Raw genomic sequence first — 114915 nt, 5'->3', positions numbered from 1 at the left:
GATAAGCTCCTTCATGTCGTAGGGTTTGTTGGAGGAGGATGGAACAAGCGTATCGAGTTTCATCTCGACCCGGGCCGGATCGTCGAAAAAAGGACGGGTAGGGGGAGCATCGCGATTGCTCAGCGGCAGGAAATCGAAGAGGCGCCGCACAGCCTCGAGTGCTTCCACATCATTGTCGAAAGCGGCGTCGGCAACCGAAGATTTTTGCGTGTGAGTACGCGCCCCGCCGAGCTCTTCCGCGCTGACGATCTCGTTTGTCACGGTTTTGACCACGTCCGGACCGGTCACGAACATATAGGAGGTATCGCGCACCATATAGATGAAGTCGGTCATAGCAGGCGAATAGACGGCGCCGCCGGCGCAAGGACCCATGATGACGGAGATCTGCGGGATGACGCCCGAGACTTCGGCATTGCGCCGGAAAACCTCGGCATAGCCACCGAGAGATGCCACGCCTTCCTGAATACGTGCGCCGCCTGAATCATTCAGGCCGACTAGTGGTGCGCCGTTTCTTGCCGCCATGTCCATGATCTTGCAGATCTTCTGCGCATGCGTTTCGGAAAGTGATCCGCCGAACACCGTGAAGTCTTGGGAGAAAACATAGACCTGGCGCCCGTTTATGGTGCCCCAGCCGGTGACAACACCATCGCCAGCGATCTTCTGGCCCTCCATGCCGAAGTCGGTGCAGCGATGCGTAACGTACATATCATATTCTTCGAAGGAACCCGGATCGAGCAGAACGTCAAGCCGCTCCCGGGCGGTCAATTTACCCTTGGCGTGCTGCGCGGCTATTCGCCCTTCGCCGCCGCCAAGCCTAGCCTGTGCCCGGCGCTCTTCCAATCCAGCTGGCATGCAACCTCCCTCATCTTCGCCTATCTCGGTCCTGACGGTCTTTCGGCGGCTAACGCCTGGCATCAGATTAAGTATGAACCCGAGATCGTCCCGCTCGATGCAAGGCACCGCGCGGTCACACTTTCTCATCTAAGAGAGTTGCGTGGCGAAGAAAACCGAAAAGAGCAGGCAGCGGCGCGGAAATGGCCGCGTGCCTGCTGCTTTTGGAGAGGCATGTCTTAAGCGGCAGCGCGTTGATGAAACTGTGCATCCGCTCTTGAAGGACCCCAGGAACGCAGCGCTACTGGTAGACCAAGATGGTCCTGAAGGAGATCGGCAAGATTAGCAGGCTTTATTTTCTGGACGCTCTCATCAAAGATGCAATGCGCCATGTCGGAGATCTGATCAAGGCATGTGACACCAACATAGGCGTTTACCTTGACGCTGCTATCGGCTTGTTCTGCCAGATCCTGGCCGATGACTTTTCGCATCAAAGAAAGATCGAGCGGTGCAGTGCGCAAGCTCCCCTGCCAAGGATTAGGGATGTTTGTTTCGTCTCGCAGGGCAAGCCAGGGCATCTCCTTTCCTGCTTTGCTTTCGTGCAGCAGAGGCCCTGCGCCATGGCGCGTTGCATAGGCGCGCGTCATATAGAACGCTTCGATCGTGAAAATGCCTGCTTCACGCGCAACTGCGGCAATATTTGCAAGTCCGGTGCGTGAGCGCGTGACATGCGGCATCACGCCCCACTTCATGTCGAGCTGTAGGCCTTGCGCGCCTTCGAAGATAATGGCATCGGCATCGCTCAGGTCAGCATCCTGCATCAGGCGTACCGAGCTTCTGAAGCGTTGGCAGTCAATGCAGAAAGCTTCAATTACCGCGGGAGCTCCACTGAGAACCTTGCCGAGCGCCGAGCCGTCGGCGGTAATGCCAAGCTCCATGAGACGTTGCGGCATCCATTCGCCGACGATGGTCTCGACCTTATGAGCGAGCTCATCTGACCAGAGGTCTTCAGCCGTTAGAACTGGACCTCGCTCAGAGCGCTCTATCGTTTCGCCAAAGCCAAGGCCGGTCGAGCCATGACGTCCCGCGTCTCTGGCGAGCTCCAATGCCTGATTGATCGCCATATCCCAAGGCGTGGTCACGAGCGCGCGCGCATCAATGCTGATGGATGGGGCATTAAGGCCGCTGGCCGCAAGTTGAGCCAGTTCGCGATGCAGCATCATCGGATGAGCGACGAAGAACTGTGACAAATGCGTGCCCGCCCCCGCAAAAGCACCTGCACCGACGTGGTGGAAGACATGCCGGCCATATGTGCGGCAAACGACGCTATGGCCGGCTTGTGCCCCGCCATTGGCGCGCACGACAGTGGCTTTCTTTCCTCTTTGCAAAAGCTGGGATGCGATGGCGTCAACTGCCAGCCCCTTGCCTTCGTCGCCCCAGTTTGCGCCAATCACCGCATAAGTCGTGCTCATTTGAAATACCTCCCGTCATCCTCCGGATCGTCTGTTCCCTTTTTTCGGGTGATACCGAAGAGCGACATCAGGTCGATGTGTTTCTCCCTCGTTTGGCGGCGACCACCTCTCAGGGCGTTTTCGATTACGTCGGTTGTGTCACCGCCCCAGCTGCGTGCGACCTTCGAGGGATCCGCGCCCTGGCTGACTTCGATAACCGAAATCACCGTTTCGGCAAGGCGGCGCACATCCGAGAGTTCGATCACGCGCTCCGGCAAAATCCTGTTCCAGCTCGTCAGAACTGACTTGGGATCTTGCGCGCAAAAACCCTCATTGGTCAGAACGATGTGAAAGACTTCCCAATGGCGCATCGCAAGTTCAACGCAGTCGCGCCCGGATAGATCTTGTTCGACACGAAGTCCAAGAACCCTTTGGATTTCCTGGCGGCTCATGCCGTCATGAACAGGCTCGTCTCCGATGGTGAAGAGGAAACCTTTTCGATTTTCAATTTCCGCGGCATCCGTGCTCGTCTTGAGCGCGGCGAAGAGATGTGCTGCGCAGTAGCTTTCACCGCCGTTACCGCCCCCTCCGCCTTCAAGCCATAAACTTGCAGCCTGTTCAGCGACACGTATGTCGGCTTCGAACTGTGTGGCCTGCAGAGGGGCGGCATCTGTCTTTGCATCGCCTACCGCCATGATCATGATATGCGGGTCGCTGATCGGCTTACGCGCATAAATCTCCCTTGCTAGCTTGTTGAGCCCATCGCGCATCAGCTGCTCGGCGATGATGCCCATCGAGCCCGTCACATCGGAAGCCAGAATAATAGGGGTCGGGTGCGGGTTGTCGGTACTTGCGCGGCTTTCACGCACGCGAATGCGGGCAGGATTGAATGCATCCTGCATTCCCCTCGCCGTGAAGATTTCATCTCTATGTTTGCCGTGGACATTGCGGCTGACATAGCTTTCCCAATCGTCACTTCTCCAGCGTCCATTTCCCATGATCTTTACTCCTGTTTGGTACATAATGATTGTAATTCACAATTTGCAAATTACAAATTAAAAATTCGAGTTTTGGGTGCCTGATATTGTTTGCCTTTTAGCAGCCGCACATATTGTCTGCGTGGGAGCTGAATGCATGAAAAGGCCAGACTTTTGCCGTTAAGCGATGACAGATGGGCAATGATCGGCCAAACAAAGATGTGGCGAGCTAGTGGGAAGGAGACTGAGGATGAAGGCAAAGACCGACATCCAATGGCAGGAACGGGTCACACAAAACACACAAGCATCTGAAACCTCATACGAAACCTTGTCGATCCTCACTGTGGACGTCGTTGTCCTGACGCTGGACGAGTGGCGCTTGAAGGTACTGCTTCATCAGCGGCCGAATGAGCCGTTTGCCGGAGCCTGGGCGCTGCCGGGGGGCTTCGTCCATCTCAACGAGGACGACGATACATCGGCGGCAATCGAACGTGTTCTAGCGCACAAGGTCGGTGTCGGCGGCATTTATATGGAACAACTCAAAACGTATAGCGGGATGGGGCGCGATCCTCGCGGCTGGTCCCTTTCCGTCGCCCATATCGCTTTGGTACCGCGCAAAGATCTCCATCTGCCCGACAGTCCAGCTGTCGCGCTAATCGATGTTGATGACTTGCCTGAACTTGCCTTTGATCATGTCGAGATCATCAAGGATGCGCTCGGCAGATTGAGGAGCAAGGGTGCTTACTCGACACTTCCGGCCAATTTCCTCGATCGCGAATTTACCCTGTCCGATCTTCAGGCTGCCTATGAAAGCGTGCTTGGTGAAAAGCTGGATACCAGTGCTTTTCGCCGCAAGGTGAGCGACCTGGAGTTCCTCGAAAAGACAGGCGAGACCCGCGGCGGATCGAGCAAGCGGCCGGCTCGGCTTTATCGGCTTCATGATCCCTTCCGATTGTTCGACCGGACATTAGGTCGCAGCAACAGTTGATTTGTCAGCGCCGTCCTTTCGAGCGCGTGGCAAGCACATTGCGGATCGAAAAGCTGGAATGAATTCGCAATACGCCCGGTAAAGCGGAGAGAATCTCCTTGTGGATCCTCTCGAACTCGCCGGCATTCTCCACCTCGACCTTCAGAAGATAATCGGATCCCCCCGTCATCAAAAAGCACTCCTTGATCTCGGGGTGACGCCGGACAGCCGCCTCGAAACGGTTGAGGTATTCTTCCGTTTGCCGCTCCAGCGTAATGTTGATGATGACGGCAATCGAGCCCTCGGACTGACGGCTATCGAGGAGGACCGTATAGCCACGGATGACGCCACCTTCCTCAAGTAGCCTGATCCGTCGCAGGCATGCCGAAGGCGATAGGCCGACCTCTGCAGCGAGAGCCGCGTTGCTCATTCGCGCGTTGAGCCTCAAAAGCTTCAGAAGATTACGGTCGATTGCATCAAGAGAGTCCAGCGGAAAGTTCCAAAAATTCGAACAAATGATCGTAAGAAACCAATTATCTGAATATCCTTCTGCTGAATAGGAGGAAATTCATCGATTCTTTCAATATGCTGATACGAATAAAAATGGGGCAGCTCGATGGATGATTTTAATAGCAAGTTTAGTCTGCTGGCATCTGCCGAGCCCACCGGCGCTTGTGGCTATCTGACCGTCGATCTGAGTGCGCTGCGTCGTAACTATGCGAAGATGGCAAGTCTTGTCGCGCCTGGCTCAGCTGCGGCGGTCGTCAAAGCCGACGCCTATGGTCTCGGGGCAGGGCCGGTCTCAAATGCTTTTTACGACGCCGGTTGCCGGCACTTCTTCGTCGCGCAATTTCAGGAAGCCATGGCGCTACGACCGCAGCTCGCCGATGATGGGCAGATCTTCGTTCTGAATGGATTGCAGCCTGGAAACGAGGAGCTTGCGGCCATCCATCATATCGTGCCTGTCCTCAACTCGTTCGACCAAGTCCGGCGCTGGTCGCAGATGGCCGGAAAGCTCCGCACGCGTCTTCCTGCGGTGTTGCAGTTCGATAGCGGCATGTCGCGGCTTGGCTTCCCTCCCGAGGATCGCCGTGAGCTTCGTTCTCTTCTGCAGTCGGATCAGGGCCTCGATATCTTGTTCATGATGAGCCATCTTGCTTCCGCCGATGAACCTGAGCATGCGCAAAATGCAGACCAGCTTGCAGCGGTAAAGAGCATCTGCCAAGAATTTCCTGACCTGCGCATATCTTTCGCCAATTCGGCCGGCGTCTTTCTTGGCGATAATTATCACGGGTTTTTAGCGCGCCCGGGCCTCGCGCTCTACGGCGGCGCGCCCGTTGGCGGCGCAGCCAATCCCATGCAGCCGGTGATCCGTCTTGACATTTCTGTCATCCAGACCCGCACGGTGAACGCCGGTGCGCGTGTCGGCTATGGTGCTGCGTATGTTGCAAGTGGGGAGAGGCGGCTTGCGACACTTGCTGCCGGATACGCTGACGGGTTGCTGCGAAGCTTGAGTGACCGAGGCGCCGTTTTCTATCAAGGCGTCAGACTTCCAATTGTCGGCCGTGTCTCTATGGACAGCATGACGGTCGACGTTACCGATCTGCCCGACAATACACTTTCTCTTGGGAGCCTCGTTGAGATGATCGGTCCGCATCAGACACTCGAGGATGTAGCGGCGGCTGCCGGTACAATCGCCTATGAGCTCTTGACGAGCCTCGGCCAGCGCTATCATCGTCGCTATATTTGATCGAAATCACTTCAGTAGGGCATCATGAAAATCATTGTTCTTGGCGCAGGCGTCATTGGTGTCACCACGGCTTATCAACTTGCAAAGGCAGGTCACGAGGTCACTGTCATCGACAGGCAGAGCGGCCCAGCGCTGGAAACGAGCTTTGCCAACGCCGGTGAAGTTTCCTTTGGCTATTGCTCGCCATGGGCAGCCCCCGGAATTCCGATGAAAGCGCTGAAGTGGCTCTTCATGCAGCACGCGCCACTGATCCTACGCCCAAAAGTCGATGGTGCGATGTTGTCATGGCTCATCAAGATGCTGAGCAACTGCACAGAGGGCAGGTACGCACTGAACAAGAGCCGCATGTTACGGCTCGCAGATTACAGCCGCATCGCCCTTGCTGACGTCCGTCGCGAGACGAACATCGACTATGATCAGCGGATGCGCGGCACGCTTCAGTTGTTTCGCACACAGCAGCAGGTAGACGCTTCTGCAAAGGATGTGAAGGCGCTTGCTGCCGATGGTATCCCCTACGAAGTCCTGGATCGCGAAGGATGCATTCGAGCAGAACCTGCTCTTTCTCACGTTCGCGAGAAGATCGTTGGCGGTCTTTTGACGCCGAAAGATGAGACGGGTGACTGTTTCAAGTTTACAAATGCGCTGGCCACCAAAGCTCAAGAGATGGGGGTCGACTTTCGCTACGCCACGAGCGTGAGCACGCTTAAGGTGGAAGGAGGGGCTGTGCGCGGTGTGGTGACGGATAGGGGCGTCTTTGATGCCAATGCCGTCGTCGTGGCATTTGGCAGCTATTCGCCCTTGCTCTTGCGCCAGGTTGGCATCAAGCTGCCGGTCTATCCCGTCAAAGGCTATTCCTTGACCATTCCCATCACTGAGCCGTCGCGCGCGCCGGAATCCACGGTCATGGACGAAACCTACAAGATCGCGATAACGCGGCTCGGCGATCGTATTCGTGTGGGCGGTATGGCCGAGATTTCCGGCTATACGAACGATCTTGGCCTCGCACGGCGGCGCACGCTGGAACATTCTGTCGCGGATCTTTTTCCCGGCGGCGACGTCACCAGGGCAACGTTCTGGTCTGGTCTTCGACCAATGACGCCGGACGGCACACCGGTCATTGGATCGACGCCTGTTGGTGGCCTCTTCCTCAACACTGGACATGGAACGCTCGGCTGGACCATGAGTTGCGGATCGGCGCGGATCATCGCCGATCTCGTCAGTGGACGCAAGCCTGAGATCGATGCGGTAGATCTTGGGGTGGCTCGCTACAGCTAGAGACCGCGACATCGCGGCTCATTCTCCAAACTGCGCCGTGATGTAATCAATATGATGCTTCTAATGTGCTCTGTCGCTAGCACGGGAGCGCGTAATCCAGCACTCAGCTTGTAATGGGAGCATGCGGACCCTATATCACCCGTACACTCCGACAAATTGGCATGAGGGGTTCGGCGTCCGCGCTATTCGCGGTCGTTATCGCATGCTTGCGAGTTGCATCCACGCCGCCTCCGCTTTTGCGGAAAAGGAAATCTTTTGAACAAACCAACAAAACGCGACCCGTGCGCCAATGAAGCGCCGCGCGTCCAAATTCAGCCCGTGGTGCGGGATGCTTCTGATTGGAAGCCTTATCCCTGCCTGCTGACCAAAGCTGAAATTCAAGAACTTATTGCCGATCAGCTCGGCTGATCCAAACATCAACGACCTATGAAGGAGATGTCCATGCAGGTTCTCGTCAGAGACAACAATGTCGATCAAGCCTTGCGCGCTCTTAAGAAGAAATTGCAGCGCGAAGGTGTATTCCGGGAAATGAAGGCGCGTCAGGCCTACGAGAAGCCTTCGGAAAGACGCGTTCGTGAAAAGGCGCAGGCCGTTGCTCGCCATCGCAAAGCTGCCCGCAAGAAGATGCAGCGTGAAGGCTTGCTCCCCTGCGCTAAGAAGCATGCTGGTGCAGCCCGCTAAATCTGGTTGCAGCGGCGTTACCTGGCATAGTCCGTATGCACCGCATGCGGCCTGCGTTCTGGAAAGGACACATCATGGAAGAATTGTTCAGTTTAACGGTGTCTGACGAGCGTCTTGAGGATTGTCGGGACGTCATAGAGCCTGATCTTCAGGATCTCATCCGTAGCGCGACGGCCTCTGGCTTCAGCTCCGAGGAAGTCCTGATTGCCATCAGCGAATTGGTGGCGGAAGACTTTGCCCTCGTGGTAAAAACGCCCAGCGTTCATTGAAGTGACCTGTCAGCAATGAATATGCAGCAGGTCTGTCTTTAGAGAGTTTTTGAGATCGGCCGCAGCGATGCGGCCTTCTTTATGCCTTGAGCCAATCAGTCTGTGGGGAAATGGCGGTCGTGTTTGGCGGGAATATTCCCGTTGTTTTCCGCCCGGTCTCGATGAAGCGCCGCGCGCGCCAACAGCATCAATGTGACCGGTGTCGTTACGGTGATGAAGATGCCGATGAGGATCTCGTGCAAGACCACACGTGATGAGGTTGCCGAGAAGAAGATCATCGATGCAATCAACACGCCGCCAACCCCCAAACTCGTACCAAGCGTGGGAGAATGAAGACGTTCGTAAAAGCTCGGAAAGCGCAAAAACCCGATCGCGCCGATCAAGGTAAAGGCGCCGCCGATCAGCAAAAAGAAAGCAACCATGAGTGCTGCCCAGTCCGGGAGCTCGCCTGCGGTTTCAATCATTCGATCACCTCTCCGCGCATCAGGAATTTCGCCAGTGCCACGGTACTGACGAAACCGAGCATGCCGATGATAAGCGCAGCCTCGAAGTAGACGATGCGCGCGGTCTCGATGCCGAATGTCAAAAGAAGAATCATGGCGGAGGCGTAGAGGCAGTCGAGCGCGACAATCCGATCTTGCGCTCTCGGACCGTGAAACAGGCGAATTGATGCAATGGCCATCGCGATGACGATCATCAGCTGTGCAGCAAAGATCGCGATGGATAAGATGAGAATACTCATGCGAAAATCTCCAGCAGCAGTGCCTCGTACCGGTTCTTGACGATCTCTCGCCATTTGGCTTCGTCATCGAGGTCAAGCACGTGAAGCAGGACGCTGTTGTCGTTCGAGTCATATTCCAGCCACGCAGAGCCGGGAGTGCTCGTCAGGATTACCGCAAGCAAAGCGAGCGAGAAGGGGCTTTCTAGCTCGAGCGGCACTTTCAAGAAGCCTGGATTGTGCTTCGGCCGTCCGCTGCGCAAGATGATCCAGGCAACCGCAAGATTGGATTTGATGATATCATAGAAGACGATGATCACGAGCTTTGGCAGCAGATGCCAGTTGCGCATGGTGGGGGTAGCGGGTCTGAGCGCCGCCATACCCCACGACGCACCGACTGCAACCAAACTGCCCAAAATAAGATGGCCCAAGGTAAAGCCATTCAGTAGCAGCCACATGATCAACAGCGATATGGTCAACAAGGGATGCGGGAACATTACTGGCTCCCTCCCGACGCGCTATCTTGCGCATTCGGTACCACGAGTGCCTTCTCGACAGCGTCAATATAGGCTTTGGGATCGCCCAGCGTATGTATCGTCGTGTCCATGTAGCGCATTGCAGGCCCTGCCCAGACGGTGAGGGCCAGGGTGAGAGAAAGCAAGAAAAGCACCGGAACGATCTCGATAACGAGCACGCGGGGCACCGTACCCTCGATTGACGTCCAGAAGGTTCGAATGCCGACACGCGTCATGGCAATCAAGGATGCAACGCCTGAAAGAATGACGAGGATGATCAAGATCCACATTTCGGATGTTGGCGGCACGCCGATCGCCCCTGTCCCCATCATGGCCGAAAGCATGGCAAACTTGGCGATGAAGCCGGAAAGCGGCGGAAGGCCTGCCAACAGAATGCCGCAGGCGGCAAAGCAAATGCCGAGGATCGCCATGGTCGCCGGCATGGCGATCCCTTCGGCTTCGATCGCCTCGTATTCTTCCGCATCACCATAAGCTTCCATCGTGACGGCCAAAACCGAAGCGCCGGCGTCTTGTCCGCGCTCGACAAGTTCGATCAGCATGAAGAAAGCGCTGATCGTCAGTGTGGAGCTGACGAGATAAAGAAGTGCTCCAGCGGAAACCGCACCGTCTTTAATGCCAAGCACCATCAGCAAGGTCCCGGAGGAAATCAGAACCGAGAAACCCGCCAGACGGCCAAGTGCCTGAGAGGCCAGCACTCCGATAATGCCGAATATCAGCGTCGCCATGCCGCCATAAAGCAGCACCGGTGAGCCGAATCCCGCGGAAGGACCGTCCACAAACAACAGGGCGACAAGGCGCATGATGACATAAATGCCGAGCTTGCTGAGAATGGCAAAGACCCCAGCAACGGGAGCCGATGCGGCGCTGTACGCCGTTGGCAGCCAGAAACACAGTGGCCACATGCCCGCTTTGATCAGGAAGGCGATGCCGAGGACACCCGCGCCCGCTTCCATCAGCATTAGCCGTTCCCTGTCCATGGTGCTGATCCGCGCTGCCAAATCTGCCATGTTCAGCGTTCCAGCTGTCCCGTAAATCAAGCTCACACCAATCAGGAACAGCAGCGCCGCGGCAAGATTGACCGCGATGTAGTGCAATCCTGCCTTCACGCGCAAAGGCCCAGATCCGTGCAGAAGGAGTCCGTACGAAGCAGCAAGCATGACCTCGAAGAACACGAAGAGATTGAAAAGATCGCCCGTCAGAAAAGCGCCATTGACCCCCATCAGCAGCAGCTGAAACATAGAATGGAAGTGCGTGCCGGCTGCGTGCCAAGCCGCCATCGCGTAAACAAGCGCGGCTAGCGCGACGACCGAGGTGAGCAGCATCATCATCGCCGATAGCCCGTCCAGAACAAGGACGATGCCAAAGGGCTCCTTCCAGTTGCCGAGGAGATAAGCGCCGCTGAAATTGTTCGGGCCGCTTTCGATCCTGAAGAGCACATAGGCGATATAGGCCATGAGCAGCGTGGACATCAGGCTAATCATGGCTTTCGTCGTGCGTTTGCGTTCGTCGATCAGAAGGAGAACGGCAGAGGCAAACAGCGGCAGAAGGATAGGCGCAATGATGAGATGGTGGGACCAATGGATCATTTGCGATCACCTCTGCCGTCGACATGATCATTGCCCGTCAATCCGCGTGACGCGAGAAGAACGACCAGGAACAGAGCTGTCGTCGCAAAACCGATGACGATTGCCGTGAGTACGAGCGCTTGTGGTACGGGATCTGCAAGGGCTCCGACATGCGTGCCGTCTTCCAAAATCGGAGGCACATTCGTTTTGACGCCGCCGACGCCGAAGATGAACAGATTAACCGCGTAGGACAGCAATGAAAGCCCAATGACGACCTGATAGGTGCGCGGCCGCAAAAGCAGCCAAACGCCGCAGCTCGTCATGACACCGATCGCGATCGCAAGAACGATTTCCATCAGGCCTCCTCATACTTTTCGGCCGCAATCATGCGCAGCCGGTTGATGCGGATGGACTGATGCGCCAAGGCGACGAGAATGAGCACAGTCGAGCCGATCACGAGCATGAACACGCCAAGATCGAAGAGAAGTGCAGTCGCAGCTGGCACTTTGCCGATCAACGGCACGCTGATGTAGCTAAAATGCGATGTCAGGAATGGATAGCCAAGCACAAAGGCACCGACACCGGTCGCAATGGCCGTCAGGAGCCCCATCCCCATCCACCGCAGCGGCAGAACGCGAAGCCGGTCTTCTGCCCACCGCGTGCCGCCTGCCAGATATTGCAGCAAGAAGGCAATTGACATGGTGAGCCCTGCCGAAAAGCCGCCGCCGGGGAAATCATGGCCACGTAAAAAGATATAGACGGAGAACGTGATAATGACGGGGAACATCCACTGCATGATCACGGAGGGTATGAGCAAGTAGTCTCGGACCGTATCGCCCTGTGAACGCTCGGGACGCTCCTCATCAAAACGATTTTGCAGGCGTTGCTGCTCTGGCATATCCATGCTGTCTGAAGCCGGCCGGAAGCGACGCAAGAGACCATAGATCGTCAATCCGACGACGCCAAGAACAGCAATTTCGCCGAGAGTGTCAAAACCGCGGAAGTCAACGAGAATGACATTGACCACATTTTTTCCGCCGCCAAGCAGATAGGCGTTCTCCAAGAAATATTTCGCGATGGCGTCAGGCACAGGCGTTTTCATGACGGAATAGGAAATAAAGGTCATTCCGACACCGCAGATGATGGCCAGCGTCAGGTCTCGGAGGCGGCGGAAACGGGCACGAAACGTGACGACGTCATCAACGCCTTCTTCGCGCTTTGGCAGCCAGCGGAGCCCGAGCAGAATGAGCACTGTTGTGACGATTTCCACAAGCAATTGCGTGAGAGCAAGGTCAGGAGCTGAGAGCCAAATGAACGAAAGACACACGATGAGGCCAACGCCGCTTAACATGATCAACGCCGCCAGACGGTGGTATTTTGCGAGCGATGCAGTGCCGATGGCAAGGCAGATGCCGATCATCCAGATCATGGCAAATGTCGGCGGCACGTCCTCGAAGACGAGCGGTTTCGCGTCGAAACTCGAGAGATAAAGGGGCAGAAGGCCAGCAAGAAAACCCGTAAAGACCAGCCAGCGGAGTTGCGGCTGAAGCTTGCGCGTACCGAGGCGGCTTTCAGCCCACCGCGCCCAGCGCCAGGAGACTTCTACCAGGACGCGTTCGAAAATCCTTTGTCCCTGAAGCCTGCGGAAGATTGGCGGTCCGTCCTCGCATCGTGCGAGATAATGCTGGAACTTCAAGTAAAACAGCGTTCCCGCAGCCATTGCCGTGATGCTCATGACGAGCGGCAGGTTGAAGCCATGCCAAAGTCCGAGGCTATATTCCGGCGTCTGTTGATGAAGAACGCTGACGACGGCCATGTGAAGAAACGGGCCGATGGAATAGCTCGGTATGATGCCGATCACTAGACACACGATGACCAGTATTTCGATCGGAAAGCGCATCCAGCGTGGCGGCTCATGCGGTTTCGCGATCGGCAGGTCCGACGGTGGCGGACCAAAGAAAATGGTGTGGATGAAGCGTAGTGAATAGGCGACACTGAAGGCGCTCGCCAAGGTCGCGATGTAGGGAAGGGCGGTATCGAGAACAGAATCTGCGTGCGTCTCGATCGCCTCGGCGAAGAACATCTCCTTGGACAGGAAGCCGTTGAGAAGAGGTACGCCCGCCATGGAAGCACTGGCGACGATCGCAAGGGTGCCTGTATAGGGCAGGTAGCGGAAGAGCCCGCTCAAACGTCGCATATCGCGCGTGCCGGTCTCGTGATCAATGATGCCCGCTGCCATGAACAGCGATGCTTTGAAGATCGCGTGATTGAGCATGTGGAAAATGGCCGCGACCGTTGCAAGTTCACTGCCGAGGCTGAGAAGGGTGACGATCAAGCCAAGATGGCTGATGGTCGAATAGGCAAGCAAGCCCTTCAAATCCTGCTGAAACATCGCGAAATAAGCGCCGAGCGTAAGCGTGACAATGCCTGCGAGGCCGACCAGCCAAAACCACTCATAGGTTCCCGCGAGAACCGGCCATAGCCGGATAAGGAGGAACACGCCTGCCTTGACCATGGTGGCCGAATGGAGAAAAGCGGAAACAGGCGTTGGCGCCGACATGGCGTTCGGTAGCCAAAAATGAAATGGAAACTGAGCGCTCTTCGTTAGAGCGCCGAGAAGAATGAGGATCAAAACAGGCAAGTAGAGCGGGTGGCTGCGGATTACTTCCCCACTCTGTAAAATCTTGTCCAGGTCATAGCTGCCGACGATGTTACCGATGAGAAGCAGTCCCATCAGAAGGCAAAAGCCGCCGATACCCGTCATCGTCAGCGCCATGCGCGCGCCATCTCTCGCCCCGGCGTTGTGGTGCCAGTAACTGATCAGCAGGAATGAAAAGATGCTGGTCATTTCCCAGAAGACGGAAAGGAGGATGACGTCGCCTGACAGCACGATGCCGAGCATGGCACCCATGAAGGCCTGCAGAAAGGAGAAGAAGCGTGGCACCGGGTCGTCGGCCGACATATAATAGCGGGCATATAGAACGACGAGGAAGCCGATCGAAAGGATGATCGTGGCGAATAGCCAGGCAAAGCCATCGATCCGTAAGGTGAAGTTCAGCCCCAATTGAGGCACCCAACCGACGCTGTAACGCACAACGCCGCCATTCAGAACCGCAGGATAGAAACTGAGGAGAACTGCAAGGCTTATGAGGGTTGCTAAGCCAGCAACAGAAGCTGGCAGCCGGCGTGAACGGGTATTCAAAAGAAGTACGGAAAAAAGGCTTCCGACAAAGGGGAGCGTCACCACAGCGAGTATCAGAGATGGTGCAATCGTCACCCCAAGACTACGTCCTTCCTATTTTCCGTTCGACTTCCTTGATATCCGCTGGAAAACTTTCGCGGATATGCCATATATGGCCAATAGTGATCAATATGGGCAAGTTTGGGTATGGGTCAAGGCGATGTTCCAAAAATCTTGACGCCGGCGCTCTGTCGGGCAGCGCGCGGCTTGCTCGACTGGACTCAGACGCATCTTGCTGAAGAATCAGGTGTGTCGAGAAGCACGATTCGGGACTATGAGGGCGATCGGCATGATATACATCGCGCAACAGAGGCTCAGTTGCGCCTTGCGTTTGAACGCAGTGGTCTCGACTTTATTATTCTTGAGAGTGGCCGCATCGCTCTATGTCCCAAAGTTGGAACAGCCGAGCCTTCGTTCATCCCAGACCGCTAATCTGCTTTGACCACTGGTTCGATGAACAAGCTTGCGACGAAAGTTCCGCGAAAAACGCGTGGGTAAATTTCTAACCCTCACCACCGCAGGCAGAACTTCTATTGTTCACAATGGTTTGCAGTGCGAGCGGGTCGTGTCAACCGGACGTGACAGGGATGGTGAACACGGTGATTTTTCCGGTTTCTCATCGTGGCCAACGAAGCGGCAGGCGAGCACCCTACCTGTCCGACCGGCTCATTTCCTCCTCTGCGGCTGGACAGGGTCCAGCCGTCTTATTGAGTGAGCATCGGCACAGGTGACTTTTCTTATTGAATGCTGAACGGAAAGTATTTGGCGTTGATCATATCATAGGTGCCGTCTGACTTGATCTGCTCAAGCGCAGTATTCAGTGTGCCCTGCAGCTGGCTGTCCTCTTTGCGCAAAGCAATCCCGGCTCCCTCACCAAAATAGGTCTTGTTCTTGATGTCTTGGCCCTTGAATTCACAGCATTCGCCTTCCCTCGTATTGGTGAGCCAGTCGTAAATTGCCAGCTTGTCTTCCAGGATGATGTCGACGCTGCCGTTTGCAAGGCCGGTATAGAGTTCGGGACTTGCCTCGAAAACGGTGACTTGTGCGCCTGGATAAAAATCCTTGATGTAGGATTGTTGTACCGTCGAAGAGGTAACCCCTAATTTGGCACCTTTAAGATCTTCAGGCGTCAGCCCCCGGAAATTCGATCCTTTGCGTACGATGAAGACAGACGGGCTATCGTAGTATTTGGCTGTGAACGCAACTTTTTGCCGACGTTCGTCGCTCATCGACATAGAGGAGACAATCGCGTCATAGCGCTTATCGATAAGACCTGGGATCATATCGTCCCATTTCTGCATTACGAATTCACACTTAAGTTTTGCTGCAGCACACAGAGCGTTCGCAATGTCCACGTCGAAGCCCTGCAGCTGATTTTTTGAATCGACGTAATTGAACGGCGGAAAACCACCTTCAACCGCGATCTTCACCGGAGAACCGCTGTCTACGGCCGCGGAGGATCCGACGCTCAGGGATAATGCACTTGCTGCGATGAAGAGCAGCGCGAAAATTTTGGCATGACCATTATGCTTCACGGGATGTCTCCGCGGTATGTAGCGCGCCCACCGACACTACTTTGCGAAGACTACAATAGCCTCCAGCGTTTAATAATTATTCTCATAGGCTCTTAAAAAGCTTCATGTTTTTCTGAAGTATTTCGAAAGGTTTTCGCGGCATAGTGGTGGCTATAGGAGAGTTTCGTGCCCGTGCTTCGATGGTTTTCTTCAGCTGCCAACAAGTGGATATGGACATCCTCAAGCGCCATTCTGCTTCTGATCTCTATCAGTTGTCTTGCGACTTTGGTCCTTGTTGTACTTTCGGCGCCTTGGGCGGCCAAAGAGAGCGATGCCGCAGCGCTTGATCGGCAAAGGCTCCTTGTCAATGCACGGCTTCACGATCAAGTGGCGCAAGTCGCGCAGGACGTACGAATGATGGCCTTCGGCTACGGCTCCCTTGAAAGAATGCAGCCGCAGACAAACGAAGCAGCCATTGACGAGCAGCAGAACAAGTCTTTTGCCGCTTCAACTGCAGACCTTTTCACGCAGATCGTGGCGAAGGTACTCGGCTACGATAAAACCTTTCTGGTTGGCGCTGATCAAAATCTGGCAATGGATTTTGACGCGGCTGATAGCAAGAGATTTAAATGGATAAAGCCACTTTTGCGGCCGATGCTGCAGCAACTTCAAAGCATAGATACGGGAATTTCTGAAAGGGTCTTGCCGGGAGAACAGCCTGCTTCGCTCGATACCGTCGATCGAACGGCTGTCGAGATGATGCGTCTTGAAGGGCGCCCCTCCATTGTCGGCATCGCCCCAATCAGGCACGCTTACAGCTCGGACATCTCTGCTCAGAACCAACCGGTCTATCTCATCGCGATTCGGTTTCTCGATGGTGCCGTTCTCGACACTCTCAGTCGCGATCAAGGATTGAATGGCACGCGATTTTCACGGGCTGCGGATGTTGATGAGACCGAGGTTGCGTTCGAGATCGATGCAACGGCGACCAAGGAGCCGATCGGCTTCATCATCTGGCGTCCCGACCTTCCGGGATCTCGCGTTGTGCAAAGACTTATTCCAGCGCTTTCCGCAGCCGCGTTGATTACCGCAATCCTGTTTTACACGTTGATACAGCGTTTGCGGCGAAGCCTGTCTAAGTTGGAGCTCAGTGAACAGGCCGCACGCCATCTTGCTCTGCACGATGTGCTGACATCCCTTCCCAATCGCGCCATGTTTGCAGCTCGACTGGAAGACGCCACCGAGCGACTTGTTGCCAAAGGCAAAGCCTCTGCGGTCGCTCTTATCGATCTTGATCGGTTCAAGGCCGTCAACGACACGTTTGGACACGCTGCCGGCGACGAACTGATACGCCAGGCCGCGGCCCGTATGAAGGATATCATCGGGGAAAAGGATACTCTGGCACGTATCGGCGGTGACGAGTTTGCTCTTTTGCTGACGCACGTCGAGGAGGCGGAAGAGAGTTATGGCCCGCTTCTTAAGAGAATCGTTTCGGAAATCAGCAATCCATTCGTCCTAATGGATGGCGAGGTAACGGTTCACATCGGCTGCTCCATTGGCATTGCGATGTTGGACAAAAGCGCGCAGACAACGAGCGACGTTCTGAGATCCGCCGATGTGGCGCTCTATCAGTCTAAGATGGGCGGGCGGGGGCGCTGGCTCGCCTATGCGCCGACCATGGATCAGATGAAAACCGAGCGCGAGGCCCGGAAGGATGAGCTTAGAAACTTGCTTTCTATCGGCGAGAGTGAGCATCTTGATAAAGAACGGCATCATCTTCCCGATCCCGGCTGTCTCGAGATGCATTTTCAATCCATCCACCAGGCGCGGGCCGGCTCAAAAATATCGGGCGCGGAAGCTTTGGCGCGCTGGCGTCACCATCGTTACGGCCTATTAAGCGCCGATCATTTCATCCCGCTTGCTGAAGAGGCGGGTTTGATACACGAACTCGGACGACAGGTGCTCAGACGATCTTGCCAGGCCGCCAAGCTCTGGCCAAAGGATACCTATGTCGCGGTTAATGTTTCCCCAACCCAATTGAAGAGCCCGAGCTTCGAAGGCGAAGTGAATGCCATTCTAGAGGAAACAGGCTTGGAACCATGGCGCCTCGAACTCGAGGTCACGGAATCATCCCTCTTTACGATAGATGAGCCGACACAAGCTGTACTGATCAGGCTACGGGCAACAGGCATCAAGATCGCCCTTGATGATTTTGGGACGGGATTTTCGTCTCTCAGCCACCTGCTTCACGTTGGCATAGATCGCGTGAAAATCGATCGGTCCTTTGTGAAGCTTCTAGGTTCTCACTCGAACGGAACGGCCATCATCGCCGCTATCGTCGGTCTTGCCCATACGCTTCATCTATCGGTGACTGCCGAAGGTGTTGAAACCGAGGAACAGCGCGACTTTCTGGAAGCGCTTGGCTGTTCAGATCTCCAGGGCTTCTTTTTTTCCCAGCCAATCTCATCTGGCGAACTTTTCCCCTTGATGTGGCCCGCGACCGAGCACGACATTCAGGCAGTATAATCTGCGTCTCGCGTCTTTTCTGCCAGTTCATGTTCCGGTGGATAATCGATCGAAACGCCAGCTTTTAACGAGGCGTTGCTAAAAGAACCTAGATTTCGTTGAGGTACGAGCGCCGAAGAGGAAGCCTTGATGCGTGGTTTCCTTGACTGAAAAGCCTCCGCTTTCTGTGATCTTTGCCAAGTTCGCTACTGAAGCAATAGCAATGTAACCTATCTACCGACCGAGCTCCCGAAAAGGGCAATCGCTGAGTTAAATGCACTGCTTCCATTTGATTGAGAAAATCCGGAAATAATTTTGGCGAGGCGGGAACAAGTTTCTGATGAAGAAGTTCGAAGGGACTTTTTCAAGGGGAAATTATGCACCTCAACGCTCAGTTGCCACGGTCCAACAAGCTACTTCAAGTGCTTGGTGCTGCAGATTACAGCAGATTGCTGCCGCATTTGGAGCTTGTCACCTTGATGAAGGGCGAAATGCTGTCACAGCACGACCAGAACGTAGAATACTGCTACTTTCCCATTTCTGGCGTTGCATCCATCATCGTACAGTCGCCCAAAAACAAATCGAGCGAGGTGGGTCTGGTCGGGCTCGAAGGTTTTGCGCCTATCGTGCCGGTCCTTCAGGCACGGTTCTCTCCGTTCGATACGTTAATGCAGATTGAAGGGCAGGCGTTAAGGGTGTCCGCTGACGTACTGCGCGAACTGTTCGAACAATGCAAGGGATTGCGGGAAGTCCTCGGCGCCTACGTGAATATCTTCCTTGTTCAGGCGGCCTTTACATCTCTTTCAAATGCCAATCACTCCGTTGAAGAGCGCTTAGCCCGCTGGATTTTGATGTGCCATGACCGCACTGGCTCTGAGAGCATGACGTTAACGCATGAATTTCTTGCCATCATGCTTGCAGTCCGTCGCCCAAGTGTCACGCTCGCTCTGCATGAGTTGGAGGGTCGGCGGTTGGTCATATCGAAGCGCGGATTGATCATCATACGAGATCGCGCCGCCCTCGAGCTCTTCGCGGCCGACACATACGGCCGCCCCGAGGAAGAGTATCGCGGGCTTATCGGGGAATTTCGAGCAAGTCGAGTCGATCCCGAGGCGTTGCTGGCCGTTGCCGAAGGCCATTAGCGACCGCGCTTCTCCCCTAGTGATCCTTGTGATGATTGGCAAAGAGCGCCGACGCAATCACATCAAGTTCGGCCGGCTTCTCACACAAGACATATCCACCATACCGACCTGGGAGTTCCGTCTGCGTATAGGCAGTAGCAAAGACAAAAGGTATGTTGAGCTCGATCAGGCGATCCGCAATGGGAAATACAGTCTCCCCGTCGAGCCTGATATCCAAGATCGCTCCGTCCACTTGAGAGACCTCCAACAGTCGGATACCTTCTTCAACTGACGGCGCGGGCCCGACAACCACGGCTCCTGCTTTTTCTAGAGCACGACGTGCTTCAGCAGCAACGAGATATTCGTCCTCAACGATCAGGACATGTTTGCCCGCTAAAAGCTTCATACTCGTCTTCATGAAAGACTGTCCTTCAACAAACACTTTTCAAGTAATCACGGGCTTTTTGTAAGTGCCGCTTCGCCTCACGCGTGTCAATCTTCTACAAAGATTATTGCTGGCATATGTTCCCGCATCCTTCGAAAATTGTTTAGAAAATGCCCGTGGCTATGTTCCATGCTTCATGCCGTGATTACAGCGGGATTCCAACTTTTGGTTGTCTGTTGGAACATAAACTGCCCCGCTTTTGTTGGGTGACCATGATCGACAAACGAGAAACTCCTCAACAAACAGAGGCACGAGCTGGCTCACGCATGATGGGCTTTGTCTGTGCCATATTTCTCCTCGGGCTCGTTTTGGCGGCGGTGTGGTTTTTTGTTTTGACCCCGGGCGATCCGTCTGCACTGACACGCTGACAGGAGAAAAAGGTGATTGAATCAAATCTGCCAATGATTGCTATGGCGGCTGTCGTCGTGATCGCATGCGGAGCGCTTGGTTACTGGGCGCTCAAGCGCAAGAGATAATTGTCCACGGATTCAAAGCCATGCAGTCGGGAAGAAGATGATGTTGCCCGTGGGAACATAGGTGCCTTCAGGAGGTTAGGCGGACCTTGTGAAGGAGTGGTCGCGATGACAGATGAACCGAAGAAACGTCCGCGCATTGGCTTTGACAGCGGACCTGCCGGCGGTTGGGGCTCGGCGCGATCGGTCACTGAAATCATGTTGCGTGAGCACGTTCCTGTTTCCGGTGGTTCTATGCTTGTGCATCAGAACAAGGCTGATGGCTTTATGTGCGTCAGCTGCGCCTGGGCAAAGCCCGCTAAGCCTCATCCGCTAGAGGTGTGTGAAAACGGGGCGAAAGCAACAGCCTGGGAGATCACATCGCGCCGCGCCGACCTCGAATTCTTCAGTAAGCATAGCCTGACCGAACTAGAAGGCTGGAGTGATCATGATCTCGAAGAGCAAGGACGGTTGACCCATCCGATGCGGTGGGATGCTCGGACGGATAAGTATGTCGCGGTCGCTTGGGAGGACGCGTTTGCCGAAATCGGCCGAGAACTTCGCTCGCTCCATCCTGACGGCGTGGAGTTCTATACCTCAGGGCGCGCCAGTCTCGAGACCGCCTACATGTACCAGCTTTTTGCGCGCATCTACGGCACCAACAACCTGCCGGACTGCTCCAATATGTGCCATGAGAGCTCTTCCGTCGCGCTGCCACAAAGTATCGGAGCATCTGTGGGAACAGCCGTTCTGACGGACTTCGAGAATTGCGATTGTATTTTCTACATCGGGCAGAACGTAGGCACGTCTTCGCCAAGGCTGTTGCATCAACTGCAGGAAGCGGTCAACCGCGGTGTGAAGATCGTTACCATTAACCCTCTCCATGAGCCTGGTCTGCAGCGTTTCGTCAATCCGCAGTCTCCTACCGAAATGGCCACCAACCGTGGAACACAAATTTCTTCGGAATACTATCAGGTAAAAAACGGCGGAGATACCGCGGCGCTCTTCGGAATCTGCAAAGCGCTAGTGGAAGCCGATGAAGCGCTTCATGCCGCCGGCATACGTAAAGCGGCTGGCAATGATGATGAGCCTGGCGATCCAGACAATGCCGCCGCAATGGCTTTTGCAGCTTCGATCGCGGCTGCGGATAAGAAGCATATTCTGGACCACGACTTCATCAGCAAGGAAACTGCCGGATTTCAGGAGTTTGCCGCTGCGGCGAAAGCTTACAGCTGGGAAGATCTTGAAGAGGTTTCCGGCTTGACGCGCGCGCAAATGATCCAGGCCGCACGCACCTACGCGGCTTCCGATGCCGTCTTGATCTGCTATGGCATGGGGCTGACTCAGCAGATAATGGGCGTCGAAAATGTCCACATGCTCGCCAATCTCGCGTTATTGCGCGGCAATATCGGCAAGCCTGGCGCCAATATCTGTTCGGTACGCGGTCATTCCAATGTGCAAGGTCAAAGAACCGTTGGCATCACGGAAAAGCCTGACCTCGTCCCCCTTGATAAACTATCAGAACTCTATCGTTTCGAGCCGCCACGATCGGAGGGACATACGACGGTTGACGCCTGCCAGGCGATCATGAGCGGAAACGTGAAGGCATTTGTGAGCCTTGGCGGGAATTTTCTGCGCGCGGTTCCTGAGACCGAGGCCATGGAAGCTGCCTGGCGCAGGTTGCGGCTGTCTGTGCAGATCGCCACCAAGCTCAATCGAAGCCACGTCCTTCACGGCGAGATTGCCTATCTGTTACCATGCCTCGGTAGAACGGAGATCGATGAGCAAGCGAGCGGCCCGCAGGCAGTATCTATCGAAAGTTCCGTCGCTCATTTCCACGGATCGCGGGGAAGGGTAGAGCCAGCCAGTGACATGCTTCTGTCCGAGCCGGCTATCGTTGCCGGTCTTGCCAAGGCAACGGTTACAAAGGGTGAGGTTGCGTGGGATGAATGGGTAGCGGACTACAGCAAAATCCGCGATGCCATCGAGGCAACCTATCCAGAGACCTTTAAGGGCTTCAACGAACGCCTGTTCCAACCGGGCGGTATTCCGCGCCCTCTGCCGGCGAGGGAGCGGAAGTGGGTAACCGCAAGCGGCAAGGCCAACTTCATCACGCCGCAACGACTTTTCCCCGGGTTTCCAGAATTAGCGGGCGCAGAGGACGTGCTACGTCTGGCAAGCATTCGCTCCAACGATCAGTTCAACACGACGGTTTATGGTTACAAGGATCGTTTCCGCGGCATCGACGGGACCCGCCAGATCGTGTTGATGCATCAAGACGATATCAACCAATTGGGTCTTAAACCCAATGAATTGGTGCGATTAACAACGGCCATCGATCAGCATGTGGCGCGCTCGGTGTCGGGATTCCGCATTGTTGCCTACGATATTCCGCGAGGATGTTGCGCGGCTTATTTCCCGGAAACCAATCCTTTATTTCCAGTCGGCCACCATGACCCACAAGCCAAAACGCCATCCTACAAACTTCTGCCCGTGCGCGTGAGCAGGTTGGAGGAAGCGATCGCTTCTTGACAGGTTGCGACCATGGCGTCGATCCCCCACAAAAATCATCTTGCGCTGATTGTGTCGTGTCTTGTCGTGGCTGCCAGCTCTGCCGCTCTGGGCTGGTTGCGAACGCCCAGGCAGTACCGCACGGATCCGCCTATCATGTCAGCTTTGGAACACTATCGTCTAATGCCCAATAAGATCAGCGGGGCGCCGCCTGAGGTCTACTTCGCGATTGGCAAGCCTTACGAACTAACCGCCTACGATATGAGCCAGGGCAAGCGACTTTACAGCTGGTTTGGATGCGCTTCCTGTCACGGTGACGGACGCGGCGCCAATGGCCCTTCGTTTATCGATGGCTGGTGGATCTATGGGCCCTCAATGGTCTCTATCGTGGCCTCGATTCACGATGGCCGCCCCCACGGCATGCCGTCGTTCTCCGACAAGATGACCATCGACGAAATCTGGCAGCTAGCAGGTTATGTAAAGGCTCTCGGCGCTTATTCGCCGAGCCTCTCCGCGCCGCAGCGCAATGATGAAAAGCACACTCGACCTGCGGAAAATCGCGGACCGGCAGCCATACTTTTTGAGCAGGGTCCGACGGACAAGAACGTGAACAGGGGGCCTTCACCGTGAAAAGAGGGGCGTTCGCTGTGGTGCTAACAGGCGCGCTTTCAGGGTGTAGCGGCGTTCAATCTGTTTTCAATGCTCAAGGCGAGGCTTCCACACATTTAAGGTCACTGATCTTCAGTATCGTCGGGGTCTGCACACTTGTCTGGTTTCTTGTTGTCCTGATGATGTTTGCAGCACTGATCCGACGCCGTTCTGCCGAAGGTGCGCATGATGGAGAGGGCGGAAAACGCAGGATCACGATCGCTATTTCTGCTGCGCTTGCCGCGACAGTCGTGATCATCACTGGTTTCACCATCGCCAGCTTCTTGACGACGCGCAGCATTGGGGATGGAGAACAGGCCGATGTCACTATCGAGGTCCACGCCCACCAGTGGTGGTGGCAATTCATCTATCTTAATACAGATGGCTCGCAAGGCTTCGTCACCGCCAATGAGCTTCATATTCCGGTCGGCAAAAAAGTTAGGCTGATTCTTAAAGCGGATGATGTCATTCACTCTTTCTGGGTGCCTAGCTTGGCGGGCAAGCAGGATCTGATCCCCGGGCGACCGAACAGCTTGGTCCTTGATGCAGGTAAGCCCGGTGTTTTTCGCGGCCAGTGTGCGGAATTCTGCGGCCTCCAGCACAGCCATATGAGCTTTTTTGTTGTGGTCGATACCGGTGCTGATTTCGTCAAGTGGCAAGACGTCCAGCGGTCGGATGCGCCTGGGTCGGCTGCCGCGGATGCATTGGCTGGCAAAGCCATCTTCATGGAAAAGCCTTGTGCAGCTTGTCATGCGATCCGCGGAACGGAAGCTCGAGGTATAGCTGGACCTGACCTCACCCACGTCGGCAGCCGGCGCACCATCGGCGCAGGTCTTCTCGAAAACACGCGGGGCAGTTTGGCCGCTTGGATTGCGGACCCGCAGACGCTGAAGCCAGGAAACAATATGCCCAATGTGCCGCTCACCAGCGACGAACTCCTGCGGGTCTCCGCTTACCTGGAAAGTCTGAAGTAATGGGAGAAGCCACTTACACGCTGACCGATGAATATCTGGCCGATCTCGATCTTGAAAAGCGTCTCGAGGCGACCTGGCAAACTAGGCCGGGTTTTTGGAGCGCGGTTGCCACGGTCGATCATAAGATCGTTGCCAAGCGCTACATCGCCACAGCTTTTGTCTTTCTGGCTTTAGGCGGTGTCCTCGCGCTCTTCATGCGGCTGCAACTTGCCGGACCGGAGGCGAGGTTCATCAGTCCCGACCGCTACAATCAAATTTTCACTATGCACGGCACGACCATGATGTTCCTGTTTGCAGTCCCCGTCATGGAGGCGATGGCGGCTTATCTCGTTCCGTTGATGGTGGGGACGCGCAATATCGCCTTTCCGCGGCTTAATGCCTACTCCTACTGGATGTTCGTCATTGGCGGCACTCTGCTCTGGGTCTCTTTTGCCCTGGATACGGCCCCGGATGTCGGTTGGTTTGCCTATGTGCCTTTGTCCGGTCCGGAATATAGCCCCGGAAAGCGCGCCGATATCTGGGCACAGATGATCACTTTCACGGAAGTTTCGGCGCTCGCTCTTGCGATTGAGATCGTCGTAACAGTCTTCAAACAGCGCGCCCCCGGAATGTCGCTCGACCGCATCCCGCTTCTTGTCTGGGCGATGCTCGTCATGGCATTTCTCGTCATCCTGGCGATGCCCGCCGTCATGTTCTCAAGCTCAGCGCTGATCCTCGATCGTCTTGTCGGCACACATTTTTTCAATCCGGCCGAGGGGGGCGACGCGCTGTTGTGGCAGCATCTCTTTTGGTTCTTCGGACATCCCGAAGTCTACATCATCTTTTTACCGGCCGTTGGCATGGCGTCGATGGTAATTTCGACCTTCTCGCGAAGGCCGATCGTCGGCTATCTGCCTCTTGTTATGGCGCTGATCTCCGTTGGTGTTTTGTCTTTCGGTCTTTGGGTCCACCATATGTTCGTCGTCGGCCTGCCAAGGGTCGGTGAAAGCTTCTTCACCGCCTCCAGCATGTCCATCGGTATTCCGTCTGGGATTCAAGTTTTTTGCTGGATCGCAACGCTTTGGGCGGGGCGTCCGGTATTTAAGACTCCGCTGCTTTTCATCATCGGATTCATCATCACGTTCGTGATGGGAGGCCTCACAGGTATTATGGTTGCTTCAGTGCCTTTCGATACCCAGGTCCATGATACCTATTTTGTCGTCGCCCATTTTCATTATGTGCTGATCGGCGGGGCAGTTTTTCCGCTGATCGCCGGAATCTACTACTGGTTTCCAAAAATGACGGGCCGGATGATGAGCGAGCGCCTTGGGAAATGGTCGTTTGGGCTCATTTTCCTTGGTTTCCACGCCACCTTTTTCCCGATGCATATCCTCGGTCTCCTCGGAATGCCAAGGCGTGTTTACACCTATCCCGCCGACCTTTCCTGGGGTGGCATCAACCTCTTTGTTAGCCTGAGTTCCCTTGCTCTGGCGGCTGGATTTCTCATCTTTTTCATCAATGTTGCGAGAAGCCTCAAGTATGGTCTTCCTGCGGGCTCAAACCCATGGGAGGCATCAACGCTGGAATGGGCGACCCGCTCTCCGCCGCCGCCTTACAATTTCCGGCGAATTCCAGTTGTCCAATCTCGCGACCCTCTTTGGCCTCCTTCAGACATATTGCCTGTCGGCGATGGGTTGCGGGTCGATCGGCGCGAGATCCTGATCACAAGTGTTGTCAGCGCCTTGCCGGAATCGCGCGAGTCTTCGGTGGGAGATTCCATTTGGCCATTATGGGCCGCGCTTGGCAGTGCGGTCATGCTGATATGGTCGATGTTTTCGCCATGGGGTGTGGTGTGGGGCGCAGTTCCCGTTGCTGTCACCCTCATCGGTTGGTTTTGGCCGAAAGGCGTGCCGGAGGATGAGGCATGATCAGAGAGCGCGTTGTCCTCGACCTCGCCAAACTTCCCCCTCACGCCGATGGCCTGGCCAGCCCCACCTGGTGGGGCACCTGCGCCTTCATGCTGATCGAAGGCACCGGCTTTGCCTTGGCGATCGCGGTTTATTTCTACCTGATGAGCCTGTCTCCGAACTGGCCGCCAAAGGCACCTCCGCCCGATCTTTTCGCTGGCAGCCTGTTAACCGGTGTGCTGATCGTTAGCGGCGTCCCCAATATCTTCGTCTCTCGTTAGGCGGCGCGTCGTCAGCTACGAAGGGTGCAGCTTGGATTGGTGGTTATGTCGCTGTTTGGCGTGCTGCCGCTGTTTATCCGCATCTTCGAGTTCCCGGCTCTCCATGTGAAGTGGGATGACGATGCCTATGGCTCCATTGTTTGGGTGCTGCTTGGGCTTCATACCACGCATATCGCCACCGACGTCATCGAAACGATCGTTTTGACCTGCCTGATGTTTACGAAACACGCAGACAATCCGCGGCGATACGGCGATGTTCAGGACAACGCCCTTTATTGGAACTTCGTGATCCTGACATGGTTGCCGCTCTATGCGTGCCTCTATTGGGTGCCGCGGCTATGATCGTAAGTGTTGGAAAACTTGGTGGGTTGATCCTTGCACCAACTCTATGGGCTCTGAACACTCAAATTGGCCAGATCCTTCCTTATGCTGATTGTGAGCAAAGAGCGAACTGGAGCCTCGGAACCTCCGCTGTTCTTGCTGCTGCGGCGCTCGGTAGTACCGTCTTGTCCTATTGGGTAGGAGATAGTCCGAAGGCGCGAACAGCTTCGTTCCTGTCGCGACTCAGTTTCACCGTTGGGCTCATCTTCGTTTTTGCGCTTGTCATGCAGGGAGCGGCGGCAGCGCTGCTAAATCCATGTCAAAGATAGCGTTGCCTATTCTTCTTTTGACTTTATGCGCTTGCCCGGCTTTGGCACATGACGGAGCTGGACACGGATCCATTGGCTGGACCTTTGATGTCTGGATTCTGGGGCCAATTGCCGCAAGTGGTATCTGCTATGCTGCGGGGCTTGCGCGCCTTCGCAGGAGGTCATCTATCGCTCGGGTAACATCGGCCTCCGTCGCCTTTTTCTGGTGCGGTTGGCTTGGCCTCGTGGTTGCTCTTGTCTCTCCAATTCATGAATTTGGCGAGCATCTTTTCACCGCGCATATGGTGGAGCATGAGATACTAATGGCGGTATCCGCGCCTTTGCTTGCTCTGTCGCGGCCGATGGGAATAATCGTTTGGGCAATGCCAAGGCGCGTGAGGCACTGGCTTTCACGCTTCTTAAATCTTAGGGAGGCGAGAGCAGGTTGGGACGCAATGAGCCGTCCATCGACGGCGACAATCCTGCACGCCGCAGCCATCTGGATCTGGCATCATCCGGCGTTCTTTGACGCCACGGTGAGCTCGGTCCTTCTCCATCGTCTCCAGCATTGGAGCTTCTTTCTCAGCGCGTTGGTCTTCTGGTGGGCAATGATTTGGCGCAGCGATTATGGTATGGCAGCCTTCGATCTGCTGTTGACCATGCTCCATACGGCAATCCTTGGAGCGCTCATCGCACTTGCTCCGCGCGTTGCTTATGTCCACCAAACACAAGATGCTGTTTCCTGGGGTTTGACGCCGCTTGAGGATCAGCAACTAGCCGGCGTCGTAATGTGGGTGCCAGCGGGCGTAGTCTATGCTGGCGTTGCGCTTTTCCTTCTTGCCTTATGGATCAAGCAGTCGGCGCATCCGGTCAATGAAACCGCTGCCGTGATGTTATTACCACCAGGCGAAGATGTTAAATTATGAGGAGGTCGCTATGCAGCTTGCGCCGACCCATCTGAGAGACTGGTTTCTTGTTGGTCTTATTCTTACAATCGCGCCGCTCATCGTCGTCGGTGTGAGTACCGTGAAGCAATCGCAGCAGCGCCGGGCTGCGGCGATAGCACTTACCGGCGGGGATCCCTCCAAGGCTCCTGCGATCTTCACACGATATGGCTGTAGTGGATGTCATACTATTCCGGGAATCGCTGGCGCGGACGGTAAGGTCGGGCCTTCTCTGGCTGAGCTGCGGGAGAAAATCTACCTTGCCGGTTCAGTGAACAACAGTCCCGAAAATCTTGTTCAATGGATCCTCTCCCCGCAGCATTTTGAGCCTCATTCGGCGATGCCTGTCACTGGCATTAACGAGGAGGAGGCGCGCCATCTCGCCGCCTATCTCTATGACCAGTAAGAAAGAGCTTTCTTTTAGTATGTTCAGGGATTCGTAGTCGGCCGAGCCGGCAATGTTTTGACATAATGAGCAATAGCGCGGCGATCACTTTCCGGTAAGGCAGCGAGGTTGGAGACGACATCCGCCATGGAGGAGCCGACCGTCCCATGATCGGGCGTCTGACCGCTCTTTAGCATTGCCGCAATGTCGTTCTCGCTCCACTGGCTCAGCCTTTGTGCGGTGATATTCGGTACGAAACCGGTTCCTTCAGGATCAATGCCGCCTGCGAAGCGTGTTGATGGCTTAATTGCACCGAAAAGATTGCGTGATGAGTGGCATTCGGCGCAGTGGCTCATGACCTCCGCCAGATAAGAACCGCGCGTTACCAGCGTGTCCGTGCTCATCTGCGCTTGTGTCATTCCTGGCCGGAAATACAGCAACTTCCATATGCCGATCATACGGCGGATCCTGAATATCAGCGGCAGATCGTGCGGTGGCGGCTTACCGTGAGCGGCGGGCAGGGTCCGGAGATAGGCGTAAAGATCGCGAATATCTTCAACATGCATCCCGGTGTAACCCACATACGGAAACGCAGGGTAATAATGTTGACCTTTTGGCGAGACGCCATCGACCAAGGCATTGGCAAGGTCGGCCGCAGACCACGCGCCGATCCCCTCGACGGGGTCGGAAGAGATATTGGGGACGCGGAATGTCCCAAAGGGACTGGCAAGCGCGAGTCCGCCGCCAAGCTTCATCGGGTCGTCCTGACCCGGAGTAGCATGACAGGCATTACAAAGTCCTGCCGTGAAGACGAGGCGTCCCTTAGCCGGGTCGCCGCCTTCCAGTGATGGATCGCCTTGCCGGAAGGACAAAGTTGGCCTCGTCAACCACCAGAAGAGCGAAAACGCGATAGCCGCCATAAGTAATAGAGCAGCCACCAAGACCCATATGTTTGTGTGTTTTTTGCTTCGATGAACCCTCAGGCGGTAAGGGCTTTTCCAATGTTCCTGTGCTGTCCGCGCGGCATGCTCGCCAGCCATTGCAGTGCTTCCTTCCTGGTCCGCCGCATATCGCTCGGGCACGTCCGCGTCAAAACAAAGAAGGGAGGATGAAGTTCCTCAGGCATGTGGTTCGCAAGGAGCTTCTAGGAGGAAAATGGACAGAGATCTGATAGGAGTTTGCCTAGTCACCAGAGCGACTCCACTGGAGCGAACAGATGACGGGGAACATCGGTGATCTGTTTTGGTTGGAATGTCCAACATTGGAGATCTCTAATGACCCATCTAAGCGATGACATGAAGCGCTGCGTAGAGCTTTGCCTCGCCTGCTACAGCACCTGCACCTCGACTGCTATGAATCATTGCCTGGAAACCGGTGGTGAACATGTGGAGTCGCATCATTTCCGGCTGATGATGGCATGCGCTGAGATTTGCAGAACGGCCGCCCATTTCATGCTGATCGACTCTGACCATCATAAGCATGTTTGCCGGGAATGTGCGGAAATTTGCGGATTGTGCGCCGCTGACTGCGAGAGATTGGGCGGAATGGAACACTGTGTCGATATCTGCCGGAAGTGCACGGCAAGTTGCCGAAAGATGGCGGCCTGATGAAACAAAAGAGCGAAAAGATTGTGATCGCCTGTCCCTCTAGCCCGCATCACTTCGATATCAAGTTGAACACGACCCCACGGCAAAATGAGAGGCCGAATACGGTCAAGGGAAACTTTGGAGTTCCTACAACGTTGGGTTACTAGCACCGATTTCCCCCAGCAACGCAATGAGGATGGACGTTTCTATGAAAAATGAGGCAAAAGAACTGGCCGATCAATATGTGAAACTCGGTGGTCAGCGCAAATCCAAGATTGACGACAACATCACCAATGTTCGCCAATGGGATCAAGATTCGCCGGAAGCAGAAAAGTTCTGGGCTGAGAACATCGCCTCGCTTGATGAAGACCGTCGTAAACAGGTCGAAGATTTTCTGCCGAGCATCAATGCAGTTTGACACCCGGCAACTGAGGTGACGCCTATCTTAGCGGTAGGCGTCATTGCTATTTTTCCCCGCTTTAGCGGGATCAACGGCGTAGGTGCCGCCATCCGGCACCGCGATCTCCCGAAAATGATGCGCCAGCTCTTTCAAAGCCTTGCGCATGTCATTGCCCTTCATTGGTGCGCCATGCCCGGTGATCAACAGCTCCGGTTCCAAACGGGCGATTGCGATCACAGACTGCTCGGCTTCCTCCCAATCGGGTGTAAAGTAAGCCGGAGGTCCATGAATTTCCGGCTCCTGCATTAGGGCCTCGTAAACAGATTCCTGTCCGGTCGTGATGACGGCATCGCCTGCGATAAGCGTACGGTCGCTTTCTCGCCATAGGGAAATGTGGCCGGGTGAATGACCAGGGGTCGCAAGCCATATCCAGCCGGGCATACCCGGGACACTCTGATCGGCAGGAAGGCTTTCAAGCCGCGTTGATACATCGACCGGTGAACGCGGGAAGAGCGGCGAAAGTAAAGCCATCGCACCTCCCCCGACGGTGGGGTCGGCTGGCGGATAAGAAGCTTGCCCGTTCAGATATGGAAACTCTAATGGATGCGCATAGATGGGCACTTCCCAGTGGCGAGCCAGCGTCTCCAATGATCCGGCGTGATCGAAATGCGCGTGAGTCATGATGATGGCGAGCGGCCGCTTTGTCTTACCGAAACGACGTTCTGCGCAGTCGATGATCGTCTTACTAGAGAGGGGAAGACCTGCATCTATCAACACCCAGCCCCCATCTCTTTGCGGATTGCCAAAAAAGACAACATTCACGATCGAAAGTTTCTTATAGGCAAGGTCGGAAGCAACCACTGTCGTGCCGTCATCGGACTCAGTCGCGGGCGCTAAGTCATTTTTTGTGAGCGCGAGTTGTAAAGTCATAGATGTCTCCCTTGATAAGCTCGTCCAACAGGGAGAATTCGCCCTTGTTCCCGCACAAGCGCGTTAGCTTGAACGGAATACGCTAAGCGTTGCGGAGACGCGCATTCCTGTGGCGGTGCCTTGTGCTCAGCCACATTCTCCGAGCACCACCTGCGGCTGCGATGAAGCTTGCAAAACGCAAAATTTAAAAAAAGTCCTTCGGGGGAAACATTACACCAGTCCGCTTGTTGGACGGCTTTCCACACATCAAGCAGACCCCTCAAGAAAAGGAAAGCCTTATGTTTTACACCGACGGAAAGCTCCAATATCCGGTCCGCGTAGAAACGCCCGACCCATTGTTTGCCCGTGCCCTTCAGCAGGCCATCGGCGGGATCGAAGGCGAAATCCGCGTCGCCATGCAGTATTTCTTCCAAGCCTGTGGTGCCCGAGGCAATCCCAAGTTCCGTGACCTGTTGATGAACACAGCAGCCGAAGAACTGGGGCATATCGAAATGCTTGCCACAGCCGTTGCCATGAATTTGGAGGGCGCGCCCCTGAAGGTTAAGGAGGACATTGCAGCGGATCCTATCGGTGGGGCCGTTCTGGGAGGCCTTAATCTCAAAAACCTCCTGTCGGCTGGTCTGTCTGCAATGCCTGTCGATTCCGATGGTGTTCCCTTCGACATGTCGCATATCTATGCGAGCGGGAACATTGCCGCGGATATGACGGCCAATGTTGCAGCTGAGTCGACAGGGCGTGTTCTGGCCGTGCGCCTTTACAATATGACGAGCGACGCCGGCATGAAGGATATGCTTTCCTATCTGATCGCGCGTGACACCATGCACCAGAATCAGTGGCTTGCGGCACTGGAAGAACTCGGCGGATCCAAAGGCGTCTTCCCTATTCCAAACAGCTTCCCTCAGGAAGAGGAAAACCGCGAGTTCAGCTACGCCTATCTCGGCTTCCAGGTGGATGGCCAGGAGCCTGCGGGCGGCCGGTGGTCTAGCGGCCAGTCGGTTGACGGTAAAGGCGAATTCAAAACTTCGCCAATGACAGCTCTTGGACAAAAGCCGGTTCTATCCCCTGCCAAGCCTGGAAGCGGAGCGCAGAAAGAGCAAGAGATGTAATTGGATCAGTGCTCAGATCGGAGCGCCGTCTCGCCTTGCGGCGAGGCGGTTTATATCGACGTCGGCCTTGCCGACCATCATAAGGAAGATGCATTATGACACTTCCCCCTGAACGCGAACCGGGTATTGCGCCCGACACACACGACCCAAAGCAAAGAGCGAAAAAAGCGTCCGCCGGTCGAGGTCTCGCCTTCTTCTTTATGGGCGCACTAGCCTTGGCCTTTGCTCTTTATCTGACTGTCGTCATCTACGGGACCATCAAGGGCGGCTGAGATCGAGCCGCAGTGCAAGTGGAGGAAAATATGGCAGAGAGTCGAGAAACGAAAGAGAACAAGGGCTCAACGCCTTCCCAGGTTCGTGGCGATATTCAAGCCGGACATACAGCAGATATCCGCGCGGGCTTCGATCCGGCTCTTGCGCCTATGGAAACCGACGCCGAGGCCGCCGGATCACCGATGTCAAGCGAGCAGGCCGACATCGCACGCGAGACACAGGCGACGGCACGTCAGGACCGCGAAAAGAACTTTGACGTCGCCATGCAGGAGCCGGTCACAAATCGTACTGAATCGCAAACCGGTAGGGTAGGTTACCTCTTCGTAGTTACTCCGGTGCTGGCATTGATCGCGTTGGGGCTGGCTTTTTTGACGTGGCTATACCCGCGTTAGGCGAGCACTCTTCCTCACCTGCTATTTCGCGAGCTTCGTAAAAGCCGGGCGCAACGATGGAGTGATCAATATCTCCGATTGGATCATAGTTGGTCTAAAAACAATGGAACACTTGATAGGCGTTAGAGTTGGACGAGAGCTAATTTCACGAGGAGAAAATATATGAAATACGCTCTTATTCTCTCAGTGGCCGCAGCGGCGCTGATCTCCGGACCTGTCCTGGCGCAGTCCACTGCAGAGAAGACCGGGATCAACTCCGTCATCGGCGTGGCTCCAAAGACTGCGGATTTTGTCACTGAAGCGGCATCGAGCGACATGTTTGAGATCGAGTCCAGCAAACTTGCGCTGGAACGCGGCGACGCTCCAACCAAAGCTTTTGCGCAGCAGATGATCAACGATCACGAGAAAACCACCAATGAACTGAAGCAGATGGTGTCTTCTGGCAAGGTGAAGGCCGAGATCCCGACGAAGATGATTTCGGCGCATCAAAGCATGTTCGACAAGTTGAAAGGTCTTCAAGGCGCTGACTTCGTCAAGCAATACCACAGCGACCAAGAAAAGGCCCATGAACAGGCGGTCGATCTCTTCAAGCGTTATGGCGATGGAGGCGACAATTCCGGCCTGAAGGCGTGGGCCACGCAGACGCGACCTGCCTTGGAACATCACCTCGAAATGGCAAAAAAGCTCAATCAGTAATCGCTGCTTAAGCCTTTGATCGCGATGCCGACAATCAATCTTGTCGGCATTCTTTTTCAATCCAGGAGAAGGAGACTGTAATGGTCAACCATCCCACACCTCCACAGCCCGCGCAGCAGCAGCCGATGCCTGGTCTGACGAACAAAATGAACCCTATTCCAGATCACGGCGAGACAAGTTATCGCGGCTCTGATCGCTTGAAAGGCAAGCGCGCAGTTATCACCGGTGGCGATAGCGGTATTGGGCGCGCCGTAGCGATTGCTTATGCTCGCGAAGGTGCTGACATTTTGATTGCCTATCTGGAAGAGCATGAAGATGCTGAGGAAACGAAGCGGCTCGTGGAAGAGGCGGGCCGGAAGGCTGTTCTCGCCCCCGGTGACATTCAAAGCCCAGAACACTGCCGCAGGATCATCGAGATGAGCGTCAGGGAACTTGGCGGCATCGATATACTCGTCAACAACGCAGCCCATCAAAGAACCTTCGAGAGCATCGAAGATATCACGGATGAGGAGTGGGAGCTGACGTTCAAGGTCAACATCCATGGTATGTTTTATCTGACCAAAGCGGCAGTTCCGCATATGAAGCCGGGCAGTGCGATCATCAACACAGCATCGATCAACTCGGATAGTCCAAACCCTTCTCTGCTTGCCTATGCTACCACCAAGGGTGCCATCCAGAATTTTACCGCAGGCCTTGCGCAGATGTTGGCCGAAAAAGGCATTCGCGCTAACGCGGTAGCGCCCGGTCCCATCTGGACGCCGCTTATTCCTTCGACGATGCCAGAGGAATCGGTGAAAAATTTTGGGAAGCAAGTTCCGATGAAGCGGGCTGGCCAGCCCGCTGAACTGGCAACCGCATATGTCATGTTGGCAGATCCGCTCTCGAGCTATGTATCGGGCGCAACCATCGCCGTAACGGGCGGTAAACCCATCATCTGATTAGCTGGCAAGCCGCGAAACGCGGCTTGCCATTCTGTCCCCTAGGCATCTTTGCCGCTTCCCGGTTTCGTGACTTTCGCCTGCATTTCAGCTAGGAAACCGGCAGGAATGATATTGGCAAGTGAACTCATCACCTTGTTGGTCAAGCCGGTTACGGTATCACCTTCGCCAGCCATCAAAGCTTTGTAGCCCTTCTGTGCAACGTCTGCGGGATCGTCTTTCTTGGATTGACCCATGGCCGTGTTGAGGAGACCACCGCGCTCGAAAAACGGGGTCTCAGTGGCGCCGGGCATGAGGCACGTAACCGTCACGCCGCTGTCTTGCAATTCATTTCGCAGCGCGAAAGAGAAGCTGTTCAGGAAGGATTTGCTGGCATTGTAGACCGCCATATAACTACCTGGAACAAAGCCCGCAATCGAGCCGGTGATGAGGATCCTGCCTGATCCGCTGCTGCGCATCTGGTTGCCAATCCGATGAATGACGTCGAGTGTTCCTCTGATGTTGGTATCGACGACCTTGAAAACATCATCAATATCCTGATCGAGAAAATCGTTTCCGAAGCCGACACCGGCGTTCGCCATCAAGATGTCGACGGAGCGCCCGTCTGCTGCCAGCCACTCCATGAGTTTATCGACACCTTCTGGTGTTGAAAGATTTGTCTCAAGCGCATCAACGCGACCGCTAGAAGCTCGCAGGCTCTGAGCGGCGCTCTCAATGGCGGGTTCGTTGGCAATGACAAGAAGGTCATAGCCATCCGCCCCGGCGCACTGCGCGAGATGATAGCCGATGCCAGTGGAGGCGCCGGTGATAACGGCAAGCCCTTTGGGCTGTGCAGAAGATGCCATGATAGTCTCCTCAGGGGTTTGTAACGACCTTTAAGCCGCCGTCTTGTTTGCCGCGGAACTGTTTGGGCTCGACGCCCTTGCGATAAACAGCGTGTCGGTTCGCGTTTAGACGCTCTACCCGCGACCTTAAGTCAGAGAACGAACTTCCATCCGAGCCGAATGATCCCGGCGCAAAGGCCATCGAAGCAAATTACGGAACATTGGGATTGGCCATCGGTTACCTGATGGTGATCGAAAGGAGATGTTATGTCAGAGGACAAGAACGCGCTTCACAACGACAAGAAGGCTTCCGCGCTTGACGTCAAGACTACAGCCTTGCAGGCCGGCGTGGGAGAAATGAACGCGCAGATCGAACACGGTGATGATGTCGGTGGAGATGATCTTTCGAAGATCGAGACAATGAGGGAGGCAAGACGCCAGCATGGGGACGCCTTTGTAGTCAAAAGTGACCTCGAAGACGCCGATCAGCGTGAAGCCACGCCGGGCGTACGGGAGCAAGATTGACTTGCGCTTACTGTAAGATCAACGACTCTGCTGGGCCGGACCAGATGTTCCAACCGGCCCAGATCCTGCCGAGCCCTCTGACGAGGGCGACGTTTGGGCAGTCGGCCAGAACATGACCGCAGCCACAGCGATAATGACGAATGCGGCGGCGATCAGTAAAGCCCAAGCTGAGTTTGCCCGACCTGAAGAAGGTCCGGCTTTCGGAGTTCCCTCATAGGCAGTGGTTGGCTCGGCGGACCCGTAACGAGGCTTTTCATCGGCCATTATGTTCGCCCCTTCTTCGCATCGGTGTTTCTCTGCCGCTTCAGAAAAGCCTCACTTTGTTCTTTGATTTCGGTCTCGATGATGTCGGTCCAAGACTGCTCTCATCCGGCAAACCCGGGCCGCTCTGTGCGATCGTTTCATCAACGGAGCGGTCATTGGTACCTTGTGTTATTTTATCACGGTCTGACATGGCCTCGTCTCACTTGCCCGAACCAGGCTTCGACATGTTTCGATGCGCTGCCGCTGCTGCGGGATCTGGAAGAAGTGATGCGACAGCACCCATGATTTTGTTTTTCATCTTGGGAATGACCTTGTCGTCGTCTTGCCAGAGAGCGTTGAATGCGGCCTCCGCTACCACGGCAGGATCGTCCTTGTTCTTCATCGTGCCGGCTTTGGTATTCATCATCTCGGCGCGCTGGAAGAAATTCGTGTCTGTCACGCCTGGCATCAAAACCGTAACGCCTACGTTCGTTTCCTTCAGTTCGTCGCGGAGCGCCTCGCCGAACCAACGCAAGAAGACCTTCGTAGCACCATAAACAGCTTCGAACGGATCCGGCATTGTCGCAGCGATGGAGGAGGTAAAGAGGATCTTTCCATTATCTTCTGCAACCATTTGACGAACCACAAGTTTCGTTAGCTGTACTGCGCCACGAACATTGAGATCGATCATCTTCAATTCGCGTTGAAGTTCTGTGTCGGCAAAGGCGCCGCCAAGACCGACTCCCGCGTTAACGCATAGGATATCGACGGGCCGCCCGAGTGCTGTGATCGTGCCAAAAAGGCTATCGACACCCTCCTCAGAGGAAAGGTCTGCCGAATGGGTCATGACCTGTTGACCGTATTCCTGCAAATGCCTGGCAGCTTCGGTCAGCCGAACGGGATCTTCCGCAGCCAAAAGCACATCATAACCATGGCCTGCCATCTGTTTGGCTAGTTCGTATCCGATGCCGGTAGAACCTCCCGTGACCACTGCCAGTGGAGCGCTGTCTTTGTCGACCATCAAGATCTCCTTTATGATGCGATGGCGAGACCAGCTTGCTTTTTGCTACCGGCATCGATCAACGAAATCAGTTTTCCCTGCGAGCGGAACAAATGAGACAGGCCGATGTTCCAATGCAGAATGGTGCCGTGCAATTCTATTGCGGTGGCATGAGACAAAAGGATCAAGCCGCAACCCTTGCGAAAGATCATCCACCTTGCCAAATAAGGGATATGCGGAGGAGAAATATCGATGAACGTACTGGTTGTGGAAGATGAGGCCATCATTGCCATTGAGCTTCAGCGCATTGCAGAGGAGGCTGGCCATAAGGTTCTGGGGCCTGTCTATACAATTGAGCAGGCTCTTTTCCACGCTCCCCGAACCGATATTGCGCTTGTCGATCTAGGATTGGCAGACGGAGCGAGCGGGCCTCAACTTGCGCGTCGTTTGATCGATAGGTTTGGAATTAGCGTCATCTTCGTGACAGGCAGTCCTCTGGACGTCGGAACAGGGAGAGAGGGAGCAATTGCGGTGGTCGGAAAGCCGTTTACCGACGAGCAAATCGCCGCGGCTCTTCAGACCGCCAGCGAAAGCCGCTTCGGCGTCGTGTGACAGCAGTTCTCGATCGTACGCTGACACTGGCAAATTCCGCCAGTGTCAGGTTGTCTTAACGCTGAACGCCTCTGCAAATGCCCAATGAGATGATGATGAATAGCCAAGGCCGCCCCTCTTAAAAAGGGCGCTGCGCACCATCAAGTTTGATAGCCGTAGATCCGGTCAAGCACCTTAGCCACCTTTCCCAGATTTTCGCACTCAGGATCAAAGCGCGTAGCGTTTTGCGAAAGCTTCCGAGCCCAATCGACGGCTGCTCGCCCACCCCACTCGTCTGGCGGTTCGGTCAGAACCTCTCGCTTCGTGCCGTAGAAGCGGTGGGCGTCAAAGTCATAGAATGAGCCATTCCTGTTGCGAAATGATGCACCTCCCTTGGTTCCGAAGATGTCGGCGCTTATCGCTGCATCGCAGCCCGCTTGAAGGCGCCATGAGCAGGCAATCCGGACGACAGCTCCCGTTTCAAGGGTCAGCGTTGCCAAGGCAAAATCTTCGACATCGTTGGCATTGGAAGACAGCAGCCGGCCATCCTTTAGAAGAGTGCTGTTGACATTGACAACCTCTGGAAAGGAAAGAGCCCAGAGGGCGAGATCGACAAGGTGAATACCAAGATCGATGAGACAACCTCCGCCTGATAGGGTTCGATCGTAGAACCAGGGCTTGTCGGGCCCGTAGGCGTTGTGGAATGTCAGGTCGAGCGCAAAGACATTGCCGAGTGCCCCGCTAGAGATGAGCTCGCGGATTTGCTGCATGCCGCGCGTGTAGCGATAGGAAAGATCGACGCCGAGCAATCTATCGGCTTGACGCGCGGCTGCCACCACCGCGCTGACCTCTTCGGCGGACCGGCCCAAGGGCTTTTGACAGAAAACCGCCATACCCGCTCGTAGGACTGCCAGCGATTGCTCGGCATGCTGAGCGCTCGGGGTGGCAATGACGATACCGTCAAGGTCTTCAGCCAAAAGCGCGTCCAGGCCGTTAACGATCTTAGCCGCAGGCGCCAAGCTCGCAGCCTGGCTGATGCACTCGGCGGAGGGGTCGGCAATGGCAGCAACTTGCCCAAGCCCGCTTTCGACGATGGTTTGCATGCGGTTGCGGCCAATCCAGCCGACACCGAGGAAGCCCAGTCGAGCCGGACGAATGACGCACGCCTCTGAACGATCTATGGTCATCTCGTTCATTGGCACGTCACTAATGCTTTGAGGAACCCATCGGGACGATCGCGTGTGGCGTTCAACGCCTCATCAAGCTTCTCCAGCGGAAAGTGATGGGTGTAAAGGTCATCGGGCTTCAGCCTGCCTTCCATCACAGCATCGATCGCCTGTCGCATACCCTGCATATACGTGGCGGGATCCCGCTCATGCGCATTGATGACATCAATGCCGCGCCAGTTCCACAGCTGCATGTTGATTTGTCGCGGGCCATCCTGATGGTAGCCTGCAACGACCAGTCGGCCTCGTTCACGCGTCAGTTCGGCGGCCAGATCGAGAGGCCATTGCTTGCCGACGGCCTCGATGACGCAATCACAGAACTTGCCGTCAGTTATGCGCCGGACCTCTTCGATAATCTGCCAGTGATCTTCCATCGGGATAAGGATGTCAGCGCCCATCCGCTCTGCGACGGAGAGTGAATAGCCGCGTCGGGAAATGGCGATGACACGCGCACCGGCCGCCTTTGCCAACTGCGTCAACAGAGCGCCCAGAAAGCCGATGCCTATGATCGCGACGGTATGTCCCTTTTGAATGCTACTTCGATTGAAGATATTCATGGCGCAGCCAAGTGGTTCCCCCGGGAAAGGCCGCCCATTGAGTTCTGCCGGCAATTTCACGACCATGTCTTCGTCGGCGATGTCATGAGTGGCGTAGGCATGGTGCGTAAGAGAAGCGACCCGGTCCCCAACAGCCAGTCCTATTACGCCCTCTCCGACAGCATCGATGCGCCCCCAGCCCTCGTGGCCAAGCCCGCCAGGTTCTGTTGGGAATTTCATCCAGTCCGGTCCCGCCCACGGGGTTAGGTTGGACGCGCAGACGCCGCACCCCTCCAGCGTGACTCGCACCTGCCCTTGACCAGGCTCTGGAAGAGATTGGCTCACAAGCTCGATTGTTCCCGGCCCGGTTACTACAATTGCTTCCATGAGTTTGTGTTCTGTCTGCATGATGTCCACGAGGTTTCTCCCTCAAAATGGAAGGGCGGCAACGCCCAAGGTTGTCGGCGCGGCACCTGACATGGAGCGAGCGTTCGTCTTTGTTGCAGTGTGTTTGGGGCTCGCTTTCGCTCGTCCGATGCTGACGTAATGAAGCCCCTGTGCGACGACCTCGTTCGGCTTCAGCATATTGCGGTAGTCGATGATCGACTGACCCTTTAACAAGCGGCCGATACGAACAATGTCTAGGGTCCGGTAATCTTCCCATTCCGTCAGGATCACCAGCGCATCAGCCGAATCGGCGGCCTCATAGGCGCTACCGCACCAGTGAATATCCTGCAGATGACGCGCGGCGGCCTGCTGCGCTTTGGGGTCGTGAGCACGCACCTTAACGCCAGCTCGCTGCAGCAAAGGAATGATCGTTAAAGCAGGCGCCTCGCGCATGTCGTCCGTGTTCGCCTTGAATGCAGTGCCGAGGACAGCCACCGTCTTGCCGGCTGGGTCCGACCCAAGTTCATCAAGGATGCGCTCTCCAAGCGCGGCTTTCCTCAGCTCATTATGATCGATCAGCGTTTCGACCAGTGGCTGAGGTGCGTTGAAGCGTCGGCCGGTCGCAGCGAATGCGCGCGTATCTTTAGGAAAACAAGATCCGCCGAAACCCGGGCCTGCCTGCAGGAAGGATTCGCCGATCCGTCGATCAAGCCCGATACCCTCGGCAATGGCGCGCACATCGCCTCCCGCCTTTTCGCAAAGATTGGCAACATCATTGATGAAGCCTATTTTGAGCGCGAGGAATGCATTGGCGGTATATTTGATCAGTTCCGCGTTGATGGTGTCCGTGCGAATGTAAGTGATGCCAGCATCTGCCAAAGGCTTATACAAGCGGGCAAGACTTTCCGCCGAACGCTCATCATCTGCACCAACAACGATGCGATCGGCCTGCATGAAGTCAGTAATGGCGCTTCCTTCCCGTAGAAACTCCGGGTTCGACGCCACGGCTATTGCGTCGTCGCCCCGTTTTTCGGCGATCAGGGTTCGAATGGCCTGCGCCGTTCCCGCAACGACCGTCGATTTGATGACCACGATTGCTTCGTCACGCAGGTGGGAGGCAAAACCCTCGGCTGCTGCCCTGACGTAAGTCAGATCGATATCGCCTTCCTCTGTGGAAGGCGTTCCGACGGCGATGAAGACGAGATCAGCCTTGGAGACCGCGCCGGCAATGTCTGCGGAGAATTCGAGGCGGCCGCTGTGTTTGTTTGCGTCGATCAGCTTGGACAGTCCAGGTTCGTAGATCGGTATGCGGCCTGTCTGGAGCATTTCAATTTTGTCTTTGGCAACATCGACACAGCATACCTCGTGACCAATTTCAGCCAGGCACGTCCCGGTCGTCAGGCCCACATAGCCGGCCCCGATCATCACAATCTTCATCTGTCCGCTTCTCCGGTTTCGGATGGTTTGTTGACATCTTGATAGTGCCGCCCAACTTGAAAGAGGCAGTTGAGTTCCTGAAGAAGTTAAAGAAGTAGAAGACAAAGAAGATGTTGAAGCCCGCTCCCCTGCCTGTGGATGAGCCTAGCACATATGTCTTCTGAACCCGGATTGAGCCAGCAGGGGAATGGTTCTCGCCTCTTGTCATCCATTGCGCCTTTTGCGCCGGACCTCTCAAACGCCTGCCCATAGATGTCATTGATGAAGTCAAAGATGACAAAGATGTCATTGATGAAGGAACATTTGTCTCAGCGTCCGGTTCGGCGGGTGATTTCAAAACGAACCGATGACGGAAAAACTAATGGCAAAAATCCTTGTGACGGGCGGCTGCGGCTTTATTGGAAGGCATGTGGTCGAAGAGCTTTTGACCCATGGCTACAATGTCCGCGTTCTGGATTTACTCATCGATCAGGTCCATGCGGATGCCGATCTTGAGGTTCCAGAGGGCGTCGAACTGGTGCAGGCGGACATCCGGGACAAGGAGGCGGTGCAGACTGCGCTTGCCGGCGTCGAAGGAGTTATTCATCTTGCAGCGGAAGTCGGCGTCGGCCAGTCCATGTACGAGATTGCTCGTTATGTCGGCGTCAACGATCTGGGCACTGGCGTTCTCCTTGAAAGCATGATCGGCTTGCCGATCAAAAGGCTTGTCGTTGCCTCTTCGATGAGCGTTTATGGCGAAGGTCTTTACGAAACGAACGATGGACGCAGGCTCGGTTACATTCGCCGAAATTCTGCCCGCATACGCAGCGGCCAGTGGAACCCGCTTGGTCCTTCCGGCGAGCCGCTCAAACCGGTCGCCACTGATGAGCAAAAGCCGGTCGATCTTGCTTCGATCTATGCGTTGACGAAATATTCGCAGGAAAAGCAGGCGCTGATTTTTGGTGACGCCTACCAAATCGATGCGGTTGCTTTGCGCCTGTTCAATGTCTTTGGTGCGGGACAGGCGCTTGCCAATCCCTATACCGGCGTTCTCGCCAATTTCGCCTCGCGTTTGGCAAATCATCAGCCGCCAATGATTTTCGAGGATGGGGAGCAACGCCGTGATTTCGTGCATGTGCGCGATGTGGCCACCGCATTTCGCCTCGCTCTCGAAAAGCCTGGTGCGGCGGGTCATGTCTTCAATATCGGCAGTGGCAACGCCTACACGATAAAGCAGGTCGCCGTTCTCTTGGCTGAGGCCATGGACGTGCCCGACATTGCACCTGAGATCATGAACAAGGCGCGCTCCGGCGACATCCGAAATTGCTTCTCCGATATCTCTAAGGCCCGCGAGCTTTTGGGCTTCGAGCCGAAGCATCGACTTGAAGATTCCCTTGCGCCTTTTGTGGAATGGGTTCGGCAGACAGGCGCCGTCGACCGCGGTACAGAGATGCGCCGTCAGCTTGAGGAGCGGGGGCTTGTTTCATGAGCAAAGGCCCCTCTCGTAGTTCAAGAGTAGAAGAGCCAAAGCAATTCGGATTTGTCGAATGGTTTCGCCCTGGCGAGTATGCACGCGTTGAAGAGGTGATGCCGCAGATCCTCAGCAGCGGCGCAAGCTATCTGCGCACGCATTTGTCATGGGCAGAATATCTTGCGCCCGGCGGTGAGGAATGGTTCGACTGGTTGATCCCGCAGCTGGGCGGCAAGATCGATTTGCTCCCCTGCGTTCACTACACTCCGCCGTCTATGTCGAGGACCGGCCGTTCTTCCGGCCCCCCGCTGGAGCTCAAAGCTTATGCAGATTTCATCGATCACGTCCTGACCCGTTACGGAAAGCACTTCAGCCACATCGAATTGTGGAACGAGCCGAACAATCTTCTTGATTGGGATTGGCGCGAAGATACCGATTTTCTCCTTTTCTGCGAGATGGTCGGAGCGGCAGCCTTCTGGGCGAAGCAGCGAGGCTTCAAGCCGGTGCTAGGCGGACCCTGCCCTTTCGACCCCTTCTGGCTGAACCTAATGGGCGAACGCGGTGTTTTGAACGTCGTGGACGCGGTCGGATTTCATGGCTTTCCCGGCACCTGGGATAGCGAAGAAGCTACGTGGGGCGGGTGGGACATGCATCTTGGCGAGATGCGGCGGATCCTCGACCGCTACAACGCTGAAGCCGCCATCTGGATTACCGAAACGGGTTACTCCACGTGGCGCAACGACGAGATCGAACAGGCGCGTCGTTTCATGAAAGCGCTGACTGTGCCGGCCGATCGAATCTACTGGTATTCCTGGAAGGATGTCCCACCAGACGTTGCGGTTCAGGAGGGGCTGTGGTTCGATCCGAGGCACTACCACCTCGGTGCCGTGACTCACGACGACCAACCCAAATTGCTTGCGCGATTGTTGATGGAGGGAGGCGTTGAAAGGCTGCGGCAGGTGGCAGAACTTGCAAGTCCTCATGTTGCATCCGCAGCGGCGCCTATTGTCATAACCGGCGGTAGCGGCTTTATCGGCTCAAACCTGGCGGAAAGCTTTCTGCGGGAGGGAGAAGATGTCGTCATTGTCGATAATCTTTGCCGGGCAGGGGTGGATCAGAACCTGGCCTGGTTGACCGCGCGCCATGGCGAGCGCGTTCATCCGGTTCTTGCCGATATCAGGGATGCGTTGGGCATAGAAGCTGCATTCAAAGACGCGAAAGCGGTCTATCATTTTGCGGCCCAAACTGCGGTGACAACCAGTCTCGTTCATCCCATCGACGATTTTGAAACCAATGCACGTGGCACCTTGAATGTTCTGGAGGCGGTTCGAAAGGCAAATCGACAAGCACCGGTTATCTTCGCCAGTACCAATAAGGTCTACGGCGCCCTCGAAGATCTCGTCATGCTGGAGCAGACCGATCGTTACGTTCCCGAGCATGAAGGCGTGCGCCTTGACGGGATCAGCGAAAGTCGGCCGCTCAATTTCTGCACGCCCTATGGCTGCTCGAAGGGTGTTGCCGATCAGTACGCGCTTGATTACGCCAAGTCCTTCGGCATTCCCACCGCCGTTCTGCGAATGAGCTGCATTTACGGTCCCAGGCAGTTCGGGACGGAAGATCAGGGTTGGGTCGCGCATTTCCTCATCCGGGCGCTTTCAGGTGAGCCGATTTCGATCTACGGAAACGGAAAGCAAGTGCGTGATATCCTGCATGTCGACGACGCTGTGGCCGCCTATCGCGCCTTGCTGGGCAATATCGGTAAGCTGAAAGGCCAAGTCTTCAATCTCGGTGGCGGACCGCAGAATGCCGTGAGCATCCTTTCTGTGCTCCGCGAGATCGAGGCAATCACTGGACTTCATACGGATGTCGATTTTTCGGATTGGCGATCTGGGGACCAGTTTTACTTCGTTGCAGACACTCGCAAGCTTCAGCATGATCTTGGCTGGCAGCCGAACATCGGCTGGCGCGAAGGCATGCGGCATCTCAGCGAATGGCTGATCGCGAACCGGTTCGGAGGCCGTATTTCGCACCGTCAGAAGCGAAAAGTGCCGGCATGACAGGCTTTGCAAAACCCAAGCGGACTGTCCTGATGACGGTCGATGCTGTCGGCGGTGTTTGGCGTTATGCCATGGATCTGGCCGCGGGCCTTGCCGCAACCGGCCTCAAGACTGTTTTCCTAGGTCTCGGGCCGCGTCCATCCCGCGACAAATACGAGGAAGCAGAGCGATATGGGCGCTTGTTATGGCTCGATGAGCCACTTGATTGGCTGGCAGACGAGCGCGCAATTTCGGATGTCCCCGAAAAGATCGCGCACATCGCGTTAGAGCAAAAGGTTGATCTTCTCCACCTTAACCTGCCAACACAGGCTGCTGGATTGAAGATCGATCTTCCTGTCCTTGTGGTCTCGCATTCCTGTGTCCCAACTTGGTTTCAGGCGGTTCGCAAGAGCGCGGTTCCTGAAGACTGGTTATGGCACGAGCGGCTGAACCGCGCCGGATTTGCGAGAGCTGATATGGTCGTCGCGCCGAGCTACAGCCATGCAATGGCACTGCAGAGATGCTATGGTGAGATCGGCGGTTTAACCGTCGTGAAAAACGCCAGTCGACAGCCTTTAGCGCATGCCGACAAGACGCTTTTTGCCATGTCGGCCGGACGTTGGTGGGACGAGGGAAAGAACGGTCTCGTTCTGGATGCCGCGGCCGCTTTGACAGAGGTGCCGCTTGTGATGGTTGGCGACAGCCAAGGTCCCAACGGTCAGCGGTGCTACCTTCAACATGCTGTTGATCGCGGCCCGCGTCCTCATCAGGACGTCATTGCATTGATGCGGGACGCTGCGATTTTCGTTTCGCCATCCATCTACGAGCCATTTGGGCTTGCACCGCTGGAAGCGGCACGGTGCGGGGCAGCGCTCGTATTATCCGATATCCCGACCTATCGGGAACTGTGGAGCAACGCGGCTATCTTTGTCGATCCACACGATCCTGAAGGTTTTGCCAAATCCATCAATGCGCTTGCTTCCAATCCTGACCGTCGAGCCGAGCTTGCAAAGCAGGCGCAAGAGCGTTCGCGTGTTTTTAGTCTGGATGCGCAGGCAGACGGTATGGCGCATCTTTATGCGGTCCTTTGTGAGCGCACGATTTCAACGGCTGCGGAGTGACCATGAAATTCGTTTTCTACACCCATTCCCTCGTTTCCGACTGGAACCATGGCAACGCGCATTTTCTCCGCGGCGTCATGCGCAACCTTATTGGTCGAGGCCATCAGGCCGTCGCACTCGAACCTGTTGGAGCTTGGAGCCGGCAAAATCTACGCGATGATCAGGGCGAGACTGCTGAAGAGGCTTTCTATCGCACATTTCCAGATCTTCGTTCCACACTCTACGACGATGCCTTCGATCACGAGGCTGCGATCGACGATGCCGACGTCGTTATTGTTCACGAATGGACCGACCCCCTGCTGGTCAAACGCATTGGTGCGGCGCGACGCAACGGCGGGAAATTTACCCTGCTCTTCCACGACACACATCACCGCGCAGTTTCTGCTGAGGATGATATCGCGGGACTGATCCTTGCCGATTATGACGGCGTTCTTGCTTTCGGCGAAACGCTGCGTCAGCGCTATCTGCGAGCCGGCTGGGGACGACATGTTTATACCTGGCATGAGGCGGCTGATGACAGCCTTTTTCAGCCAATGCCTGATGTTGAGAAGACAGGGGATCTGATCTGGATCGGAAATTGGGGGGATGATGAACGCTCAGCCGAGATCATGGAGTTCCTGGTCGATCCGGTTGAGAAACTTGGCCTGAAGGCTCTGGTGCGCGGAGTTCGCTATCCGGATGCAGCTCTGGCGCGTCTTGGTACTGCCGGGATTGCTTATGGCGGCTGGATCGCGAACGCTGACGCCCCCAAGGCCTTTGCGCAACACAAGATGACAGTTCATGTTCCACGCAGACCCTATGTCGAGCATCTGCCGGGCATTCCAACTATCCGTGTCTTCGAGGCACTCGCCTGCGGCATTCCTCTTATCTCGGCCCCTTGGGATGACGCAGAACATCTCTTTCGCCCGGGGCAGGATTATCTGGTCGCACGCAATGGTGAGGTGATGACGAAAGCGATGAAAGAGGTCCTTTCAGATCCGGCATTGGCTGCGTCACTCGCCGCCTCCGGACTGGAGACACTTCGCGCCCGTCACACCTGCAGGCATCGCGTTGATGAGCTTTTCTCGGTCCTAACATCCTGCGGTACGAGCCGCACTACCGGACAACTGAACCAGCCGGAGGCTGCTGAATGAAGATTGCATTTTATGGCTCGAGCCTCGTCTCGGCCTACTGGAATGGTGCGGCAACCTATTACCGAGGTCTTCTGCGAGCGCTGGCTGAAAAAGGCTATGACATTACGTTCTATGAGCCGGATGTCTACGACCGGCAGAAGAACCGGGATATTGATGCACCGGACTGGTGCCGCGTCGTCGTCTATGAAGGAACAGTGGAGGCTTTAAAGGCCGTAAGTGCCGAAGCTTCCCGCGCTGACATTGTTATCAAGGCAAGCGGCGTCGGATTTGAAGACGATCTCCTGCTTATGGAAGTCATGCGTAATGCCAAGCAGCATGCGTTGAAAATCTTTTGGGATGTCGACGCGCCTGCCACGCTGGCAGAACTGCGGTCTTCCCCCGATCATTCGCTGCGAAAAGCTTTACCAGCTCTCGATCTTGTATTGACATACGGCGGCGGCAATCCGGTCATTGATGCTTATCGAAAGCTGGGCGCGCCAGACTGTATCCCGATTTATAACGCACTTGATCCGCAAACCCATTATCCCGTTCCAAAAGAACCTAAATTCTCTGCTGATCTCAGCTTTTTGGGCAACCGCCTTCCAGACCGAGAGGCAAGAGTCGAGCAATTCTTCCTCGAACCGGCTGCGCGGGTTGCAGACAGTAGATTTCTGTTGGGAGGCTCGGGTTGGAGCGATAAAGCAATGTCGCCAAATATTGCCTATGTTGGTCATGTCTCAACTCGAGACCACAATGCTTTCAACGCGTCTCCCAAGGCAGTCCTGAACATCTCGCGCGCCAGCATGGCGGAAAACGGATTTTCGCCGGCAACACGAGTATTCGAAGCAGCCGGGGCTGGCGCATGCCTCGTGACAGACTATTGGGAAGGGATCGAGCTTTTCCTAAAGCCCGAGCATGAGGTCCTGGTGGCTCGGGATGGCCAGGATGTCGTCGATATCATGCAAGCTTTGACTCCTGAGCGAGCGCGTCTCATTGGCGAAAATGCACGTGCCACAGTACTTGATGCCCATACTTACGCGCATCGTGCCGAGACGGTCGACCTGCTGTTCCGCACGCGAGTCAATGCTGGCCGGGAGGCTGCGGAATGAAGAGGCCTCTCGACATCGTCGTTCTCGGTTTGTCGTTGTCATCTTCATGGGGAAATGGCCACGCAACGACTTTTCGAGCCTTACTACGTGGACTGGCCGCTGAAGGACACCGCATTCTGTTTCTCGAGCGTGATGTTCCCTGGTATGCCAGCCATCGTGACCTTCCAGAACCCGATTTTTGCGAACTTGCTTACTATACCGACATCGGCGATATGCTCTCTGTCTATCGAGATCGCCTTGAGCAGGCCGATGCCGTCATCGTCGGCTCCTATGTTCCTGAAGGCATCAAGCTCATTGACAAGCTGGCATCGCTTCCGTTGCGCCGGCTCTGTTTCTACGACATCGACACCCCCGTAACGTTGGCAAAGCTTGATCGAGGTGATGAGGAGTACCTCGCATTACGGCAGATGCCCATCTTCGACGCTTATTTCTCGTTTTCCGGTGGGCAGGTCCTCACGCGCATAGAGCAGGATTATCGTGCTCTAAAAGCCGTCGCTCTGTACTGTTCAGTTGATGCAGAGCGTTACGTCAATACCGGCGAGACGCCCGTCTGGGACCTCGGCTATCTGGGGACATACAGTCTAGATCGACAGCCGACCGTCGAGCGGCTCTTGATTGAGCCGGCGCGACGTCTTCCTAATGCGCGCTTCGTTGTCGCCGGCCCGCAATATCCTGACACCATAGATTGGCCCGAAAACGTCGAGCGGATCGAACATCTACCGCCATCGGAGCATGCAAGCTTTTATAGCCGACAGCGCTTTACGCTCAATGTCACGCGACAAGACATGATTGCCGCAGGCTGGTCGCCGAGCGTCAGGCTCTTTGAAGCTGCCGCATGTCGCTCGCCCATCATCAGCGATTTCTGGCGGGGGTTGACCGATTTGTTGCCAGAAGATGAGGCGATCGTGATCGCCGACAGCCCGCAGGACGTCGTGGATACTCTGACCGGTTTGGATGAGTGGACACGCCTTAATATTGCCGCAGACGCCCACCGTCGCGTTCAGGAGGGTCATACCGGACATGCGCGCGCTCAGGAGCTAGTGGATGCGATTGCCGCAATGCCCGTCAGATCATCGCACGCGTCAAAAGATGGCATGCGGAAAACAGCTTGAGGAGAAAGCCATGCGCGACGGAATATTGAAGAAGGACGTCAAAACGGTCTTGGTTGCGGGCGGCGCCGGCTTCGTTGGATCGCACCTTTGTGACGCGCTTCTGGCGCGTCGTCATCGGGTTATCTGTGTCGATAGTTATATCACGGGATCTGAGGACAATATCCGCCCACTGCTGAACAATCCCGATTTTTCTGCAGTAGAGGCCGATATTTGCGCGCTTCCATCGTTCCGCGGTCCGATCGACCAGGTCTATAACCTGGCCTGCGCAGCCTCTCCGCCGCAGTATCAGGCCGATCCCATTCATACGATGATGACCTGCGTCACCGGCACGGGAAACCTTCTCGCATTGGCAGAGCGCCATGGCGCATCCTTCCTGCAGGCCTCCACAAGTGAAGTTTACGGAGACCCTGTCGAGCATCCTCAGAGGGAAGATTACAGAGGAAATGTCAGCTGTACTGGACCGAGAGCTTGCTATGACGAGGGCAAGCGCGCGGCCGAGGCTCTTTGCTTCGATATGCTTCGCGCAGGTCGCGTCGATGTCCGCGTGGCACGGATATTCAATACCTATGGGCCGCGCATGCAACCCAACGACGGCCGCATCGTGTCTAATCTGATCGTTCAGGCTCTAAAGGCAGTGCCGATGACGATTTACGGCAGTGGTGAGCAAACGCGCTCCTTCTGCTTCGTAAGCGACCTTGTCGAAGGATTGATGGCACTGATGGAGGTTGCGCCCAATCCTGGAGTTCCCGTCAACATCGGCAACCCTGGCGAGTTTACCATCAACGAACTCGCAGAAATGGTCCAAGTCTTCATCCCGTCAGCGGTCGGCGTCGTCTACAAGCCATTGCCGAAGGACGATCCGCAAAGACGCAAACCCGACATCGGGCGCGCCATTGAGCTTCTAGCCTGGCAACCAAAGGTTCCCTTGGCGGACGGACTGCGACTGACTGCGGACTGGTTTGCAGCGCATCTTGACACAATTGCCGTCAAGTCATTGCCGGTCTCAAGGCTTACTCCCTCCGCAGCTGTCGTGGTGGCGGAGGTTTGAGGCAATGGACAGTAAGCCTGCTTCACGCGCGGATGATCTTAAAAGGGAAGCCAACGAGCTCGGGCCCTGGTTTCAGAATATCAGAATTGGCGGGATAGAGACGGCGCCAGATCATTTTCTCGGCGACTATCCCGCTTTTAAATGGCGAGGGTTTCGAGACGCTCTGCCGGAGAATCTGAATGGCCGGAGCGTGCTCGACATCGGGTGCAACGCAGGCTTCTATTGCTTCGAGATGAAGAAGAGAAATGCAGGCGAAGTTGTCGGGATCGACAGCGATCCTCGATACCTGAAACAAGCTCGCTGGGCCGCCAGGGAGCTCGGACATGATATTCATTTCGAGCAAATGACGGTTTACGACGTTGCCAAGCTTGGAAAGAAGTTCGATCTCGTCATTTTCATGGGCGTTCTTTACCACCTGCGTCATCCGCTGCTGGCGCTCGATCTTCTCTATGAGCATGTTGTCGCGGACGAAATGCTGTTTCAATGCTTACAACGTGGGGACGAAAGAATTCCCGAACTTGCTGACGATTATCCATTTGCCGAGTGGAGCGTCTTTGACAGGCCGGATTACCCGAAGCTCTTTTTCGTTGAGCAAAATTACGCCTCCGACCCCACAAATTGGTTCATCCCGAACAAGGCTGCCATGGAGGCGATGTTGCGCAGCAGCGGCTTCGTCATTGATGAAAATCCTGAACGGGAGGTTTATCTCTGCCGTCGCGGTAAACGGCATTATGCCGTGGAACCGCCGCCCTTCTGAGGCAGTCTTTTGATGTAAAATCAGACCGTGCCGCAGCCCGCTCGAAGCGGGTGCGCCTATCTATGGTCTCTAAGGAACCACATTGTGAAGAGAGACCACGCCTGCTTCTCAAGGGGAAACACGAACGGCCGCATTAGGATGCGGCCAATACAGTGAGAAAGAACGACTTTAATCGCGCCGCCCGTCAAACTCCTGCGTTAGATGCTGTCGTGCCCGATTAATGCGGCTTTTGATCGTACCAACGGCACAGTCAAAATGGCGGGCTGCTTCTTCGTAGCTCTTGCCGTCAAGGATCACATATTCCAGCGCATCGCGATAGCAGTTCGGCAGCTTTCCGACTGCTCTTTGCATATCGCTTGCCATGACCGACCATTCCTGAGGCGGCGGCGTCACCCCATTGCCTGATACGCACTCACTCGCGCCGGGAGCTTCTCTCTGCGCCACTCGGAAGCGCGAGCAAAAAGTGTTCCTCATTATGGTGAAAAGCCACGATTTCAGTCGAGTACCTTCAGTGAAATGGTGAAGGTTAGCCAATGCTTTGACTACGGTTTCCTGGACGAGATCGTCTGCATCAGTTTGATTCTTGCAAAACGTTCGGCTGAAAGCGCGAAGAGCCGGCATCAAATTTACAATTTCACCTCGAATGCCGTCACAATTGTCATGATACATATCGTCCCCCACAGGTGGATGTCGAAGCCATTGAGACAACGCTGCTTGCGTTGATAACTCAATGGATCAACTGGACGTAGGTTCCGGTAATTATGCAACTGTACGTCTTCGTACAAAAAAGGTTCCACCGTTTTCGCAAGAAATTTGCAATGCGCGGAACAACAAGTTCAAGCCAATGTTCGGACATCGCGGCCATGTAGACAGAAGGGAATGTCTTTCCTCCGTGCAGGTTCACTCAACGAAGCTAGACTGGAGACACCGATGAGCACATCCCACACGACAACAGATCATGAGACAATTCAGCGCTGGATAGAAGAACGAAAAGGCAGACCTTCGCGCGTGAAGGGTGCCGGGGAAGGCGGGCTTCTACGCATTGATTTTGCCGAACCGGAGGATTCGCTCGAAGAGATCGACTGGAGCGAATTTTTCCAGATTTTCGAACACAACAAGCTGGCTTTTCTTTATCAGGACGAGACGAGCGATGGCAAAACCAGCCGTTTCAACAAGTTTATCAACAGAGACTAATGCCACACCAAACAGTGCGTTTGGCGCGACATCAACCCGACTGCAGATGTCATTGATGTTGTTTAGAGCGGCGTTGAAAAAGCGCTCAAAACCATTCTCGCTTACAGGTAAATGCCGTGATCAAGCTTTATCAGAGCGCTTTTGCAGATCTCACATCGCTGCTTAACCGCGATGGGCCACAAACGCTTTGAAGGCAGCGGCTTCATCGGTTTGGATAGCTCCGGCGCCCGCATCGATAAGCCTGCCCCAGACGTTTTCGCCATCTTTCAGTGCTGCTGTATCGTTCAGATCAAGGCTGTGTGCGACGTCGAGTGTATTGATCCAGAGTCTGATGTCCTGCCGCTCTAGTTCGTCCTCAGCCCCTTGCAAATCGGAAAGATCAGAAAAGCTGATTTCGATCATTTTTGGGCTCAGGACCTCGATTGCCTTTAGGTCTTCAGAAAACATTCCTGTGCGCACGGTGAAGATCGGCATGAAGATGACTTTACCAAACCAAGGCGCTTGTGCGATCGGAAAGTTGCCGGTGGCGGGCTCAATCTTCGACTTTATAATAACGTGGTCCTGCATACCGAGATCGAGGACAGCTTTGACTACATCGTCGAGGTCTCGATCATATTTCGTGTCGAGATTGACGAGAAGCCGGCCGCGAGCCTCCTCAAGCGCTTCCTTCAGTGTCGGCACTCTCTCGTCTGTCAGAGCGGCCTCGCGGCCTCCAGCGGCAGCACGTAGTCGTTCCGCACGAATCGTCTCAAGTGATGTTTTGCTGACCGTCCCAGAACCTGTTGTCGTTCGATCCAGCGTCCCGTCATGAATAATGACGAGTTCACCGTCCGCAGTCGTTTGCACGTCGATTTCAACGATCTCAACGCCGGCCTCCATCGCAACGCGAATGGCCAACAACGAATTTTCCGGAGCGCTAGTCCATAAGCCGCGATGGGCGACAGCCAAGATATCAGGATTACGGCGTGACAACAGAGTGTCGCAGGAGAACTCCGTCGATGCTTTGAGAGAAACTGATGAAATGGACATAGTAGACTTTCGACTTCGACAAAAAGGGCAGGTGAGGCGGGATCTCGGCAAAGGGCGGTTGACGGGTGCCCATGGCGTGAGAAGCAACCGACATCCATCCAAACTCCGAAAGGCAGCAGCCTCAACGCGCAATCTAGAAAAGTGATAACTTGGCGCGCAGGAAACCTGCTGCGAACCCTATCGGGGTCAGCGGATGCTGTATGGGGAGATAAACAATGGGCATGTAGCATTTGTGACGGCCGCCACTCTTTGCAGCCACTGGATGCTCAAGTCTTGCCCTTTTCGTCCGAGCACGGAGAGATTAGCATGCCGTTGAGGCGAAGCGCGATGAAAGCCATTAAGCTTGCAACGGCAAAGGCATTGAGGTTGAGGAGTGTTGCGAGTTCCTGGTGGGACCAGGCATGCCAAGGCTCACCTATAGCGTTTCGTGTCAGCAGGAATGCCGCGAACACAACTGCGATCATGGCGCGGCGGTACCAAATCTCCCGCTCATAAAAGCACAGCGCGGCCAACATCATGCAAGGCGCTAGGAAAAGCTCCGTGCCAGACATTGTGCCGAACAACTTTGTTTCGAGCACGGTATCGATCGTCCCAACAAGCGGAAGGGCAAGCCGTGCGATCAAAGGATGGTGGCGTGCTATGAATGGGATGGCCAGAAAAAACGGAGCGGAGAAAAGGGTTGCAAGTGATGCCTGTACGCCGCTTCCAACAAGCCACCATACATAAAGCGGATAAAATGGTTTATTGGCCACGATCACCCAGGCGACCGTCACGGTCGCCTGGGTTACTGGGTCGATATTGCTGAAGGCTGCCTTCGTCATTTGGCCGGCGTCATTAGATAATGGCCAACGCCCCAGACCTCGCCATCCTCATGACCGAAGAGACCCGCGGTCGCTAGAAAGAAGAGTCGCCAGCGGCGTTGCCACAGCGAGGCATCGTGTCCGTAAACCTCCTTCAAGATCGGTTGAACCTCATCGATTTTACGGTCGAAGTTCGCCAGCCAATCCATCGCAGTGCGTTGATAATGCGTTCCTGACCAGCGCCAATCGCGCTCAACCGCAAAAAGATCGGGAAAACGGCGGGGCAAATCGAAGGCCGGCATAATGCCCCCTGTGAAGAAGTGATGCGCAATCCAGTCTGCAGGATCGTCATGGTTGAAGCGGTAAGACCGGTTCTTATGTGTGAAAATATGAATGAAAAGCTTACCCTCAGCGGCGAGCCATCTCTTGATCCGGCTGAGAAGAGTGCGCCAGTTCGACATATGTTCGAACATTTCGACGGACACGATGCGATCGTAGAGCGCCGGCGCAGAAAAGTCGTTCATATCTGCGGTGATCACTGTCAAATTGGTGAGATTTTGCTCCTTTGCCTTTTGCAGGATGTAGCTGCGCTGGGAGGTTGAGTTCGAAACCGATGTGATTTTTGAATTTGGGAACTGTGCGGCGAGGTAGAGGGAAAGCGAACCCCAGCCGCAGCCAAGCTCAAGGATCGACATTCCGTCGATAATGCCCGCATGCTCCACCGTTTTCTTCAGCGCGTGCGTCTCTGCTTCGGCAAGCGTCGTGTGGGCGGAAGGATAGAGGCAGCTCGAATACTTCCGCTGCGGCCCGAGAACCAGCGAGAAGAATTTGGCCGGAACTTCGTAATGCTGTTTGTTTGCATCATCCGTGTGCGTTGCAACCGGGAAATTTTCCATCGTGTTGACGAAGGAAAGCTCTTCAGTGTCAGGCGTTTGCGAAAGACGGCGCTTTGTGCGAGCGCAGAGAAAGTCGATCCCGGCCAGCGTCATCCCATCACTGATGGGCGCGCGTTCAGCGGTATTAATGGCGAATGCCAACATGTTCATGACGTGTCTCCTTGCGAGGTCCCGGGAAGAAGGCGTTGACGCGGTTTTTGAGCGCGCGAAATTTTTCGCCGCGCGACTTCAGCATATGTTCCTCAAGCGGCGGAATGCCTGAGACGTGAACGAGCAGCCAGTACATCATCAGCGGCGCGAGCAGTGACAGCAGGCCCCATCCCGAAGTATCGATTGCCATCAGCGGCCAGCAGCACCAGAACATCCATTCAAAAAAGTAATTCGGATGACGCGAGTAGCGCCAAAGCCCGACTTCGCAGATCTCACTTTTCGCCTGGGGCGTCTTGCGAAACTGCGCGAGTTGATGATCGGAAATTGCTTCTCCGGCGAGCGCTATGAGCCCAATAAGAAGGGCTGCGCCATCAACCGCAGTTGGAAAGGCCGCGTCATTCGACGCCGCGAGATAGACCGCAAGAACCAGAACAAATGCGGCGACCGCCTGGATCTGCAAGAAGAAAAAGAGCTTCGAGGATGCGCTGTCTCCCCATTCCTCAATGAATTTGGCATAGCGGGGATCTTCTCCTCCTCCCCTGGTACGTGTGCCGATATGGCTGCCAAGACGTGCAGACCATAGAGCGATGAGGACAAGCGCTAGGATTGATCGCTGAGGATGTCCTTGTGCGGCGAAGGTCGCTGCGATGCCACCAAGGCCGACAGCGAGAGACCATATCGTGTCGATCCACCCACTAAGACCCGTTGCCCGCTGGACGGCCCAGGCAATAGTCATCGCCACCGAGAGGCCGACCGCAATCAAAAGCAGTGCTATAAAATCCATGACGATCCACCCGCACAACAATTTCTCATTTCTGAGCCATATACGCCGGCATTAGGCGAGCGGTTTTCATCGCAGCTTAAAAACAATCTAAAAAATTTTTTTAAGTAAAACGAAACTGACCGCTGTCTGCTGCCGTACATAGGCCATCAGCGTAAGTAGACAGCGCGACGGGAAGAGGATGTTCATGGGATATCGCGAGTATAATGCCGGCGGCAGGCCGCGCCAGATTGCAGTTATTGGCACTGGCATTTCGGGTCTATCGGCTGCATGGCTCTTATCCAAGGCACATGACGTCACAGTCTTTGAGGCCAGCGACAGAATCGGCGGCCACAGCAATACCGTGTCATTCGAGTTGTCGACGGGTCCCGTGGCTGTCGACACCGGTTTTATTGTCTACAATGAAGTTACGTATCCGAACCTGACCGCCCTCTTTCGCGCGTTAGAAGTGCCGACGGTGGCCTCCAATATGTCGTTTGCCGTCTCTCTCGATGAGGGTGGCTTCGAATATTCCGGCGGTACCGGGCTCGGCCTGTTCGCTCAAAAATCCAATATCGCCAGCCCTCGATTCTGGTCGATGATGCGCGACCTCTTGCGGTTCTACCGCAATGCACCCCGCGATCTTTCAAAGATGGGCTCGATCTCGCTCAATGAATATCTGGCGCTGAATGGGTATGGTCGCGCTTTCCGTGACGATCATCTATACCCCATGGCGGCCGCCATCTGGTCGACACCCGCCATGGAAGTCGGCGAATATCCGGCGGCAAGTTTCGTGAGGTTTTGCAGCAATCACGGGCTACTGAACGTGTGGGACCGTCCTGTTTGGCGGACGGTTGCCGGTGGAAGCCGCGAATATGTAAAGCGGATCATCAAGCCGTTTGAAGACCGCATCTTACTCTCCAGCGCCGTAACGTCCGTGGTTCGCCTCGAACATGGCGTGGAAATTACCGACAGCCATGGCGAGCGGCGTTCCTTCGACGATGTCGTTATCGCCACCCATGCCGATCAGGCAATGCGAATGCTCGCCGATCCGAGTGAGGAGGAAGGGCAAACGCTCAGTGCCTTTCGTTACTCGACCAACGAGGCGGTTCTTCATACCGACCCTGCAGTGATGCCGAAACGTCGGGCTGCTTGGTCTAGCTGGAACTATCTTGCGCGCTCGACACAAGGCCCGACCAAGCCATCGATAACATATTGGATGAACAAGCTTCAGCCACTGGGTTCGGCGCCGCCGATTTTCGTGACCCTCAACCCCGGCCTCGCTGTCAAAGAGGAGAGCGTGATCAAAAGAGAGACGTATGAGCATCCCGTTTTCGATCTTGCGACCGATGCGGCGCAGAAGCGTCTTTGGTCTTTGCAGGGCGTGCGTAATACCTGGTTCTGCGGAGCGCACTTCGGCTCAGGCTTTCATGAAGACGGGCTTCAGGCCGGTTTGGCTGTAGCAGAGGATCTTGGTGGAATTCGCCGCCCCTGGCAGGTTGCAGATGAGAGCGGGCGTATTGTCCGCAAGCCGCTGCGTTCGCCTACCACGTTGGAGGCGACGGCATGAGACAGGGCCTAAACTCTGCGCTGATGACAGGGCATGTCACGCATGCACGTCTCAAGCCCAAGCAACATAATCTTGCCTACCGGATCTACTCGCTGTTGATAGATCTTGATGAACTTGAGGTTTTGAACCGCAGGCTCCGATTTTTTTCTGTCGATCGGTTTAATCTGTTTTCCTTCTACCGCAACGACAGGGGCGACAGAAGCGGAAGCGATCTCAGAACTCAGGTGGAGCGCTCGATGCGTAATGCCGGTCTTGAGTGCGATGGCGGGAAAATCTTGCTGCTGACAATGCCGCGCCTGCTTGGCTGGGCTTTCAATCCTTTGAGCGTGTATTTCTGCTATGGCCGAGATGAAGAGCTGAAGGCGATCCTTTGGGAAGTCGACAACACGTTCGGCGAGCGGCATGGGTACCTTATTCCTGTTGACCCCAGCCAGACCAATGAGATCCACCAGGGATGCGATAAGAACTTCTATGTATCGCCATTCATGGACATGGACCTGCGATACGAGTTTCATGTTCGTCCGCCTCAGGAAACGATGTCCATTCGGATCGATACACTTGATGCGCAGGACGAACTTGTTTTGACGGCACGGCATCTGGCGCGCCGTCATGCACTGACCGATCGCGCCTTGCTCAGCGCTTTCGTTAAAATTCCTTTCCTGACGCTCAGAGTGGTCGGCGGCATCCACTGGGAGGCGCTGAAGATCTGGCTGAAAGGAATTAGACTGAGAACACGCCCACGTCCGCCGCAAGAGGCGGTATCGGTTGTTTCCCGTATATCCAAGCATAGGACCGCACTTCATGAGCCAGTTTGAAGATTTCTCCTCTGCGTCGGCCAAGCTGTCTACGGATCAGCGGAACCGTGGTTTTGCAGCCATGATTTTTGGTCGAATGCTGCGGAACGTTCATTCGGGGCATATCCGCATTACGCTCCCATCAGGCGTGACAATCGAGAAGCGCGGTTTGCAGGCCGGTCCCGAGGCCTTGATCGTCGTACGCCGTTGGCGGGCGCTCAAGCGTCTCGTGACAGCCGGAGATATCGGATTTGCAGAAGGTTACATTGATGGAGATTGGACGACACCGGATCTAACCTCCGTCATCCGCTTTGCAGCCAAAAACGTCGAATCTCTCAATTCTGCCATGAGGGGAAGCGCGCCAGCGCGCATGTTCAATCGCCTGCTGCACCTTCTGAATGCCAATACGAAACGCGGGAGCCGCCGGAACATCGAAGCGCATTATGATCTTGGGAATAATTTCTACAGTCAGTGGCTCGACCCTTCGATGCTTTATTCCTCTGCGCTTTACGACCGCTCGACCGTGAGCCTTGAGGCAGCGCAACAAAACAAACTCGCGTTGATTTCGGAAAAGTTGGCCGTTGATCCGGGCGATCGCGTTCTGGAAATTGGCTGCGGATGGGGGGCTTTGGCTTCCTACTTGGCGTCCAACGCAAAAGCGTCGGTCACGGGAATTACGCTTTCACCTTCGCAGCTTGCCTGGGCAGAACGCGTCGTCGCCGAGCAGGGCCTCCAAGATCAGGTTGATCTTCGACTTCAAGATTATCGGGACACCAACGGCCAATTCGACAGGATCGTTTCGATCGAGATGTTTGAGGCGGTCGGTGAAAAATATTGGCCGACTTATTTTGAGACCATTCGGCGGTGCCTGAAGCCCGGCGGCCGCGCCGTTCTTCAGATCATCTCGATCCGTGAAGATCGCTTCGAAGGCTATCGCAACAGCGCGGACTTCATCCAGAAATATGTCTTCCCAGGCGGTTTTCTGCCTTCGGATTCTGCCTTGGATGTAGCGGTGTCGCGGGCGGGACTGAAGCTAAGGGAAACGTTTCACTTCGGTAAGTCCTATGCGCGCACCCTCGCCGAGTGGCGAAGCCGCTTTTTTGCGAATTGGCCGCATATTGCCGCCCAAGGCTTCGATACGAAGTTTCGGCGTCTGTGGGACTATTACCTTTGTTACTGCGAGGCTGGTTTCGAGGAGGAAACCATCAATGTCGGCCTCTACACGATTACCCATGCATGAAACGCAAGCAGAAGGAGACTGCAGGATGAAAACCATTGCGACGATTGCGCTTACATTTGCGACACTGGCAGCAACAGGCGTGAGCGCGGCTGATATCCAGGGCCGCTGGGCGAGGGGTGACGGTAAGGCGAAGGTGGCCATTGCTAAGTGCGGCGCGGATGTCTGCGCAACCAATACCTGGATCAAGCCCGGAACGACGAGCGAAAAGGTCGGGGACCGTCTGGTGATGAAGATCAAGCCAACGGACGATAGCCAGTATTCCGGAACCGCTTTCGATCCTCAAAGAAACATGACCTACAAGATTACTGTTCAGGTGAATGGAAGTGAAATGACCACAAAGGGCTGTGTCCTTGCCGGCATCGTCTGTAAAGGCGTCGACTGGACGCGGATCGATTGAGCTCCCCGATGTCAAACACAGTCTTGCCGATCAAAACACTTGCTGTCGCTTACGGATCCACATTCATCGCGTTTCTTGCGATCGATTCGATCTGGCTGACCCTGATGGCTGAGCAGCTTTACCGACCGGCAATAGGTGAATTACTGGCGCCAGAGTTTCGGCTGGCGCCGGCCATCGTCTTTTACCTTCTCTATATCGGCGGGCTTACCTACCTTGCTGTTCGACCAGGGCTTTTGTCGGGTTCGATCAGAACGGTCCTGATCAATGGCGCCATTCTCGGTTTAACTGCCTATGGCACTTATGACCTGACAAATCAGGCGACGCTCAAGATTTGGCCCGTCACTCTGACCATAGCCGACTTGTTATGGGGGACATTTCTTTCTGCGGCTGCCAGCGCCGTTGCCTACTGGTCGACGATGAAGTTTGCGCCGCCCCCGCGCGGATTGCTGTCCAGATTTCGGACGAGTGGTTAAATGAGACATGCACTGTTTCGGCTCGGCATCCTAGTTCTGTCGGCGATCGTGATGAGCAATATCTGGGCAGGTTCGGTTCTCGCGCGTGATTCCCGGGACGGTTTCGCACGGGTTGACGTGGGAGGCTTTAAGCTTAACAGCCTTCTCCTGCCGAAGGGCGGGAAGGGAGATCTGCCGCCAATCGTGTTTATTCATGGTGCCAGCACGAGCCTCTATGACCCGGTTTACTCCTTCCGGCGTAGACTGGAGGGGCGTGCGACTTTGTTGTTTGTCGATCGCCCTGGCCACGGTCAGTCCGACAGCGGCAGCGATCAAACGTTATCGCCCGACGGGCAGGCTGATGCGATCGCGCGCTTGATGGAACAGCGTGGTATCCGCAAAGCCGTTATTGTCGGTCATTCGTTTGGTGGGGCGGTAACTGCGGCATTCGCGCTTCGCCATCCCGATAAGGTGCTCGGCCTCGTCTTTCTCTCGCCGGCCGTTTATCCCTGGCCTGGAGGCATCGCCTGGTATTACGATGCTGCCCGGCCACCAATTACAGGCCATCTGTTCAGCACGTTGATCGCTCCATCTTTTGGCATCTTCTCTCTACAAAAAGCAGCCGATAGCGTGTTTGCGCCCAACAAAACGCCATCCGACTACATTTCGCAAACCAAGGCATGGCAGGCATTGAGGCCCGATTCGTTCAGGCATAATGCACGCGAGGTGGGTGACTTGAATAACTGGGCGCGTGTTTCCTCCCCCAATTACAAGCGGATCCACGCACCAACGGTCATCATCACAGGAGACGCGGATGGCATCGTCTCCCCGAAAATCCACTCGTTTCAATTGGCACGCGCAATTAGAGGCTCGCGGCTCATCGTCGTTCATAATCTCGGGCATAAATCCGATTATGTCGCTGGCGATCTGGCCGTGGCTGCAATCGAGACTCTTGCAGGTCGTAAACGAGACTTCACCGCGATTAAAAGCTCCGTGGAAGCAAAAATCGCGGATGACAAGTGATATGGATTGGGAGCAACTTCAGCCGACCGAGCTTGAAGCGGTGCCAGTCAGCCGTTTCTCTTAAACCAGTTGTGTAAATAGTCGACGAACACGCGGACTTTGGCGGGTAGATAGCGTCGATGTGGATAGATGGCGTAAATGCCCCGCCCGGTCTGAACGTATTCGTTGAAGAGCGTGACAAGTTCACCGCGTTCAATTGACTTACGTGCGATGAAATCAGGGATCAGGGCAACGCCAATACCCGCCAACGCAGCGCGCAATGTTGCGTGCGGGCTATTCACCTCTAGAGGACCTGCGATATTGACTGAAAAAAGCGACCCGTCGTTATCCATGAAGCGGATGCTCGACTGATTGCGCATGTTCGTGTCGATGATCACAGGAACGTCCGCAAGGTCAGACGGTTTCTCGAGATTTGGATAGCGTTCTAAGAATTCTGGCGTGACACAGATATGTGAGCGAAAATCGGTGATCTTTTTCGCGATCATACCTGAGTCTTCAAGCTTGGTGACGCGGATTGCCAAGTCGAAGCCTTCTTCGATCAAATCAACGAAGCGATCCTCCGCCGAAATCTCCAAGATGATGTCGGGATTCTCTTTGGCAAAATCGATGAGGGATTGACCGACATCGGCATCAATAAAGGTCCGGGGTACGGATACCTTGAGCCGTCCTTTGAGTCGTGTATTATTTTCACGCACCAAATCAGCGAGGTTGTCGATCTCCTTCAGAATGTCGGATGCCGTTCGATAGTAGATGTGACCTGCTTCGGTCATGGAAAATTGGCGTGTGGTACGATTGAGAAGCAAGGTGCCGAGATCGTCTTCCAACTCGCGCACATATTTCGACAGGAGCGCTTTGGAACGACCAGTGCGTCTCGCTGCGGCGGAAAAGCCTTCAGATTCAACAACATCGATGAAAGCTCGAATGCGAGTCAGTGTATCCATTTTCTCTCTCTAAAGATCGTAAGCAAAATGTGAACGACACTGGAATTTTGTTCAAATATTTTCTCAGTTTCGACGGCAAAAAACTCTTGATTATGACGGCGAATATTCTTATCTCCTCGCTTGCCCAAAGTCGCACGTGCCTGTGGGTGTCCGCCGACCCTCGATGTGGTGAGGAAATCGGTAAGGTACCTGGAACTAACCGCTCCAGTCGCTATTCCGGCCAACCGGGAAATGCGAGGACATCTTGAAGCAACGACGGTGCGGGCCTTTCTGGTGTCTGCCGGCTTTCCAACAGCCGGGGTTACTGAAGAGGCACACCTTCATTGCCGGAAGTGCGGTGGGATCACCCTCCAATCCATGGCAGACAAAGCTGAACCATGCCGGTTAAACGGCGTTGTTCATTCATCGCGCTTGATGCGCCCGCAGGGTTCCGGGGTCTCCACCGGCTGGTTCCCTCGTCGGGTTGCTGACGGCTCTTTGTCCTTCGGATTTGCCGAAGCCTAGAACTTGAGAGGGGTTATCTCGATGACCACACAGCGTATCCGCGATTTTCTTGCTGCTCGACGTCCGGAAGGTCCTTGCCTTGTTGTTGACCTCGACATCGTTCGCGAAAACTTTGGCGCGTTCCGTCATGCCATGCCGGACAGCGCGATCTATTACGCTGTCAAGGCGAATCCAGCGCCGGAAGTCTTGAAGCTTCTCGCCTCGCTTGGCTCGAACTTCGACTGCGCCTCCGTGGCTGAAATAAAGATGGCACTGGAAGCCGGCGCAACGGCTGAGCGCATTTCCTATGGCAACACGATCAAGAAGGAGCGCGATATCGCCAGCGCTTTCGAACTCGGTGTCGGCCTTTATGCGGTTGATAGCCATGAGGAAGTTGAAAAGGTTGCTCGTGCGGCGCCCGGCGCTCGTGTGTTCTGCCGTGTTCTGACGGATGGCGAAGGCGCGGAGTGGCCCCTTTCGCGCAAGTTCGGCTGCGTGCCGCAGATGGCTGTCGACGTCCTCGTCTATGCTCACCAGCTCGGTTTGCAGTCATATGGCGTTTCCTTCCATGTGGGCTCGCAAATGACGAAGGTCGACGCCTGGGATGCAGCGCTTGCCGATGCAAAGCGGGTTTTCGTTCAGTTGGCCAAGCAGGGAATTCACCTGCAGATGGTCAACATGGGCGGCGGCTTCCCAACTAAGTATCTGAAGGATGTCCCAACCGCGGAAGCCTATGGCCGTTCGATCTACCAAAGCCTGCGTGATCACTTCGGCAATCAATTGCCGAAGACGATCATCGAGCCAGGCCGTGGCATGGTCGGCAATGCCGGTGTTATCAAGGCCGAGGTCGTTCTCGTCTCGAAGAAGTCGGATAACGACTCGGCTCGTTGGGTCTTCCTCGACATCGGCAAGTTCGGCGGTCTGGCGGAAACGATGGATGAAGCAATTCGTTATCCGATTCGCACGACGCGTGACGCTGACGACATGGAGCCCTGCGTGATCGCTGGTCCGACCTGCGATTCGGCCGATGTGCTTTACGAAAAGAACCTCTATCCCCTGCCGGTCACTTTGACGATCGGCGACGAGGTTCTGATCGAAGGCACTGGCGCCTATACCACGACCTATTCGGCCGTGGCGTTCAACGGCTTCGAACCGCTTAAGGCGTACGTGATCTAAGAGCTCCGATTAAGAGCTTGGATCAATCATCGGCCGGTTCGCCCCCTCAGGCGGCCGGCACCTTCACAATTCATCGAAGTTACCGTCTGAAACGGTTTTAAGTGCGGGAGGCCCCGATGGCCACTGTCCTTGATTCTGTCCGTGCATTTTTTGCACCTTCTTTTACCATCGACCGGGAAAATGCCGGTGACGTGCTTTCCCGCGAGAGCCTTCTCGACAGCGCAATGGGTGCTGGTCGCCGACGCAAGTCCTCTGAAAAGTTGCGTCGCGGCCGTATTCCTGCGGAAGGTCTGGCGCTTGTTGCGCGCGATCGCGACGGGCATCTGATTGGGACGGTGCGTCTTTGGAACGTAGAAGCTGGCGTCAACGCAGATGGGCGCCCGGTTGACGCATTGCTGCTCGGCCCTCTGGCGGTCGATCCAGACCAAAAGGGCGCTGGCATCGGTTCGGCCTTGATGAAGGCTGCCATCGTCGAGGCAAAAAAGCGCGGGCATGGCGCGATCCTGTTGGTGGGCGATGCGCCTTACTACAACCGCTTCGGGTTCGAGAGCGAAACCTGCGCGCATCTGGTAATGCCCGGACCTTTCGAGCGTTCGAGGTTCCTCGCGCTTGAATTGATCGACGGTTGGCTTGCCGGTGCAGCTGGCGTTCTCGTGCCGTCCGGCCGCAAGCTTTCGGCTCCGCTCCGCTATAGAGCCGCCTAATAAAAAGAGCCCCTTGCAAATGCAGGGGCTCTTTTCTTGATTCGATCAACGCTAAGATTACGCAGCGATATCGACGATCCCGCAGTCGCCGGCCTCAGATGCAAATGCCAGCAGCTTACCATTGGCGCTCCAGCTCATTGCTGTGATCGCGCCCTTGCCGGGACGTCGTAAGAGCGCTTCCTTGTTGTCGGCTAGCCGGACGGCGAGGATCATCCCGTCGATGAATCCAATCGCAAGAATGTCTTCCGCCGGATGGAATTTCACGGCGGTCGCCATGATGTTGGCACGCGTTCCAAGTTCAAGAGGCGCTTTTCCCATGGGGCCGTCCTTGCCTTGGAATGGCCAGACAATTGCGGCAGGCGCGCCGGAGGATGCGAGCCATTTTCCCTTTGCGGACCATGAAAGCGATTTGACCTTGGCCGGGTAGCCGGTCATGCGCATATGCCGGGCCTCGGCACCAGCCTTGCTATCAAGTTTCCACCCATGCAGGGCATTTTCCTGCATGGTCGTAACGAGAAAGGCGCCATCAGGAGAGAAGGTAACCCCCGTATGAGCGCCCTTCCATTCCAGATCAGCAGGAGGAGATTGCATTGCTGCCCAGTGCAATGAGACACCGTTGTAGCGAGCCGCGGCGATGCGTAGACCCTTCGGCGCGAAGGCGAGGCCCTCAACGGTTCTCTCTTCGGCAAACTCTTTCGTTTCCCCGCTGGATAGTTTCACGAAAGCACTCTTGCCGACCGAATAGGCGATCGCTTCCTGTGGACCAGCGGCGACATTGGTGATCCATTTGCGCGGGACGGCGGCGAGCTCTTTGATGCTCCCATCATTGGCAATGGTCATGACCTTGCCGTCTTCGCCGCCGGAAATCAGCCGCTGCTTGTAGGGGTCGCGGACGCAACTGGCCATGCCCTGATGCGCTTCAACGACCTTTTCTCCGCCATCGATGAGATGGAAGCTGCCAGAGGCATTTGCGAAAAACGGCACGTCACCTAAAAATTCGACGGCCAGAATATGGCCGTCGAGATCCAGCGGAGCAACGGTTGGCATCAGGCTGATGCCTCGCATGCCTTGAATGATGATTCCAGCTTTTCCCTGTCAAGTTCGCGCCCGATAAAGACGAGGCGCGTCTCGCGCTTTTCGCCGTCTTTCCACGCCCGCTGATGGTCGCCTTCGATGATCATGTGTACACCTTGAACGACATAACGCTCCGGGTCGTCCTTGAAGGCAATGATCCCTTTGAGGCGCAGGATATTTGGTCCCTGCGTCTGTGTTACACGCTGAATCCACTGGAAGAAGCGGTCCGGGTTCATTTCTTTGCCACGCAGCGACACAGATTGCACGGTTACATCGTGGATTGGCGACATTTCACCATGATGGTGATGATGCTCATGATCATGCTCATGGCTATGATGGTCATGGTCATGATCGTGCGCATGGTGGTGATGGTCGTGATCGTGGTCATGATGATGGTGGTCGCAATCTGGACCGCAGACATGGTCTTCGTGTCCATGTTCTAGGAAGTGTGGATCGTTTTCGAGAGCCCGTTCCAGATTGAAAGCACCCTGGTCGAGAACGCGGGCAAGATCAACGCCCGAACGGCTGGTCTTATAGATCCGTGCGGAAGGGTTGATGGCGCGCACGACATCTTCAATCTGGGCAAGCTCGTCTGACGAAACGAGGTCGGTCTTGTTAATGACAACGACGTCGGCGAAGGCGATTTGGTCCTCGGCTTCGCGGCTGTCTTTCAAACGCAGCGGTAAATGCTTTGCATCGACCAAGGCCACGACAGCGTCGAGCTCGGTTTTGGCACGCACGTCATCGTCCATGAAGAACGTCTGGGCGACTGGAACAGGATCAGCGAGCCCAGTTGTCTCAACGATGATACCGTCGAAACGGCCGGGACGGCGCATCAGTCCTTCGACGACACGGATGAGATCGCCACGAACGGTGCAGCAAATGCACCCGTTGTTCATCTCATAGATTTCCTCGTCCGATTCAACAATGAGGTCGTTGTCGATCCCGATCTCACCAAATTCGTTGACGATCACGGCATACTTCTTGCCGTGCGACTCAGTCAGGATTCTGTTCAGGAGCGTTGTCTTGCCCGCGCCGAGATAACCGGTAAGGACTGTCACAGGAATGGGCTTTTGGGTGGAAACAGCGTCGGTCATGATAACCTCGAAAGCTTTCAGGGGGCTCTACGCCGAAATGGCGAAGATATAAACTCGTTGGACCATATAAGGAGCTGCGGTTTGCAGTTCAAAGCTTTTTGTATGTTATAAGATCACATTCTTGTCGTGCGGGCTTCGAAGCCAGGGCTCGTCAAATTGCGCGATGTCTCGGAAAAGTTCGACTAGCCCGCGAACAGCATGTGTGAGTAGTTTTTCGCCCTTCTTGGCGCTTGCTTTTGAGGCATCTCCGGCTGCGCCTTCTCGATTGAGGTCGGTCATCATCCAGCCGAAGGCGTGGGGACCATAAGCGCGAAGATGACGAAACCGTTGTTCGAAAACGCTTTGACGGGAGGAGAACGAAGCCGCGCGGCTCATGTCGACCTTGTCAGGATGAAGCGCCAACATCACGGATGTCTCGACATCGCCAGCGTGAATATCGATAGCCTTTTCTTGAGGCGGGATGACCTCAGCTGGAATGCCAAACCGCGTCCAACTCGTCGCAACAGCCAGAATTCCAAGGCGCCGCCTCGCTTCCATGGCCACGATCGCCATTAGGGGGCTGTTGCCGCCATGTGCATTCAGCATCACGAATTTCTTGATGCCGGCTGCCGAAAGCTCTTGGGCGATTGTCAGCCACCGCTCGATGGCTTCGCTATAGGTAAGGCTCTGGGTTCCGCTGATATCCATATGCTCCGGTGAATAGCCGATCGGCTCGACCGGCAGGAAGGTCACCGGCAAGTCGGAGGGCAATTCGCGCTCCAGTCGCTCGACGATACCTGCTGCGATTAGCGTATCCGTCTCAAAGGGCAGATGTGGTCCATGTTGTTCATGCGCACCGAGCGGAAGAACGGCAATCCAGGCCTTGCGATCATCTGCGGGTAATTTTGGGTCATTGTCCGCAAAGCGACGGCATGGAAGATGCATTATTGTCATGCCTCTTGTTTATGACGGGAAGCTGGGCGATGTCATATCGCTGTTTTATCAATGCTTAAAGAGCAAGGCCGGGTGATGGGGAAGAAGAACAAGGACAAGGACGCAAAGAAGAACAAGGGACGGAAGAAAGACCAGACCGAATATACACTAATGGATCTGAGCCCTGCATTGACCCAGGCAGCACGTTCGATGCGTACGGTATTGTCCCGAAACCTTCTTCATAGTGGACTCTATGCCGGACAGGATGGCGTCATTCTGTCCCTTGCCGAAGCGGACGGCATGACCGCCGGAGCACTGGCACAAAAGCTTGGTGTCAAGGCGCCGACGATGACCCGCACAATCGGCCGAATGGAGGCGCAGGGTTTTTTGGAACGCAAGCCTGACCCCGACGATGCGCGTTTGACGAAGGTCTATCTTACAGAGCTTGGACGCAGCAGCGTTACTGCGATTTCCAACGCAGCCTCTTCCTGTGACGCGATGGCCACCCAGAACTTCTCCGATAAAGAAATTCGCAATCTCGTGCGCCTTCTCAGGGCAATTGACGCCAATTTGCAGGCGGAGGCCTATCAGCTCGAAGAAGCTGAGGAAGACTAGAGGCCGCGAACCACCTTGCAGCACGACGAAAGCGAATGGGACCACTGTCCGCGCAGAGCGCTTTAAAATCTACCTCTATTTTAAAGAAAGTATTTAAACAGAAGGGATTTTTGGCTAAAGACTTTAATTCAGGACGTTGGGAAGAGGGTCCTGGATGCACGGAGGACGCATGGCACAGAAGGTGAAGCTTTCCACGATCGCGGAAACACTCGGGATTTCCACAGCAACTGTATCGCTGGCGCTCCGCGATAGCCCCCTCGTTGCTGGACTGACGCGAGAGAAGATCAAGGAACAGGCTCGTGCACTTGGTTATATCTACAATCGTAGAGCCGCCAGTCTGCGCACCTCTCGCTCTGGTATTATCGGCGTTGTCGTTCATGACATCATGAACCCCTTTTATGGGGAGATCTTGAAGGCAATCGAGAGCGAGCTTGATCGCAGCAGACATACCTTTCTTTTGTCCAATCATTACGATTCGGTGGAGAAACAGCGCAATTTCCTGGAGACCCTCCTGCAACTAGGGGCTGATGGCGTCATCATGTCGCCAGCAATCGGCACGCCCATGGAAGATATGCAGCTTGCCGAAGATAACGGGATGGCGCCTATTCTTGTGGCGCGCTCGCTTGAAGGGTCGGATCTGCCCACATATCGCGGCGATGACAGCTACGGCATCTCGCTGGCGACCAATCATCTAATCGGGCTCGGACACACCTCCATCGCGATGATCGGAGGAACCGATCAAACCTCGACAGGCCGCGATCGCTACCAAGGCTATGTTAACGCGCTTCGCAAAGCCGGTATCGATGTGGATCCTGATCTGCGTATTCCCGGTCCTCGTTCGATGCAGGGGGGCTTTGAGGCGGCAGTGCATTTTCTATCTTTGCCGCAAAAGCCGACAGCCGCCGTCTGCTGGAACGACCTTGTTGCCATCGGTCTGATGAATGGCATCTTCCGTGCCGGATTGGTGCCTGGGAAAGATATTTCCGTTACGGGATATGACGATCTGGAAGAAGCTTCGATCTCGATGCCGGCATTGACGACTGTATCGAACGGCCAAGCTGAGGTCGGCCGCCTTGCAGCCCGCGCTCTGCTTGATCGCCTCGCTGGCAGCCATGAGCCCGACGGCATCCATCTCATCAAGCCTGAGATGCGCATCCGCCAGTCAACCAGCCCCTATCGCCCTCGCACCTAACCTGTCTTCCATCTCATGAACACATCACGCTGCCTTGCGGGATGCATTGCTGTATTAGGTGTTTTGGAATTTCGGTTTGATTTTCGAGACGATGCTATAGGTTTGCAGACTTGAATGATTTGTCACTGAATAGCCCGCGACGCGGAAGGAAGCCTCATGACCAAGCCTGCGATAATTGCCGTTGGAAAATTGCATGATCGCGTAATCGAGCGTTTGGAGGATCATTTTGAGATGTTACGGCCGGCATCGCTTGACGATGTTTCTCCCAATGATGCTTCAAGGGTCGAAGGGGCAGCCGTCAGCGGTGGATTTAACGCAGCCGCCTTCCAGAGATTTCCAAATTTGAAGATCCTCTCAAGCTTCGGCGTGGGCTATGACGCGATAGACGTCAAAACGGCAGCCGAAAAAGGCGTTGTTGTCACCAACACGCCGGATGTCCTCAACGATGAAGTTGCGGACACCGCTATCGGCCTTTTGCTTAATACAATCCGTGAATTGCCACGGGCCGAAGCCTGGCTTCGGGATGGGCATTGGAAGCCTGGGGCTTCCTATCCGCTGACGAGGTTTTCGCTGAAGGGCCGGCATGTCGGGCTTTTCGGTTTGGGTCGCATCGGCGAAGAGATCGCTGCCCGGCTTGAGCCGTTCAAGGTCAAGATCAGCTATCATACGCGCCACCGTAAAGATGGCGTAGCTTACGATTATTACGCCAGCCTCAAGGCGCTTGCCGAAGCGGTAGACACCTTGATCGCCATCGTTCCCAAAACCGAGCAGACCCATAAGGTCATCAATGCCGAGATCCTGTCAGCTTTGGGCAAAGACGGCATCTTGATCAATGTCGGCAGGGGCTGGAGCGTCGATGAGGACGCACTTGTCGCGGCTCTTGGCGCAGGGCAACTCGGTGCTGCCGGCCTCGATGTTTTTTACAACGAACCCGAGGTGCCTCAAGCCCTCTTGTCGATGTCAAATGTCGTTCTTTTGCCCCATGTGGCATCGGCATCTATGCCGACAAGGCGCGCCATGGCTGACTTGGTCGCAGATAACCTGATCTCATGGTTCAAAAACGGCAAGGCGATAACACCCGTGCCCGAAACACCACAGCGTTGAGGCCGTAGTCTGCGCGAATTGGCGCGGTCTTCTTCGCGTTCGGCTACCGTTGCTGACGAGTTTCAAAATAGGCTTGCGCAGCGGCCCCGAAGGCTGCGAATATAGCGTGGGAGGGTTTGTCCGTCTCCGCCCAATATTCCGGATGCCATTGAACGCCGACGGCAAAGGCTTTGGCGTCAATCACGGAAACAGCCTCGATCGTTCCATCGTCTGCCAGCGCCTCCACTTGAAGGCGCGGCGCAATGTCGGCAATCGCCTGGCGATGAAGCGAGTTCACTTGTATCTCGCCGGCACCGATAATCGATGCGATGCAAGAGCCTTCTTTGACAAACACGCTCTGGCGAATGCGATACATACCGTCGCGGTCAACATCGGATGGCTTGCGGTGATCCCAATTCCCAGGCTGTTCCTGAATCTCTCGCGCGAGGGAGCCGCCGAGGGCAACGTTCAACTCCTGAATTCCACGGCAGATCGCAAGCAGCGGGATAGCCCGTTCGATTGCTCTTCGAATGAGCGGTAACGTGGTTGCGTCACGCGCGGGGTCGAATGGTCCGTCGGTCTCACGCGCTTGTGCTCCATAAAGGGAGGGATGCACATTGCTTGCTGAGCCTGAAACAAGAACGCCGTCGACCCGATCAAGCAAGGCATCGATGTCATGGCCATTCTCAAGAGCGGGAACGATCATGGCCATGACGCCAGCGGCGTTTACGGCAGCGCGCACATATTGATGCTGGACGGCATGCCATATGGTCCCATCAAAGCTGCGGATGTCTGCAGGAATTGCGACGATGGGCTTGGCTGTCATCTTCTGTTCCATGCTTATATGTGAGACTTGAGACCGCGATCTGAATTAACAGAAATGCCGCATTAGGGGCAAAGATCTTTAGACCGATCGCTTCTTGGTATCGTCATCTTTCAATTGGATAAGTTGTCAAGCTTGAAAGGCTTTTTCCAGCGTGCTTAGCTCTGTCGTCCGGCTATGAGCACCCTGTGGACCTGGAGGATAATGATGCGCCGACGTTCCTTCATGACAAGAGCAGGTGCCGTGTTGACTGCCGGTGCGCTAGCTAGTCCCGCTATTGCGCAGGAAAACCCCAAGCTTCAGTGGAAGATGGCCTCCTCTTTTCCGAAGAGCTTGGACACGATATACGGCGGCATCAATGATATCGCACTTCATCTTGCAGCGGCGACGGACGGCAACTTCACAATCGACGTTGTCGACCCGGGTGATGCCGGCGAGTCTGAGGCATCGCTGCTGAATAGCGTGAGGGCCGGGACGGTTGATGCGCTTCACACATGCTCCTATTACTTCCTTACCACAGATCCCACCTATGCCATCGGCACAGCTCTCCCATTCGGTTTGAACGCACGCCTCAGCAATGCGTGGCTGTTTGAGGGCGGTGGCAACGCGCTGCTGAACGACTTCTATGCGACGCAGGGACTTTATGCTCTACCAGCAGGAAACACCGGTGCACAAATGGGCGGATGGTTTCGAAAGGAAATCAATACGCTGGATGACCTCAAGGGTGTGAAGATGCGAATTGCCGGCCTCGGGGGGCAAATCATCAGCAAGCTTGGCGTCGCTATCGACCAGCTGGCTGGCAACGATATCTACTCCGCTTTTGAAAAGGGTACGATCGACGCGGCGGAGTTTGTTGGCCCCTATGACGATCTCAAACTCGGCCTGCAGAAAATTTCGAAGTTCTATTATTATCCCGGCTGGTGGGAAGGCGCGACCGTCGTGCATGCCTTCTTCAATCTGCAAAAGTGGGCTAGCCTCCCCAAAAGGTACCAAGCCTGTCTCAGCGATGCCTGTGCATTCGCCAATATGAACATGTTAGCAAAGTATGATCAAAAGAATCCGCAGGCATTGAAGCAACTCGCCGGCGGCGATGTGAGCTTGCGTCCTTTCAGTCAAGACATCATGGACGCGGCATTCCAGGCCTCACAAGCCGTCTTCCGTGAGTTGTCCACCTCGAACCAATCTTTTAAAAAAATATACGATCATCAGATTGCGTTTCGTCGAGACGCGTATTTGTGGATGCAGCTTTCAGAATATACGTTTGACACCTACATGATGATACAGCAACGTGCAGGAAAGCTGTAGCGTAAGATCGGTTGCAACGCCTCCCTATCAATAAGCTCAGTCCGTTTATTATTGTTGCGACTCGAAAAATTTGTCACTGACATTAAGCGAATTGTTGAGGCGAGCTTTATTCTGTCTGGCGGGTCTTTACGTTCGTAGACAAAATAGATCCACATTCGGTTGGGGCGGAAATCAAATCTTAATTGGTTACCCTTAGCGTCGGTGCGATTAGGGAAATTGAAATAAATGAAATCGTCTCGCCCGGACCGGGTTCCGAAAGATGTGTATCTCTCATTTATCCGTTCCCTATTCGGGAACCGCGGGACCCTTGTAGCCGGCGTTATCGTCCACGTAGCCGCGTTTCTTGCCGTAGCCGTTAAGCTTTCAATTCCACTATACTACTATTTCGCCGCTGGCATTTTTTTCGTTTTTGTTATGCGGATGATTTCCTTCCGCAACTTTTATCGCATCGACCCGACTCGGTTGTCGTACTCACAGATCGAGCGCTGGGAGAACATTTATGTTGTTGGTGCCGCCGCCACAACAGCGACACTTGGAATCGCCAGTGCCTATGCGATTTTCATTATCAGGGATAGCTTCGCACAGTTGACATGCGTTGCCGTCACTTTCGCTTCGCTTGCGTCTATCGTGGGCCGCAATTACGGCTCCCATAAAGCTGTTGATATGCAAACGCTGGCATGCTGTTTTCCGATGATCGTCGGCTGTATGCTTGCTCAGGATCTGTATCTGACAGTACTTGCAAGTTTCCTCGTCCCCTTCGTCCTGACGACTAGAAGCATGGCAAACGGGATAAGAAATTTTCTCTACGAGAACGTTATTGCACGTCGCGAAATTACGATAATTGCGGATCGCTTCGATGTGGCTCTTAATAACATGCCACATGGACTTGTTATGGTTGATAGGAGCAACCGTATCCAGGTCATCAACCGCAAAGCTTGCGACCTGCTGAAAATAGGAGATCCAGACCGGCTTAAGGACAGAGACCTGGGTGTCGTGCTTCGTTACGGGGCGCGTTACAGCTTCATGAATGCATCTCAACCAGATCTTATCCTGCGACAGATGGCTCAGGTTTCCGAAGGAAGAATTTCCCGGATTCTGGTGCAATTTCCTGAAAGTCTTTCGCTGGAGTTCTCAGCCAATCGTATGAAGGACGGTGGCGCAGTTCTCATATTTGAGGATGTTTCTAGCCGAGTTCAGGCAGAGCAAAAGATATTACAGATGGTGCGTTTTGATGGACTGACCGGTCTTCCCAACCGGCAGTATTTCTCGCAACTCGTGCAAGATCATCTGACGGACAAGTCGAAGACCGATGAGCTTGTTGGCTTCATGATCGTTGATGTCGACGACTTCAAGCATGTCAATGACCTCAGAGGACATGTCACTGGCGACCGATTGTTGTGCGCATTGTCCGCGCGAATGCAGGCTGCTTTAAAGGACGCTATTGTCGGTCGTCTGATGGGAGATGAATTCATAATTTTCTTTTCCTCAACATCAGGGCGCGGTGCTTTGGAGGCAGAAATCCGCCGCGTTCACGCCGCGCTTCAGGGTCTTTACAATATTGACGGCGACAGCATCGGCGTTTCCCTCAGTGCCGGATATGTGATTCTTAAAGGTCGCGATTATTCGATGGAGGAATGCAGCGTAAAGGCAGATCTTGCACTTTTCGAAAGCAAGGCAAGGCTGCGAGGCGGCATCACCGGCTTCGAAAAAGAGATGGACGGCCGTTATGTTGAACAGCAGAAACTGAAGGCAGATCTAAGAAACGCAATCGCCGCTGAAGAACTTAGCCTTGTTTATCAGCCGATGTATACTGCCGACGGTTCCAAGATCGAGTGTGCTGAAGCCTTAGCGCGGTGGATCCATCCACAGAAAGGCGCCATAGCTCCGGACATTTTCATCAGGCTGGCCGAGGACATGGGCATTATATCCGAGATCACGGAATTCGTTCTCTTTAAGGCTTGTCGCGAATGCAAGACATGGCCCGACGACCTTTCGGTATCTGTCAATCTTTCCGCGCGTGATTTGCGTGACACGGATATCATCGCACTCGTGAATGCTGCTTTAACGGCGTCTGGGCTGCCCTCATCAAGGCTGCATCTCGAAATTACGGAAAGTTGTTTGATCGAAGAGCCGGCAACGGTTCGCTCTATCCTGGCAAAGCTTAGATCGCAGGGTATCACGATCGCAATTGACGATTTTGGAACTGGATTCTCAAGCCTTAGTTATCTCGACACATTGCCGCTCGATGTCGTAAAAATAGACAGGTCGTTCGTGCGCAACATTGTTGAGGATACGCGTCGCTTAAAACTGCTGAGAGGAACGGTGAACCTTGCGCGTGAACTTGGTCTTGCCATTGTTACAGAAGGTGTGGAGACGAAAGAGCAGCTAAGGCTGATTAACGAGTACCAGAGCACCGATCTTGTGCAAGGTTATGTTTTCTCACCGCCAGTGCCTTCGGAAACAATTGGCTCGCTGGTGCGCGGTCTTGCCGCGAGAAATTCAAGTCCTCGCGTTGCCTGATTAAGACGTTCTTGGTTGTGTCGGCGCTGTAAACTTTCTTCTAGTTGCGCTGTTAACCTTAACCAATGATGTTGTCATCTCATCGCGTGAATTCAATTGATCCGTGCATCGGTTTACTATGTTTAATAAACCGTTAATTCCGATGTGCAGGATGTTAAGGATGACAAGCTCCCTCAGAACAGATGGCTTTAGCAGGCGAATACTTGAAGCGCTCGACCATGTTGAATATCGACGGGTCGAAACTAGCGAAGATATGGAGGCCATTGAGCGCCTAAGATACAAGGCCTACAAATCGAAGCAGATGATTTCCGTCTCGAGCCACACACAGGTAGACGAGGTGGATTTCGACAGCCACGCTTATGTGTTCGGCATCTACTACTATGAGGAATTAGTCAGCACCATTCGCCTCCATCATGTGACGCCAGACCATCGCGTCTCTCAATCCGGCCGAATGTTTCCCGACGAGATTACTGCGTTCCTTGATGCTGGCCTGACCCTTATCGATGCGGCTCGTTTCGCCGCTGATCCGGACATTCATGAAGATCTGCCTTGGCTGCCCTACCTAACGTTGAGGCCATCTATCGTGGCTGCAGCATTTTTTCGGTCGGACCGCGTCCTGCAACCTATTCGCCCCCCACATGCAGCGTTCTACAAAAGGGTGTTTTATGCAGAGCCGGTTGCTGCCGTGAAGCCTGTCAAAATTTATGATTTTGACGTGATGTTGATGGCGACAAACGTACTCGGTGTTGGCCGAAAATTACTGACGCGCTATCCCTTCTTCATTTCCAGTGCCAGTGAGCAGCGGATGATGTTTGCGCGCGATGAAGTCCATTCACTGAACTCGCTGAACATCATACCGACCGCACGCTTCGTACCAGAAGGGGAGCTGGGAACGGATCTTGTTCTTTGATTAGGCTGCATAGGAGTGCAGGTTCTGTCCTGTTTCACGATTTCGGTTGTGATACCGGTTTGATCAGCCCCTGCGGCAATTAGGACAGAGCATCCGATTGCGTTGAAACGGTCCCTTGTGTATCTCTTATCGGGGAGAGGGATTCCGTTTATCCCACGACGGAAATTTGGATGGAGGAACCAATGGCGGAACATCAAACAGGGCCGGTCGAGCTCGGCGCTCCAATGGACTATAACGAGCACCAAAAGACCTACAGCCTTTTTCTTTCAAGTTTCAAATACGGAACTTTGTTTGTTGCCGCCTTGTTGCTCGGAATGCTGTCAGGACTGATCGCGGGCGCCGGCTTTCTGGCAGGCATCTTGACCTTCCTGATCGTGCTGGTCGTGGGCCTTTTTGTTCTAAGGTAAGCCGGTTTCGAGTCCGGAATGCTGTATCCACTTGTGCGGTACGTCAAGAAGTTGCGAGAGGGAACCAGCATCTTCGGACAACCCGTCCTGAATGCGAACAGCATGAGAATGCGCCCAGAAGCGTGATCTCAGGCAGTTGATTTCGAGATGCTTACCTTAGATTTTGCCGTATGGTACTGGCCGTTGTCGGCCTATGTCGCTGACATCGAGCGACGAAACTTATCCCGTTTGCTGCAATTCACGCTGCGTCATTGTTTTTATGCGCAGAGCGTTCGAATGAGGTGCGCGGTGCTGTGAGCACCCAGACAAGCCCCTCAGGGCGAAAGTCCACGTCGACATTGCCGCCGAAACTTGAGCTCGCGTGCAGCTTGATGACCGTCGTGCCGAAGCCAGTTTTGGAGGGGGACTTCACCGTTGGCCCACCAGTTTCCTCCCAAACGAACTGCAGGCAGATACGTCCATCCTGCTCGACTTGATCCCATCTGAGACGAATACGGCCGTTCGCGGTGGACAGGGCCCCATACTTCAGCGAGTTGGTTGCGAGCTCGTGAAGCGCGAGGCCAAGGTTCTGGACGGCTTCAGGCTTCAGCAATAAGTCCTCACCGCCGATTTCCATTTGTTCGGCCGCCTGCGGAAAGGCCGCTAGGTGGATGTCGACAACCCGCCTCAGAGACGCGCCAGACCATTGTTCGCTGGTCAGTAGTTCTATCGAGCGCACGAGCCCGTCCAGTCGGTGGCCGACAGCATCTTGAAAATCCTGGACATTATCCGACTGCCGAGCGATCTGCCGCATCATGGCCTGAGCCAAGGTCAGTAGGTTCTTCGTTCGATGGATCAGTTCATGCATAATGAAATGCAGTCTGTCTTCGGCCTGATGGCGATCGAAAGACGCATTTGAGAGCGCGATTGCGACCTGGTTCGCTTCGGTTACGCTTGTCTCGGCCGGTGAGACGATCTCGCCGGAGCCGATGCGGTCTGCCATTGAGGCAATTTCTCGGATTGTGGATCGCACCTGACGGGCGACGATATAACAGCCGAGAACCGCGACGAGCATAAGCATGACCCCGCCAACGATCAGAAAACGCCATGTCGTCAAGATCGACGCCTGCGCTGTTGCGATTGGCCCCCACACCACAGCCTTCCAGGAGGATCCGGGAATAGAAGCATAGCCAAGCATCATATCCGGCATGATCTTGTGGTCTTCGAAGATCCCGCTGTAGAGGTTGAGGTGAGGCAGGATACGTGCATCGAATGGCGAGCCGAGTTCGATCTTAAGGTTTGGATCGGCAGCAACGATATTGCCGTCCTGATCGATAATTTCCGCCGACCAGCGTTCTGAAAGGCCTTCTGTCGTCACCAGACGCGCAAGATCTCGTGCTCTTTGCCCCATGACGAGCGCGCCCACGCGTCCGCGTTCGACCGGCATAATAACATTGAATGCCCAGTCTTGAGCAGACTTGCTCATGAAGACGTTCGAGACCTGAATGCGCTTGTTGGCAAGCGCCTGCTTGTAGCGGTCTATATCAGAAATCACGGGGAGAGGGTTTCCAAAAGGAAGCCGTGTATTCAACATCTGCTGGCCGGCCGGATCGACAGCGATCAAATAGATGTTGTTGCCAGTCAGGATCGTTTCTGTGCGGTCGTAAAAGACTTTGAGATCGCCGGATTCCAGTTCAGGCGCAGAAGACAGAAGCCTCAGCGTCGTCGCCATTTCCTGCAATTGCCTGTCGATGGTTTGAGCAAGTGCGCGTGCGTCCTCGGCGGTTTCCTGACGCAGAATTCGCCGCTGGTTCGCTTCCAGCTGAGCAAGAAGAAGTCCAACAAAAACGAATATCGGAATCACGATCGCGAGCACCATCGCGATCAAGTAGGTGCCGATGGAAGCTTTTGGGAAGAAACGCCAGCGCCTGTTCATTAAGGGCGCATCAAAGCAGAGGAGGCCTGCTGTTTGATCTGATTGTCTCACTGCCGGCTGCAGGATCAGAAGACCACATAAACTTGCCCTCATTAATTGCCGGACCCACGATTCCGGCACCCCAATAGTTTGCTATGTTAAAGAGGCGTTTTGCAGCTTGCAACCGATGACAGCGAACCAAAGTGTCAGATCTTTTTGCCGCGGCATGCGTCAGGACCCAAAGAGGATTGTGGGACAAGCGATGTCTCGTTCAGAAGACCCAACTATCCGGGTCAAACGGGATTTTGGAAACGTGAAGGTCGGAAGGGGCTGAGATCGACGTTGGTTTCCAGAGACAGGATCTCTGCTGCGCAGACGTCACCCACGATCGGGGCGAGTGTGACGCCCGAATGCAGGATTGTCAGATAAAGACCAGATAATATGCTCTCGCCAATGATGGGAAGGCCGTCTTCGGGTGTCGGCCGATAGCCCACGGTGTAAAAGTCAAACGACAGATCATCGCCGTTTTTCAATGCCGCGCGCAGTGTCGAGAACAACTGCTGGGCAGCAGCGTCAGCATCATCGCCAGGATCGGCGCCACCGAAATTGGCACCAGCGATTATCCGTCCTTCTGCTGTCTGCCGCATATGCAGCTTATCAGCCATCACCAAACCCGTCAGAATTTTGGGGCTTGGCCTGGAATGGACGATCAGGCCCGGCGGCGTTTTCAGGGGAAGGTCTATGCCCACAGTTGCGGCAAGCGCCGCACTTCCGGCGCCGGCAGCCAGGACAATATGATCGGCTTCCAGCAAGCCTTCCGAAGTCACGAGGCCGGAAATCCGGCCGCCTGCCTGGATAAAGCCGCTCACGGTTCCAGTCATCAAGCGAGCGCCGCGTGATGCGGCATCCGCCATTAGCATGCGTGTTGCACTCACTGGTTCCAGCGCACCTTCTTCCTCGACCAAAAGAGCTTGTTCGGGAATGTCGGCGAGGGCAGGCTCACGCACGGAAATGGCTGGTGCATCCAGCATCTTTATGCCGTAGCCCCACGCGCTATGCTGGACGCGGTAGGCTTCAAGTTCGGTCGGCGGAAGGTCCCAGCAGAGACCACCGCACCATTGAACCGGCAAGCCGGGAAGGGCGGCGGCAATATCGTGCCACATCCGCATGGATCTCTGTCGAAATCGAAAGTAAAATTCAGGATTGCCCCAGCTTGCATTGATCCAGGCAAAGGAGGCTGGCGTTGCAACGCCGCCCTCTATCTCGGAGATAAGGACGACCTCTGCGCCCTTGTTGACAAGATGCCAAGCCACCGACGCGCCGATGATTCCTCCTCCAACAACCACGACACGTTTTGGTGCAGACATCACGGTCCTTTCAGCATCGGCTTTAAACCCCGGTCGATCCTTAGTCAGCTTTAGGCGTCGAGGATCACGCCTAAGGCGTTCTCCGTCCAACGCTCTACCTCAACGACGCGTTAGGGGATCAGTATCCCCGACCTCAGCCCGCGCCTGATACACGAGCGAGACCGTCTTTCGCAGGCTGGTATTTCGGATCGAGGCCGACGGCATGGCGGTAAGAGCGAGCTGCCTTTGCTTTATCGCCACGGCGCTCATAGACCAGCGCCTGATTCGCCCAGGATTCGGCTAGATTCCCGTTGAGCTCGATGGCGTGGTTGAAGTCTGCAAAGGCGTTGTCGTCGTCGTTCAGCGCGATATAGGAAATACCGCGGCCGTTGTAGGGCTCGGGAGAATTCGGCGACAAGGAGATCGCCTTCGAAAAATCGTCGATCGCCTTATCCTGCTGATTGCGCTTCTGATAGATCAGGCCGCGATTGTGATAGGCGCGTCCATCGGTCGTGCCGAGCTGAATTGCCTTCGAAAAATCGTTGAAGGCAGCGTCATCCTGTCCGGCGGTGCGATAGACATTCCCGCGGCCAATCAAGGCTACATCGTAATTCGGATTGATCTGTAGTGCGGCCGTATAATCCTGAACGGCCTGCTGCTGCTGGCCCATGTTGCGATAGACAAGGGCGCGGTTTGCATAGGCCTGGTAAAATTTGGGATTGAGTTGCAGCGCAGTATTAAAGTCGGCCAGCGCCCGTTTAAAGTCGCCGCCGCGGCCATAAGCCGATCCACGGACATTATAGCCTTCCGGATCGCGGGGATTTGCGTTGATGACCGAAGTCAGGGAGGAAATATTCTGTTCCGAACTCTGCGCCTTGTCGATCTGGATGACCGCATCCGATGTATTGCTTGTCGCGCAGCCAGACATCGTCAACATCGCGCCGATGATCATCAGTGGGACAGCCCGTGCTCCTCGGGCATACAGGCCGCGGGTCGAAAGGAAGATATCCGGCATTCTGGCTCGCTTTTCCAAGACCACGCCTGACTGTGACGTGGGAGTATCGACGATGAACTGAAAGGGCGGCGGCGACATCAATCGCCCCCGCCCTCAATGTACCGTGAAAACGTCGAAAAAACGACGCAAGTCTTACCGTGCGACTAAACCTTCGCGCTGAGCACGCTTGCGAGCCAGCTTGCGAACACGACGAACAGCTTCAGCCTTCTCGCGAGCACGCTTCTGCGACGGCTTCTCGTAGTAGTCGCGCATTTTCATTTCGCGGAAGATACCTTCGCGCTGCATCTTCTTCTTAAGAGCGCGGAGGGCCTGATCGACATTGTTATCGCGGACGAGTACCTGCACGAGAATCACGTTCCTTTAGTTGTTGGTTGGCGCCGGCGGCGACAGGGCGCCAGAGGCAAAACAATAGTGTTCGCTTGGCCGCAGCCTCGCGATTGGGATTGGCGATACCAGATCATCTTGGCGAAGTCCAGATGTTGGATGGGCGAATGCGGGAAATTTATGCCGAAAGTCGTGTGCTCTGTTACGTATAGGTTGGTCTCGCGGCGTAGTGAAGCATTTCACTGCGCCTTTGGTCGATTCGCGACGGGCTCCTCTCGTATAAAGCGGAAAACTCCTTTGATGCTTGCCTGCGTCGCTGTCGAAACAAAGGTGCTTGGCGTCGCAAAGGAAACATTGCCTCAGCCCTGGATTTGCGATTTATGGCAGGTCAAGGGCTTCCTTCGAGGATGAGAGGGCGAATGCGCAAATACTCCGTTTTTGCAGTGGCGAGAGAGGCTTTCCGGGCCCACAAGGGCTGGGAACGGCAATGGGTGTCGCCTGAGCCGCGCTCTCAATACGACGTGATCATCATCGGCGGAGGTGGGCATGGCCTTGGGGCCGCTTATTACCTTGCCAAGGAGCACGGCATCACGAATGTCGCAGTCATCGAAAAGGGATGGCTTGGCGGTGGCAATACTGGACGTAACACCACGATCATTCGCTCCAACTATCTCTATGAAGAGAGCATGGACATTTACGAGCATTCGCTCAAGCTCTGGGAAGGGCTGAGCCAGGAGCTCAATTACAATGTCATGTATTCGCCGCGCGGCGTTATGATGTTGTCGCACAACACGCACGACCAGCAATCGTTCAAGCGCCATATCAATGCGAACCGGCTTTATGGAATCGACAATCAATGGCTGACGCCAGAGCAGGCCAGAGCTTATTGTCCGCCTCTCGATATTTCCGCGACGGCGCGTTATCCCATCAATGGCGCTGCCCTGCAGCGACGCGGCGGAACTGCGCGGCACGATGCCGTCGCTTGGGGCTATGCGCGCGCGGCATCGGATCGCGGCGTTCACATTATCCAGAACTGCGAAGTCACCGGCATCAGGCGTGCGGCGGATGGCCGCGTGAGCGGAGTCGAGACGACCCGCGGCTTTATCGGCGCAAACAAGGTCGGCGTTTCCGCGTCCGGCCACAACACAGCGATCATGGCGATGGCCGATGTGCGCGTGCCGCTCGTCAGCAACCCCCTGCAGGCACTCGTGTCCGAGCCGCTGAAGCCCATCTTCCCCTGCGTGGTAATGTCGAATACGGTTCACGCTTATATTTCACAGTCAGACAAAGGCGAACTGGTGATCGGTGCAGGCACTGACCAGTATGTGTCCTATTCGCAGACTGGTGGATTGCAAATTATCACGCATACGCTTGATGCGATCTGCGAGCTGTTCCCGATCTTTCGCCGCGTCAAGATGATGCGCCAGTGGGGCGGCATTACCGACAACACGCCTGATCGCTCGGCCATCCAGTCCAAGACGCCGGTGCAGGGGCTTTATGTCAATTGCGGCTGGGGAACCGGCGGCTTTAAAGCAACCCCGGGTTCAGCCCATCTTTTTGCGCATCTTATTGCACGCGATGAGCCACACCGTCTCGGAGCGGGTCTTTCGCTTGACCGGTTCACGAGCGGCCGTCTCATTGATGAGGCCGCTGCCGCGGCCGTAGCGCACTAATCGGGAGGGTGAAAGATGCTGCTTATTCACTGCCCTTATTGTAAGGAAGACCGCTCGGAACTGGAGTTCCACGCGGCTGGCGAAGCGCATATTGCGCGTCCTGAAAATATCGCGTCGATTTCAGATGAAGCCTTCGCTCAATATTTCTTCCTGCGCGATAATCCAAAGGGCTTGATCTACGAACGCTGGCGGCATCTGCACGGATGTGGCCGCTTCTTCAATGCCGTGCGCCACACTGTCACGGATCGTTTCGTGATGACCTATCCTGCCGGTGCTCCCAAGCCTAACCTCAACGATGACGGCAGTTTGCGTGTCGACGTCGAAACCTATGAAGCGACTGAAGGAGACGCCCGATGAGCGGCGCCAATCGCATTCCAGGAAAAGGTCGGTTGACGCCTGCCAGAACCGCCCGCTTCTCCTTCGACGGACGAACCTACACCGCTCTTGAGGGGGACACCGTTGCGTCGGCCTTGTTGGCGAACGGTGTTCACCTGGTTGGTCGGTCGTTCAAATACCATCGTCCGCGCGGTATATTATCGGCGGGCGCAGAAGAGCCGAATGCTCTGATCGATGTGTCGCGGGATGCTGCGCGCAAGCAGCCCAATGTCCGCGCAACAGTCCAGGAAGTCTTTGATGGCATGCTGGTCAAATCGCAGAACAGGTATCCATCGCTTGCCTTCGATATAGGCGGCATCAACGATGTCTTGTCACCCTTCTTTGCAGCCGGCTTCTACTACAAGACTTTTATGTGGCCGAAGGCCGCTTGGAAGCATCTTTATGAGCCCGTCATCCGCCGGGCAGCAGGACTTGGGGTTGCTCCCCAGGAGGCCGACCCGGACCGTTATGCCCATCGCTATGCGCATTGCGATGTTCTCATCGTGGGCGCAGGCGTTGCCGGATTGTCGGCAGCGCTGTCTGCAGCGCAGACCGGTGCAGACGTGATCGTTTGCGATGAGCAGGCAGATGTGGGCGGCGCCTTGCGCTACCAATCGGATGTTATGATTGAGGGCCTCGATGGCTATGCCTGGGCGCAGAAAACTGCCGCCTCGCTGCGAGCTATGGAAAATGTTACCTTTCTGACCAGGACGACGGCCTTCGGCTATTACAATCACAACTTTGTAGCGCTCGCCGAGCGCGTCACCGATCACCTAGCCCGCCCGTCCCGCCATCTGCCGCGCGAGCGCCTTTGGCAGGTGCGTGCAAAGCGTGTCGTCCTGGCCAATGGTGCCATCGAGCGCGCCATGGTTTTCCCCAATAATGATCGCCCGGGGATCATGTTGGCTTCCGCCGCCAGAACCTATCTCAACCATTATGGTGTCGCGGTTGGCGCTAAGGTCGGCGTCTTTACAGCGCATGATTCGGCTTATGAAGCCGCTTTCGATCTTTTCCGCGCAGGTGTTGCAATCCCGGCGATCGTAGACAGCAGGCCATCGCCTGGACAAGATGTGCTGGCGGAAGCGCGGGCACTTGGAATTGAAGTGCTGACGGGCCATTCGGTTGTCGATACGGCTGGCAGACTTCGCATTTCATCCATGATGGTCGCCCGCAACGGGAGCAAGGCCACGCGGCGCATTGCTGTCGATGCGTTGATCGTCTCTGCCGGCTGGACGCCCTCGGTTCATCTTTTCTCTCAGTCGCGTGGAAAAGTTTCGTTCGATCACGAAACGCAGCGCTTCCTTCCAGGAACCTATGCACAGGACTGCATTTGCGTCGGCGCTTGCAATGGAACCGATGATTTGCAGGCAGCGGTGGACGAGGCAATTGCGTCAGGCCAGGCCATGGCCGAGGCCGCTGGAAAGACTGGCGGGACACCCCTGCAGTTGGAGGCAAAGCAACGTTTCAACTGGACTGGCGGGATGATCGGCGCTTCGCAAGGAGCAGGGCCTGAAACAAGTGCGAAAGCCTTCATCGACTTCCAGCACGATGTCTGCGCCAAAGATATTCGCCTCGCCGTACGCGAAGGTATGCATTCGATCGAGCACATCAAACGCTTTACCACGAATGGCATGGCGTCCGACCAGGGCAAGCTTTCCAACATGCACGGACTTGCAATCGCTGCTGAAGCCTTACAGCGTGAGATCCCACAGGTTGGGCTCACAACCTTCCGGGCACCCTATACGCCTGTTACATACGGGACGCTTGTTGGCCATTCGCGCGGCGACCTCTTCGACCCGGCGCGCAAAACCCCAATGCATGCTTTCGAAGAAGAAAAGGGCGCTGTCTTCGAAGACGTTGGCAATTGGAAGCGCGCTTGGTTCTATCCTCGAGCAGGTGAGACGATGCATCACGCCGTCAACCGCGAATGCAAGACCGCTCGTACCTCCGCCGGCATTTTCGACGCTTCGACCCTTGGCAAGATCGAGGTTGTCGGCCCCGATGCGGCCGCCTTCCTCAATCTCATGTACACCAACGCATGGGATACGCTGAAGCCGGGCCGTTGTCGCTACGGTATCATGTGCCGAGAAGATGGTTTTGTTTACGACGATGGCGTGGTCGGACGGCTTGCCGAGGATCGCTTCCATGTCACTACGACCACTGGCGGCGCGCCGCGCGTGCTCAATCATATGGAAGACTATCTGCAGACGGAATTTCCGCATCTTAAAGTGTGGCTAACCTCTGTTACAGAGCAGTGGGCGGTCATCGCCGTACAGGGCCCCAATGCACGAGAGATCGTTTCGCCTCTTGTCGAAGGCGTCGATCTTTCGAATGAGGCCTTTCCGCACATGAGCGTTGCAGAATGCAAGGTTTGCGGCGTGCCGGCGCGGCTTTTCCGTGTCTCGTTTACGGGTGAGGTTGGCTTTGAGATCAACGTGCCGGCCGACTATGGCGCCGCGGTCATGGAGGCAATCTGGGAAAGGGCCGAGCCACTTGGAGCCTGCCTCTACGGCACAGAAACTATGCATGTCCTGCGCGCCGAGAAGGGCTATATCATCGTTGGCCAGGATACCGACGGCACGGTGACACCCGATGATGCAGGCCTTGGCTGGGCGGTATCGAAGAAGAAAGCGGATTTCGTTGGCATTCGTGGCCTGAAGCGACCTGATCTCGCCCAGGAGGGACGCAAGCAACTGGTCGGGTTGTTAACGAAGGATCCAGCCACCGTGTTGGAAGAAGGCGCTCAAATCGTCGCGGATCCAAACCAAACGAAGCCGATGACGATGCTGGGCCACGTGACATCCGCCTATTGGTCAGAAAATCTCGGGCGGTCGATCGCCTTCGCATTGGTTGCAGGTGGGCGCAGCCGCGCAGGCCAAACACTCTATGTACCCATGTCGGACAAGACGATTGCGGTCGAGGTGACGGATATGGTGTTCTTCGACAAGGATGGAGGCCGTATCAATGGCTGATCTTCACACTGCACAGCGCCGGCCTGTTCTGGATGGTCGGCACGGAGGTTCATCTGCTGTCCGGCTTATGCCGGTTGCACCGGCTTCGCGTGTGTCGCTCCGCGCGCCGGCTCAATCCATTGCCGCACTGTCGGCCGCTCTTTCTTTGCCGCTGCCAAGCGAGCCAAAGACCTCCAGCCGAATGTCTGATCGTTGGGCACTTTGGCTGGGACCCGATGAATGGCTGCTTATCGATGGGGAAGGTGCCGATCTGATGGCAGCCCTGTCAGCGACCGGGGCGCTTCATGCTGCCACCGATGTTTCACATCGCAATATGGCGATCCTAGTCTCGGGTCCGGGAGCGGAAGCAACTCTCTCAGCAGCATGTCCGCAAGATCTGTCGCTGAAAGCGTTTCCGGTCGGTGCGTGCTCCAGAACGGTCTTCGGCAAAGCCGAAGTCGTCCTGCTGCGGGTTGAGGACGAGGTATTTCGGGTAGAGTTTTGGCGCTCCTTCGCGGAATATGTCTTTGGCCTGTTGGAAGAGGCGTCGCTCGACTCTGCGATCTAGCAATGGATTGTGGATTCGAGCGAGGATCGACAGCCTTTCAGGCGCCATAAGCCACGCACCCTCTTAATTTATCCGTCGACCGGTCGATCCTTCGGGTCAAACTGAACGATGGTGATCCAGGTCGCCGTCAAAGCCGGTTTCCGCTCGTTTTCGATCTCGATGGTCACGTCATAAGTGGTCATCAGCATCCCTGCGCCACGGAACCTCGCATCTGCCAGAACAAAGCGTCCACGGATGCGACTGCCTGCCTTCACCGGAGACATGAAGCGAACACGGTCAAAGCCGTAATTGATCCCCATTGTCTGTTCGCGGATCGTCGGCAGGCAATTGTAGTTCAACATGGAAAGAAGCGAAAGCGTCAAGAAACCGTGGGCGATCGTACCGCCAAATGGGCTTTCTACCGCTGCGCGCTCAGGATCGACATGGATGAACTGGTGATCGTCCGTCGCCTTGGCAAAGTCATTGATCCTGGCTTGATCCACAACCACCCAATCCGAAACGCCCGTCTCGGTTCCAACCAGCCCGCTGATCTCCGCGAGCGCGATTTCCTTTGCCATGCCATTCCCCATGCAGTGAGCTTTGCTGCAAAGGCTTTAACGTGCATTTGCGACGATTACGATACGGTTTAGCGTAACTCTGTTAGCAGGCTTAATATTCAAGGAAGAAGGAAACGGAACGAGGAGGAACAGCTGTCATCTGGTCGATCGGCTGCTCTCCGGTTTCATCAAGGCGGTGCCACCGCCCGCTTCTGTCGAGATGGGACAGATTGATGTCGAGTGTGAGCCATGACCGATTGAAGGCGATCGCGATCCTCGCCTGCCGATTTAGCGCTGCATCATGTGTCCGTAAGATCATCATCATGCCAGGTTGATCGGCACCTTCCCATTCGCCGACGCTCATCGGCATGCCGCTCGGCGACAGCCATTCCACGTCGCCGTGGCTCGAGAAGAACGCGACGTCGGACAATGCTGAAAACCGCCGCCGCAGCTTGGCGAGGAAGCCGGTATGTCGGAGCAGCTCCTCGTCGAGTCGAGACCAATCCATCCAGGTAATTTCGTTGTCCTGGCAATAGGCATTGTTATTGCCCCGCTGCGTGCGCCCTGCCTCGTCACCCGCTGTCAACATGATATGACCACGCGTAGAAAACAAAGTTGATAGCAATGCCTTGATGTCGCGCATTCGGTGCTGGACGATATCGGGCGACGACGTTTCGCCTTCCTCACCGTTGTTCCAGGAATGATTGTCGTTGTGCCCGTCGCGATTGTCCTCACCATTGGCCTCGTTATGCTTATGCGCGTAGGAAACGAGATCCTTCAGCGTAAAACCGTCATGCGCGGCAAGGAAGTTCACGCTTCGCGAAGCTTCTTCACCATGTCGACCGAAAAGATCGGAAGAGCCTGCGAGCGCTGTTGCAAGCGCTCCGGTCAGGCCGGCATCGCCACGCCAGTAACGGCGCAGATCGTCGCGCACGCGGTCGTTCCACTCGAGAAAGGGCTGCGGGAAATTACCGAGTTGATAGCCACCAGGACCGATGTCCCAGGGCTCGGCGATCAAAATGCGATCCGAAAGAATTGGATCCGCAATGATGGCCTTTAATGTTTCCGAGTCGCGATGAAAACCGGTGGCGCTTCGCCCGATAATGGTCGCAAGGTCGAACCGGAACCCGTCAACACCGGCATACCTTACAAAGTGACGAAGGCTGTCCACAATCAGCGTGCGGACTTGAGGATTGTCGCAGGCCAGCGTGTTGCCGGTTCCGGTATCGTTGATCAGCTCGCCCGGCTGCCCTTCAGCATATCGGTAATAAGTAAGGTTATCGAGGCCGCGCATCGAAAGGGTCGATCCAAACCGGTCGCTTTCGCCGGTGTGGTTGAAAACAAGATCGAGGATCACGCCGATCCCTTCGGCATGCAACTTAGCGACGGTGTCTTGAAGCTCAGCGACACCACCTGGCGCAAGGCGCGGATCAATCGCCATCAACGCTATCGGATTATAACCCCAGCCATTCGAGAGCCCGAGTGGCGGCAAATGACGTTCGTCGATCCACGCGACGATCGGCAGGAGCTCGATGGCATCAACGCCAATTTCTTTAAAATGCGCGATCACGGCTGGATGTGAAAGAGCTGCAATCGTCCCGCGTTGGCTTTCCGGCACGCTGGGATGCCGCATAGTAAAGGCACGAACGGCGAGCTCGTAAATGAAGCCACCCTTCGGCAACAGCGGGCGCTGCTGCGGCGCCTCAATCATTTTGCGAACGACGGTTTTCGGCACCAGAGACGCAGTATCTTCGCCGACGGTCCCCAGCAGCGGATCATAGACGAACTGTCGGTCGAGTTCGGCGGCGTAGGGGTCGACCAAAAGCTTGGACGGATCGAACCAATGGCCTTGATCAGGATCGTAGGTACCGTGCGCACGAAAGCCGTATTGAAGGCCTTCTCTGGCGCCTTCGACAAAAAGGCTGTGGCTGCCATCATCGGCGCGTTTCATCGGCAGCCGTGTCTCGCGACCGCCATCGGTGAACAGGCAAAGCTCAATCTTCGTCGCATATCTTGAGAAGACGACAAATTTCACGCCGTCTTCCAAGATTATGGCGCCGTATTCCGGATCTTTGCCTGCTTCCATTTCCGTTGCCGTCAGGTGATGACGGTCGGAACGTCGAGGCCTGTGCGGCTGCGGATCTCCGCAATCGTCTCGGCTGCCGCGATCACATCGGCAAGTGCTTCCTGCGTTTCGATGTTGTGCTTGGTGGAGTCGGGCTCATAGCGCTCGAGATAGACGCGGAGCGTCGCGCCAGATGTGCCGGTACCCGACAAGCGGAAGACCACGCGTGAGCCGCCCTCAAAGAGGACACGAATACCTTGATGTTCACTGACGGATTTATCGACTGGATCATGATAGGCAAAGTCATCAGCTGCTTTAACCTTCAAGGACCCGAAGCTTTGACCTGGAAGGCTAGCAAGTTTGCCGCGCAGGTTGTCCATCAGCTTATTGGCAGCATCGGTGTCGACCGCCTCATAGTCATGGCGCGAGTAATAATTGCGTCCATAGGTCTGCCAGTGCTGGACCACGATGTCATAGACGCTTTCGCCGCGAACAGCGAGGATGTTGAGCCATAGGAGCACCGCCCAAAGGCCGTCTTTCTCGCGCACATGGTTGGAGCCCGTGCCGGAGCTTTCTTCACCGCAGATCGTTGCCATGCCGGCATCGAGCAAGTTGCCGAAGAACTTCCAGCCCGTTGGCGTTTCGAACATGCCGATCCCGCGCTTTTCCGCCACGCGGTCGGCTGCACCGCTGGTTGGCATCGAGCGTGCAATGCCAGCAAGGCCGCTGGAATAGCCGGGCGCAAGGTTCGCATTGGCAGCGAGGATCGCGAGACTGTCGGAGGGCGTGACGAAAATGCCCTTGCCGATGATGAGATTGCGATCGCCATCGCCATCGGATGCGGCACCGAAATCCGGCGCATCCTCGCTCATCATCTCGTCATAGAGTTCCTTGGCGTGTACAGGATTTGGATCGGGGTGATGCCCACCGAAATCGGGAAGCGGCATGAAGTTGCGTACCGAACCTGATGGCGCGCCTAATCGGTTTTCGAAGATTTCCTTGGCATATGGACCTGTCACCGCGCTCATGGCGTCGAAGGCAATCCTGAAGCCGAGGCTGATCAGATTGCGGATCGCGCCGAAATCGAACAGTTCTTCCATCAAAGCCGCGTAATCTTCAACGGAGTCGATGACAGACAGGATGGTACCGCCCGGCAGTTCTTCCTTGCCGATGCGGTCAATATTAACGTCCGGAAATTCCGCGATCTTGTATTGGTCGATCACCTTCGTGCGAGCGTAAATCGCGTCGGTGATCTTTTCCGGCGCAGGGCCGCCGTTGCCGATATTGTACTTGATGCCGAAGTCTTCGGTAGGGCCGCCGGGATTATGGCTGGCGGACAGGATAATGCCACCGAACGCTTTATATTTGCGAATGATATGCGAGGCAGCCGGGGTCGAGAGGATGCCGCCCTTGCCAACCATGATCTTTCCGAAACCATTGGCTGCGGCGATCTTGATCGCTTTCTGGATTACCTCGCGGTTGTAGTAGCGGCCGTCACCGCCAATGACCAGACACTTGCCCTGATAGCCTTCGAGGGAATCGAAAATCGATTGAATGAAGTTTTCTGCATAATTCGGTTGTTGAAATACCGGCACCTTCTTTCTCAGGCCGGACGTGCCCGGCTTCTGATCCTGATAAGGCGTGGTTTGTACGGTTTTTGTCATTTCAGATCACTGGCCTTTCGGGTCAAAGCTAGAATAGAGGTCGGCGTAACGCTCGGCGCTCTTTTCCCAGGAGACGTCCGTTTTCATGCCCTGCTTTTGCAATTGGGTCCAGACTTTTTGATCGGCATAGAGCGCCATGGCGCGTCTTACCGCCTGGATCAATCCTTCCGCAGTGACAGGATAGAATTGTATGCCTGTCGCGGTCTTGGCCGCAAGTGCTGCATGATTGGCATCGATAACGGTGTCATTCAAGCCCCCTGTTCGCGCCACAATCGGAACACAGCCGTATCGAAGCCCGTAAAGCTGGGTCAAGCCGCACGGCTCGAAACGAGAGGGGATAATGATGGCGTCGCAGCCCGCCTGCATGAGATGTGACATCGGCTCGTTATAGCCAATGGAAACGCCGACGCGCCCTGGATGGCGTGCTGCTGCTGCCAAAAGCGCACCTTCAATGGCGGGATCGCCCGTACCGAGGACGGCGAGCTTGCCGCCCATGGCGACGATCTGGTCAACGCCGGACGCGACGACATCCATGCCTTTTTGCCAGGTCAACCGGCTGATAATGCAAAAAATCGGCGCGTTGTCGTCATGAAGTCGAAAGAATTCAGCGATGGATTTGCGGTTTTCCTGCCGGTTCTTCAGGTTCGCGGTGCCATATTGCTGAACGATGTAAGGGTCTTTGCCTGGGTTCCAGATATCTTGGTCGATGCCGTTGACGATCCCGTAAAGGCTCCCCACACGACTGTTGACCACGCCTTCAAGGCCCATGCCGAACTCCGAGCCCTCGATCTCCATGGCATAGGAAGGGCTAACGGTGGTTACTGCCCATGCCGTTTTCAGCCCGCCTTTCAGATAGCCGACATGACCGTAATATTCGACAGCGTCTACCGAAAATGCATGATCCGGCAGTCGAAGCCCGGGGAAGATGCTGGCGTCGAATTGCCCCTGAAAAGCAATATTGTGGATGGTCAGTATGCTTGGTAGTTCCGGCACCGGGTGGTATCGCATGTAGACAGGGGTTAGGGCGGCCTGCCAGTCATGAACATGAACCAGATCAGGTCTCCAACCCGGCATCAACCCGGAAGCGATTTCTGCGCCGGCAAGCGAGAGGGCAGCAAAGCGCCGCCAGTTATCGCTGTAGTCCTTGCCGGTTGCGTCGAGATAAGGCCCGCCCGCGCGGTCGAAAAACGCTGGTGCATCGAGAACGAGAACGTCAAGTCCTTGATAGTGAGCCTCCAAAACGCTTGCATGCTCGCCGAGGAGATCGTCGAAGCGAAGCCTCTCCTCGGCATCTTTGATGGCGCGCATCACGACCGGATAGCCTGGTACCAACGTTTTCGTCTCGACACCGAATTTCTTCAGCGCGATCGGCAAGGCGCCTGCCACATCGGCTAGGCCGCCCGTCTTGACCAGGGGAAATATCTCGGACGCAACCGAAAGAACTTTCATTACTTACAAATCCAACTTGTCAATCATCGGTTGCGTAATCAAGCAGATGCCAGTCTCCGTTCTGCGGAAGCGTTTAGCATCAAGCTCGGGGTCTTCTCCTACGATAAGACCTTCGGGAATAACAACGCCATGGTCTATGACGACATTGCGCAGTTGAGCTCGCCTTCCAATCTTCACGCTCGGCAGGACGACAGCTCCTTCCAGTTTGGAGTAGGAGTTGGCGCGAACGCCGGTAAACAAGAGGCTCTTGTTTAATGTTGCGCCGGAAATGATGCAATCGCCCGAGATGACCGAGGAGGTCGCCGAGCCGCGACGATTTTCATCATCATGAACAAATTTCGCCGGCGGATTAATTTCGGCATAGGTCCAGATCGGCCATGATTTGTCGTAGATGTCGAGTTCCGGAACGATCGCGGTCAGGTCGATGTTGGCCTGCCAATAGGCATCGATCGTTCCGACATCGCGCCAGTAGGGCTCATGCTCGAAATCGGAACGAACGCAGGAATTGGCGAACCGGTGGGCAATCGCCTTCCCGTTCTTGACGATATGCGGGATAATGTCCTTGCCGAAGTCACGGCTGGAATTAGGATCAGAGGCGTCACGTCTTAGCGCATCCAGCAAAAACTTCGTGTGGAACACGTAAATGCCCATGGACGCCAGCGCAAACTCCGGCTTGTCCGGAATGCCGGGCGGATCAGCGGGCTTTTCGATGAAGTCAATGATCCGATCATTGGCATCGACATGCATCACGCCGAAGCCCGTTGCTTCCATGCGTGGTACTTCGAGACAACCAATCGTGACGTCAGCCCCTGAATCCACATGCTGCTGAAGCATGTATTCATAGTCCATCTTGTACACATGGTCGCCAGCAAGGATGACCATGTATTCGGGACCATAGGGCTCGATGATGTCGATGTTCTGGTAGACGGCATCGGCGGTGCCCTCGTACCATTGTGTTTCCGACACGCGCTGCGACGCCGGCAAGATATCGAAGCTCTCGTTACGCTCAGGCCGAAAGAAGTTCCATCCACGCTGCATGTGTCGGATCAATGAGTGGGCCTTATACTGCGTGGCAACGCCGATGCGGCGGATACCTGAGTTCAGTGCATTGGACAGCGCAAAATCAATGATGCGCGCCTTGCCGCCGAAATAGACCGCAGGCTTTGCGCGGCGGTCGGTGAGTTCCTTTAGGCGGCTGCCTCTGCCACCGGCAAGCACGTAAGCCATTGCATCACGGGCAAGCGGTTGAACACGTTTCTCAATCATTTTCTCCTCCCACCAATCATATCAAGTTTCAGGTTCAAGCATAATCGTTGCGAGCGGCGGCAAGGTAATGAAAGCGGCTATTTGACCGCTGGCATTGACGGCTTGAACCCGACCGCCATTTCCCTTTCCGCTGCCGCCGTAGATATCGGCATCAGTATTGAGGATTTCACGCCAGCGCCCCTCAAGCGGCAGGCGAATTGAGTAATTTTCACGATAAACCGGTGTGAAGTTGCAGATTACGGCAACTGGTTTCTGGTCGGGCGCGCGACGTAGCCAAGCGAGAACCGAGTTGTCCTGGTCGTCCGCAATCAGCCATTCGAAGCCTTCGCCCTCGCAATCGCGCGCATGCAAGGCCGGTTTGCTGCGATAGGTAAAGTTAAGGTCCCGAACCAGGCGCTGCATGCCTTCATGCATACGATATTGCAGCAGACCCCAGTCCAACTGCCCGGCTTCGCTCCATTCGCTCCACTGGGCAAATTCCTGGCCCATGAACAGAAGCTTCTTGCCTGGATATCCCCACATGAAGGCATAATAGGCGCGCAGATTGGCGAATTTTTGCCAATCGTCGCCCGGCATCTTGGCGATCAGCGATCCTTTTCCATGCACCACTTCGTCGTGAGAAAGAGGCAGCACGAAATTCTCGCTATAGGCATAGATCAGCCCAAAAGTCAGCTCGTTGTGATGGAACCTGCGGTGAATAGGCTCGCGGCTCATATAAGACAGGGTGTCGTGCATGAAGCCCATGTTCCACTTGAAGCCAAAGCCGAGGCCGCCCTCATGCACGGGATGAGAGACTTTCGGCCATGAGGTCGATTCCTCCGCCAGCGTCATGATGCCTGGATGGCTCTCGTAAATCCGGGTGTTCAGCTCCTGAAGGAACCGGACGGCATCAAGGTTTTCGTTGCCGCCATATTCGTTGGGGATCCACTCACCGTGCTTGCGCGAATAGTCGAGATACAACATCGAGGCAACCGCATCCACACGAAGGCCGTCCACGTGGAACTTCTCCGCCCAGTACAAGGCGTTGTTCACAAGATAGGACATCACTTCCGTGCGGCCGAAATTGTAGATCGCCGTATTCCAGTCCGGGTGAAAACCCTTGCGCGGATCTTCATGCTCGTAGAGCGCCGTGCCGTCGAACATGCGCAGTCCATGTTCATCGGTCGGAAAATGTGCCGGAACCCAATCGAGGATTACGCCGATACCAACCTTGTGACAGCCGTTGACGAAGCGCGCAAAGCCTCCTGGCTCGCCAAAGCGGGCGGTTGGGGCATAAAGGCCTGTCGTCTGGTAACCCCACGATGGATCGTAGGGATGCTCGCTGATCGGCAGGAATTCGATGTGGGTAAAGCCCATATCGACGCAATACGGAATAAGGGTGCTGGCAAGCTCTTCCCAGGTGAGAAAGCCTCCGTCCTGACGTTTGCGCCAGGAGCCTGGATGAACCTCGTAGATCGATATCGGCTGACGCCGCTTATCGGCAGACCGCCAATGCGCGAGATGAGCCGCGTCCTCCCACGTCTGGTCGATCTCTGTTGTCGTGATGGAGGCTGTTTTTGGCCTAAGTTCGCTGCGTCTGGCAAACGGGTCTGCTTTCAGCGGCAGAAGTTCTCCATGACGACCGCGAATTTCGAACTTGTAGGCTACGCCCGCCGCCACGTCAGGGGCAAAAATCTCCCAGATGCCGCTATCGGCGCGCAGGCGCATGATGTGACGTCGGCCATCCCAGTTGTTGAATTCGCCGACGACGGAAACGCGCTCAGCATTCGGTGCCCAGACAGCGAAATGAACGCCTGTAGCCCCTTCATGCTTGATGAGATGCGCGCCCATTTTGTCGAACAGTCGAAGATGCGAGCCCTGGCGCGAGAAGTAGTCGTCCATCGGCCCAAGAACCGGGCCAAAACTATAAGGATCCGTCACGGACCACTCGACGTCGCCGCGTCGCGCCCTGTAGCGGATCGGCTGAAGCTTCGAGACAGAGACGATCCCGCCGAAAAACCCGTCCTGATGAAGTCGGTTGAGATCACCAATTTCCTGCCCATCGAGGGACAGGGCAGTCACATGCTCTGCGCCTGGTATAAAGCAGCGGGCGACATATACGTCGCCTGCTTTATGAACGCCAAGTGAGGCGAATGGATTGTTATGGGTGCCGGAGAGAAAAGCGGCAATCTCATCTGCCGCAATCTCGTATTTCTGCCTGACCACGGGGGCGGCGTTCGGCGATTTCATCCAGCTCTCCAGATCTCATCTGCATATTGCCGGATGGTCCGATCAGAAGAGAACCAGCCCATCCGTGCTGTATTATTGATTGTCTTTTCATACCAGGACGATTGCTTGGTCCAAAGAGAATCGACCTCACGCTGCGCTGCGGCATAGGAGTCAAAGTCTGCCGCCAGCATGAACCAGTCGTGTGAATAGATGCCGTCGATAAGCTGCGTGTAGCGGCCGCGATCATCCGGCGAGAAGACGCCGCTGGCAATCGATGCGAGTGCCTGAGACAATTCGCGGGAGTTTTCGATAATGGACCGCGGATTGTGCCCTTCGCTGCGAAGCTTTGCCACTTCATCGGCGCGAAGGCCAAAGATGACGATGTTTTCTTCACCGACATGATCGCGCATTTCGACATTGGCGCCATCAAGCGTACCGATCGTCAGGGCGCCGTTGAGGCCAAACTTCATATTGCCGGTGCCCGAGGCTTCCATGCCGGCTGTCGAAATCTGTTCGGAAAGGTCCGCAGCAGGAACCATCATCTCGGCCAGCGACACGTTGTAGTTCGGGACGAACACAACCTTGAGCAGGCCGCGAACGGCCGGATCGTTATTGATGGTACGTGCAACGTCGTTAATGAGCTTAATAATCAGCTTGGCATTGTGATAGCTCGGCGCGGCTTTTCCTGCGAACAGTTTCACGCGTGGCACCCAGTCCAGCTCCGGATGCGAGCGAATCTGGTCGTAAAGCGCGACGGCTTCGATGACGTTGAGAAGCTGACGCTTGTATTCGTGAATACGTTTGATTTGAATGTCGAAGAGCGCGGACGGGTCGAGCTTTACACCCATCCGGCTTGCAACCAGATTGGAAAGAGCAACCTTATTGGCGCGCTTTACGGCTGCAAACTTCTGCTGGAAGCTTGGATCCTTCGCAAAAGCGTCCAGCGGCTTGAGCTTTTCTGCATCGTCAAGGAAGTCGTCGCCGATCGTTTCGAGAATGAGATTGGTCAAACCGGGATTGCATTGCTGCAGCCAGCGGCGCGGCGTAATCCCGTTCGTTTTGTTGTTGATCCGATCCGGATAAAGTTTGTGCAGGTCGGCAAAGACCGTCACTTTCATCAGATCCGTATGAAGCGCCGAAACGCCATTGATCGAATGCGATCCGACAAAGGCAAGGTTGCCCATGCGAACGCGTCGGTCGCCGCTTTCATCGATCAGCGATATCGATCTGATCTCGCTGTCAGAGAAGTTACGGCTCTTGCGTGCCTCAACAAGGATTTTCGCATTGATTGCGTAGATCAGCTGCATATGGCGGGGCAAAAGACGCTCGAACAAGGGAACAGGCCAGGTTTCGAGAGCTTCCGGCAGAAGCGTGTGGTTGGTGTAGGAGATCGTGCGACGGACAATATCAAATGCCTGGTCGAATTCGATGCCATGCACATCGATCAAAAGGCGCATCAGTTCGGCAACCGAGACAGCCGGGTGCGTGTCGTTGAGCTGAATGGCAACTTTGTCGGGCAGCGATGTAAAATCTTCATATTGCTGCAGGTGACGGCGCAGAATGTCCTGTAGGGACGCCGACGAGAAGAAGAATTCCTGACGCAAGCGCAGTTCCTGTCCGGCCGGCGTCGCATCGGCAGGATAAAGAACGCGCGTCAAGCTTTCTGCCTTGTTGCTTTCGCGTAGCGCCCCGATGTGATCGCCCGCGTTGAAGGCGTCGAGCAGGATCGGGTCAATCGGTTGTGCCGACCACAGGCGAAGCGTGTTGACGCGGTTACCGCGCCACCCGACGACCGGTGTGTCGAAAGCGGCTGCGATGACGCGCTCGGCCGGCTTCCACACGTAGCGGGGCTCTGCATCGCCAGTTGCGATAACGTCGACCGCGCCGCCGAAACCGATCTCATAGGCGCTTTCGCGGCGTTCGAATTCCCAGGGGTTGCCGTGGGCAAGCCAGGTTTCGGGCAGTTCGACCTGCCAGCCATCGGCAATCTGCTGGCGAAACAGGCCGTGGACATAGCGGATACCGTAGCCATAGGCGGGAATGTCGACGGTCGCCATGGATTCCATGAAGCAGGCAGCAAGACGTCCAAGGCCGCCATTGCCGAGAGCTGCATCCGGCTCAAGTCCGGCAATCACGTTGACATCCACCCCAAGCGACGTCAGGGCTGTACGAATCTCGTCCATCAAACCAAGATTGGACATTGCATCGCGCATCAAGCGGCCAATCAGGAACTCGAGCGATAGATAATAAACGCGCTTTGCACCGGTCGCGTAAACCTGACGGGTTGATTCCATCCATTTGTCGATGATGCGGTCTCTCACCACGAGAATTGTAGCAGTCAGCCAGTCATGCGGCTTTGCCACTTTTGCATCTTTGCCGATGCGATAGGTCAGCCGTTCGATGATCTCTTCGGCGAGAATTTCCGGGCGAGAACTACGCGGTGCAGGAGAGGGAATGGTTGGCTTGGAAACGGTAGTCATCGAAGGGTCTCGCCAATTAATTTGAGTGATCAGATTTGTGACAGATTCGCAAATCCTTCAAAGCCAGCTTTTGGCAGTTTACGCAGCCTTGCAACCGAGTTGCAATAAGGGAATGACGTGCCTGCAAAATTAGCCTTGGCTATTGGTATGACAGGGAAGGAATTGATTTTTCGTTATTTTCCATCTTCGGTACGCTGGCGTATTAAATGCAAAGCTTGCGCGGCGGTTCCGCGGCAAGCGCTTTCGGTCAACGTCTTCAATCGTAGGCAGCAATCACCGACTGAAGCGGCTCATTCTTAACCGCCGACGGGAACGACATCGACCGCTTGGGTAACGCTATGATTGCCATAGCCTTTGAGCATGCCGATGACGGGGGCGACATCCGCGTAATCTCGCCCATAGCCGACGACGATATGGTCTGTGCCGGCCGGGATGTCATTGGTCGGATCGAGTTCGATCCAGCCGATGTTTTTCCCGCACCAGATTCGTACCCAAGCGTGCATCGCATCGGCACCTTCTAGCCGCTCCTTGCCGGGTGGCGGTATCGTGCGCAGGAAACCCGAAACGTAGCCCGCCGGAATGCCGAGGCTCCTTAAAGCGGCAATCATGATATGTGAAAAATCCTGACAGACGCCACGTTTCAGCTCAAACGCTTCTTCGGGCGTCGTATCCACCTGTGTTGCTTCGGGGTCATAGACGAAGTCGCGGTTTATACGCTTGCAAAGGGCATAGGCGGCTTGCATGACTGTTGAGGTTGAGGTGACGCAGCTTTTGGCATAATCCGCAATGACCTTGCTTTCTCCTATTCTCGGGCTCGCGCTGACAAAGTGATGTGGTGATTCCGGCTCAAGTGACCACACACCGGCAAGCTCTTCACTAAGCTGTGCCGGTAGCGGCGACAGGTCGGCGGGCATCGATTGACTTTCGACCTGTACACGAGCCTGCATGCGGATGTTGAGCGCCTCGTGCGGCAGGCGCAGCATCACAGACGTGGTTGGATGGCGAAAGAAATCGATAAAGGCGGATTGCTCTTGCGGAGCCGGATCGACGGAGAGCGAGCCTGCGATCAGTCTTTGACGGTCAGGCAGCGATAGCGGCAAGAGGCGGAGAATATGCCGAGCATTAAACACCGGCACATCATAGCTGTAGCCCATGGTCAGGGTGATGTCATAAAACACGGGCGCGATTATCCGAGATAAGTTTGGGCTAAGAGATCGGAGAGATTTTCGAGTTCTCGTTCGAGCTTGTGATAGACCTCTTCATTCATGGCCGGCGACGTCATTACTGCAAGGCTGGAGCGGATGCGCAGCGTTTCCCTGAAAAAGGGCGACATCTGACCGTTCACCAGTGCATTGGGAAGCTGTTCGACCTCTTTATGAATTTCGTTCATTTGAAACAGGATGGAGCGTGGGTTTAGCGGGTCGAGCGCCAGAAGATCGGTCACCGTCAAGCGTGCCGTATTCACGTTGTAACGGCGGCGATGGGTCATCACGCTATCGCCGATTTCAAGCAGCATATCGAGTGCACCATCAGGAGCGTCCGGCCCTGATAGATGACCGAGAATGCGCGTCAGGTGTAGGCCGCGCTCGATATAACGACCGAGCGACAGGAATCGCCAGCCGGTAAAGCGGTACATGTTCTCGTGAACGAGACCTGCAAAGCCTGCAAGCTTGCGCAGAAGAACGGTCATCGCATGGCTCGCATCGTCGCCAACGCTCACCGTCTTGCGGAACCGGCGAGCCGTCTTGGCAAGATCGTTCAAAGCCAGCCAGCCGTCATAGGAAAAGCGATCGCGAATATTGCTGGCCGAATAAACAGCACTGTCGATGTCGCGGATCAATGCTTTCGGCACCGGGTCTTTGGGATCGATATCGAGTTCCGCAAGGTAGGCGGTCACGTCCGCGAGCAGCGGCTGGTTCGGATCGGCGACTTCGGCAAAGCGGGAGTGCCAGGCGCGCAGAATACGCAAGGCGCCTTCCGCGCGTTCGATATAGCGGCCTAGCCAAAAAAGATTGTCCGCAGCCCGGCTTGGAAGACTGCCGGGCATGTTGCGGGTAAAGCTCTCCTCGGCCGGCAAAAGCGTGTGGCGCTCGACCGGTTTGTCATTGACGATCCAGACATCGGCCGCAGCTCCGCCCGATTGCATTGCGATTGCAGTTGCGTCGTCGCCGGCGCCGATGCGGGCAAAACCGCCCGGCATGATCTGCCAACCCTGCGCCGTGCGCGCCGCAAAGACGCGCAAGGACATTGGCCTTGGCCGCAGCCGACCATCGACCCAAGCCGGCGTCGTCGACAGCGTGACGACTTCCTGGCCGACGAGCTTCGGGCCATCCACCTTTAGCCAGTCGGCGATGGTTTCTCGCGCCGTAGCGCGCAGCGATGAGCCGAGAACGGACTCGCCGCTGTCGTCGAAGAATGGCGCTCTTGAATAGGCCGGGCCGATGACCATCCGTTCCAGATTGGCAGCGACATGTTCTTGCTCGCGCCGCTGGCCGCACCACCATGTTGCAATCGAAGGCAGTTGCAATTCCTCGCCGAAGAATTGCCGGCAGATCGTCGGCATGAATGCTAGAAGCGCACGCGTTTCCAAAATGCCGGTGCCAAGCGCATTGACGATCGTCACGCTCGCCTCACGCAGAGCCTCCACTAGGCCAGGCGTACCGATATGTGAATTCTGGTTTAATTCCAACGGATCAACATAGGCCGAATCAAGTCGGCGCCAGAGAACGCCGATCGGCTTCAATCCGGCAACGGTGCGGACCATGACCTTACCGTTGACGACGGTAAGGTCTTCGCCCTCGAGCAGCATGAAGCCGAGATAACGGGCAATATAGGCGTGCTCGTAATAGGTCTCATTGGCAGGTCCGGGCGTCAAAACGGCAATCCGGTCGTCGCCCGAGTGCTTGATCGTTTGCAACCTGTCACGGAAGGCTCCGAAGAAAGAGGCAAGCCGATGAACCGGTATTTCTGCGTAAATGTCGGAAAAAGAGCGGGCGGTCGCCACACGGTTTTCCAGAGCAAAGCCTGCACCTGACGGCGCTTGAGTGCGATCTGCCAGGACCCACCAATTTCCGTCAGGCCCGCGGCCAACTTCAAACGCGCAAAAATGCAGGTAATGACCGGAGGCGGGCTTGATTCCGACGAGCGGCCGTTGAAACTCGGGATTGGAGGCAATGAGCGCTGCCGGCAGCAATCCCTCCCGCACCAGCCGGTTTTCCCCGTAGATGTCGGCAACGATTGCTTCCAAAACGTTCGCACGCTGCGTCAGTCCTGCCGATAGCGCCTCCCATTCATGGGAATCGATCATGACCGGCACGTGTGAGAGAGGCCATGCCCTTTCACCTTCGCTTTTCGTGCCATAGGCTCTGTAGAACACACCGGCTTCTCGCAAATAGCGATCGGCGCGGGCAAAGCGGTCTGCGAGCTCGCGCTCAGGCATCGTGCTCAAATGGTTGATGAACTTCTGCCAGACCGGACGAATATTGCCCGCATTGTCCACCATTTCATCGGCCACGCCGGGCAAGGGCGCATAGTCGTTCAAGGCGTGCAGCCTTTCCGACGCGATAGTCTTGCGCTCCAATGCCGAATGGTCCGCCATCTTATCTTTTTCTCAAAGTCCTGCCGGTCGACGAAGATCGAGCGTTAAAGGAAACTCGGGCGAGGGAGCTTCATCGCGTGGGATGAAACCACCTGCCGTATGCCCCCATGGTTCAAAGCGGGCCAGACGGCGCGCTTCGGCTTCATTTCCATTGACTGGGAACGTTTCATAGTTGCGCCCACCTGGATGGGCAACATGGTAGACGCAACCGCCAACCGAACGCTTCGACCATGTATCATAAATGTCGAACGTAAGCGGCGTGTGGACAGGCATGACGGGATGAAGTCCCGACGCCGGCTGCCATGCCTTGAAGCGCACACCAGCAACCGAAACACCTGACACACCGGTTGGCGCAAGCGGCACGATGCGCCCGTTGCAGGTGACGCGATGGCGCTGCGGATTGATGCTTTCCAGAAGAACCTGAAGGCGCTCGACAGAGCTGTCGACGTAGCGCACCGTACCGCCGATCGCACCCTGTTCCCCCATGACATGCCAGGGTTCGAGCGCCTGGCGCAGCTCGAGCTTCGATCCCTCGTATTCCACTTCGCCGCAAAACGGAAAGCGGAATTCAAGCTGCGCCTTGAACCAGTCTGCGCTGAACTCAAAGCCGTGACTTTTGAGGTCCTCGAGAATGTCGAGAAAATCGGCCCAGACATAATGCGGCAGCATGAAGCGATCATGCAGGGTTGTTCCCCAACGCACGAGGCTGCCATCGATCGGCTTTGTCCAAAATCGTGCAATCAGTGCCCGCACCAGAAGCTGCTGGGCGAGCGACATGCGGGCGTTCGGCGGCATTTCAAAGCCGCGGAATTCGACAAGTCCAAGACGGCCGGTGGGTCCGTCCGGAGAAAAAAGCTTATCGATGCAGATCTCCGAGCGATGCGTATTGCCGGTGACATCGACCAGAAGATTGCGAAACAGCCTGTCAACGAGCCAGGGCAGGGGTGGCGCTCCGCGACCCGGCATTGGAACCTGCGCCATAGCGATTTCAAGCTCGTAAAGGCTATCATGGCGCGCCTCATCAATGCGCGGCGCCTGGCTGGTCGGTCCGATAAACAATCCGGAAAAGAGGTAGGACAGCGATGGATGGCGCTGCCAATGAAGGATAAGGCTCTTCAACACATCTGGACGACGCAGGAAAGGACTGTCATTGGGGCTCGCACCGCCCACGACGACGTGATTGCCGCCACCTGTGCCCGTGTGCCGCCCGTCGATCATGAACTTGTCGGCACCAAGACGAGACAGGCGCGCCTCTTCATAGATGCCAGTTGTGATCTCAACGCAGTCCTGCCAGCTGGCCGACGGATGCACATTGACCTCGATAACACCGGGATCAGGCGCGACACGAATTACGTTGAGACGTTCGTCATGCGGAGGAGCGTAGCCTTCGATATGGACGGGCAATCCTAGCTGCGCCGCCGCTCGTTCGGTCGAGGCGAGAAGGTCGAGATAATCCTCTATACTTTCCATCGGTGGCATGAAGACGCACAGCTTACCGTCCCGTGCCTCAACACTGACGGCGGTGCGCACATAGCCGATGATCTCATCGGCCGCCTGAGGAAGTGAGGTAGGCTGCGAAGGGGACGCCTCAAAATGAGCGGCTTTCAGCTCTCTGCCCTTATCCTGCTCATAATCAGGCAGCTCGCTGCGCGGAACAGTCGGATCGACGGGGTTGATATAAGGATATTGAGAGGGTGCGATCCACGGAAGCGAAGATAGCGGCAGACGGTAACCGACGGGACTGTCGCCCGGCACCAGAAAGAGATGACCCCGCCGCGTCGTCCATTTCTCGCTGCTCCAACGTCGGCCGGTAGCACGCGAATTCCACGCCTGAACCGGAAGAACATAGCCTGATGGTCGTGTCAGGCCCCGCTCAAAGACGCGTGCCATGCGGTTGCGCTCTTCAGGATCCTTCAGTTTCGAGTTCGAAGGATCGACATTTTCAGGCAGATTGGCTTCGCGCACCAGCCATTCTGCAGGATCTTCAAAGGCAGGGCTGACATAGTCCGGAGAAAGTTCAAGTTCCGTGGCGATCGTCTTCAGCAGGCTCCCCGCCTGCTCTTCGCCGACATTATAATCCTTGCCTTCGACGGCGACGAGGTCGCCATTCGACCAGATAGGAAGACCATCCTTTCGCCAATACAAGGAGAAGGTCCAGCGCGGAAGGGTTTCGCCAGGGTACCATTTTCCCTGACCGTAATGCAGAAAGCCGTTCGGTGCGAACCGGCTTCGCAGCCGCCGGATCAGTGCGTCAGCCTTTTCGCGCTTGGTTGGGCCGACGGCTTCGGTATTCCATTCGGCCGATTGGAAATCGTCGATCGACACGAAGGTTGGCTCGCCTCCCATGGTGAGCCTTACGTCTTCGGATTTGAGAATGGCGTCTACCTTCTCGCCAAGGCTGTTCAGTGATTCCCAACTTTCATCGGAAAATGGCTTTGTGATGCGCGGATGTTCTGCAACGCGTGTCACTTTCATGGCAAAGTCGAAACCGACCTCCGCTTCTCCGAAATAGCCGCCGGAAATCGGAGCGGCATTCCGATAATGCGGCGTTGCCGCCAGCGGTATGTGGCTTTCTCCTGTCAGCAGCCCCGATGTCGGATCCAGCCCGACCCAGCCCGCGCCAGGAAGATAGACTTCCGCCCAGGCATGCAAGTCGGTGAAATCGACCTCGGTACCTGATGGGCCGTCCAAGGCCTTCAGGTCTGGCGTCAGCTGGATGAGGTAACCTGATACAAACCGAGCGGCGAGGCCAAGATGGCGCAGGATTTGAACAAGGAGCCAACTCGTATCGCGGCATGATCCGCGCTTTGACTCCAATGTTTGTTCTGGGGTCTGAACGCCGGGCTCCATGCGGATGACATAGCCAATTTCGCGTTGCAGACGCGCGTTGATGCCGACAACCATGTCAACGGTGTTTTGTCCCGGCGTATGATCCAACGTTTCGAGAAACGCAGCCAGCATTGGGCCTGTTTCTTCCGGTTCTTTGTAGATGGACAGGTCAGCCCGTAGCGCCTCGTCATATTCGAAGGGCCATTTGGTCGCGTCGTCTTCTACGAAAAAGTCGAAGGGGTTGTAGACCGACATGTCCGCCACAAGATCAACTTCTATCCGAAGCTCTGTGACGGGATCGGGAAAAACATAGCGGGCAAGATAGTTGCCGTACGGATCCTGCTGTAAATTGACGAAGTGGTTGGACGGTGTGACCTTCAGCGAATGGCTGATGACTTTTGTCTTTGAATGAGCGGCCGGTTTGAGCCGGATAATCTGAGGTCCCAACCGGACCGGCTTATCGTAGATATAGTGGGTCAGATGATAGATGCTGGCTTTGATCGACATTCTGCCTCGGTACGGCCCGTTCTTTGCGGCCTTCCTTTTTGTTCCCGAGCCCACTGTGTGCAATGCAGCGAACGAATGCAAGGTAGAAAGCAGCAAGCCGACGGGCCGAGGTCCCGATTGAGCACAAGCATGTGCCTTTGACGGTCGACAATCGATGGGGCGGCGAAAAGCCCGGCGCACTCTTTGCGCCGGATCCATGTCAGGCGAAAGCGGTTTTTGCGAGGGAATCAGGACATACGGGCCCGATGTCCTTGTTCCTCGACAGCCGCGTGCTTCCTATTGTGAAGGATCGACGACCAGAGAGCGATGCCAATCAATGCGGCGCCCCCCAGACCGGTGATGACTTCGGGAATATGCACAAGGGTCTGAATGTACATGATGACCGAGAGAATCAGGATCGCGTAAAACGCCCCATGTTCAAGATAGCGGTACTCCGTCAGCGTTCCCTTCTCGACGAGCATGATGGTCATTGAGCGAACATACATCGCGCCGATGCCAAGACCAATGGCGATGACGAAGAGATTTTGCGTGAGGGCAAAAGCGCCAATGACCCCGTCAAAGGAAAAGCTTGCGTCAAGAACTTCCAAATAGATGAAAGCACCCAATCCGCCCTTGGCAGCGGCACTCATGGTTTGCTGAGAAGCATCGAGGAGCCCGCCAATGACTTCGACGGCAAGAAAGGTCAAAAGTCCGTATATGGCTGAATAGACGAAGAGCGGCGCGTTCTCTCCTTCCAGAAACCAAGAGAAGATGAGAGCAATTGAAAGGACAATCGCCACCTCGATACCCTTGATCGTGCCGGAGCGCGCCATGATCCGTTCGATCCCTGGGATCCAGTGAACATCTTTCTTGTGATTAAAAAAGTAGCTTAGTCCCACCATCATCAAAAATGTTCCGCCAAAAGCGGCAATGGGAAGATGAGCGTCATTCATGATCTGTGCGTAGCGCGCAGGCTCTTTTGCTGCCAGCACGAGCGCTTCCCATGGTCCCATCTTCGCGGCAATCGCCACAATGGCGAGCGGAAAAACGATCCTCATGCCGAAGACGGCGATGATAATCCCCCAGGTGAGAAATCGGCGCTGCCAAATGGGCGTCATTTCCTTGAGCTTGTTGGCGTTGACGATCGCATTATCGAACGACAGTGAAATTTCCAGAACGGCGAGCACCGCACAAATGAAGAAGACGCTTGCCATGCCGCCAAGCGTGCCTGTGGTTTGCCAACCGAGAAATCCCCCGCCGATGAGGCCAAGAGCAGTGACGATAAAGGCCCAGCGAAAATAACCGAGCGACGACTTTCGTGGCGCGTTCATCTCAGCACCTCGCAGACGCTGGAAATGATAAGTGCACGCAACTTGCTAGAAACGGAAGAAAGCGAAGAACGCCTTCCGTTGGAAATCGAGATTGTCATAAACCATCATCCGCCGGCTCAACTGCAGGCGGCACCGACATCACGAGAGCGCCGAAAACTCTCGCCAGAGGGGCCCGGCACCAAAGGCAAATCGCGGCTGTTCAGCAAGTCAGCCGTCAACACGCTAAGTTAGCCACTCCTGCTGTAAATTCAAGATTGTGAGAGCATGCAGTCGTGACCAATCAGTTGATTGAAGATGGTGACTTATGGTTAATTCATTGCTGTCCAGGAACATTCATGACGACATGTCGTTCGATATGATGGCGCTTCAGCCATGGCAGAGGAGCAACAGATATGCACAGTCATCGCGAAATTCCGTCAAAAAGAATTGAGGCAGCTGAACGAGTTAAGCGCGCGAGCGCAAACCGCATCAGAACCCTTCAAGTGATGCCGCCTCATCACGTCGATTTGCCGCTTGCGCCGACCCCAGTAGATGACATCCACGTACCAGCGCATGTATCCGGCGCGGATCTTTCCAAAGGTGGACTCCAGACCAATCCACGGAAGATCGACAGCTGAAGATCTGTCTTCATTTTAAGCAGTCGAGAGATTCACAAAATTATGTGCCGGATAGGAACCGGCTTTTACCAGGCGCGTTATCGGCCTGGAAAAATCAGGTAAGCCGAGGGAGATCATGAAGATCATTTCTGTGCCACAAGACATCTATCAGAAGCACGAAAACGAGTGGTTGGCTATTCGCCAGTCGGGAGAAGGGCGGACATCCAAGCGCAAGACCGACATGCCGATTTGGGAAATCCCTCATATCTCTCGAAGCCAGTCGGAGACCATCGATAAACAGTGAGCCCTCGTTGCTCCTGGACAGCTAGGCAGGCCGGGTTCGCCCGGCCTTTCTTATGTGTGGAATCAGAAGTCGAGCCAAGAAGGACGGCGGAACAGGATCGATAGCCTTTGCGTTGGTAAAGCAGATCGAGACTGAACTCGTTTGCCGTATCATATCGACATGAGAAAGGCTTTCACGATGAACCTGCATGACGACGAAAAAAGGACGATTGAGAAGTCCATCATGCGCGATGTCATAGTCATTATGGCAGGACTGTCCGCCATGGCTGGCGTTCTTCTAACAGTTGTTGTCGCGGCAAACGCCTAGAAGAGCAAAAGCGCCTGAACGAAGGGCCTCCGGCTGTCCCCTCATATACGGACCTGTTTCAAAAAGAGATTAAATCCGATCTTGCCAACCTTTCAGAAAGGATTGTCCGACGATAATCCCGGCGAAAGGAATATGATGATGGCGAAAAGATCGAGAAGCGCATCGCGCCGCAAATCAACATCGCGATCAGCGAAGAAAGGCAACGGGAGCCTACTGCCTTGGCTCGCGGCTGGTGCCGTTGCGGCCGGCGGTATTTGGTATTACGACCATGCTGGGAGCTCTCATTCCAATCCCTTGAAGGAGCTTGCGCATCAAGCAGAAGGGGTCATGAAACAGGGTTCATCTGAAAAAGAGGGTCGAAGCAATACAGTGGCATCGCGGCAAGCTACAACTCCCTTGCGTGAAACCAGTCCAACCCTGCCCAAGCCACCTGAAGCGATTCCCGTCGCAGCTGTCAGACCAATCATTCCAAGCAGCGCCGTTTCGCGGCCGAGTGAACCGGAAGGCTCACCCACGGGCCGCTCGTCGGAAGGAAATGCCTCGTTCGGCTATTGCGGACAGGGAGAGCATATTAACTGTGTCGCCGATGGCGCAACTTTTTGGTACAAGGGCGAAAAGATCGTCATGTCAGACATTGCCTCGCCTCGGATCGATGCAGCGCGCTGCGACGCCGAGCGTAAAGCGGGATTCGCTGCAAAAGCAAGATTGCTGCAGCTTCTAAACGCCGGCAGGTTTAATATTTCGCAGGAAACATCGGGCAGACTTGTGTCACGGTCAGGGCGGTCGCTTGGTGAAGCCCTTGTTTCAGAAGGCCTCGCCCGCCGCCCCGGGAGCGGCTCCTGGTGCGCTTGACACCATCGCCGCTCTGGGTATGGCAGATCTAGGGGCAGCGATGCGTTGGCTCATTGACGCGGCGCCCTAGCACGGGCGAAAATTCGCCCCCTAGCTCGCAACAGATCTTCCATGGCGCCACATCTTCCAAACCAATAGACTCTTCTGCAGCTAGGGTAGCCACATGGCCAGCATCGCTTCTGTGCGTGAACCTCAGGCTTATTGCTTCTTGGGCGTCTCTTTGCTGTCGGCCGGCTTCTTCTCAGTCGAGGCTTTGGGTGGCTTCGGCTGAACCGGCGCTTTGCCGTTTGTGTCGAAATTCGCCGCAAAACTTGAATCTGTGCTTTTTGCCGAGCATTGCACAGCAACTGGTTTTCCGCTGTAAGGATTCCCGAAGGTGCAGGTGCCTGTGACCTTAACCTGGCCGCTCATCCGACCTGCGACACCTGTCGTCACAAGGCTCAAGGGAAGGCTCGCTTTGCCGGCAGCATCCGCCTTGATTGAGGTTCCGTCGCCCTCAAAGCCAAGCAGCTTGCCGCCGGCGTTGAAAATGAAAGTCACCCGTCCATTTGGAAGGGTTACACTCGCAAGTTGATTTTGACATTGCTTCGTCGCATCCAACTTCGCAACGAGCAATTTCGAACATTTTCCCGCGAGCGTGAGAACGCCCGGCGCGCCGGGAAAATTCTTCTCTGCAGCTATGCTCTGCGCTGCGGTTCCAAAGGTCAGGACAGTGAAAATCGCGGCTTTGACGATTGTTTTCATCGCTGGAATTTCTGTGTCGCGCATCATTGGTCCTTGGTTGTTGCCGTTCAAAGAGTTGTCGTTTTCCACCTTCTTTTGGAGGAAAATATGTCGTGCTCGCGGGGCGGGGCCAAAAGCTGAATTTCTTGCAAAGACAACCTATGTGTTAGTAATTTAGAATGGAAATTGCTGCACTATCGATGTTGAATGAATCCCGATCGGAAGGCGAATGATTGGATCGGATGTCGCAGGTTTTTTAGCCATCTGCCCTATGCCGGCCCTGATCGTGGATGGCAATGGCATTATCCTTGGCGCGTCAAAAGGTGCGGAGGATCTGTTCTTAGGCCTTGGTCGCCTCCAAGGCAGCCTGTGCGCATATTTTTTGCCACATTGGGACAAACTGGATTCTGGAACTGATATCGAGATTCCTGATCGAAACGGTCATCGCCAGCTTTTCCAACTTCAAACGGCTCCGTTCCCATCCACCGACCAAGACCTCACTGCGATCTTTCTTCAGGCCTCTGCCGACGAGCGCGAAGCTGGTCGCATTGCCCGGGAGGCAAGTCTTCGTCTGCGCCATATCATCGAGATCATGCCCGAGGCCGTTTGCGTATTCGACGATCAGGATCGGTATGTTCTGTGGAATGAAAAATATTCCGATCTTTATCCCGAGATAGCCGAGCATCTTCGGCCCGGCATCACGTTCGAGGAAATCCTCAATATCAGCATTTCTACGGATGCTTATCCGGAGGTTGTCGAAGACAAGGAAGTTTGGCTGAAGGAACGGATGGAGAAGTTCCATCGGTCCGTCTGCTTGGACGAGCAGAAATTGCAGGATGGCCGCTGGCTGAGGCATAACGACCGGCGGATGCCCGACGGTGGTTCGATTGGCATGAGGATCGACATTACGGAACTGAAGCAGAGAGAGGACTGGCTGCGCCAGTTGTTCGAAGCCAATCCCATGCCGATCCTGCTTTGTAACAACACGGACCTTCAAATCCTCCAAGCGAATGAAGCGGCGGTGCGCTTCTTCGGCTATGAGGTCGGCGATCTTCTCGAAAAGCGGGTGTGCGATCTGCATGCAGGACATCAACGCGAGAAATTTCGCCAGGCGATGGCTAGTCTTGCCGGAAATGCTGAAGCCAGAACCGTTTGGCGCGTGCACTGCGCCGACGGAGCCGAGCGCCATGTTCTGATCTATGTGCGGCTCCTCCAGGAGGGGCCAGATCCTCGGTTTCTTCTGACCATCGCGGATGTGACCGATAGGGTGGCGGCTGAGGCAGAGGCAAAACACCTTGCCCATCATGACGTCCTGACCGGCCTTCCGAACAGGGCCCGCTTCTATAAGGCGCTTGAAGAGGCCTTCATGGATGGTTCCGAGCAGCCCATTACCGTCTTTTGCCTCGATCTCGATGGGTTCAAACCGGTCAACGATACTTTCGGTCACGCCGCCGGCGATCAGGTTTTGAGACTGGTTGGGCAGCGCCTCACACGCGTCATGAGCGGTATGCTGGTGGCGCGTCTTGGCGGTGACGAATTCGCCGTCCTTTCACGCGAACGGCCGCAGGATTGCGCGATCTTCGCGACTCAATGTGTGGAGATGTTCAAAGAGCCATTCGTCATCCGTGGGATTCCCATCGGCATTGGCGTCAGCATCGGCTTTGCAACACGCTCCGGCGAGGAGCGCGATGGCGATGCGCTGATACAAGCGGCTGACCGCGCCCTGTACCGCGCCAAGGCAAAGGGACGCGGCGGCTGGTGCACCGGCGAAGGCTTCTTAGCGTCCGAACGGGCAGGCTGACGAAAGAGCAAGCTCGTTTTCATCTTTCTTGTCAGGCTCTGCCAGAATCAGCATAACGTCGCGACCAGAAAATCATCGCGACAAGGAATGGAAACAATGAGACTATCAGGCGATGTCGCCGCTCCCGAGGACGCCGCCGAACGGCGCGCAAAGCCGGCGGTCGTCGTCTATCCCGTAGACAGTTTGGCGCCGCCGGATATGGGAATGCTCGCTGCCGCTCGGGTAAACCTTGACGTGATCGACGAAGTTATCGTGGACCCTCGCGAAGCCGGTGCGTTCCGCGTTCCGGCCGGGCATTTTTTTCGCATTATCAGTATGGAAGGTTCGCAGGTCGGCGACCTCAACCTCTGGCATGCCAACGATCTTTCCGAGAGATTTTTCAGCGGCAAGACGCGCGCTCTGCATGGAACGCATGTTGGGGTCGGCGACCGTCTCTGGAGCTGCCTACCATATTTAAGACCGATGGCCACCATCACATATGACACGCTTGGCTGGTACGGCTGGGATGAAGACGGCGGCAGCGTCCATGATGTGATCGGAACGCGCTGCGATCCATACACGAACCGCCTTTTAAAAGGTGACGATTATCATCATTGTTGCCACTCGAATTTGACGCGTGCCTTGGCCGGCGCTGCAAACATTCCGCTTCACGAGGCGGAGCCGCATGTCCACGACGTCCTGAATGTCTTCATGTGTACCGGGTTTACCAGAGACACACACCAGTACTTCATGAAGGCAAGTCCCGTTCGGCCCGGTGATTACCTGGAGCTTTTTGCTGAAATCGATCTCCTCGGTGCATTGTCCGCATGTCCAGGCGGAGATTGCAGTGCGGGCCATTCCAGTGACGAAGCCGCTTGTTATCCGTTAAAGGTCGAAATCCTACGCCCAGATGCCGATGCGCTATCGAATTGGACTTCGCCGGCGGTCAATGCCTATCCAAGGACGCACCGTTAGATACAAGTATTGTAGGATGCCAGGCATTCTCGGCCTGTCATGCCGCAGCCTCGCATCTCAGAAGTGTGTAAACCCTTAGGAGAGCCTTTTGACCTGGCTATATCCGAAAGCCGCCTCGATAGCTTTGCGACCTCGTAGAGCCGCAAACGGACGTGAAGCCGAGTAAGCTAGCCGATCGTCGCGATCGTTTTGCTTGTCAATGCCTACCGGGGTACTGACGATCAATAGAGATGTGAAGTTCGCGTATCAGGCACGCGGCGGCCAGAAGACCCGCATGCAGTTGCTCGCCCGTCGCTCGCCCAAGATGGGCGGCAACGATCAGATCCTGCAGATCTGTAATCGTTTTGCGGATCGCCGTGCCGTTGGCGCTCCTTGCCTGCTCTTGCATGTCTCTGATGGTGACTACAGAGCCATTGAGCAAGCGTTGCTGTTCTGTGGCATCGACACTGTTGACGCCATTGGCGGCGCGGATCAGCTGTGACACAAATTGATTGGCCGCACTCATGAAGCAGTTTTCCCGAAGCAATGAAACCGCATCGATTGGAAAGCATCGAGCTTTAGTGAGGCTGAATATAAGATTGTCAGCCGCTTTCTGATTTATTTAAATTATAGACTTCGGAAAGTTACACGATCCTCAGTGTCCCAGCCAAGCGGACGCTATAAGAGGATACGCCGTTGTACAGTTTGTAACCTGCTGGGCTTCTCCACAACGAATGCGACGCGTCATCGGGATTGTCGGCAAGATTGAGTATGCCAACAAATACCAAAAGGCGCCGTGGGCGCCTTTTGGTCGTTTAACTAAACCAAGTGATCAGGCTGCTATCGCAGCTCCCTGACGGCGCCGCTTTACGTAAAGAGCGAGACCACCCATTGCCAATGCGCCGATGCCTGCGCCAGCTTCAGGACCTGGAACTGCCGTCGGCATATTGAAGGTGGTTACGGTTTTAGCACCAAACGAGCTGAAAGACTGAGAAAGCTTTGGTGCTGATGGCACAGAATAAGTAGCGACGAGATACTTAAATGAGTCCGAATTTAAAGCGTTCACCTCGAAGTAGGTGGTCGACAAATTTTCTTTGCTGAATACGCTCGACCAAGCATCTTTCCACTTGGTAAGCGCTGACAGAATCTCTGTTGTGCTGTTAAAGGTTGTGTTGCTGTTCGTCGCTGTGATCGCCGCGAAGGCAGGCGTTGAAAACGCAACTGCAACCGCCAAAGCAATAAGTTTCAATTTCATTCGCCGATCCTCTCGAATTGCAGGCGCCGCAAAGTCTTCTGGTAGCGATATAGTAACCTTAAATATCTTTCAATAAGATGAAGTGCTTATCAAGAATAATAGTTAAGTTCAGACAATCTATTCTAACTAAAGGTGTTTAATTTTGGAAAGATCGCCTTAGGCTTGCAATTCTTACAGCGAAACTCGGCCAGATTTTCAATCTTTAAGAAAAATTACTGTAGTTTAGCGATCATGGTCCTGAACCAGGTAGGGCTAAATTTGGTGCGGCTACCACAACGGATAGTTTGAGTAGATCATTTTGAGATTGGAATCGCCGGCTATGCTCGCGGGCGTTATCAGTTTCTGATTGAGGACATAGTCATAGCACTGTTGGAAGTCGAATCCTCGCTCTTTACATTCAATATCGCGCTCCCATCGCGACTGAAATAGCTTACGGACAACCACGTTGTTAACGTTCAAATCTCCCACTTTCTGCACAGTCCCAATAGGAAGGCCAATAGTTTGGTATGCGAGATAGGGTAGTTCGCTGCAGTAAATGGCGTCGTTGTTGAATGAGAAAAAGATATCGTAGGGTTTGCCGTAGAGTTTCCGCGCAAAAGAAAGTAGCTCGCGAGCTTTATCCGGCGTCAGGCGGGGATCCCTATAAATGGCAGTGCGCTTCAGTAAGCCACGCTTGATCCAATCTTTCAAAGGCGTTTCCCGAACCGTTGCCGCCGCCTCGATCACGGATAACTCGCCGTTGTTATTCTTAATGATACCCATATGCGAAAAAGCTGAGCCGCTCGCGAAAATGATTGCGCTGGATTGGCTGCTGGTCGATGTTTGAAAAATCAGATCTCCATCGTGAAGTGGAGGGTATGCGCTGTCGGCAAGAGCAAAGAAAGTGCCGGCCAAAAGGCAAGCGATAAGAGCTACGATTGCCATTACCTTCTTCATCTTGTCCTTCCAAATGATTTGAGCGCTTTTGCAAATCGCATCGGCGCGGCATCTTTCGCTTTGAAAGACGACGGATAGAAGGCGGTGGACTTGGGGTGGTAATCATCCCATTTTTAGTGGGTTTCGCAACTGGACCTCAGGCGGCTGTTTTTAATTTCATCGCGGGCGTAATGCCGCCGATGGCCATGTTGGGCCTCTCATTGTTGTATGTCC

The 114915-nt window shown here is 55.3% G+C and carries 106 protein-coding genes and 3 pseudogenes (1 of these 109 only partly in view); 60 read left to right on the top strand and 49 right to left on the bottom strand.

Annotation, left to right across the window (positions count from 1 at the left end):
* From VQ830_RS11685 to VQ830_RS11675, 3 genes are all read right to left on the bottom strand, one after another.
* On the bottom strand, positions 1-852 hold the 5' portion of the coding sequence (locus VQ830_RS11685; RefSeq protein ID WP_337268275.1) for an acyl-CoA carboxylase subunit beta. Its footprint begins 672 nt before the window's first position; the window shows 852 of its 1524 coding nt (coding positions 1-852); its start codon is at positions 850-852; its stop codon lies off the left edge, out of view.
* Positions 853-1070: 218 nt separating this feature from the next.
* The gene (locus tag VQ830_RS11680) at positions 1071-2303 is read right to left on the bottom strand and encodes an adenylosuccinate synthetase (protein WP_337268274.1); all 1233 of its coding nucleotides are present in this window, start codon (positions 2301-2303) and stop codon (positions 1071-1073) included.
* Positions 2300-3280: a hypothetical protein gene (locus tag VQ830_RS11675; protein WP_337268273.1), complete on the bottom strand. Its 981-nt coding sequence runs from the start codon at positions 3278-3280 to the stop codon at positions 2300-2302. The genes VQ830_RS11680 and VQ830_RS11675 overlap by 4 nt, the downstream gene beginning before the upstream one ends.
* Before the next feature lie 229 nt (positions 3281-3509).
* Here VQ830_RS11675 and VQ830_RS11670 point away from each other — a divergent pair, with 229 nt between their 5' ends.
* Entirely contained in the window at positions 3510-4247 is a 738-nt protein-coding gene (locus tag VQ830_RS11670; RefSeq protein ID WP_337268272.1) for an NUDIX hydrolase, read from the top strand.
* 4 nt (positions 4248-4251) lie between these two features.
* Here VQ830_RS11670 and VQ830_RS11665 read toward each other — a convergent pair whose 3' ends face one another.
* Complete coding sequence (locus VQ830_RS11665) at positions 4252-4716, bottom strand: Lrp/AsnC family transcriptional regulator (protein ID WP_337268391.1); 465 nt, start codon at positions 4714-4716, stop codon at positions 4252-4254.
* Between the two features lie 126 nt (positions 4717-4842).
* Between VQ830_RS11665 and alr the strand changes: the two genes are divergently transcribed.
* The 5 genes from alr (at position 4843) to VQ830_RS11640 (ending at position 8201) form a co-directional block, all read left to right on the top strand.
* The gene (alr, locus tag VQ830_RS11660; protein WP_337268271.1) at positions 4843-5976 is read left to right on the top strand and encodes an alanine racemase; all 1134 of its coding nucleotides are present in this window, start codon (positions 4843-4845) and stop codon (positions 5974-5976) included.
* A gap of 24 nt (positions 5977-6000) precedes the next feature.
* On the top strand, positions 6001-7251 hold the full coding sequence (locus VQ830_RS11655; RefSeq protein WP_337268270.1) for a D-amino acid dehydrogenase: 1251 nt from the start codon (positions 6001-6003) through the stop codon (positions 7249-7251).
* A gap of 255 nt (positions 7252-7506) precedes the next feature.
* The gene (locus tag VQ830_RS11650; protein ID WP_337268269.1) at positions 7507-7659 is read left to right on the top strand and encodes a hypothetical protein; all 153 of its coding nucleotides are present in this window, start codon (positions 7507-7509) and stop codon (positions 7657-7659) included.
* Positions 7660-7692: 33 nt separating this feature from the next.
* A complete protein-coding gene (gene rpsU / locus VQ830_RS11645; protein ID WP_337268268.1) occupies positions 7693-7932 on the top strand; it encodes a 30S ribosomal protein S21 in 240 nt (79 codons plus the stop codon).
* A gap of 74 nt (positions 7933-8006) precedes the next feature.
* Positions 8007-8201 carry a hypothetical protein gene (locus VQ830_RS11640; RefSeq protein WP_337268267.1) on the top strand — a complete coding sequence of 65 codons (195 nt, stop codon included), beginning with the start codon at positions 8007-8009 and terminating at the stop codon, positions 8199-8201.
* A 95-nt stretch (positions 8202-8296) separates the two neighbouring features.
* Here the strand turns inward: VQ830_RS11640 and mnhG are convergent, their stop codons facing one another.
* The 6 genes from mnhG to VQ830_RS11610 are packed head-to-tail and all read right to left on the bottom strand — an operon-like array spanning position 8297 to position 14297.
* Positions 8297-8665: a monovalent cation/H(+) antiporter subunit G gene (mnhG, locus tag VQ830_RS11635; protein WP_337268266.1), complete on the bottom strand. Its 369-nt coding sequence runs from the start codon at positions 8663-8665 to the stop codon at positions 8297-8299.
* The gene (locus tag VQ830_RS11630; RefSeq protein WP_337268265.1) at positions 8662-8943 is read right to left on the bottom strand and encodes a K+/H+ antiporter subunit F; all 282 of its coding nucleotides are present in this window, start codon (positions 8941-8943) and stop codon (positions 8662-8664) included. The genes mnhG and VQ830_RS11630 overlap by 4 nt, the downstream gene beginning before the upstream one ends.
* Entirely contained in the window at positions 8940-9416 is a 477-nt protein-coding gene (locus tag VQ830_RS11625) for a Na+/H+ antiporter subunit E (protein WP_337268264.1), read from the bottom strand. Before VQ830_RS11625 ends, VQ830_RS11630 begins: the two co-directional genes overlap by 4 nt.
* Positions 9416-11041, bottom strand: coding sequence for a monovalent cation/H+ antiporter subunit D (locus VQ830_RS11620; RefSeq protein ID WP_337268263.1), 1626 nt, complete (start codon positions 11039-11041; stop codon positions 9416-9418). The genes VQ830_RS11625 and VQ830_RS11620 overlap by 1 nt, the downstream gene beginning before the upstream one ends.
* Positions 11038-11376, bottom strand: a complete 339-nt coding sequence (locus VQ830_RS11615; protein WP_337268262.1) for a Na+/H+ antiporter subunit C — start codon at positions 11374-11376, stop codon at positions 11038-11040. The genes VQ830_RS11620 and VQ830_RS11615 overlap by 4 nt, the downstream gene beginning before the upstream one ends.
* Positions 11376-14297, bottom strand: a complete 2922-nt coding sequence (locus VQ830_RS11610) for a monovalent cation/H+ antiporter subunit A (RefSeq protein WP_337268261.1) — start codon at positions 14295-14297, stop codon at positions 11376-11378. The genes VQ830_RS11615 and VQ830_RS11610 overlap by 1 nt, the downstream gene beginning before the upstream one ends.
* Before the next feature lie 67 nt (positions 14298-14364).
* Between VQ830_RS11610 and VQ830_RS11605 the strand changes: the two are divergent.
* A pseudogene (locus VQ830_RS11605) lies at positions 14365-14693 on the top strand (helix-turn-helix transcriptional regulator).
* A 305-nt stretch (positions 14694-14998) separates the two neighbouring features.
* Here the strand turns inward: VQ830_RS11605 and VQ830_RS11600 are convergent.
* Entirely contained in the window at positions 14999-15796 is a 798-nt protein-coding gene (locus VQ830_RS11600) for an ABC transporter substrate-binding protein (RefSeq protein ID WP_438617741.1), read from the bottom strand.
* A gap of 165 nt (positions 15797-15961) precedes the next feature.
* Here VQ830_RS11600 and VQ830_RS11595 point away from each other — a divergent pair, with 165 nt between their 5' ends.
* Positions 15962-18301, top strand: coding sequence for a putative bifunctional diguanylate cyclase/phosphodiesterase (locus tag VQ830_RS11595; RefSeq protein WP_337268260.1), 2340 nt, complete (start codon positions 15962-15964; stop codon positions 18299-18301).
* A gap of 356 nt (positions 18302-18657) precedes the next feature.
* Positions 18658-19422 carry a Crp/Fnr family transcriptional regulator gene (locus VQ830_RS11590; protein WP_337268259.1) on the top strand — a complete coding sequence of 255 codons (765 nt, stop codon included), beginning with the start codon at positions 18658-18660 and terminating at the stop codon, positions 19420-19422.
* 16 nt (positions 19423-19438) lie between these two features.
* Here VQ830_RS11590 and VQ830_RS11585 read toward each other — a convergent pair whose 3' ends face one another.
* Entirely contained in the window at positions 19439-19819 is a 381-nt protein-coding gene (locus VQ830_RS11585) for a response regulator (RefSeq protein WP_337268258.1), read from the bottom strand.
* Between the two features lie 608 nt (positions 19820-20427).
* Between VQ830_RS11585 and VQ830_RS11580 the strand changes: the two genes are divergently transcribed.
* The 8 genes and pseudogenes from VQ830_RS11580 (at position 20428) to VQ830_RS11545 (ending at position 28577) form a co-directional block, all read left to right on the top strand.
* A complete protein-coding gene (locus VQ830_RS11580; protein ID WP_337268257.1) occupies positions 20428-22830 on the top strand; it encodes an FdhF/YdeP family oxidoreductase in 2403 nt (800 codons plus the stop codon).
* 12 nt (positions 22831-22842) lie between these two features.
* Positions 22843-23439: a c-type cytochrome gene (locus VQ830_RS11575; RefSeq protein WP_337268256.1), complete on the top strand. Its 597-nt coding sequence runs from the start codon at positions 22843-22845 to the stop codon at positions 23437-23439.
* Positions 23436-24056 (top strand): annotated as a pseudogene (locus tag VQ830_RS11570) (cytochrome c oxidase subunit II); the annotation flags it as partial. The gene VQ830_RS11575 and the pseudogene VQ830_RS11570, both read left to right, overlap by 4 nt.
* A gap of 9 nt (positions 24057-24065) precedes the next feature.
* Positions 24066-24431, top strand: a complete 366-nt coding sequence (locus VQ830_RS11565; RefSeq protein WP_337268389.1) for a c-type cytochrome — start codon at positions 24066-24068, stop codon at positions 24429-24431.
* Positions 24431-26338: a cytochrome c oxidase subunit I gene (gene ctaD / locus VQ830_RS11560; protein ID WP_337268255.1), complete on the top strand. Its 1908-nt coding sequence runs from the start codon at positions 24431-24433 to the stop codon at positions 26336-26338. The genes VQ830_RS11565 and ctaD overlap by 1 nt, the downstream gene beginning before the upstream one ends.
* Positions 26338-26940: pseudogene (locus VQ830_RS11555) on the top strand (cytochrome c oxidase subunit 3). Before ctaD ends, VQ830_RS11555 begins: the two are co-directional and overlap by 1 nt.
* 295 nt (positions 26941-27235) lie before the next feature.
* Positions 27236-28153, top strand: coding sequence for a cytochrome c oxidase assembly protein (locus VQ830_RS11550; protein ID WP_337268254.1), 918 nt, complete (start codon positions 27236-27238; stop codon positions 28151-28153).
* 10 nt (positions 28154-28163) lie between these two features.
* Positions 28164-28577: a c-type cytochrome gene (locus tag VQ830_RS11545; RefSeq protein ID WP_337268253.1), complete on the top strand. Its 414-nt coding sequence runs from the start codon at positions 28164-28166 to the stop codon at positions 28575-28577.
* A 23-nt stretch (positions 28578-28600) separates the two neighbouring features.
* On the opposite strand, the gene VQ830_RS11540 is transcribed toward VQ830_RS11545, so the two are convergent.
* On the bottom strand, positions 28601-29476 hold the full coding sequence (locus VQ830_RS11540; RefSeq protein WP_337268388.1) for a c-type cytochrome: 876 nt from the start codon (positions 29474-29476) through the stop codon (positions 28601-28603).
* 354 nt (positions 29477-29830) lie between these two features.
* Here VQ830_RS11540 and VQ830_RS11535 point away from each other — a divergent pair, with 354 nt between their 5' ends.
* Complete coding sequence (locus tag VQ830_RS11535; RefSeq protein WP_337268252.1) at positions 29831-30163, top strand: four-helix bundle copper-binding protein; 333 nt, start codon at positions 29831-29833, stop codon at positions 30161-30163.
* Positions 30164-30350: 187 nt separating this feature from the next.
* Positions 30351-30560: a hypothetical protein gene (locus VQ830_RS11530; protein ID WP_438617736.1), complete on the top strand. Its 210-nt coding sequence runs from the start codon at positions 30351-30353 to the stop codon at positions 30558-30560.
* A 27-nt stretch (positions 30561-30587) separates the two neighbouring features.
* Here the strand turns inward: VQ830_RS11530 and VQ830_RS11525 are convergent, their stop codons facing one another.
* Positions 30588-31472 (bottom strand): MBL fold metallo-hydrolase, encoded by an 885-nt coding sequence (locus tag VQ830_RS11525; protein ID WP_337268251.1) that lies wholly within the window; start codon positions 31470-31472, stop codon positions 30588-30590.
* Between the two features lie 278 nt (positions 31473-31750).
* Here VQ830_RS11525 and VQ830_RS11520 point away from each other — a divergent pair, with 278 nt between their 5' ends.
* The 5 genes from VQ830_RS11520 to VQ830_RS11500 all read left to right on the top strand — a co-directional run bounded on the left by VQ830_RS11520 (position 31751) and on the right by VQ830_RS11500 (position 34877).
* Complete coding sequence (locus VQ830_RS11520) at positions 31751-32578, top strand: manganese catalase family protein (protein ID WP_337268250.1); 828 nt, start codon at positions 31751-31753, stop codon at positions 32576-32578.
* A 95-nt stretch (positions 32579-32673) separates the two neighbouring features.
* Positions 32674-32850 carry a hypothetical protein gene (locus tag VQ830_RS11515; RefSeq protein ID WP_337268249.1) on the top strand — a complete coding sequence of 59 codons (177 nt, stop codon included), beginning with the start codon at positions 32674-32676 and terminating at the stop codon, positions 32848-32850.
* 30 nt (positions 32851-32880) lie between these two features.
* Positions 32881-33243, top strand: a complete 363-nt coding sequence (locus tag VQ830_RS11510) for a hypothetical protein (RefSeq protein WP_337268248.1) — start codon at positions 32881-32883, stop codon at positions 33241-33243.
* A 162-nt stretch (positions 33244-33405) separates the two neighbouring features.
* Positions 33406-33939 (top strand): DUF4142 domain-containing protein, encoded by a 534-nt coding sequence (locus VQ830_RS11505; protein WP_337268247.1) that lies wholly within the window; start codon positions 33406-33408, stop codon positions 33937-33939.
* Between the two features lie 80 nt (positions 33940-34019).
* Positions 34020-34877, top strand: coding sequence for an SDR family oxidoreductase (locus VQ830_RS11500; RefSeq protein ID WP_337268246.1), 858 nt, complete (start codon positions 34020-34022; stop codon positions 34875-34877).
* A 41-nt stretch (positions 34878-34918) separates the two neighbouring features.
* On the opposite strand, the gene VQ830_RS11495 is transcribed toward VQ830_RS11500, so the two are convergent.
* A complete protein-coding gene (locus VQ830_RS11495; RefSeq protein ID WP_337268245.1) occupies positions 34919-35722 on the bottom strand; it encodes an SDR family NAD(P)-dependent oxidoreductase in 804 nt (267 codons plus the stop codon).
* Positions 35723-35968: 246 nt separating this feature from the next.
* On the opposite strand from VQ830_RS11495, the gene VQ830_RS11490 reads away from it, so the two are divergent.
* A complete protein-coding gene (locus VQ830_RS11490) occupies positions 35969-36226 on the top strand; it encodes a hypothetical protein (protein ID WP_337268400.1) in 258 nt (85 codons plus the stop codon).
* A gap of 463 nt (positions 36227-36689) precedes the next feature.
* Here VQ830_RS11490 and VQ830_RS11485 read toward each other — a convergent pair whose 3' ends face one another.
* Entirely contained in the window at positions 36690-37490 is an 801-nt protein-coding gene (locus VQ830_RS11485) for an SDR family NAD(P)-dependent oxidoreductase (protein WP_337268244.1), read from the bottom strand.
* Positions 37491-37501: 11 nt separating this feature from the next.
* Positions 37502-37681, bottom strand: a complete 180-nt coding sequence (locus VQ830_RS11480) for a hypothetical protein (RefSeq protein ID WP_337268243.1) — start codon at positions 37679-37681, stop codon at positions 37502-37504.
* Between the two features lie 40 nt (positions 37682-37721).
* On the opposite strand from VQ830_RS11480, the gene VQ830_RS11475 reads away from it, so the two are divergent.
* Positions 37722-38081, top strand: a complete 360-nt coding sequence (locus VQ830_RS11475; RefSeq protein ID WP_337268242.1) for a response regulator — start codon at positions 37722-37724, stop codon at positions 38079-38081.
* Between the two features lie 140 nt (positions 38082-38221).
* Here the strand turns inward: VQ830_RS11475 and VQ830_RS11470 are convergent, their stop codons facing one another.
* Genes VQ830_RS11470 through VQ830_RS11460 form a run of 3 tightly spaced genes read right to left on the bottom strand, consistent with a single transcriptional unit; the run spans position 38222 to position 41646 of the window.
* Positions 38222-39256, bottom strand: a complete 1035-nt coding sequence (locus VQ830_RS11470; protein WP_337268241.1) for a Gfo/Idh/MocA family protein — start codon at positions 39254-39256, stop codon at positions 38222-38224.
* Positions 39253-40230 (bottom strand): MDR/zinc-dependent alcohol dehydrogenase-like family protein, encoded by a 978-nt coding sequence (locus VQ830_RS11465; protein WP_337268387.1) that lies wholly within the window; start codon positions 40228-40230, stop codon positions 39253-39255. Before VQ830_RS11465 ends, VQ830_RS11470 begins: the two co-directional genes overlap by 4 nt.
* A gap of 21 nt (positions 40231-40251) precedes the next feature.
* Positions 40252-41646 (bottom strand): UDP-glucose dehydrogenase family protein, encoded by a 1395-nt coding sequence (locus VQ830_RS11460; RefSeq protein ID WP_337268240.1) that lies wholly within the window; start codon positions 41644-41646, stop codon positions 40252-40254.
* A 361-nt stretch (positions 41647-42007) separates the two neighbouring features.
* On the opposite strand from VQ830_RS11460, the gene VQ830_RS11455 reads away from it, so the two are divergent.
* The 8 genes from VQ830_RS11455 to VQ830_RS11420 are packed head-to-tail and all read left to right on the top strand — an operon-like array spanning position 42008 to position 51391.
* Positions 42008-43114, top strand: a complete 1107-nt coding sequence (locus VQ830_RS11455; protein ID WP_337268239.1) for an NAD-dependent epimerase/dehydratase family protein — start codon at positions 42008-42010, stop codon at positions 43112-43114.
* Positions 43111-45153 carry an NAD-dependent epimerase/dehydratase family protein gene (locus tag VQ830_RS11450; RefSeq protein WP_337268238.1) on the top strand — a complete coding sequence of 681 codons (2043 nt, stop codon included), beginning with the start codon at positions 43111-43113 and terminating at the stop codon, positions 45151-45153. Before VQ830_RS11455 ends, VQ830_RS11450 begins: the two co-directional genes overlap by 4 nt.
* Entirely contained in the window at positions 45150-46253 is a 1104-nt protein-coding gene (locus tag VQ830_RS11445; RefSeq protein ID WP_337268237.1) for a glycosyltransferase family 4 protein, read from the top strand. The genes VQ830_RS11450 and VQ830_RS11445 overlap by 4 nt, the downstream gene beginning before the upstream one ends.
* Positions 46254-46255: 2 nt before the next feature.
* Positions 46256-47386, top strand: a complete 1131-nt coding sequence (locus tag VQ830_RS11440) for a CgeB family protein (RefSeq protein WP_337268236.1) — start codon at positions 46256-46258, stop codon at positions 47384-47386.
* On the top strand, positions 47383-48474 hold the full coding sequence (locus VQ830_RS11435; RefSeq protein ID WP_337268235.1) for a CgeB family protein: 1092 nt from the start codon (positions 47383-47385) through the stop codon (positions 48472-48474). The genes VQ830_RS11440 and VQ830_RS11435 overlap by 4 nt, the downstream gene beginning before the upstream one ends.
* Entirely contained in the window at positions 48471-49586 is a 1116-nt protein-coding gene (locus VQ830_RS11430; protein WP_337268234.1) for a CgeB family protein, read from the top strand. The genes VQ830_RS11435 and VQ830_RS11430 overlap by 4 nt, the downstream gene beginning before the upstream one ends.
* A 10-nt stretch (positions 49587-49596) precedes the next feature.
* Positions 49597-50634: a UDP-glucuronic acid decarboxylase family protein gene (locus VQ830_RS11425; RefSeq protein ID WP_337268233.1), complete on the top strand. Its 1038-nt coding sequence runs from the start codon at positions 49597-49599 to the stop codon at positions 50632-50634.
* A gap of 4 nt (positions 50635-50638) precedes the next feature.
* Positions 50639-51391: a TIGR04290 family methyltransferase gene (locus VQ830_RS11420; protein WP_337268232.1), complete on the top strand. Its 753-nt coding sequence runs from the start codon at positions 50639-50641 to the stop codon at positions 51389-51391.
* A gap of 168 nt (positions 51392-51559) precedes the next feature.
* On the opposite strand, the gene VQ830_RS11415 is transcribed toward VQ830_RS11420, so the two are convergent.
* Positions 51560-52012, bottom strand: a complete 453-nt coding sequence (locus tag VQ830_RS11415; RefSeq protein ID WP_337268386.1) for a sigma-70 family RNA polymerase sigma factor — start codon at positions 52010-52012, stop codon at positions 51560-51562.
* Between the two features lie 309 nt (positions 52013-52321).
* Here VQ830_RS11415 and VQ830_RS11410 point away from each other — a divergent pair, with 309 nt between their 5' ends.
* Positions 52322-52585: a hypothetical protein gene (locus VQ830_RS11410; protein ID WP_337268231.1), complete on the top strand. Its 264-nt coding sequence runs from the start codon at positions 52322-52324 to the stop codon at positions 52583-52585.
* Positions 52586-52747: 162 nt separating this feature from the next.
* Here the strand turns inward: VQ830_RS11410 and VQ830_RS11405 are convergent, their stop codons facing one another.
* The 4 genes from VQ830_RS11405 to VQ830_RS11390 all read right to left on the bottom strand — a co-directional run bounded on the left by VQ830_RS11405 (position 52748) and on the right by VQ830_RS11390 (position 56244).
* The gene (locus VQ830_RS11405; protein ID WP_337268230.1) at positions 52748-53614 is read right to left on the bottom strand and encodes a glycerophosphodiester phosphodiesterase family protein; all 867 of its coding nucleotides are present in this window, start codon (positions 53612-53614) and stop codon (positions 52748-52750) included.
* A 266-nt stretch (positions 53615-53880) separates the two neighbouring features.
* A complete protein-coding gene (locus VQ830_RS11400) occupies positions 53881-54435 on the bottom strand; it encodes a hypothetical protein (RefSeq protein WP_337268229.1) in 555 nt (184 codons plus the stop codon).
* Positions 54432-55460: an SAM-dependent methyltransferase gene (locus VQ830_RS11395; RefSeq protein WP_337268228.1), complete on the bottom strand. Its 1029-nt coding sequence runs from the start codon at positions 55458-55460 to the stop codon at positions 54432-54434. The genes VQ830_RS11400 and VQ830_RS11395 overlap by 4 nt, the downstream gene beginning before the upstream one ends.
* Positions 55435-56244, bottom strand: coding sequence for a DUF1295 domain-containing protein (locus VQ830_RS11390; RefSeq protein ID WP_337268227.1), 810 nt, complete (start codon positions 56242-56244; stop codon positions 55435-55437). The genes VQ830_RS11395 and VQ830_RS11390 overlap by 26 nt, the downstream gene beginning before the upstream one ends.
* A gap of 184 nt (positions 56245-56428) precedes the next feature.
* Between VQ830_RS11390 and VQ830_RS11385 the strand changes: the two genes are divergently transcribed.
* From VQ830_RS11385 to VQ830_RS11360, 6 genes are read left to right on the top strand one after another with little or no spacing between them, the layout of a single operon-like run.
* The gene (locus tag VQ830_RS11385) at positions 56429-57790 is read left to right on the top strand and encodes an NAD(P)/FAD-dependent oxidoreductase (protein ID WP_337268226.1); all 1362 of its coding nucleotides are present in this window, start codon (positions 56429-56431) and stop codon (positions 57788-57790) included.
* The gene (locus VQ830_RS11380) at positions 57787-58605 is read left to right on the top strand and encodes a DUF1365 domain-containing protein (RefSeq protein WP_337268225.1); all 819 of its coding nucleotides are present in this window, start codon (positions 57787-57789) and stop codon (positions 58603-58605) included. Before VQ830_RS11385 ends, VQ830_RS11380 begins: the two co-directional genes overlap by 4 nt.
* On the top strand, positions 58592-59824 hold the full coding sequence (locus VQ830_RS11375) for a class I SAM-dependent methyltransferase (RefSeq protein WP_337268224.1): 1233 nt from the start codon (positions 58592-58594) through the stop codon (positions 59822-59824). The genes VQ830_RS11380 and VQ830_RS11375 overlap by 14 nt, the downstream gene beginning before the upstream one ends.
* 25 nt (positions 59825-59849) lie before the next feature.
* Complete coding sequence (locus tag VQ830_RS11370; protein ID WP_337268223.1) at positions 59850-60221, top strand: DUF2147 domain-containing protein; 372 nt, start codon at positions 59850-59852, stop codon at positions 60219-60221.
* Between the two features lie 29 nt (positions 60222-60250).
* Complete coding sequence (locus VQ830_RS11365) at positions 60251-60694, top strand: DUF2177 family protein (protein WP_337268385.1); 444 nt, start codon at positions 60251-60253, stop codon at positions 60692-60694.
* Complete coding sequence (locus VQ830_RS11360; protein ID WP_438617725.1) at positions 60695-61696, top strand: alpha/beta fold hydrolase; 1002 nt, start codon at positions 60695-60697, stop codon at positions 61694-61696.
* Positions 61697-61743: 47 nt separating this feature from the next.
* On the opposite strand, the gene VQ830_RS11355 is transcribed toward VQ830_RS11360, so the two are convergent.
* Complete coding sequence (locus VQ830_RS11355; protein ID WP_337268222.1) at positions 61744-62637, bottom strand: LysR family transcriptional regulator; 894 nt, start codon at positions 62635-62637, stop codon at positions 61744-61746.
* Between the two features lie 525 nt (positions 62638-63162).
* Between VQ830_RS11355 and odc2 the strand changes: the two genes are divergently transcribed.
* Together odc2 and VQ830_RS11345 are read left to right on the top strand one after the other, a co-directional pair.
* On the top strand, positions 63163-64296 hold the full coding sequence (gene odc2, locus VQ830_RS11350; protein WP_337268221.1) for an ornithine/lysine decarboxylase: 1134 nt from the start codon (positions 63163-63165) through the stop codon (positions 64294-64296).
* Positions 64297-64412: 116 nt separating this feature from the next.
* Positions 64413-65000: a GNAT family N-acetyltransferase gene (locus VQ830_RS11345; RefSeq protein ID WP_337268220.1), complete on the top strand. Its 588-nt coding sequence runs from the start codon at positions 64413-64415 to the stop codon at positions 64998-65000.
* Between the two features lie 57 nt (positions 65001-65057).
* Here VQ830_RS11345 and VQ830_RS11340 read toward each other — a convergent pair whose 3' ends face one another.
* From VQ830_RS11340 to VQ830_RS11330, 3 genes are all read right to left on the bottom strand, one after another.
* Complete coding sequence (locus VQ830_RS11340; protein ID WP_337268219.1) at positions 65058-66047, bottom strand: WD40 repeat domain-containing protein; 990 nt, start codon at positions 66045-66047, stop codon at positions 65058-65060.
* Positions 66047-67171, bottom strand: coding sequence for a CobW family GTP-binding protein (locus tag VQ830_RS11335; RefSeq protein WP_337268218.1), 1125 nt, complete (start codon positions 67169-67171; stop codon positions 66047-66049). Before VQ830_RS11335 ends, VQ830_RS11340 begins: the two co-directional genes overlap by 1 nt.
* A 105-nt stretch (positions 67172-67276) precedes the next feature.
* Positions 67277-68095, bottom strand: a complete 819-nt coding sequence (locus tag VQ830_RS11330) for a creatininase family protein (protein ID WP_337268217.1) — start codon at positions 68093-68095, stop codon at positions 67277-67279.
* A gap of 84 nt (positions 68096-68179) precedes the next feature.
* Here VQ830_RS11330 and VQ830_RS11325 point away from each other — a divergent pair, with 84 nt between their 5' ends.
* The 3 genes from VQ830_RS11325 (at position 68180) to VQ830_RS11315 (ending at position 70994) form a co-directional block, all read left to right on the top strand.
* Entirely contained in the window at positions 68180-68698 is a 519-nt protein-coding gene (locus tag VQ830_RS11325; protein ID WP_337268216.1) for a MarR family winged helix-turn-helix transcriptional regulator, read from the top strand.
* A 169-nt stretch (positions 68699-68867) separates the two neighbouring features.
* On the top strand, positions 68868-69890 hold the full coding sequence (locus VQ830_RS11320; protein WP_337268215.1) for a LacI family DNA-binding transcriptional regulator: 1023 nt from the start codon (positions 68868-68870) through the stop codon (positions 69888-69890).
* A 156-nt stretch (positions 69891-70046) separates the two neighbouring features.
* Positions 70047-70994: a 2-hydroxyacid dehydrogenase gene (locus VQ830_RS11315; protein WP_337268214.1), complete on the top strand. Its 948-nt coding sequence runs from the start codon at positions 70047-70049 to the stop codon at positions 70992-70994.
* A gap of 43 nt (positions 70995-71037) precedes the next feature.
* On the opposite strand, the gene VQ830_RS11310 is transcribed toward VQ830_RS11315, so the two are convergent.
* Positions 71038-71799: a gamma-glutamyl-gamma-aminobutyrate hydrolase family protein gene (locus tag VQ830_RS11310; protein WP_337268213.1), complete on the bottom strand. Its 762-nt coding sequence runs from the start codon at positions 71797-71799 to the stop codon at positions 71038-71040.
* Positions 71800-72003: 204 nt separating this feature from the next.
* Here VQ830_RS11310 and VQ830_RS11305 point away from each other — a divergent pair, with 204 nt between their 5' ends.
* From VQ830_RS11305 to VQ830_RS11290, 4 genes are all read left to right on the top strand, one after another.
* On the top strand, positions 72004-73101 hold the full coding sequence (locus VQ830_RS11305) for a TRAP transporter substrate-binding protein (protein ID WP_337268212.1): 1098 nt from the start codon (positions 72004-72006) through the stop codon (positions 73099-73101).
* 225 nt (positions 73102-73326) lie between these two features.
* Positions 73327-75621 (top strand): putative bifunctional diguanylate cyclase/phosphodiesterase, encoded by a 2295-nt coding sequence (locus tag VQ830_RS11300; protein WP_337268211.1) that lies wholly within the window; start codon positions 73327-73329, stop codon positions 75619-75621.
* Positions 75622-75781: 160 nt separating this feature from the next.
* Complete coding sequence (locus tag VQ830_RS11295; protein WP_337268210.1) at positions 75782-76531, top strand: N-acyl amino acid synthase FeeM domain-containing protein; 750 nt, start codon at positions 75782-75784, stop codon at positions 76529-76531.
* 182 nt (positions 76532-76713) lie between these two features.
* Complete coding sequence (locus VQ830_RS11290; RefSeq protein ID WP_337268209.1) at positions 76714-76938, top strand: aa3-type cytochrome c oxidase subunit IV; 225 nt, start codon at positions 76714-76716, stop codon at positions 76936-76938.
* Between the two features lie 238 nt (positions 76939-77176).
* Here the strand turns inward: VQ830_RS11290 and VQ830_RS11285 are convergent, their stop codons facing one another.
* The 4 genes from VQ830_RS11285 to rpsU (VQ830_RS11270) all read right to left on the bottom strand — a co-directional run bounded on the left by VQ830_RS11285 (position 77177) and on the right by rpsU (VQ830_RS11270) (position 81538).
* A complete protein-coding gene (locus tag VQ830_RS11285; RefSeq protein ID WP_337268208.1) occupies positions 77177-78853 on the bottom strand; it encodes a sensor histidine kinase in 1677 nt (558 codons plus the stop codon).
* Between the two features lie 272 nt (positions 78854-79125).
* A complete protein-coding gene (locus tag VQ830_RS11280; protein WP_337268207.1) occupies positions 79126-80199 on the bottom strand; it encodes an NAD(P)/FAD-dependent oxidoreductase in 1074 nt (357 codons plus the stop codon).
* Between the two features lie 133 nt (positions 80200-80332).
* Entirely contained in the window at positions 80333-81193 is an 861-nt protein-coding gene (locus tag VQ830_RS11275) for a tetratricopeptide repeat protein (RefSeq protein WP_438617781.1), read from the bottom strand.
* 132 nt (positions 81194-81325) lie between these two features.
* Positions 81326-81538, bottom strand: a complete 213-nt coding sequence (rpsU, locus tag VQ830_RS11270) for a 30S ribosomal protein S21 (protein ID WP_003585885.1) — start codon at positions 81536-81538, stop codon at positions 81326-81328.
* A gap of 398 nt (positions 81539-81936) precedes the next feature.
* Here rpsU (VQ830_RS11270) and VQ830_RS11265 point away from each other — a divergent pair, with 398 nt between their 5' ends.
* From VQ830_RS11265 to VQ830_RS11250, 4 genes are read left to right on the top strand one after another with little or no spacing between them, the layout of a single operon-like run.
* On the top strand, positions 81937-83190 hold the full coding sequence (locus tag VQ830_RS11265) for a sarcosine oxidase subunit beta family protein (protein WP_337268206.1): 1254 nt from the start codon (positions 81937-81939) through the stop codon (positions 83188-83190).
* A 15-nt stretch (positions 83191-83205) separates the two neighbouring features.
* Entirely contained in the window at positions 83206-83547 is a 342-nt protein-coding gene (locus VQ830_RS11260; RefSeq protein ID WP_337268205.1) for a sarcosine oxidase subunit delta, read from the top strand.
* The gene (locus tag VQ830_RS11255) at positions 83544-86537 is read left to right on the top strand and encodes a sarcosine oxidase subunit alpha (protein WP_337268204.1); all 2994 of its coding nucleotides are present in this window, start codon (positions 83544-83546) and stop codon (positions 86535-86537) included. Before VQ830_RS11260 ends, VQ830_RS11255 begins: the two co-directional genes overlap by 4 nt.
* Positions 86530-87084, top strand: coding sequence for a sarcosine oxidase subunit gamma (locus VQ830_RS11250; RefSeq protein WP_337268203.1), 555 nt, complete (start codon positions 86530-86532; stop codon positions 87082-87084). Before VQ830_RS11255 ends, VQ830_RS11250 begins: the two co-directional genes overlap by 8 nt.
* Positions 87085-87152: 68 nt before the next feature.
* Here the strand turns inward: VQ830_RS11250 and VQ830_RS11245 are convergent, their stop codons facing one another.
* The 11 genes from VQ830_RS11245 to VQ830_RS11195 all read right to left on the bottom strand — a co-directional run bounded on the left by VQ830_RS11245 (position 87153) and on the right by VQ830_RS11195 (position 106996).
* Positions 87153-87641, bottom strand: coding sequence for a MaoC family dehydratase (locus VQ830_RS11245; RefSeq protein ID WP_337268202.1), 489 nt, complete (start codon positions 87639-87641; stop codon positions 87153-87155).
* A 91-nt stretch (positions 87642-87732) separates the two neighbouring features.
* Positions 87733-89706: a glycogen debranching protein GlgX gene (gene glgX / locus VQ830_RS11240; protein ID WP_337268201.1), complete on the bottom strand. Its 1974-nt coding sequence runs from the start codon at positions 89704-89706 to the stop codon at positions 87733-87735.
* An 11-nt stretch (positions 89707-89717) separates the two neighbouring features.
* Entirely contained in the window at positions 89718-91349 is a 1632-nt protein-coding gene (locus VQ830_RS11235; RefSeq protein WP_337268200.1) for an alpha-D-glucose phosphate-specific phosphoglucomutase, read from the bottom strand.
* 6 nt (positions 91350-91355) lie between these two features.
* On the bottom strand, positions 91356-92798 hold the full coding sequence (glgA, locus tag VQ830_RS11230) for a glycogen synthase GlgA (protein WP_337268199.1): 1443 nt from the start codon (positions 92796-92798) through the stop codon (positions 91356-91358).
* A gap of 3 nt (positions 92799-92801) precedes the next feature.
* Positions 92802-94064: a glucose-1-phosphate adenylyltransferase gene (glgC, locus tag VQ830_RS11225; RefSeq protein WP_337268198.1), complete on the bottom strand. Its 1263-nt coding sequence runs from the start codon at positions 94062-94064 to the stop codon at positions 92802-92804.
* Between the two features lie 21 nt (positions 94065-94085).
* Positions 94086-96293 (bottom strand): 1,4-alpha-glucan branching protein GlgB, encoded by a 2208-nt coding sequence (gene glgB, locus VQ830_RS11220; protein WP_337268197.1) that lies wholly within the window; start codon positions 96291-96293, stop codon positions 94086-94088.
* Positions 96290-98752 (bottom strand): glycogen/starch/alpha-glucan phosphorylase, encoded by a 2463-nt coding sequence (locus VQ830_RS11215; RefSeq protein WP_337268196.1) that lies wholly within the window; start codon positions 98750-98752, stop codon positions 96290-96292. Before VQ830_RS11215 ends, glgB begins: the two co-directional genes overlap by 4 nt.
* A gap of 296 nt (positions 98753-99048) precedes the next feature.
* Positions 99049-99939 (bottom strand): transglutaminase family protein, encoded by an 891-nt coding sequence (locus VQ830_RS11210; protein WP_337268382.1) that lies wholly within the window; start codon positions 99937-99939, stop codon positions 99049-99051.
* A complete protein-coding gene (locus tag VQ830_RS11205) occupies positions 99939-102350 on the bottom strand; it encodes a circularly permuted type 2 ATP-grasp protein (RefSeq protein WP_337268195.1) in 2412 nt (803 codons plus the stop codon). The genes VQ830_RS11210 and VQ830_RS11205 overlap by 1 nt, the downstream gene beginning before the upstream one ends.
* A 12-nt stretch (positions 102351-102362) precedes the next feature.
* Positions 102363-105686 (bottom strand): transglutaminase family protein, encoded by a 3324-nt coding sequence (locus VQ830_RS11200; RefSeq protein WP_337268194.1) that lies wholly within the window; start codon positions 105684-105686, stop codon positions 102363-102365.
* A 227-nt stretch (positions 105687-105913) separates the two neighbouring features.
* Positions 105914-106996, bottom strand: a complete 1083-nt coding sequence (locus tag VQ830_RS11195; RefSeq protein ID WP_337268193.1) for a DUF475 domain-containing protein — start codon at positions 106994-106996, stop codon at positions 105914-105916.
* 392 nt (positions 106997-107388) lie between these two features.
* Here VQ830_RS11195 and VQ830_RS11190 point away from each other — a divergent pair, with 392 nt between their 5' ends.
* From VQ830_RS11190 to VQ830_RS11175, 4 genes are all read left to right on the top strand, one after another.
* Positions 107389-107613, top strand: a complete 225-nt coding sequence (locus VQ830_RS11190; protein ID WP_337268192.1) for a hypothetical protein — start codon at positions 107389-107391, stop codon at positions 107611-107613.
* Between the two features lie 115 nt (positions 107614-107728).
* Positions 107729-107896 (top strand): hypothetical protein, encoded by a 168-nt coding sequence (locus tag VQ830_RS11185; protein ID WP_337268191.1) that lies wholly within the window; start codon positions 107729-107731, stop codon positions 107894-107896.
* A 159-nt stretch (positions 107897-108055) separates the two neighbouring features.
* Positions 108056-108202, top strand: coding sequence for a hypothetical protein (locus VQ830_RS11180; protein ID WP_337268190.1), 147 nt, complete (start codon positions 108056-108058; stop codon positions 108200-108202).
* Positions 108203-108529: 327 nt separating this feature from the next.
* Entirely contained in the window at positions 108530-109054 is a 525-nt protein-coding gene (locus tag VQ830_RS11175; protein ID WP_337268189.1) for a hypothetical protein, read from the top strand.
* A gap of 198 nt (positions 109055-109252) precedes the next feature.
* On the opposite strand, the gene VQ830_RS11170 is transcribed toward VQ830_RS11175, so the two are convergent.
* A complete protein-coding gene (locus tag VQ830_RS11170; RefSeq protein WP_337268188.1) occupies positions 109253-109822 on the bottom strand; it encodes a hypothetical protein in 570 nt (189 codons plus the stop codon).
* Positions 109823-110006: 184 nt separating this feature from the next.
* Between VQ830_RS11170 and VQ830_RS11165 the strand changes: the two genes are divergently transcribed.
* Together VQ830_RS11165 and VQ830_RS11160 are read left to right on the top strand one after the other, a co-directional pair.
* Positions 110007-111578, top strand: coding sequence for a diguanylate cyclase domain-containing protein (locus tag VQ830_RS11165; protein ID WP_337268187.1), 1572 nt, complete (start codon positions 110007-110009; stop codon positions 111576-111578).
* Positions 111579-111665: 87 nt separating this feature from the next.
* On the top strand, positions 111666-112532 hold the full coding sequence (locus VQ830_RS11160) for an urea carboxylase-associated family protein (protein WP_337268186.1): 867 nt from the start codon (positions 111666-111668) through the stop codon (positions 112530-112532).
* A 196-nt stretch (positions 112533-112728) separates the two neighbouring features.
* Here VQ830_RS11160 and VQ830_RS11155 read toward each other — a convergent pair whose 3' ends face one another.
* From VQ830_RS11155 to VQ830_RS11145, 3 genes are all read right to left on the bottom strand, one after another.
* Complete coding sequence (locus VQ830_RS11155) at positions 112729-113037, bottom strand: hypothetical protein (RefSeq protein ID WP_337268185.1); 309 nt, start codon at positions 113035-113037, stop codon at positions 112729-112731.
* A 306-nt stretch (positions 113038-113343) separates the two neighbouring features.
* Positions 113344-113766 (bottom strand): hypothetical protein, encoded by a 423-nt coding sequence (locus VQ830_RS11150; protein ID WP_337268184.1) that lies wholly within the window; start codon positions 113764-113766, stop codon positions 113344-113346.
* Between the two features lie 267 nt (positions 113767-114033).
* On the bottom strand, positions 114034-114702 hold the full coding sequence (locus VQ830_RS11145) for a YiiX/YebB-like N1pC/P60 family cysteine hydrolase (RefSeq protein WP_337268183.1): 669 nt from the start codon (positions 114700-114702) through the stop codon (positions 114034-114036).
* Between the last annotated feature and the right edge of the window lie 213 nt (positions 114703-114915).

Origin of the sequence: Oryzifoliimicrobium ureilyticum (genome assembly GCF_037199735.1) — a bacterium.
In the GTDB taxonomy this organism is placed as follows: domain Bacteria; phylum Pseudomonadota; class Alphaproteobacteria; order Rhizobiales; family Rhizobiaceae; genus Rhizobium; species Rhizobium ureilyticus.
Note: the sequence above shows the minus strand (reverse complement) of the source record. Positions and strands in the feature narration are given on the sequence as shown.

Bases quoted from the DNA above. Each gene is read 5' to 3' on its own strand.
- VQ830_RS11245 (WP_337268202.1), bottom strand. From the start codon at position 87,641: ATGGCAAAGGAAATCGCGCTCGCGGAGATCAGCGGGCTGGTTGGAACC.
- VQ830_RS11435 (WP_337268235.1), top strand. From the start codon at position 47,383: ATGAAGATTGCATTTTATGGCTCGAGCCTCGTCTCGGCCTACTGGAAT.
- VQ830_RS11550 (WP_337268254.1), top strand. From the start codon at position 27,236: ATGTCAAAGATAGCGTTGCCTATTCTTCTTTTGACTTTATGCGCTTGC.
- VQ830_RS11525 (WP_337268251.1), bottom strand. From the start codon at position 31,472: ATGACTTTACAACTCGCGCTCACAAAAAATGACTTAGCGCCCGCGACT.
- glgB (WP_337268197.1), bottom strand. From the start codon at position 96,293: ATGAAATCGCCGAACGCCGCCCCCGTGGTCAGGCAGAAATACGAGATT.
- VQ830_RS11520 (WP_337268250.1), top strand. From the start codon at position 31,751: ATGTTTTACACCGACGGAAAGCTCCAATATCCGGTCCGCGTAGAAACG.
- VQ830_RS11680 (WP_337268274.1), bottom strand. From the start codon at position 2,303: ATGAGCACGACTTATGCGGTGATTGGCGCAAACTGGGGCGACGAAGGC.
- VQ830_RS11670 (WP_337268272.1), top strand. From the start codon at position 3,510: ATGAAGGCAAAGACCGACATCCAATGGCAGGAACGGGTCACACAAAAC.
- VQ830_RS11280 (WP_337268207.1), bottom strand. From the start codon at position 80,199: ATGTCTGCACCAAAACGTGTCGTGGTTGTTGGAGGAGGAATCATCGGC.
- VQ830_RS11195 (WP_337268193.1), bottom strand. From the start codon at position 106,996: ATGAACGCGCCACGAAAGTCGTCGCTCGGTTATTTTCGCTGGGCCTTT.
- VQ830_RS11400 (WP_337268229.1), bottom strand. From the start codon at position 54,435: ATGACGAAGGCAGCCTTCAGCAATATCGACCCAGTAACCCAGGCGACC.
- alr (WP_337268271.1), top strand. From the start codon at position 4,843: ATGGATGATTTTAATAGCAAGTTTAGTCTGCTGGCATCTGCCGAGCCC.
- VQ830_RS11655 (WP_337268270.1), top strand. From the start codon at position 6,001: ATGAAAATCATTGTTCTTGGCGCAGGCGTCATTGGTGTCACCACGGCT.
- VQ830_RS11640 (WP_337268267.1), top strand. From the start codon at position 8,007: ATGGAAGAATTGTTCAGTTTAACGGTGTCTGACGAGCGTCTTGAGGAT.
- VQ830_RS11505 (WP_337268247.1), top strand. From the start codon at position 33,406: ATGAAATACGCTCTTATTCTCTCAGTGGCCGCAGCGGCGCTGATCTCC.
- odc2 (WP_337268221.1), top strand. From the start codon at position 63,163: ATGACCACACAGCGTATCCGCGATTTTCTTGCTGCTCGACGTCCGGAA.
- VQ830_RS11630 (WP_337268265.1), bottom strand. From the start codon at position 8,943: ATGAGTATTCTCATCTTATCCATCGCGATCTTTGCTGCACAGCTGATG.
- VQ830_RS11355 (WP_337268222.1), bottom strand. From the start codon at position 62,637: ATGGATACACTGACTCGCATTCGAGCTTTCATCGATGTTGTTGAATCT.
- VQ830_RS11500 (WP_337268246.1), top strand. From the start codon at position 34,020: ATGGTCAACCATCCCACACCTCCACAGCCCGCGCAGCAGCAGCCGATG.
- VQ830_RS11145 (WP_337268183.1), bottom strand. From the start codon at position 114,702: ATGAAGAAGGTAATGGCAATCGTAGCTCTTATCGCTTGCCTTTTGGCC.
- VQ830_RS11190 (WP_337268192.1), top strand. From the start codon at position 107,389: ATGCACAGTCATCGCGAAATTCCGTCAAAAAGAATTGAGGCAGCTGAA.
- VQ830_RS11175 (WP_337268189.1), top strand. From the start codon at position 108,530: ATGAAACAGGGTTCATCTGAAAAAGAGGGTCGAAGCAATACAGTGGCA.
- mnhG (WP_337268266.1), bottom strand. From the start codon at position 8,665: ATGATTGAAACCGCAGGCGAGCTCCCGGACTGGGCAGCACTCATGGTT.
- VQ830_RS11255 (WP_337268204.1), top strand. From the start codon at position 83,544: ATGAGCGGCGCCAATCGCATTCCAGGAAAAGGTCGGTTGACGCCTGCC.
- VQ830_RS11460 (WP_337268240.1), bottom strand. From the start codon at position 41,646: ATGAAGATTGTGATGATCGGGGCCGGCTATGTGGGCCTGACGACCGGG.
- VQ830_RS11180 (WP_337268190.1), top strand. From the start codon at position 108,056: ATGAGAAAGGCTTTCACGATGAACCTGCATGACGACGAAAAAAGGACG.
- VQ830_RS11235 (WP_337268200.1), bottom strand. From the start codon at position 91,349: ATGACAAAAACCGTACAAACCACGCCTTATCAGGATCAGAAGCCGGGC.
- VQ830_RS11575 (WP_337268256.1), top strand. From the start codon at position 22,843: ATGGCGTCGATCCCCCACAAAAATCATCTTGCGCTGATTGTGTCGTGT.
- VQ830_RS11415 (WP_337268386.1), bottom strand. From the start codon at position 52,012: ATGCCGGCTCTTCGCGCTTTCAGCCGAACGTTTTGCAAGAATCAAACT.
- VQ830_RS11425 (WP_337268233.1), top strand. From the start codon at position 49,597: ATGCGCGACGGAATATTGAAGAAGGACGTCAAAACGGTCTTGGTTGCG.
- VQ830_RS11470 (WP_337268241.1), bottom strand. From the start codon at position 39,256: ATGAACGAGATGACCATAGATCGTTCAGAGGCGTGCGTCATTCGTCCG.
- VQ830_RS11200 (WP_337268194.1), bottom strand. From the start codon at position 105,686: ATGTCGATCAAAGCCAGCATCTATCATCTGACCCACTATATCTACGAT.
- VQ830_RS11150 (WP_337268184.1), bottom strand. From the start codon at position 113,766: ATGAAATTGAAACTTATTGCTTTGGCGGTTGCAGTTGCGTTTTCAACG.
- glgA (WP_337268199.1), bottom strand. From the start codon at position 92,798: ATGAAAGTTCTTTCGGTTGCGTCCGAGATATTTCCCCTGGTCAAGACG.
- VQ830_RS11485 (WP_337268244.1), bottom strand. From the start codon at position 37,490: ATGGTCGACAAAGACAGCGCTCCACTGGCAGTGGTCACGGGAGGTTCT.
- VQ830_RS11625 (WP_337268264.1), bottom strand. From the start codon at position 9,416: ATGTTCCCGCATCCCTTGTTGACCATATCGCTGTTGATCATGTGGCTG.
- VQ830_RS11615 (WP_337268262.1), bottom strand. From the start codon at position 11,376: ATGGAAATCGTTCTTGCGATCGCGATCGGTGTCATGACGAGCTGCGGC.
- VQ830_RS11390 (WP_337268227.1), bottom strand. From the start codon at position 56,244: ATGGATTTTATAGCACTGCTTTTGATTGCGGTCGGCCTCTCGGTGGCG.
- VQ830_RS11335 (WP_337268218.1), bottom strand. From the start codon at position 67,171: ATGACCGACGCTGTTTCCACCCAAAAGCCCATTCCTGTGACAGTCCTT.
- VQ830_RS11420 (WP_337268232.1), top strand. From the start codon at position 50,639: ATGGACAGTAAGCCTGCTTCACGCGCGGATGATCTTAAAAGGGAAGCC.
- glgX (WP_337268201.1), bottom strand. From the start codon at position 89,706: ATGGAAGCAGGCAAAGATCCGGAATACGGCGCCATAATCTTGGAAGAC.
- VQ830_RS11540 (WP_337268388.1), bottom strand. From the start codon at position 29,476: ATGGCGGCTATCGCGTTTTCGCTCTTCTGGTGGTTGACGAGGCCAACT.
- VQ830_RS11215 (WP_337268196.1), bottom strand. From the start codon at position 98,752: ATGACTACCGTTTCCAAGCCAACCATTCCCTCTCCTGCACCGCGTAGT.
- VQ830_RS11475 (WP_337268242.1), top strand. From the start codon at position 37,722: ATGAACGTACTGGTTGTGGAAGATGAGGCCATCATTGCCATTGAGCTT.
- VQ830_RS11410 (WP_337268231.1), top strand. From the start codon at position 52,322: ATGAGCACATCCCACACGACAACAGATCATGAGACAATTCAGCGCTGG.
- VQ830_RS11430 (WP_337268234.1), top strand. From the start codon at position 48,471: ATGAAGAGGCCTCTCGACATCGTCGTTCTCGGTTTGTCGTTGTCATCT.
- VQ830_RS11250 (WP_337268203.1), top strand. From the start codon at position 86,530: ATGGCTGATCTTCACACTGCACAGCGCCGGCCTGTTCTGGATGGTCGG.
- rpsU (WP_337268268.1), top strand. From the start codon at position 7,693: ATGCAGGTTCTCGTCAGAGACAACAATGTCGATCAAGCCTTGCGCGCT.
- glgC (WP_337268198.1), bottom strand. From the start codon at position 94,064: ATGATTGAGAAACGTGTTCAACCGCTTGCCCGTGATGCAATGGCTTAC.
- VQ830_RS11310 (WP_337268213.1), bottom strand. From the start codon at position 71,799: ATGACAGCCAAGCCCATCGTCGCAATTCCTGCAGACATCCGCAGCTTT.
- VQ830_RS11275 (WP_438617781.1), bottom strand. From the start codon at position 81,193: ATGCCGGATATCTTCCTTTCGACCCGCGGCCTGTATGCCCGAGGAGCA.
- VQ830_RS11580 (WP_337268257.1), top strand. From the start codon at position 20,428: ATGACAGATGAACCGAAGAAACGTCCGCGCATTGGCTTTGACAGCGGA.
- ctaD (WP_337268255.1), top strand. From the start codon at position 24,431: ATGGGAGAAGCCACTTACACGCTGACCGATGAATATCTGGCCGATCTC.
- VQ830_RS11295 (WP_337268210.1), top strand. From the start codon at position 75,782: ATGACAAGCTCCCTCAGAACAGATGGCTTTAGCAGGCGAATACTTGAA.
- VQ830_RS11620 (WP_337268263.1), bottom strand. From the start codon at position 11,041: ATGATCCATTGGTCCCACCATCTCATCATTGCGCCTATCCTTCTGCCG.
- VQ830_RS11455 (WP_337268239.1), top strand. From the start codon at position 42,008: ATGGCAAAAATCCTTGTGACGGGCGGCTGCGGCTTTATTGGAAGGCAT.
- VQ830_RS11565 (WP_337268389.1), top strand. From the start codon at position 24,066: ATGAGCTTTTTTGTTGTGGTCGATACCGGTGCTGATTTCGTCAAGTGG.
- VQ830_RS11170 (WP_337268188.1), bottom strand. From the start codon at position 109,822: ATGCGCGACACAGAAATTCCAGCGATGAAAACAATCGTCAAAGCCGCG.
- VQ830_RS11320 (WP_337268215.1), top strand. From the start codon at position 68,868: ATGGCACAGAAGGTGAAGCTTTCCACGATCGCGGAAACACTCGGGATT.
- VQ830_RS11385 (WP_337268226.1), top strand. From the start codon at position 56,429: ATGGGATATCGCGAGTATAATGCCGGCGGCAGGCCGCGCCAGATTGCA.
- VQ830_RS11675 (WP_337268273.1), bottom strand. From the start codon at position 3,280: ATGGGAAATGGACGCTGGAGAAGTGACGATTGGGAAAGCTATGTCAGC.
- VQ830_RS11490 (WP_337268400.1), top strand. From the start codon at position 35,969: ATGTCAGAGGACAAGAACGCGCTTCACAACGACAAGAAGGCTTCCGCG.
- VQ830_RS11545 (WP_337268253.1), top strand. From the start codon at position 28,164: ATGCAGCTTGCGCCGACCCATCTGAGAGACTGGTTTCTTGTTGGTCTT.
- VQ830_RS11445 (WP_337268237.1), top strand. From the start codon at position 45,150: ATGACAGGCTTTGCAAAACCCAAGCGGACTGTCCTGATGACGGTCGAT.
- VQ830_RS11480 (WP_337268243.1), bottom strand. From the start codon at position 37,681: ATGATCTTTCGCAAGGGTTGCGGCTTGATCCTTTTGTCTCATGCCACC.
- VQ830_RS11165 (WP_337268187.1), top strand. From the start codon at position 110,007: ATGATTGGATCGGATGTCGCAGGTTTTTTAGCCATCTGCCCTATGCCG.
- VQ830_RS11405 (WP_337268230.1), bottom strand. From the start codon at position 53,614: ATGTCCATTTCATCAGTTTCTCTCAAAGCATCGACGGAGTTCTCCTGC.
- VQ830_RS11300 (WP_337268211.1), top strand. From the start codon at position 73,327: ATGAAATCGTCTCGCCCGGACCGGGTTCCGAAAGATGTGTATCTCTCA.
- VQ830_RS11510 (WP_337268248.1), top strand. From the start codon at position 32,881: ATGGCAGAGAGTCGAGAAACGAAAGAGAACAAGGGCTCAACGCCTTCC.
- VQ830_RS11315 (WP_337268214.1), top strand. From the start codon at position 70,047: ATGACCAAGCCTGCGATAATTGCCGTTGGAAAATTGCATGATCGCGTA.
- VQ830_RS11265 (WP_337268206.1), top strand. From the start codon at position 81,937: ATGCGCAAATACTCCGTTTTTGCAGTGGCGAGAGAGGCTTTCCGGGCC.
- VQ830_RS11160 (WP_337268186.1), top strand. From the start codon at position 111,666: ATGGAAACAATGAGACTATCAGGCGATGTCGCCGCTCCCGAGGACGCC.
- VQ830_RS11290 (WP_337268209.1), top strand. From the start codon at position 76,714: ATGGCGGAACATCAAACAGGGCCGGTCGAGCTCGGCGCTCCAATGGAC.
- VQ830_RS11205 (WP_337268195.1), bottom strand. From the start codon at position 102,350: ATGGCGGACCATTCGGCATTGGAGCGCAAGACTATCGCGTCGGAAAGG.
- VQ830_RS11590 (WP_337268259.1), top strand. From the start codon at position 18,658: ATGCACCTCAACGCTCAGTTGCCACGGTCCAACAAGCTACTTCAAGTG.
- VQ830_RS11495 (WP_337268245.1), bottom strand. From the start codon at position 35,722: ATGGCATCTTCTGCACAGCCCAAAGGGCTTGCCGTTATCACCGGCGCC.
- VQ830_RS11330 (WP_337268217.1), bottom strand. From the start codon at position 68,095: ATGCATCTTCCATGCCGTCGCTTTGCGGACAATGACCCAAAATTACCC.
- VQ830_RS11535 (WP_337268252.1), top strand. From the start codon at position 29,831: ATGACCCATCTAAGCGATGACATGAAGCGCTGCGTAGAGCTTTGCCTC.
- VQ830_RS11380 (WP_337268225.1), top strand. From the start codon at position 57,787: ATGAGACAGGGCCTAAACTCTGCGCTGATGACAGGGCATGTCACGCAT.
- VQ830_RS11585 (WP_337268258.1), bottom strand. From the start codon at position 19,819: ATGAAGACGAGTATGAAGCTTTTAGCGGGCAAACATGTCCTGATCGTT.
- VQ830_RS11440 (WP_337268236.1), top strand. From the start codon at position 46,256: ATGAAATTCGTTTTCTACACCCATTCCCTCGTTTCCGACTGGAACCAT.
- VQ830_RS11465 (WP_337268387.1), bottom strand. From the start codon at position 40,230: ATGCAGACAGAACACAAACTCATGGAAGCAATTGTAGTAACCGGGCCG.
- VQ830_RS11360 (WP_438617725.1), top strand. From the start codon at position 60,695: ATGAGACATGCACTGTTTCGGCTCGGCATCCTAGTTCTGTCGGCGATC.
- VQ830_RS11285 (WP_337268208.1), bottom strand. From the start codon at position 78,853: ATGAACAGGCGCTGGCGTTTCTTCCCAAAAGCTTCCATCGGCACCTAC.
- VQ830_RS11340 (WP_337268219.1), bottom strand. From the start codon at position 66,047: ATGCCAACCGTTGCTCCGCTGGATCTCGACGGCCATATTCTGGCCGTC.
- VQ830_RS11185 (WP_337268191.1), top strand. From the start codon at position 107,729: ATGAAGATCATTTCTGTGCCACAAGACATCTATCAGAAGCACGAAAAC.
- VQ830_RS11260 (WP_337268205.1), top strand. From the start codon at position 83,206: ATGCTGCTTATTCACTGCCCTTATTGTAAGGAAGACCGCTCGGAACTG.
- VQ830_RS11155 (WP_337268185.1), bottom strand. From the start codon at position 113,037: ATGAGTGCGGCCAATCAATTTGTGTCACAGCTGATCCGCGCCGCCAAT.
- VQ830_RS11325 (WP_337268216.1), top strand. From the start codon at position 68,180: ATGGGGAAGAAGAACAAGGACAAGGACGCAAAGAAGAACAAGGGACGG.
- VQ830_RS11395 (WP_337268228.1), bottom strand. From the start codon at position 55,460: ATGAACATGTTGGCATTCGCCATTAATACCGCTGAACGCGCGCCCATC.
- VQ830_RS11370 (WP_337268223.1), top strand. From the start codon at position 59,850: ATGAAAACCATTGCGACGATTGCGCTTACATTTGCGACACTGGCAGCA.
- VQ830_RS11515 (WP_337268249.1), top strand. From the start codon at position 32,674: ATGACACTTCCCCCTGAACGCGAACCGGGTATTGCGCCCGACACACAC.
- VQ830_RS11450 (WP_337268238.1), top strand. From the start codon at position 43,111: ATGAGCAAAGGCCCCTCTCGTAGTTCAAGAGTAGAAGAGCCAAAGCAA.
- VQ830_RS11375 (WP_337268224.1), top strand. From the start codon at position 58,592: ATGAGCCAGTTTGAAGATTTCTCCTCTGCGTCGGCCAAGCTGTCTACG.
- VQ830_RS11530 (WP_438617736.1), top strand. From the start codon at position 30,351: ATGAAAAATGAGGCAAAAGAACTGGCCGATCAATATGTGAAACTCGGT.
- VQ830_RS11345 (WP_337268220.1), top strand. From the start codon at position 64,413: ATGGCCACTGTCCTTGATTCTGTCCGTGCATTTTTTGCACCTTCTTTT.
- VQ830_RS11305 (WP_337268212.1), top strand. From the start codon at position 72,004: ATGCGCCGACGTTCCTTCATGACAAGAGCAGGTGCCGTGTTGACTGCC.